We start from the raw sequence: 92141 nt of genomic DNA, 5'->3' as shown, positions 1-92141 counted from the left end.
GGCTCTTCGCGGCCGAGGTGGAGCGGATGTGGCACGAGTCGCACGCGGGCGGCGAGGAGGTGCCGGCCTGATGAGCGGCTACACCCACGTCACGATCGACATGCGGCCGGACAGGCAGGCGCATGTGCAGGTATCGGTCTACCCGCAGCAGGGCGCGGTGGTGCAGTACTACCCGGGTGAGCAGGCGTCGCCGTTCCTGGCGATCGACCACGGGGACGCGCACGTGTGGTTCGGCCTGCCCAAGGAGATCACGGGCGGCACGGTCGCGGCGGTGCGGGAGTTGGCGGCGGCGGCCGGGGCGCTGCTGGCCGACTGCGAGCGGCTGTACGCCGCGCAGAGCAAGGACAAGGCCGGCCAGGTCGAGGCGGCCTGAGATGTGAAGCGGGGCCGCTGGAACTGGTCCTTCCGGCGGCCCCTGGTCTCTCCCAGAACGCGAATCCTTAGAGAGGAACCCCCATCTTATGCTGCGCAAACTGCCCGGGGACGTGACCCGGGAACTGGCCTCCACCACCCCCAACCAGCTCATGTTCCGCCCGACGGTGGTGCAGACTCCGGCGTTCTTCGTCATCTGCGCCACGCTCGGCCGTCTCCTCCGGGGCCTGGTGCTCACGGTCGTACGGCACCCGCTCATCTGCGGGCTGCTGGCCCTGTTCGCGGCCGTCTGGGTGCGGGTGGGCTGGCAGGCGGCCGTACTGCCCGCGTCCCTGCTGGTCTGCACGCTGGTCGTGTGGATGTTCGCCGACCGGGACGGGTTCAACCGGTGGGTCGGCTGGCGGCTGCTGGCCTTCGGCCGCTGGTTCTGGCTGTACCGGCGGCACTGGCAGCCGGTCATGATCGTGACCGGGCTCGGCAAGCAGTACGGGGGGCGGGAGTTCCTGCCCCGGCTGGTGCGGGTCCGCTGCGGGCCGGTCTTCGACACCGTGACCGTGACGATGCTGCACGGCCAGTCCGCGCAGGACTGGGCGGCCAAGTCCGATCACCTGGCGCACGGCTTCACCGCCGTGTCCTGCCGGGTGCGTACGGCCAAGCCGGGCCGGGTCGAGCTGGTCATGCCCCGCCGCGACCTCCTGGGAAGTCCGATTCCGGCCCTGCCCATCCCCGAGACCAGCGATCTCCAGGCGGTGGAGGTGGGGGTGTGCGAGGACGGCACCCCGTGGCGGCTGCGGGTGCACGGCACGCACGTGCTGGTGGCGGGGGCGACCGGGGCCGGCAAGGGCTCGGTGCAGTGGTCCGTCATCCGGGGCCTGCTCCCCGCCGTCCGCGCGGGCCTGGTCGAGCTGTGGGCGCTCGACCCGAAGGTGATGGAGCTGGCGTACGGCAGGGCGCTGTTCCACCGCTACGCCGCGACCGGGAAGGAGTGCGCCGACCTGCTGGAAGAGGCCGTGGCCGCGATGCAGGCGCGGGCGGCCAAGTTCGCGGGTGTGACGCGCTCGCACACGCCGTCCAAGGCGTACCCGTTCACGCTGATCATCGTGGATGAGGTCGCGTTCCTGACCGCGTATCAGAGTGACCGGGACCTGAAGAAGCGGATCAACGACGCGCTTGCCACGCTCACCACGCAGGGGCGGGCGGTCGGCTTCGGGGTCCTGGCCGCGTTGCAGGACCCGCGCAAGGAGGTCATGAACGTCCGCAACCTGTTCCCCGACAAGATCGCCCTCCGCCTGGACGAGCCCGAGCAGGTGGACATGGTGCTTGGCGAGGGGGCGCGGGATCGGGGCGCGCTGGCCGACTGCATCTCCCACAACCCCGCCACCGGCGCCGGCGTCGGTTACGTCCGGGTCGAGACGAGCCCTGAGCCGGTGCGGGTGCGGGCCGCCTACGTCTCCGACGCCGACATTCGCGAGATGGCGGAGGGCTACGCCGTGCGCACGGGGAGGGCCGCGTGATGGAGCCGCTGCACTTCCTGACCGGCCTGCGCTGCCCCACCTGCGGCACGCTCAACGCCTCCTGGCTCGACCCGGCCGCCTGCCTGGTGGAGTGCGGCGAGTGCGGCCAGACCTCCCACGCACTGATCGAGATGAACGGGGGTGAGGCCCAGTGACGATCGAGGATCGGGGGACCTCCCGGGCGAGCAGGGTACGGCCCCCGCTCGCCCGGGAAGTCGTCGAGGCCGTAGCCGTCGAACACGGCGTGTGCATCCGCCCCGTGGTGCTCAAGCGGGTGGACTTGGAGTCGGGCAAGGTCGAGATCATCGATGCCCCGTGCGGGGCCACGCTGGAAAGCAGGTGCCCGAGCTGCGCCAAGCGGGCCAAGCAACTTCGCGTCGCTCAGTGCCGCGAGGGCTGGCATCTGGACCACGAGCCGGTCACCGAGCGGGCCGACCCGGACGAGTACCAACGCTGGCTGATGGAAAAGCGCGCGGACGCCCAAGCCTGGCGGGAGCAGGCGGCCAAGGCCGGCCAGGACACGGCCGACTTCGACGCGCTGATCGTCGAACTAGAGGAGGAGTTGGCCAAGACCGGAGTCCGCGGGGCCGTACTCCCCGGATCGGCCACGGTCGCGAAGCGCAAGCGCTCCACCCGGCGTCGCCAGGACGCCCCGGACCTGCCCCGCCGCAAGGTCGAGAACCGCACCGTAGGGCGCACGTTCACCGCCCCGGACGGCAAGGTCTACCGGCCTTCCCTGTTCCTCACGCTCACCTGCGACAGCTACGGCAAGGTCAAAGCGGATGGGACGCCGGTGGACCCGGCCGGCTACGACTACCGGCGGGCCGCCCGGGACGCGATCCACTTCCCCAAGCTGATCGACCGGTTCGTGCAGAACCTGCGCCGGGTCGCGGGCTACGACGTGCAGTACTTCGCCACCGTCGAACCCCAACGCCGCCTCGCCCCGCACGTCCACATGGCCGTACGCGGCACCCTCCCCAGAGCAGAGGTCAAGGCCGTGGCTGCTGCGACGTACCACCAGGTGTGGTGGCCACCTTGCGATCGGGTCGTCTTCGACGGGGAACACCTGCCGGTCTGGGGCGGCGATGAGGTCGGCTACCTCGACCCTGCGACGGGGGAGGTCCTGCCGACCTGGGATCAGGCGCTCGATGCCCTCGACCAGGACGAGCACGCGGAACCGCTGCACGTGGTCCGCTTCGGCCCCCAAGCCGACATCAAAGGCATCCTGTCCGGCACCCCGGACGCCGACCGCGCCCTGCGCTACCTGGCCAAGTACCTCACCAAGAGCCTCTCCGACTGCCACGAACCCGACAACGACGATCAGCGGGCACATCTCGCGCGGCTGGTCGAGGCGCTGCGGTACGAGCCGTGCTCACCGACGTGCGCGAACTGGCTCCGGTACGGCGTGCAGCCCAAGAACGCCCGCGCCGGCCTGCGCCCCGGCCACTGCAAGGGCAAGGCCCACAAGGCCGAACACCTCGGCTACGCCGGACGCCGCGTCCTCGTCTCCCGCAAATGGTCCGGCAAGACCCTGCGCGAACACGCCCACGACCGCCGCGCCTGGGTCCTGGAACAGCTCGGCCTTTCAGCAACCGGCGACGATCAGGCCACCCCGGAGCCGCGCCGGTTCTCCTGGCTCCCCGTCGCGCCCGGCGACCCGGCCGTACCCCCGATCACACACCGCCTGCTCCGCGCCGTGGCCGACCGCTCCCGCTGGCGCACCGCCGTACAACGCGCCCAAGCCAGAGCGGACGGACAACCCACCCAAGATCTTTCGGCAACTGCGGACCTGAGGGAGGTGGCCTGACATGAACAAGTTGCTCTACCGGCCCAAGGAAGCCGCCGCGATGTTAGGCATGAGCCGTACGGCCGTCTTCCGCCTGATCAAGTCGGGGCGGCTTCGCTCGATCAAGTACGAGGGCTACCGCCTGGTGCCGTATGACGCGCTGCGCGAGTTCGTGCGGGACCTGGAGGCCGCGTGCGAGTCCTGCCCGGAGAACGCGGCATGAGCGACTCGCGTAAGCCCAACGGGCGCTCCTCCATCTACCTCGGCAAGGACGGTTTCTGGCATGGCTGGGTCACGGTAGGCCAGAAACCGGACGGCTCGCCCGATCGCCGGCACCGTATGGGGCGAAGCGAGGCCGAAGTCACGCGGAAGGTCCAAGAGTTGGAGAAACAGCGTGACGCGGGGCAGGTTCGCAAGCCGGGGAAGTCGCCCACGGTGGCCGAGTGGATGACGGAGTACCTCGGGGTGGTCTGTGAGCGTCTCGTGGTCTCGGGCAAGATGGCTCCCCGCACCCTGGAGGACTACAAGTCCAAGAACCGGAACTGGATCGTGCCGAAGCTCGGCAGGCACCGGTTGCCCAAGCTGGAGCCCGAGCACCTCGACCACGCCTACAACGCGATGATCGCTGAGGGGCTCTCTCCCACCTCCGTTCTCAAGATCCACCGCATCCTCTCGCGGGCGCTCAAGGTAGCCGTGCGGCGGGGGAAGATCATGCGGAACGTCGCGACACTGATTGACGCCCCTGTGGCCGATGACCCGGAGGTGGAGGCGCTCACGCGGGAGGAAGCCCGGCGCATCCTCAACGTGGCGCGGCATCGCCGCAACGGGGCACGCTGGTCCGTCGCCTTGGCACTCGGCATCCGGCAGGGCGAGGCGCTCGGCCTGCGCTGGCCGTACGTGGATCTGGACACGGGAGAGATCAGGGCGTGGTACCAGGCGCAGCGCCAACCGTGGGAGCACGGGTGTTCCGATCCTGTGGCGTGCGGGAAGGAGTGGCATCGTCGGCCGTGCAAGAAGCCGTGCAAGGTTCACGGTCATGAGCGGAGCTGCGGGCCGTCCTGCAAGAAGCCGGGACATCGGTGCCCGCGACGCACATGCCCGAAGGATTGCACGGGGCACGCGGACCGGTGCCCGCAGCGGAAGGGGGGCGGCATCGTGTTCCGCCCTCGGAAAGGCCGGCGGAAGCTCACCGTCCAGTGCCCTCCCGAACTGCTGCCGCTCCTCCGGGAACACAAGGAGGCTCAGGACGCGGATCGGTCGCGGATGGGAGACCGATGGCACGACTATGGGCTGGTGTTCCCGACTCGGTACGGCACGCCGGTCGAGCGAACCGACGACTGGCGAGAGTGGAAGGCTCTGCTCAAGAAGGCCGGCGTACGGGATGCCCGGCTGCACGATGCGCGACACACGGCCGGCACGCTCCTGGTAGAGCAGGGTGTGCACATCCGGGTTGTCCAAGAGATCCTCGGCCACGCCCGGGTCACGACCACAGAGCGGTACACGCACGTAGCCTCGGCCCTCGTCCAGGACGCGAGCGAGCGCATGGGGGCCGCTCTCTGGGGCGAGGACTGAGGAACTGCAACTAGAACTGCAACTATGGCGGTCCGGGAACGCAGAAAGCCCCTCTCCGTGGTGCTGTGGAGAGGGGCTTTGAGCTGCGGAGGCTCGGGGATTTGAACCCCGGATGGGCGGTAAACCCAAACCGCATTAGCAGTGCGGCGCCATAGACCGGACTAGGCGAAGCCTCCAGACGAGCCTTGCGGCTCAGGACAGAGTACCGGGCGTATCGGCTGGCGGCAAAGTGGATAGAGGGGCCGGGGTGTTGGGCCTTCGGGGCGATCGCCTACCTCCGCTCGCCGGCCTCCGCTCGCCGGCCTCCGCTCGCCGGCCTCCGCTCGCCGGCCTCGGCTCGTCGGACTCCGCTCGCGGACCTCCGTCCGCCCGGCCCCGCCCGCGGGACCCCGGGCGGGGTCCCGCGCGGGGAGGGAGGGTCAGGCCTGGCGGATGGCCTCGCCCTCGATCTCGATCTTGATCTTCTTGCCGACGAGGACGCCGCCGGTCTCGAGGGCCTGGTTCCAGGTGAGGCCGAACTCCTCGCGGTCGATCTCGGCGTTGATGGTGAAGCCGGCGACCTCCTGGCCCCACGGGCTCTTGGAGACGCCCTCGAACTCGACGGTCATCTCGATCTCACGGGTGACGCCGCGGATGGTGAGCTCGCCGAGGACGGTGAAGCTGTTGCCCTCGTGGTCCGTGACCTTGTTGGTGCGGAAGGTCATGGTGGGGTACTGCTCGGTGTCGAGGAAGTCGCCGCTGCGCAGGTGACCGTCGCGGTCGGCCACGCCGGTGTCGATGGAGCCGGTCTGGATGGTGGCCTCGGCGGTGGAGTCGAGGGGGTTCTCGGCGACGGTGATGCTGCCGGAGAAGTCCAGGAAGGACCCGCGCACCTTGCTCACCATCATGTGACGCGCCACGAAGCCCACGCGCGTGTGCGCGGTGTCGAGGACGAAGGTGCCGGGGGTGGGGAGGGTGAGGCCCTGCCAGTCGCGGGTGCTGACCTGAGTCATGATGTCTCCTTGAGGGTTGCTTGCTGCGGGGATAGTTGCCCTAACAGATATCTACCCGCGAAATAATCCCCGTGTCAACTAATTGGGTATGCTGGCCGCATGGAGCACTTCGATGACCCTCGCCTGACCGCGATGGGGCTGCTCTCCGAGGCCTTTTCGGGGGTGGAGGCCAAGCTGGCGCCGGCTCTCTCCGAGGAGGGCCTGTCCGTCGTGGACTTCGACGCCCTCATCCGGCTCGCCCGTTCGCCGGGCCGGCGGCTGCGGATGAGCGATCTGGCCGCGCAGACCTCGCTTTCGACCAGCGGAATCACCCGGGTCGTCGATCGCCTGGAGCGGAGCGGCCTCGTCGAGCGGGTGGCCTGCGCCACCGACCGCCGCACCTCGTACGCCGCCATCACCGGCGAAGGCGTCGAACGCCTGGCCCGCGTGGTCCCCCGGCACCTCGACGACATCGACCGCTGGTTCACCGGGCTGCTCTCGCCCGAGCAGCTCGACGTCTTCCTGGCCGCCCTGCGCAAGATCCGCGACGCCGTGCGCCCCTGTGCCACCGCGGGCGCGGCGGGCGCCGGCCGTACCGAGCACGACGGCCCGGCGGAATCCTCCGGCGACGCCCACTGATCTGCGGCCACTCCTACCGGCCTCCGGCCACGCCTGCCGGCCTCCGGCCACGCCTGCCGGCCTCCGGCCACGCCTGCCGGCCTCCGGCCACGCCTGCCGGCCTCCGGCCACTCCTGCGGGCCTCCGGCCGCGCCTGCTTGACCGATGCCTGGTCAACCGACGTCTGCTGAGCTGCGGCCGCGCCCGCTGACCTCCGGGGCGCACCGCTGACCTCGCGGGTGACCGCCACCGACCTTCCGGTGACCGCCGCTGATCTCCGGGTGGCCTCCCTGATCCGCGGCTGTTCGCCGCGCCCCCGTCAGGTGGTCTTGGCCTGCGGGGCGAGGTCGTCCGTCTCCAGGTCACCGCGGAGTTTGGCGATGGCGCGGGAGACGGTGCTCTTGACCGTGCCGATCGTGATGCCGAGGACATGCGCGATCTCCGACTCCGGCAGGTCCTCGTAATAGCGCAGCACGACCGCGTCACGCTGCCGGGGCGGGAGCCGTTCCAGGGCCCGCCACATCATGTCGTGCAGATCGCTGCGGTGCGCTGGGTCGTCCGAGGCGAGCTCCGGCATCTCGTCCGAGGGGTACTCCTCCAGCTTGCGCCGCCGCCACCAGGAGATCTGCGTGTTGACCATGGCCCGCCGCACGTAACCGTCGAGCGAGTTCCGGTCCTGGATGCGGTCCCAGGCCAGGTACGTCTTCGTCAGCGCGGCCTGGAGCAGGTCCTCGGCGTCGGCGCGGTTGCCGGTCAGCCCGTAAGCGGTGCGCAGGAGAGCGGGACCGCGGGTCACCACGTACTCGCGGAACTCGTCGTCCTCTGGCCGCCCGCTCACGCTGGTGACGGTACGTAGTCGCTCTCATCCATATCGTCAGCAGAATCGCAGCTTGGCCGCATATTCAGGCTGAACGGGACACCTGATTTCGCCCCACCCCCGGCAAAGAACCCCCAACCCCCTGCTCGTCGGCGTCCCCTGCCGCGCTCCGCGCCCCGCCGCGTGGCTGCCGCCCACCGCCACCGGCCGCTGCCGCGCGCTCTCGCCGTACGGCTGGCGCCGGGTGCGGCGGATGAATCTCTGGCGTCCGCGTGGACCCCTGACGGGCAGTCCGCGCCCACGAGGAGCAGCCCCGGCGTGCCTGGCTCCCCGTCGCCCGCGCCAGGCGGGGGCGCCGGACGGCGGGGCCGGGCCGCCAATCAAGCAAGGGGTACTGGTCGGGTACTTGCCGCGGTCCAGGAGCCGCACTCCAGTAGAAGTGAGTTCTCTCCGGTAGGTGCCCCCTTGTCCGTGCGGATGGGTATTTTTTCCCAGGTGGTAGCCGCTATGTCCTTTCGCGGCGAATAGCGGGGCGAAGGCGGAAGGCGCGCGTGACCCTTGTACAAAGGAGGGGTCATGCAACCAGACGTAAGCCGTCGCCCGGCGCTCGCCGCCGCCGTTCTGGGGCGCGCCGCCACGCCGCCGGGCGCCGATTCCGCCGAGGGCGGCCCGCTGCGGGTGATCGCGGGCGAGATCCTCGACGTGAGCCCGCACCTGATCATCCTGGAGAGGCCGGACGGGGTGGAGGAGCGGCTCGTCGTCGCCCCCTGGGCCACCGCCTGGCGGGGGGCGCCGATCCCGGCGGGCGACCTGCGCGCGGGCTCGCAGGTGATCATCCGTACGCGGGAGCGGGGACGGGTGGTGGAGGCCGTCTGGGCGGACATCAGCCGGGTCAACGGGGTGATCCTGGACATCTCCGGAGGGCGCGGGGACCGCACGATCGAGGTGGACTGCGGGCCGCACCGGGGCCGGCGCACCGTGACGGTGCCCTACCGCTCCTCCGGGCGGATCCAGGTGCGGCACCCCAAGCTCGAACCGGGCTACCTCCTCGACGTGATCTGCGTGCGCGAGGACGGCGAGGTCTCCGCCCGGCTGCCCGCGACCTCCCAGCCGACCTACCGGGCCTCGGACGTGCCCCCCGCGACCCCGTCGTACGGCGGGGTGCCCAAACGGATCTCCGGCACGGTGACGTGGTTCGACGGGTTCGAGGAGGAGGGGGCGGCCTATCCGATGCTGGAGCGCGGCGACGCGGGCTGCGCCGGGGCCGGGGTCTCCTGCGCCGGCCTGCCGTACCTGGCGATCGGGAGCCGCCTCCACGTCGGGAACGTGTGCTCCGGGCTCGCCACGACGGTGCCGATCGTCGAGTGCGGATGCGTGACCGGGTTGTTCTGCGACCGGTGCGTGCAGTGCGGGACCTCCCCGCGCGGGCGCGTGGCCGACCTGACCGCGGTCTCCTTCGTCGCGCTGGGCGGGGACCTGGCGGCGGGCTGCTTCAACGCGCGGATCGGGATGGGGTGACGTCCGATGTGGGAGGCGATCCGGGCCGCGCAGGTGCCGCTGCTGGTCGTGCTGCTGGCGGTCGGGGGGCTGGCCAAACTGGCGTCGCTGCGCGGCGACGACGAACGCGTGCTCGGGCCGGCCGCGCTGGTGCCGGGGGCGTATCGGCCGCCGGTCGTGGCGCTGGCCGGGCTGGCCGAGCTCGCCCTGGCCGGGGCGCTGGCGGTGTCCGCCCACGACGTGTGGAAATGGGCGGCGGCGGGGCTGTTCGCGATCTCGGCGTACGTGCTCGTGGAGGTGCGGCGGAGACGGCCCGACGCGGGGTGCGGCTGCTTCGGGGAGGTCAGCGCGGCTCCGGTCGGGGCGCGCACGATCCTGCGGCCGGTGCTGCTGGCGGTCCTCGCGCTGATCTCGCTCGGGGTGCCCGGCGCGGGGTGGGAGGTCGTGGCGGGGATGTCGCCGGCGCACGCGGCGGCGCTGCTGGTCGCGCTCACCGTGCTGGCCTTCCTCTCGCCGGAGCTGGAGGAGAGCCTGGCGCGGATGCGGTATCGCGCCCCGTGCGAAGTGCGGCCGGTGCCGCCGGAACGGGCGCTGGCGCGGCTGCGGGCGAGTGCGGTGTGGCGGTCGCATGAGCGGATGCTCACCTCCGTGGAGCCGTACGACAGTTGGCGGGAGCTGTGCTGGCGCTTCTTCGTCTACCGGGGCGAGTCACAGGGGCGGCGGGTCGATGTGGTCTTCGCGGTGTATCTGACCGGGCGGCGGCCGGCGGTGCGGGTCACGCTCGTGGACCCCGAGCTCCTCGAACCCCGGCTCGGTCTCCCGGAGGCCCCGGGTCCCGAGGGGACGGGAGCGGCCCCGGACGGGGAGCCGCCGGCGGACCCGCCCGGGGAGCCGCCGGCGCGCTCGCCCGGGGACGACGCTCCGGGCGAGCGGGCGGGCCGCGGCGCGGCGAGGGCCAGGGATCTCCGGGAATCTAGACGGGTATCCGCGGGCCACTAGATTGCTCTAGATTTCGGCAGACAGTGTCGGCTTCCGTGTCCTGCGGTCACACTGGAACGGCCGTAGGAACCCCGATCGGACAGAGGACGTTGAACCGAGCATGAACGTGTTCACCTGCCCTAAGTGTCACGGCCAGATGCGCCAGTACGAGCGCAGCGGCGTGACCATCGAACAGTGCACCGAGTGCCGCGGGATCTTCCTGGACCGTGGTGAGCTGGAGCGCCTCACCCAGGCCGAGCAGTCCTGGCACAGTGGTGGCGCCCCGGCCCCCGGCTACCCGCCGCCCGCTCCGCAGCCCCACTACGACCAGCACCGCCACGGCGGCCACCACGGCGGTCACTACGGGGGTGACCACTACTACCGCCGCCACCGCCGCAAGAGCTTCCTCGAGGACCTCTTCGACTAAGGAGACCGGTCCGGGCGACCCGAGTAAGGCTTTCTACGACTCTCTAGTTCTGATGCTAGAGAGTCGTAGATTCTTCTAGCCCCTCCTTCCCCTCCCGAGTCAGAGGGGCTGGGCTCTCAGGAACTTGCCGAAGTGGGGCACGGTGAACGCGATCAGCCCGCGCTCGGCGCTGTAGATGAGGCCCTTCTTGATCAGGCTGTCCCGGGCCGGTGAGAGGCTGGACGGCTTGCGGCCGAGCAGCTCGGCGACCTCGCTGGTCGGCACCGGGTCGTCGCCGATCGAGGCCATGGCGTGCATGTAGTCGCGCTCGGCCGGGGTGGCGCGCTCGTAGCGGCTCCCGAAGAAGCCCACGGCCAGCTCCTCCTCGGCCTCCGGCGCCGACAGGCGCACGTCGTCGGCGGTGATGGGGCTCTTGGGCGCCAGGTCCCAGGCCACCTTGCCGTAGGCCTGGACGAAGTAGGGGTAGCCGTCGGCGGCCTTGTAGAGCGCGTCCAGCGCCTCGGGGGTGAACTCCACGTCCTCGCGCTCGGCCGGGGCGATCAGCGCGAGGTCGGCGGCGTCGCGGTCGAGGCGGTCGATCCGGGCGTAGCGGAACAGGCGCTCCGAATAGCTCTTGCTGGCCGACAGGACCGAGGGCAGGTGGGGCAGGCCGGCCCCGACCACGATCAGCGGGCCCCCGCTCTGGGACAGCTCGTGGCAGGCCGCGCACAGGGCGGAGATGTCCGCCGCCTGCACGTCCTGCATCTCGTCGATGAACAGCGCGATGCCCACGCCGAGGTCGGTCGCCACCGAGGCGGCGTCCACGAACAGCTCGGTCAGGTCGATCTCCAGGTCGCCGGAGTCGGCGCGGCCCCGGCTGGCGGGCACGTCGATGCCGGGGGACCAGTGCGAGGTGCCCTTGGCGGCGTTGGGGTCGCGCATCGCGAAGGCCTTGAGCACGCCGAGGAACTCCTCGATGCGCTCGGGGGCGCGGTGCCGGGGGGCCAGCTCGCGCACCGCCATGTGCAGCGCGGCGGCGACGGGGCGGCGGATCGACTGGTCGGGCCGGGCCTCGATCTTGCCCGTGCCCCACAGCCGCTGCATCGCCATGGACTTGAAGGTGTTGAGCAGGACGGTCTTGCCCACCCCGCGAAGGCCGGTCAGCACCATGCTGCGCTCGGGGCGGCCCCGGGCCACGCGTTCGAGCACGACCTCGAACTGCTGCAGCTCACGGTCGCGCCCGGCGAGCTCGGGCGGTCGCTGTCCGGCGCCGGGGGCGTAGGGGTTGCGTACCGGGTCCACGCTCTCGGACTTTATGACCGGATATAGCGGCCGTCCTAGATTTCCGTAGAAAGGGCTACGGCGTGTCGTGCACGCGCGGCCGATCCGCCGCTGCGGTGGTGCGGTGGTGAGCGTGGCCATCCCGGCCCCCTCTCGAACCTGCGTTCGACTGAGGGCTTCACTGTAGCGCCCTACTCGAACACCTGCACGAGTAACTTCCTCATGTCTTCGAAAAGAGTTTCGGTACCTCCCGTGGACGACGGAAACCGCCGCCCCTGCCGTACGGTGCGGAATCCACCGCCCCGCCGTACAAGAACGACGGTTTCCGGATCTCAGTCCTTGATCGTGATGCCCATCGACCTGGCCGTGCCCGCGATGATCTTCTCGGCCTGGTCCAGGTCGGTCGTGTTCAGGTCGGGGAGCTTGGTCCTGGCGACCTCGCGGAGCTGTTCCCGCGTGATCGCGGCGGCCTGCTGGGAGCCCACCCGCGCGCTGCCCTTCTCGATGCCCGCGGCCTGCTTGAGCAGGGAGGCCGTGGTCGGCATCTTCACGACGAAGGTGAACGACCTGTCCTCGAACACCGTGATCACCGCGGGGATCACGTGGCCTCGCCGGTCCTGGGTCTCAGCGTTGAACCCCTTGCAGAACTCCATGATGTTGATGCCGAGGGGGCCCAGGTCCTTGCCGACGTTCGCCGGGTTCGCCTCGCCGGCCCGCACCTGGATCTTCACGACACGCGTCACCTTTTTGTTCGTCATGGCCGCGACGGTAAAGTCTCCAGTGACTGGAGGGTCAAATGGATTACACGATCGGCGCGCTGGCGAAACTCACGGGCCTGCCCGTCAAGACGATCCGGTACTACTCGGACATCGGGGTGCTGCCGGAGCACGACCGCACGCCCGCCGGATACCGCCTCTACACCGACGAGGACCGCGCCCGGCTGGAGCTCATCCGCACCCTCCGCGAGCTCGGCCTCGACCTGGCCACCATCCAGGCCCTCGGGAGCAGCCAGATCTCCCTCACCGACGTGCTCGACCTGCACCTGCGCGCCGTGGAGACGCAGATCGGGGCGCTCCGCCGCACCCGCGCGGTGCTGCGCGCGACGCTGGAGCGCGGCGACCCGACCGACGAGGACCTGCGCCGCCTGCACGCGCTCGGCCGGGTGGGCGCGGCGGACATGAACCGGCTGGTCGGCGAGTTCATGGGGGACGTCGCGGGGGACAACGCGTCCCGGGCGCGCTGGCTCGCCTGCCTGCGCGACGCCATGGTCCCGACATTGCCCGAGGAGCCCACGGCCGAGCAGCTCGACGCCTGGCTGGAGCTGACCGAACTCCTCACCGACGAGGATTTCCGCGCGTCGCTGCGGGCGATGTCCAGCGAGTTCTGGGAGAACATGGACGATTCCCAGCAGGAGGCGTGGACGGCGACGAACCAGGCCGTCACGGAGACCGCCATGGCCGCGGCCGAGGGAGGGATCGACCCCGAGAGCGACGAGGCCCTGCCGATCATCGACCGGATCGTCGAGCTGATGGCCGGGAACCGGGGCGCCGAGCCGGACCCCGCCCTCCGCGCCTCCATCCTGAAGTCCTACGACGAGCACGACCCGCGCGCCGAGTACTACTGGGAGCTGATGGCCCGCATCCACGGTTCGCCCTGGCCGGCCCCGCAGACGATCGCGCACCAGTGGATGCACCGCGCGCTGCGCCACCGCGTCGCCCGGGACGCGAATGCCGGGGAAACCACCTGACCCCGGCCTAAGCTGGGGTTTCATGAACGGCCAGCACAAGAGCAAGGCCCTCGCGGGCGTCGTCGCCGTACTCACCCTCGCCGGCTGCGGAGGCGGCGGCGGTGAGCAGCGGCCCACGTCCTCGGCCACGCCCTCCGCCACGCCGAGCCCCACCGCGGCCTCGCCCGCGCCCACGAAGACGGCCGCCCCGGAGTTCACCGCGAAGATCTCGGCGGTCCCGCGCGAGCGCGTGAAGCACTCCTGGCGCCCGTCCTGCCCGGTCCCGCTCTCGCGCCTGCGCCTGATCACGATGACGTACTGGGGCTTCGACAACCGGCCGCACACCGGCGAGATGGTGGTCAACGCCTCGGCCGCCGAGGACATCGTGTCGGTCTTCAAGAAGCTGTACGGCTTCCGCTACCCGATCCGCCGCATGGAGCTCGTGGACGAGTACAAGGCCAGCGACCACGCCTCCATCGACGCCGACAACACCTCGGCCTTCAACTGCCGCCGCGCGACGGGCTCGTCGAACTGGTCGCAGCACGCGTACGGCCTGGCGGTGGACCTCAACCCCATGGAGAACCCCTACGTCTCGGCCGACGGGTCCTACGCCCACGAGAACGCCAAACGCTACGTGAAGCGCCCCAAGCAGCCCGGCGTGATCCACCCCGGCGACCGCGTGGTCAAGGCGTTCGCCTCGATCGGCTGGGGCTGGGGCGGAAGCTGGCCCGGCACCAAGGACTACCAGCACTTCTCCAGCACCGGCCGCTGACCCCTGGTCCAGGTCGGAGCCCGCCGCACCCCGCTGAGTTCCGGGTCGCTGCGCGCCCAGGCCGCCGTACCCGCCGAGTCCCGGGTCACGGCGCCCCCGCCGCGCCCGCCCGCCGTACCTCCTTGGTGGGCCCTGCCCGCCGTACCCCTTGGGTCGCCGGGAACGGCACCTGACGGCATCTGATCCGTGGTCACGCCGTCAGGGGCCGGGTGCCGGGGTCAGTGGGGCTGGGACTCCTGGTCGGGGGTCTTCTGGGCGCGGAGGGCGGAGTAGGTGTAGGAGACGGGCCAGATGGCGGCGATCAGGGGGACCTTGGCGAGGCCCTGGATGGAGTCGGTGAGGGCCTGGGTACGGGACGGGTCGTCGATCAGGCGGATCAGGGCGGCCAGGATGACGGTGGTGATGACGTACGCCAGGACCAGGCGGATCCAGAACACCCACTCGTAGCGGGCGCGGGGCCAGCCGCCGGACGGGGGCTTCCACGGGGGAGGGCCGCCGGCGAAGCGGTGGGCGAAGCGCTGGTCGGCCCAGCGGACCGTGCGGTGGCCGAACATGACGGTGAAGCCGAGGTACGCCGCCGCGAGGGCGTGCTGGTACGACGCGGTGGCCCCGCCGCGCACGTCCACCACCGTCGCGGCGAGGAGGATGAGGTCGATCACGGGGAGCGAGATGAGCAGGACGGTGCTGACCGTACGCCATCTCAGCAGGTAGCGAGCGGCTAGAGCGGCCCCGAGCACCACCCAGAACCCGATCTCGCAGGCGGCGATGAGGGCGAGCATCATTCTCGCGACTCCCCTTCGTTTCAGTGGTTTCCGGACACCCTCTAGCCTCTGGGACAGATCACCCCGCCACCTCCCCAAGGGCTACGAATCCGGCGTACATCGAAAGCTGTACGGACTCCGTCCGGGGGAGGGCGCGACGCGCTCCAGAAGGGTGGTGGGATGGAAGGGTGCGGTGGACGGGTACTCGCGAGACCACCAGGATCGACCTCGGCGTGGCGCTCCTGGCGTTCTCGGGCGGCGTCGTCCTGCTGCTGCTCGACGTCTACAGCGACCACGTCCGCCGGCAGCCCCCGACGATCTTCCTGCTCGGGCTCGGCCTGGTCTGCGCCGCGGTGGCCGTACGCCGGGGATCGCTGGCCCTGTCCCTCATCCTCGGCACCGCCGGGTTCGTCGTGGACCTGATCTCCGGGCCGACGCTCGCCACCCCGCTGATCTACACCGAGAACCTCTACTCCGCCACGATCAACGGCTCGCACCGCCTCTCGCGGATCCTGCTCTACGTCTCGGTCGCCGCCACGCTCGCGCTGACCGCCGCCGCGCTCGTCCTGGGCGGCAACCTGTCCTCGGGCGCGGCGGTGCTGCTCATCGGCGGGCTGATCCTGGTGTCGCCGGTGGTCACCGCGATCACCGTCCGCGAGCACCGCGATCGCGCCGAGGCCGCGCGCGAGCACGCCGAGCAGGTCGCGCTGCTGGCCGAGATGGACCGGCGCGCGGCGGTGAACGCCGAGCGCACCCGCATGGCTCGCGAGCTGCACGACATGATCGCCAACCACTTCAGCGCGATCGCCATCCAGTCCACCGCCGTGCTGTCCCGGGAGGACCTGGACCGCGAGACGACCCGGCGGATCCTCACGACGATCCGCGAGAACAGCGTGCTCGGGCTGGCCGAGATGCGGAAGATGATCGACCTGCTGCGCCAGGAGGGCGACCCCGAGGACGAGCCCACCCGGCACCGCATCGCCGACGTGTCGCAACTGGTCGAGCGGGCCAACGCGGCCGGGCTCTCCACGCGGCTGAAGGTGGACGGCGAGGCCCGGGAGATCTCCGCGGCGATCGACCTCGCGGGATACCGGATCGTCCAGGAGGCGTTGACGAACGCCCTCAAGCACGGCGGGCCCGGTGACGCCACGGTGGAGATCGCGTTCGGGGAGGAGCAGGTGGAGATCCTGGTCGACAACACGATCGTCCCAGGTCACCGCGCCGGGCTTCCAGGATCGGCGGCCGGTCTCGTGGGCATGAAGGAACGCGCGTCGCTGGTCGGCGGCGACTTCACGGCCGGTCCGCGCGAGGGCGGCTGGCAGGTCCGGGCCGTGCTGCCCATCCAGGAGAAGAGATGACGATCCGCGTACTCGTGGCCGACGACCACGCCGCCGTCCGGGCCGGCATCGTCCTCATCCTCGACGGCGCCCCCGACATCGAGGTCGTCGGCGAGGCCGAGGACGGCGAGAAGGCGGTCGAGATGGCCCGTGAGCTGGGGCCCGACGTGGTGGTCATGGACGTCCGCATGCCCCGCCTCGACGGCATCTCGGCGGCGCGGGAGCTCGCGGGGGTCGCGGACGTGCTCATCCTCACCACCTTCGACCTGGACGAATACGTCTTCGGGGCGCTGCGCGCGGGCGCCGCCGGGTTCCTCCTCAAGAGCACCGACGCCGAGGCCCTCGTGGACGCCGTGCGCCTGGTGGCCCGCGGCGACGGGCTGATCTCCCCCGCCGTCACGCGCCGCCTGATCTCCGCCTTCGCCGCCCGCCCCGCACCCGGCCCCCCGTCCGGGAACCTCGACGTCCTCACCCCGCGCGAGCGCGAGGTGCTGGCCTGCCTGGGCCGGGGCATGTCCAACACCGAGATCGCGGAGCACCTCGACATGGCCGAGGCCACCACGAAGACCCACGTGAGCCGCATCCTGTCCAAGCTCGGCCTCAAGAGCCGCGTCCAGGCCGCCATCCTCGCCCAGGAGCTCGACCTCACCTGACATCCCGCGGATCGGGCGGCCGAGCGGATCGGTCGGCCGAGCGGATCGGGCGGCGGGGCGGATCGGGTGGCGGGGTGGATCGGGTGGGGGCGGGGCGGGGCGGGGTGGGGTGCCGGTCTCAGGTGCGCGCCGGGGCCGGGGCCGGGGTCGGGGTACGGGCGATCGCGGCGGAGATCGGGAGGAACGCCGCGAGCAGGAGGATGGCGGACACGGGGATGAGGTCCTTGCTGATCGCGGGCGTGACCAGGTAGGCGACGTAGAGCGCGACCGTCCAGCCCTTGACGCGGCGCTGCGCGGCGAGCTGCCCGATCAGGACGATCTGGCCGAGGTAGAAGAGGTACGGACCGACGTCGTAGATCGCGAGCGGCACCACGGGCAGCCCCTTGACCTCGGCGAAGAAGCGGCTCAGCTCCGCGTGGTCGGCGGAGAGGAACCCGCCCACGATGTCCACGGTGAACTGGGCGACCAGCGCGGCCACGCCCACCAGGCTCACGACGGTGGCCGCGGTGGTGAGTCCGCCGGCCCCCGCCGTACGCCGCATGCGCAGCAGGATCGGGATGAACAACGCCAACGCCGCGAGGAACGACAGATGCCCCAGCGTCCACGCGGGACCGGGCCCGCGGCTCCCGTCCAGCCCGTCCAGGATGCGCAGCACCCCATAACCGAGGACCAGCAGCGGGGCGGCGACGAACGCGGCACGAAGATTCACCGGGGACTCCTTCGAGAGGGACTTGCCATACGACGAATCCTGGAATCCCCGCCCCCGGAATTGATCGCCCCCGCGACCCATCCCGTGCCTCACTCCCCCGAGCGAGAACCCCCTCGGAGTCCCCCTCCCCACCGATCCTCCGGCCGGCCGATCAGCCCGTCAGCGGGCGGGAGGGATCGGGAGGCGGGCACGCGAGCGCCCGGCCAGTCGGACTGGCCGGGCTCCGCGCAGTGCCCCTACTGTGTCGATCCGCGCCGGGCCGCGAAGGCGCCGTACGCCCACACGAGGGCGGCCGCGACGAGCACCGACACGATGAAGGCGACGAAGGATCCACCCCCCAGAATCGCCCTGGTGATGTAGCCGCCGATGAGCGACCCCGCGACGCCGAGGATGAGCATCACCCACCACGCCATCGCGTTCTTCCCTGGCACGATCAGACGGCCGATCGCACCGATGATGAAGCCGATGATCAGTGTCCAGATCAGATTCCACAAGTTGACCAGCCTCCCCCGTTACTCGGTCAACCGCTCTCTCCTATATGCCCCCATCGGACCCTCTAACACGACATACCTCTCAACACCCATCTCCACCATCTCTCCCACCCCCACCACCCCCCTCCCTCACATGGCGCAACCACCCCTGCCAGGTCTGGTATGGTTGTTCCCAGCGCAAAGGAGCCGCCGAAGAGCGGCAAGCGCCCAGCGGCCGTAGCTCAATGGATAGAGCATCTGACTACGGATCAGAAGGTTAGGGGTTCGAATCCTCTCGGCCGCGCTCCTTCCAGAAGCCCACTCCGGACACCGGACGTGGGCTTCTCCCGTTTCCGGGGCGCGCGGAGCTGCGGGCGTACGGCCTGGCCTCTGCGGCCCCGGAACCCGGCGGGCGGGAAGTCTCCGCCTCAAACCTCGGCTTGAGGGGGCGGGTGGGGGTCAGGAGAAGGCGTTCAGGGTGGTCAGGGTGGCGGAGAGGTGCCAGAGGCGGGCGGCCGACGCGGGGTCGGTGGCCCAGGGCTTCACGCCGCCGATGAGCATGTCGTCGGTGGTGGCGGGGTCGGCGATGTCGCAGTCCTGGCAGTAGGCGCCTCCGTGCCCGTCCAGAAGGGGCGAGGTCGCGGCCCAGACGGCGGTCGCGGCCCCCTGGGCGGGGGTCTTGAAGCCCGGGGCGGGCCGGCCGTCCTCGGTGATCCAGCCCTGGGCGACCTGCTGGGCTCTGGGGATGCGGCGTTGCAGCGGGGTGAGGATGCTCCCGGGGTGTACGGCGAAGGCGTGGATGCCGTGGTCGGCGCCCAGCGCGTCGAGGTGTACGGCGAACAGGGCGTTGGCCGTCTTGGACTGGCCGTACGCGCGCCAGTGGTCGTACTCCTCCGTGAAGTGCGGGTCGTGCCAGCGGATGTCGGAGAGGAAGTGGCCGGAGGAGGCGACCGACACCACGCGGGCCCCGTCGAGCGCCGGGCGGAGCCGGTTGACGAGGGCGAAGTGGCCCAGGTGGTTGATGGCCAGGTGCGCTTCCCAGCCGGGGCCCACGCTCCGATGGGGGTAGGCCATGACGCCGGCGCCCGCGATGAGGATGTCCAGGGACCGGCGGGTCTCCAGGAAACGGTCCGCGAAGACCCGGACGCTCTCCAGGTCGGAGAGATCGAGTTCCCACGTCTCGGTGCGGGGGATCGCGCGCAGGGCTTCCGCCGCGACGGCGGGGCGGCGGGCGGGGACGACGACGTGCGCGCCCGCCGCGGCGAAGGCGCGCGTCGCCTCCAGCCCGAGACCGGAGTAACCGCCGGTGATGAGGACGTTCGTGCCGGAGAGGTCGAGGCCGGCCAGGACCTCGGCGGCGGTGCTCTCCGCGCCGAAGCCCGAGCCCAGTTTGCGTTGCTTCGCTGTCATGTGCCACACGCTAAAAGCTAGAGTGCGATCTAGGTCAAACCAGGGAGGGGATGGACATGGGCGGGAACGGGGCGGGGCTCTCCATCGGCGAGGTCTCCGAGGCGACGGGGCTCGGTGTGCACGCGCTGCGGTTCTTCGAGCGCGAGGGACTCTTCCTGCGGCCCATCCCCCGGTCGGCGGGTGGCCAGCGGGTTTATGGGCAGGCCGACGTCGAATGGCTGCTGCTGTGCAACCGGCTGCGTGAGTCGGGCATGCCGATCGCCACCCTGCGGCGGTTCGCCGGCCTCGTCCGCTCCGGCCCCGGCAACGAGCCCGAGCGCCTCCGGCTCCTGGAGGAGCACGAGCGGGCCGTACGCGAGAAGATCAGGGCGCTGAACGCCTGCCTTGAGGTCATTCACGGCAAGGTGGTCACCTACCGGCGGCACGTCGAGGACGGGACCGCGGCCGGGCTCTGGGCGCCGGCTCCGTGACGGCGCGCCGACGCCGGCGCCGGTGACGCCCTCAGGAGGCCCGCCCACGCTCCTTCGGAAGCGGGCCTCCGCGGTCTCGTACGGCGGCGCGGCGTCGCGCGTGGGCGGGCCGTCGCGCGTCGGGCGGGCCGTCGCGCGTCGGGCGGGCCGTTGTCGCCGGGAGAGGGCGCGGGGTGATCCCCGGCGGGGCTCAGGGCCGGGGGACGGTCGCGAAGACGGTGCGGGCGCTGGTGCCGTCGGGCCAGGTCCAGCCCGCCATGACGGTGCCGGGGGGCTGCTCGGCGGGCGCGGAGGGGCGGAGGACCCGGGTGAGCCGGACGTCGAGGTCACCTTCGGCCGCGAGGGGGTGGACGGTGACGGTGGGGTCGGGGGTGTCGTTCTCGTTCTGGTGCTGCGCGATGACCTCGCCTCGCAGGAGGGCCTGGAGCTGGGCCCTCATCACCGGGTCGTGGGGGGCGTCGTAGATCCAGCGGGTGCCCAGCACCCCGTGTTCGGCGGTGCCGATCAGGGCGTCGGCCGGGGCGTCCTCCAGCGGGGCGCCACGGTAGGTCATGGGGGCGTGGTAGGCCACGGCGGGCTGGGAGGACACGTCCACGACGACCATGAACTCGATGCCGACCTCGCCCTCCGGGTCGTCCAGGCGGAAGCCGCCGCCCTTCACCAGGTCGGGGGTGCCGGCGCCCTCGTACCAGGGCTGCTTCGGGAGCCAGTCGGTGAGCAGTTCCAGCTTCCCGGGGGTCATGGTCGTTCGATGGATGTAGGCCATGCGGGGCTCCCTCACACGCGTCGGTACGGCCTGCTCGCTCGCAGGTGGAACCGAACTTATAGCGAACGCCGGTACTTTCCGGACACCGGCGGCCCTGGGGCGGTCCCGTGGGCCCGTGCCGGCCGAGGCGAGGGCGGGGTGGAACCGATCTCTTTTCGGCGGGAGGGATCGGGGCGAGAGTGAGGGGGTCGGGTTCGGACGGTGCGGGAGGTTTCTGGCATGCGGTTCGGTGGACGGAACGGGATCGCGATGGCGGCCGTCGCGTCGGCGCTGTTCGTGGGCGGGTCGGCGGTCACGGCGGACGCGGCCGAGGGCGGAGGGGGTCCGCGTACGGCGGCGCCGGCGGCGGACGGCCGGGGGTACTCCCTGGTGCGGGACGTGGTGCTCGCGGTGCACGGCGGGGCGGGGTCGCTGGTGCGGGGGTCGATCTCGGCGGAGCGGGAACGGGCCTACCGGGCGGGGCTGGAGAAGGCGCTGCGGGCCGGGCACGCGCTGCTCAAGGGCGGGAAGTCGAGCCTGGACGCGGTGGAGGCGTCCGTACGGGTGCTGGAGGACGATCCCAACTTCAACGCGGGGAAGGGGGCCGTGTTCAACACCGACGCCGAGCACGAGCTGGACGCCTCGATCATGAACGGGGAGGACCTGCGATCGGGGGCGGTGGCCGGGGTCCGCAACACGAAGAACCCCATCTCGCTCGCCCGGATGGTCATGGAGCGGTCGCGGCACGTGCTGCTCGCCGGGCCCGGCGCGGACACGTTCGCGCTCCGCAACGGCGTGCCGTACACGACGCAGGACTACTTCCACACCGACCGGCGCTGGAGGCAGCTCCTCGACGCGAAGGGGATCCCCGCCGACGGCCGTACGGCGGACGCGCCCCAGGCCCCGGCGGACGCCCCCAAGACCCCCGCGGGTGCCCCCAAGACCCCCGGGGACGCGCCCAAGACTCCGGAGGACGCCGGGACGGCCCGGCCGGGCGCGTCGCAGGAGCCCGCGGGCGCCGCGAAGGCCGGCGGGCCCGTCGGCGAGTTCGGGACCGTCGGAGCGGTCGCGGTGGACCGGGACGAGGAGCTCGCGGCGGCGACGTCCACCGGCGGGCTCACGAACAAGCTGGTCGGGCGCGTGGGCGACTCCCCGATCATCGGCGCCGGCACGTACGCGAACAGCCGGACCGTCGCGATCTCCTGCACGGGCACCGGCGAGGTGTTCATCCGGGGCGTGGCCGCGTACGACGTGTCCGCGCTGATGGAGTACACCCGGGCGCCCGTCCAGCAGGCCGCCGCCAAGGTGATCACCGAGAAGATCCCGGCGCTCGGGGCCACCGGGGGCGCGATCGCCCTCGACCCGCGCGGGGTGCTCGCCACGCCGCACAGCACGGCGGGACTGATCAACGGCTACATCACCAGGGACGGCAAGGTGGTCACGCGGATCTACGACGACGAGACCCCGCCCCGCTGACCGGACGCGCGCACGGGCGGGACAATGGCGGGAGCCACAACCAGGATCGAGTGGAGGCCCGGACCGTGCGTGTTGTGATCGCCGAGGACGCGGTGCTGTTGCGGGAGGGCCTGATCGGCCTGCTCGAACGGTTCGGCCACACGGTCGTCGCCGCCGTGAGCGAGGCGGACGCCCTGCTCACGGCGGTCGCCGAACACGAACCGGACATCGTGGTCACCGACGTGCGCATGCCCCCGGACTTCGCCGACGAGGGCCTGCGCGCCGCGATCGAGCTGCGGCGGAGGCACCCCGGGCTCGCCGTGCTCGTCCTGAGCCAGTACGTCGAGCAGACGTACGCCTCCGAGCTCCTGTCCTCGGCGGGCGGCGCCGGGATCGGCTACCTGCTCAAGGACCGCATCGGCGACGTGACCGAGTTCGCCGACGCCCTCACCCGCGTCGCCGGCGGCGGCACGGTGGTCGATCCGGAGGTGGTGCGCCAGCTCCTCGGCCGCCGCCGCGACCCGCTGGAACGCCTCACCCCGCGCGAGCGCGAGGTCCTGGCGCTCATCGCCGAGGGCCGCTCCAACACCGCGATCGCCCGCGAGCTCGTGGTCAGCGACGCCGCCGTGGCCAAGCACATCGCGAGCATCTTCACCAAGCTCGACCTCCCGCCCGCCCCCGACGCCAACCGCCGCGTCCTCGCCGTCCTCGCCTACCTCGGCGACTGACCCGCTGATCCTCACGCGCGCGGCGGGGTGGCCGGCCCCGTCCCCACACCGTCCCGCCGGGGCTCATGCCGTACGGCCGGCGCCGGGTCCGGCGGAGGAGTCTCTGGTGTCCGCGCCGGCCCCTCGCGGGCAGTCCGCCCGGGCATGAAGCGGCCCCGGCGTGCCCGGCTCCCCGTTCCCCGCACGAGGAGGCCCCCTCGCCGGTTCCCTTCGCGCCATGCCGAAGCGCACAGTGCCCGGCCGGGGGTTTTTGGCGGGTTCGGGCATTGGGGAGTGGAACCAGCGGGCATTAGGTTGCGGGAATGCGAGTCTTCGATGATCTGAGCGCCCTGCGCGCCGCCAAGGGTGAGCACCTCGGGTACAGCGCGTGGCGCGAGGTGACCCAGGAGCGGGTCGACCTGTTCGCGGACGCCACCGACGACCACCAGTGGATCCACGTCGATCCCGTGCGGGCGGCGGAGGGCCCGTTCGGAGGGACGATCGCGCACGGGTACCTGAGCCTGTCGCTGCTGCCCTCCTTCATGCAGGAGATCTTCCGGGTGGACGGGCTGAAGATGGGGATCAACTACGGGCTGAACAAGGTCCGGTTCCCGAGCCCGGTGAAGGTGGGCGCGCGCATCCGGGCCGGCGCCGAGCTCGTGGACGTCAAGGGCACGCCCGCCGGGACCCTGGCCACCGTGCGGCTCACGATCGAGGTCGAGGACGCCAAGCGCCCGGCCTGCGTCGCCGACACGCTCTCCCTGTACGTCGCGGAGTGACCCCGCCGGGCCGTACGGCGCGCGAACGCCGTACGGCCTGAGGCCCGCGCCCAGCCCGCCCCCGGTCTACCGAGCGGGTCAGCGGATCGGGTCGAGGGTGGTGTCGTCCGCGTAGCAGTACGCCCAGTCCTCGTCCGGCTCGGCGGAGGCGATGATCGGGTGGCCGGTGTCCTTCCAGTGCCTCGTGGCGTGGCGGCGGGGCGAGGAGTCGCAGCAGCCCACGTGCCCGCAGGTGAGGCAGGTGCGGAGGTGGACCCAGTCCGTGCGGCCCTCGCGCAGGCACTCGGCGCAGCCCGGCGTGGACGGCAGGACCACCTGGATGGACTGGGTGTGCGGGCAGGCGGTGTCGGGGTCCGGCTCGTAGGCGACCGGCAGGGAGGTGTCGGGGTAGGGGGCCGTGTCCGGCTCCCTGCCCAGGGCTCTGACCATGGCGTCCTTGACCGTGCGGCCGACCGAGCGGGTGCCGTCCACCACCCGTGACGCGCCCGCGCCGACCAGCGCCGCCGGGTCCACCTCGTCGGTGGGGCGGACGATGACGGCGGCGTCGGGGGCGTAGCGGCGGATCACGTTGAGCAGGCGGATCGTGTGCTCGGCCTCGTCCTCGGCGATCAGGATCACGCCCGCGTCGTGGAGGCCGGCCTCCTCCAGGACGTGCTGGCGGAGGGCGTCGCCGCGGACCACCCGGTGCCCGTCGGCAGCGGCCTGGGCGGCGAGGTCGGGGCTGAGGGTGGTGACGGTGACCTGGCAGCCCCGGTCGCGGGACAGCGCCGCCACCTCGGAGGCCACCGGGCCCCAGCCGATGACCAGGACGCCCCCCGGCGTCTGCGGGGCGGGCGCCTCGGGCGTACGGCGGCGCACGGGGCGCGCGCGGCGGCCCAGCCGCTCGCCGAGCCAGGAGAGCACCGGCGTGAGGGCCATGAGCAGCACGGTCACGGCGATGAGCGCCTGCGCGCCGTTCGCGCCCAGGCCGGCCGGGCTGAGGCCGGGGGCGCTCTGCTGCAGGACGAAGGAGAACTCGCCGATCTGGGCGAGCAGCAGCCCCGTGCCGAGCGCGGTGGGGACGGCGATGCGCAGCGCGGCCACGGCGACCGCGCCGGTCAGCGTCTTGATCAGCACCGTGCCGACCGCCAGGCCGAGGATCAGGAGCCAGTGGTCGAGCACGAAGCGGACGTCCAGCAGCATGCCGATCGAGACGAAGAACACGGCGCTGAAGACGATCTGAAGCGGCAGCACCTCGCTCAGCGCGTGGGAGCTGTGCGGCGACTCGCTCACGACGAGCCCGGCGAGGAACGCGCCCAGCGACAGGCTCACCCCGGCCAGCGAGGTCAGGTAGGCCGTGCCCAGCCCGATCGCGACCACCGTGAGCAGGAACAGCTCGGGTGAGCAGGTGCGCGCGACCTTCTCCAGCAGCGGCGGCATGACCTTGCGCGCGACCACCAGCACCAGGGCCAGGACGGCGACGGCCGTGCCGAGCACCCGCGCCAGCTCCCACGGGCCCGCGGCCGAGCCGGCGGAGGATCCGGGGGCGGCGCTCGCGGCCAGCAGCGGCACGAGCAGGACCATCAGCACCACGATCAGGTCCTGGAAGATCAGTACGGCGAGCGCGGCCTGTCCCGTCGTGTCGCGGGTGCGGCCCGCCCCGGCGAGCACCTTCATCACGATCGCCGTGGACGAGAGCGACACGAGGAAGCCGGTGAACAGCGCGTCCTGCCACCCGGTGCCGAACCCCATCACGAGCCCGGCGGTCACCGCCACGCTCAGCAGGACCTGGAGCCCGCCGCCGACCAGGACGTACCTGCGGATCGCGAGCAGCCGCTCCAGCGAGAACTCCATGCCGATCGTGAACAGCAGCAGGAGCACTCCGACCTCGGCCGCCGCCTGCACCACCTCGGCGTTCGCGACCAGGCCGAGCTGGTTGGGCCCGATCACCACCCCCGCCAGGAGGAACCCGACGATGGGGACGACCCGCGCGCGCACGAACACGTAACCGATCAGCGCGGCGGCGAACAGGAACACGACGACGGGGCCGAGGAACTCAGGGGTCCCGGCGCTCAGGGCAACGGCGGTCACATGCCTCCCAACAGGCTCGATCGGTGGATCCATGCCATCAAACACGATGCCATCGGCACCAAGGACCACACGACGCGCCGAAACGAACTGGGATTACGTCCTTCCCATCCGCCCCACCTCTACGATTGCCCCGCTATGTCTACCGATCGCTGGTTCGCGGGACCGGACGGGCTGGAGGTACGCCAGGTCCGCTCCTCGTTGTGCGTGCAGCAGCGGGGGCGAGTGATCGCCTACTGCTCCTCGGTCGAAGAGGTCGCCCAGTACGTCGACCTCGCCGACCTCTGCGAGGTCATCGAGCTGCCCTTCGGCTCCGGCTCGCGCGCGCGCAACGCCGGTCCCTGACCCCTCTTCCCCCGGGTACGGCGGGCCACCCCTCGCCGTGCCGTACGGCGAACCGCGAGCGTGCCGTACGGCGAACCGCAGGCGGGCGGGCCGCACGGGTGGGCCGCCGGCGCGCCCCGCGCGGACCGTACGGCGAGCCTCGGCCGCCGGACCGGTGTCACGGGCGCACGCGTTCCGCTAGGCGGGCATGAGCTTGCCCTTGTCCAGCAGGTAGACGTCGTCCGCGCGGCGGGCGAGGGCGTGGTCGTGGGTGACGAGGATGAGGGCGCGGCCGTCCTCGCGGGCCGTGGAGAACAACAGCTCCATGATCTGCCCGGCCGTCTGCGGGTCGAGCGCGCCCGTGGGCTCGTCGGCCAGGATGAGACGGGGCCGCCGGATCATGGCTCGGGCGATCGCCACGCGCTGCTGCTCGCCGCCGGACAGGCTGGCGGAGGTCGCGGTCAGGCGTTCGCCCAGGCCGACGCGGCGCAGCGCCTCGTCGGCCAGCTTGTGCCGCCGCCACAGCTCGCGCCCCTGGGCGTACAGGAGGGGCGCGGCCACGTTCTCCCGCGCGGTGCGCCCGGACAGCAGGTTGAGCTGCTGGAACACGAACCCGATCGACTCCCCGCGCAGCCGCGCCCGCGCGCTCTCCCGCAGCTTGGTGGTCTCGTCGCCGAACATGCGCACGGTGCCCTCGTCGGGCCGTTCGAGCAGCCCGAGGATGTTGAGCAGGGTGGACTTGCCCGCGCCGGACAGGCCCACGATCGCGGCCGTGCGGCCGTACCCCACCGTGAGGTTGACGTCGTCGAGCACGGTCAGCGGCTCCTTGCGGCCCCGCAGCCGGAACCGCTTGGTCACCGAGGTGACCTCCAGCGCGTTCTCCCCCGGCGGGATCTTCAGCGCGGCGGTGTCCCGCCCGCTCTCCGGCTCCGGGAGCGCGGCCTCCGCCCCGGGGCCGGCGGGCCGTTCGCGCTCGGCGGGGAGTTCGCGTTCGGCGGGCCGCTCGCGCTCTGCGGGCATCAGCCCTCCCCCGGGGTCTCGATGACCACCTTGCCCTCCATCGGGATGGGCTCGCCGGGGCCGCCCCGGCCCTTCGGCGGCTCGACGAAGTCCGCGTCCTCCGGCGCGCGGTCGAGGATCTGCTCGCCCACGCTCAGCCCGCTGCGGACCTCCACCATCTTGCCGTCGTTGATGCCCAGCTTGACCGCGCGGGTCTCGCGCCTCCCGTCGGCGTGGACGACCGTGACCTTGCCCTTCCCGGCCTGGCCGAGCACCGCCGAGGTGGGCACGAGGATCGCGCCCTCGGCCGAGTCCGTGATCACGGACATCTTCGCCTGCACGCCGGAGAAGACCTTGATCCCGTGCGGCACCCGGCAGGACACCTGCACCGAGGCGCCGCCGTCGCCGCCCCCGCCACCGGGCCCCTGCTCGGCGTCGGACTTGCCGCCCCCGGCCGCGCCGTACGAGATCAGGGGGCACTTGAACGGGGCGGGGCCGTGGTCGATGGCCAGCTTGATCGACTTGGGCCGGTCGTAGAGGCGGTAGACCTCCTTGGGCTGGACCGGGGCGACCGCGCGGTACCGGCCGCGGTCGATCTGCATCACCGAGTCGCCCGGCCCGACCTCGCGGTCCCGGTGCGTGAGGATCTTGGAGACCTTGCCCGCGGCGCTCGCGCGCACGATCACGGTGACCGGCTTGGGCGCGGGCGGCTCGGCGGGCTTGGCCGCGTCCTTGTCGCCGGGCTTGGGTTCGGCGGCGGGCGGGGTCGCGGGAGTGCGCTGCTCCGGGATGTACTGCACCGCGACCACCGGCTCGCCCTTGTTCACCCGCTGGCCGCGCTTGACGTAGATCCGGACGACCTTGCCGCCCTTGACCGCGCGCACCTCGGCGGGCGGTTCGGCCTCGATCGTGGCGTTGAGCAGCAGGCGGCTGACGATGTCGCCCTGCTTCACCGGGATCGGCCGGCCCACCAGGGCGGGCTTGGGCAGCGGGTCGCGCGGCGGCTCGGGGCTGACCGCGCCGTGCCCGGCCAGCCAGCCGGTGCCTCCGACGGCGGCGAGCGCGACGAGGATGATCACCGCCTTGCCCAGGCGGTTGCCCCACAGGGCGAGCGGACGGATCATGGTCGGACGGCTCCCTCGGATTCCACTTCGGCTGCGACGCCGGCTGATGTGACGCCGGCCGCTCTCACGTCGGCTGCCGCGCCGGCCTTGTCTGCGTACGGCGATCGGGCCACGGCGTCAGCTCCGGATCGCGCGGATGACGGACCGCTGCATGGCGCGCATGGCGGGCAGCAGGCCGCTGACCACGCCGACGCACAGCGCCACGCCGAGGCCGAGCAGCGCGGCGCGCAGCGGGAACGACAGGTTCGCCACTTCCCCGACCATGCGGCCGAGCAGGCCGATCACCGGCTCGTGCGCGATCCAGGCGACGCCGATGCCGACCAGGCCGCCCACGGCGGACACGATCAGGGACTCCAGCAGGACCGTCAGGAACAGGTCGGGCCCCGTCGCGCCGAAGCAGCGCTGCACGCCCAGCTCGGCCCGGCGGTGCTTGATCGCCGACAGGCCCAGCGCCAGCACCGGCAGCGAGCCGAGCACGATCACGGCCAGGGCCGCGCCGAGCAGCAGCATGTTCAGCGTGCTGCCGATCCGGCCGAAGTCGTTCTGCATCCGGTCCACGGTCGCGGCCTTGGGCATGCCCCAGGCGGACGTGCTGGCCGCCTTCACCCGCTCGATCAGCGCGTCGGCGTCACTCTCCGGCACGCGCACCTGGAACTGCGAGTAGTCCTCGGCCATGCCCAGGTCCACCATCACGTCGAAGGGCAGGTAGACCTCGGGCGGCCGGCCCCGCTCCGCGCCCTCCTCGCCGATGTCGAGCACGCCCACGATCCGCGCCCGGATCCAGCGGTCGGCCGCGATGTCCACGGTCTCGCCGATGGCGGACGCGCCGGGCAGCCCCAGCCGCGCCGCGAACCCGCGGCTCACCACCAGCGACGGCTCCAGCCGCCGCAGGTCGCCCTCGGTCAGCCAGCGGCCGTGCGCGACGCGGATGCGCCGGATCCGGTCGTAGTCGGGGTCCACGCCGCGCGTGATGACCTGCATGTCGCCCTGGATCGTGTGGTCGCCCCGCCGGTAGACGGCCGCGCCCCACTCCCGGACGGGCGTGTGCAGGACGCCGTACTCCCGCATGGTCGCCCGCATCCGGTTCACGGTCTCCCGGTCCAGGGAGGGCGGGCCGTTCTCGCTCTCGGGCGGCATGATCGTGATGGTGCCGGGGCGGCCGGCGAAGCGCTCGAACTCCTGCTGCGCCATCTGGGAGGAGCTGGAGGCCACCAGCGTGACCATCGTGACCGCCGCGACGCCGATCGCGACGCAGATCACCGACAACGCCGCCCGCACCTTGCTGTGGCGAATCTCCGCGAGCGCGGAGACCAGCATCCCCCAGAGCGGCATCGGTTACGTCACATGTCTCCCCGTTGACCCCGTCCCGATACGGGGAATGATCGGCACACTAGCGTACAGATGCCTCTATGAGGGTAAGAATCTGAGCTTGTCCTGACTGTTACCTGTGCGGCGTTGTTCACGTTCCGTGTGGGGCGGGCGGCAGGCCCCCACCCCCGCCGACCTGCCCCGCTGCCGCTCCGCCGACCTGCCCCGCTGCCGCTCCGCCGACCTGCCCCGCGGCCGATCCGGGGGCCGCCCCGGCCGGCGTCGCCGTACCGGCCGCCGGCCTCCGCTGGGGCGGCACGCCTGGAAAGCCTGGCGGCACACCGGGAGAGTCGGACGGCACGCCGGGAGAGTCGGACGGCACGCCGGGAGAGTCGGACGGCACGCCGGGAGAGCGGGGCGGCACACCGGGAGAGCGGGGCGGCACACCGGGGGGACCGCCCTCCCCGGTCCTCGGCGGTGCGTCGGCGGAGCGCATGAGGGCGAGTGACGTGCTCAGCCGGGCCCTGAGCAGCCGCTGCAGGGGCCGCTCGGCGAACCGGTGCACCAGGTAGGCGAGGCCGATCGCACCCGCCGTGCTGACCGCCATCGCTGCCCAGGCCGGGAGCGCGTCGCGGGTCAGCCGGATCAGGTAGACGCCGGTCTGCTGGTGGAACAGGTAGAGCGGATAGGTGAGCGCCCCCAGCGCGGTCAGCCCGGTCCAGCTCAGGCGGCGCAGCAGCCCGGTCGCGGCGAGCGCCGTCACCGCGAAGATCCCGATCACGATGTACGGCCCCGCGGGCTCCTTGGCCGTGTCCACGTTGAGCGCGGCCAGGGCGCAGGAGACGACCACGAGCGCCCACGGCAGCGGCCGGTGGCCCACGCGGTGGATCAGGTAGAGCGCCATGCCGCCGATGAAGTAGTGGTTCCAGCCGGTGAGCAGCAGCAGGCCCGCCGTACTCCAGTCGGTCAGCGTCATGAGCAGGGAGAGCAGCAGCCAGCCGACCAGGAACGCCAGCGTGGTCCGGTAACCCGGCCGGAGCAGCACGAGCAGGCAGGCGATCAGGTAGAAGCGGAGCTCGACCGAGAGCGTCCAGTAGACGACCTCGATCGCCCGGCCCCCGGCGGGCTCCTGGAGCATGGTGAGGTTGAGGATCACCTCGCCCAGGCGGCGCGGCGGGTCGCCCAGGACGAGCTGGGACCCGGCGACGAAGAGCACGCTCAGCCAGTACGCCGGCATCAGCCGGACGATGCGCGAGGCGGCGAAGTCCCCGGCGCTGTTCCGCCCCCAGACGCTCATCAGGATGACGAACCCGCTGATGACGAAGAACAGGTCCACGCCGTACTTGCCGTGGCGCGTGATCTCGTGGACCGCCTCCGGGAACGGGTTCGGCGTCCCCCAGGCCTGCTTGCCGGGGTAGTGGAAGGCCAGCACGGCCAGCGCCGCGACGAACCGCAGCAGGTCCAGCTCGCGCAGCCGCGGCCGCGCCCCGGGGGTGACGTCCACGCTCAGGCTCCCTTCACCGCCGCCGCCCGCGTCGCGACACGCCGTCGCGTCAGCCGTACGGCGGGCCGCTCGACGAGGTGGCGCACCAGGTACGCCAGGGCGACGGAGACCGCGAGCGCGACCGCGACCACCGCCCACGGGGTCAGGTGCCGCCGCAGCACCGGGATCAGCGCCATCGCGGTCACCTGGTGGAACAGGAACAGCGGGTAGGCCAGCTCCGCCAGCCCGGTCAGCCAGGGGCGCTCCCGGATCCGGAACACCCCGGCCGCGGCCAGCGCGGGCAGCGCGAAGACCGCCGTCACGGCCGCGACCACGAGAAGCGGCGTGGAGCCCCCGGGCCGCATCTCCGGCCGCACCGCGTAGTACACCGCGAGAGCCCACCCCACGCCCGCGAACCCCCACGGCACGATCGCCGGGCCGTGCCGCCGGATCAGCGCGAACGCCATCCCGGCGAGGAAGTACGGGGCCTCCTCCCGCAGGAACAGGGCCTGGAGCACCGCCTCGTCCTTGTGGGCGAACAGCGAGGCGGCGAGCCAGACGGACATGAAGACCACCGTCCGCCGGTAGGTGGCCCCGGCGGCGGCCAGGACCGCTGCGAGCAGGAAGAACCGCAGCTCGGCCCAGAGCGCCCAGTAGATCGGCTGCGCGTGCGGTACGCCCAGGACGGACTGGAACAACGTCAGGTTGGCCGCCCACTCGCCGATCCCGAGCGGGGGGCCGAGCCGGATCCACCCCGGCAGGAACGCCCCGAGCGCGACCGCGGCCACGCTGACCCAGTAGGCCGGATAGATCCGGGCGAGCCGCGCGAGGAGGAACTCGCGGGCGCCCCGCCCCCGCAGGCTCTCCAGCACGAGGAACCCGCTGATCACGAAGAACAGCCGCGCGACGTGCTCCCCGAGCAGCGCGCCGGGCCCGAACAGCTCGGTCGGCCGCATCGCCCACACGCGGGCGTCGACGCCGAGCCAGCCGTACGCCATCCCGGCGAGGACCGCGACGAGGCGCAGTAAGTCCAGCTCAGCGAGCCGTTTCGAGGGGGTGGAGAGCACGCGTCATGGTAACGACTCTGTTATCGGAAATTTCGGGAATTCACAGCTTTCACACAGAATCTCCTAACTTTCATCCTGCTCTCAGCTCCCGCTCGACCACCCGCGGCGCTCAGGCCCCGGCGCCCGCGGCGCTCAGGCCCCGGGCGGGTCCGCGTACGGCCCGCACGTGGGCGAGGGCGGGGGCGGGGGCGGGGGCGCAAATCGCTTATGTCCTGGATGCGGAGATTCGTACACTCGATCATGGAGGTCGGAGGGAGACGCCGGTGGACGTGAGAGCGCCGCTGACCATCGCGGTCGCGCAGCCGGGCTGCGAGCCGTACGACGTGGGGGCGAACGCGGCGGCCCACGCCGAGCTGGTCCGCGCGTCGGAGGCGCGGGTCGTGGTCTTCCCCGAGCTCTCCCTCACCGGCTACCACCTGGACGCCCAGGTCCTCGACCCGGGCGATCCCCGGCTGGCCGTCCTCGCCGGGGCGTGCGCGGAGACGGGGACGCTCGCCCTGGCCGGGGCGCCGGTCGCGGACGGCGAGGGCCTCGCGTACATCGGCGTGCTGGCGATCACCGGCGAGGGGGCCCGGGTGGCCTACCGGAAGATGTACCTGGGCGGGGACGAGACGTTCCGCTTCACCCCGGGTCCTGCCCCGGTCGTCCTGGATGTGGACGGGTGGCGGCTGGGCCTGGCGATCTGCAAGGACACCGGGGTCCCGGAGCACGCCGCCGCCACCGCCGCCCGGGGCATGGACGTCTATGTCGCGGGCGTCCTGGAGCATGCCCACGACGGAGGGGTGCCGCCCGAGCGCGCCCTCCGGGTGATCGGGGACCACGGCGTCTGGGCCGCGACCGCCTCCTTCGCCGCGCCCACCGGCGAGGGCTACACGCGCCCGGCCGCCCACTCCGCGATCTGGTCCCCGGACGGGGCGGTGGCGGCCGCGGCCGGCACGGAGATCGGCGGCCTGGCCCGCGCGACCCTGACCTGACCCACCCCGCGGTCCCCCGCCCCCCGCGCTACTTGACGGCGGCGAGGAGGGCGTCCAGTTCCTCCTGGAGGTGGGCGGCGATGTCGTCCACGTCGGGGACGAGCTCGCGGCAGGCCAGCAGCCCGAAGTGGAGCTGGCCCAGGTAGCTGAGGACGGTGATGTTCAGGCCCTGGCTGTCCGTCAGCGCGGACAGCGGGTAGTAGGCCAGGAGCTTGGCGCCGCCCAGGTAGAGCGGGAAGCCGGGGCCGGGGACGTTGGAGATGACGATGTTGGCCGGGGGGTCGATCCAGTCGGCCCAGCGGATCCGGGAGATGGCCCGCGCGGCCAGGGCGGCCACGGCGGGGGTGGCGAACTTGGCGAAGTCCTGGAGCATCGTCGCGGGCAGCGCGCCGTGCTGCTCCTTCGCGCCGGCCATCGCGGCCTGGACGGCCCGCAGGCGCTCCACCGGGTCGGCCAGGTGCGTGGGGAGGCCGGGGAACATCACCGAGACCTGGTTGCCCAGCGTGCCCCGGGTCTCCTCGGTGCGGACCGAGATGGGGACGGCGGCCACCAGGGGGTTGTCCGGGAGCGCGTCGTGGTCCTCGAGCCAGCGGCGGAGAGCCCCCGCGCACATGGCCATGACCACGTCGTTGACCGTGCACTTGTAGTGGTTCTTGACGTCCTTCACGTCGTCGAGGGACATCGAGCGGAAGGCCCAGCGGCGGTGCCGGGAGATCGTGGCGTTGAACGGCGTGCGCGGGGCCAGGACCGAGGGCATCGAGGGCCGGGTGAGGCCGTCCTCGCGAATGGGGCTGACGGCGCGGGCGGCCAGCCGTACCGGGGCGGTCAGGGACGGGATGAGGCGCAGGGCGCGCAGCGGGTTCGCCAGGAGGCCCACGGCGCCCCTGGCCAGGAGTTCGAGCTGGCCGGGGGCGGGCTCGGGACGCCAGGTGTCCGCCGGGGGCTGGGGCGGCGCCTGACCGGGCGCGACGTCGAGGAGGGTGGCCAGGACCTCGGCGCCGGACACGCCGTCGATCGCCGCGTGGTGCGCCTTCGTGTAGACCGCGACGCGGCCGCCTTCCAGGCCGTGGATCAGGTACGTCTCCCAGAGGGGCCGGGCGCGGTCGAGGGGGCGGGCCGACAGGCGGGCGCACTGCTCGGCGAGCTGCGCGTCGTTGCCCGGGGGCGCGAGCGCCAGCTCCCGGATGTGGTACTCCAGGTCGAAGTCCTCGTCGTCCACCCAGTACGGCTGGTCGATGCCGAGCGGGACCTCGGCCAGCTTGCAGCGGAGGATCGGGAGCCGGTCCAGCCGGGTGCTCACGTGACGGCACAGCCAGTCGAGGGTGAGCGGCTCCTCGGCGGTGGACGGGTCGAGGACGCACACCGAGGCGATGTGCAGCATGGTCCCCCGGGTCTCCAGATTCAGGAAGATCGCGTCAAGGCCCGAGAGCTGCTGCATGGGCGACTCCTCACGCCGGGAGAAAAGTCCGGGTGATTGTCATGCTCCAACGGGAGATGGCGGTGTCAATCCCCCTTCGCCGCTTTGGCGATCTCGAACGTCTTTGCTCCCGGTAGAAGCTGGCCTTGCGCCGTCTCGGGTAGTTGTCCGGTTAGTCCGAATACCTGCGCAGACGGGGGAGGCGGGGACGATGGACGCTCAGGCGGAACCCCGGAGCAAGACGCCCGCGAAGAAGGCCGCCCGGAGCGCCGCGGCGCGCGCGGGCACGGCGGGCGGGCCCGCGCCGGCCGCCGGCACGAGACGGGGACGCGCGAGGCCGAGGAGCGCGACGGCTGCGAGCACGACGGCGGGCACGACGGCGGGCAGGACCGCGCGGGGCAGCGCGACACAGGGGAAGACCGCGCCGGGGAAGACCGCGCCGGGGGAGACCGCGCCGGGCGGCGCGATGGCGGCGAAGGCCGTTCCGGGCGGCGCGATGGCGGCGAAGGCCGTACCGGGCGGCGCGACGGCGGGGAGCGCGACGCGGGTGAAGACCGAGGCGCTGGCCCGCCGGTTGTCCGCGCAGTTCCTGTGCGTTCCGGCGTTCCAGGTGGAGCGGTGCGTGCGCGACGTGTGCGCGTGCGCCGAGCACCTGGGGTTCCCGTCGGACCTGGGCATGATCGAACGGCTGGCGCGGCAGCGGCTCGTCGGGATGGCCAAGGCCGGCTCGCCCGCCGCCCGGCCGTACGGCGCCTGACATGGAGGTCTGGCCCGGCCATCCCTATCCGCTCGGGGCCAACTACGACGGTTCCGGGACCAACTTCGCACTCTTCTCGAAGGTCGCCGAACGCGTCGAGCTCTGCCTCTTCGCCGAGGACGGCGCGGAGACCCGGGTCGAGCTGCGCGAGGTGGACGCGTTCGTGTGGCACGCGCACCTGCCACGCGTGGGCCCCGGCCAGCGGTACGGCTACCGCGTCCACGGCCCGCACGACCCGGCGGCGGGGCACCGATGCGACCCGGGCCGGCTCCTGCTGGACCCGTACGCCAAGGCGATCGAGGGCTCGATCGACTGGGACGAGCCCGACCACGGGATGCGGTCGGTCGTGGTCAGCCCGTACTTCGACTGGGGGGCCGACCGGCCGCCGCGCATCGCGTACCAGGACTCGGTGATCTACGAGGCGCACGTGCGCGGGCTGACCCTGCGGCACCCCGGCGTCCCGGCGGAGATGCGCGGGACGTACTCGGCCATCGCGCACCCGGCGGTGATCGAGCACCTGACGCGCATCGGCGTGACCGCGATCGAGCTGATGCCCGTGCACCAGTTCGCGCACGACGAGCGGCTGGTACGGCGGGGCCTGCGCAACTACTGGGGCTACAACACGATCGGCTTCTTCGCCCCGCACAACGAGTACGCCTCGGCCGGGGACCGGGGTGAGCAGGTCACCGAGTTCAAGGGCATGGTCAAGGCGCTGCACGAGGCCGGGATCGAGGTCATCCTCGACGTCGTCTACAACCACACGGCCGAGGGCGGCGAGGGCGGCCCGACGCTGTGCTTCCGGGGCATCGACAACGCGTCGTACTACCGGCTCGACGGCAGGGGGAACTACATCGACACCACCGGCACGGGCAACAGCATGCTCGTGCGCGATCCGCACGTCCTCCAGCTCATCATGGACTCGCTGCGGTACTGGGTGTCGGAGATGCACGTGGACGGGTTCCGCTTCGACCTGGCGGCGGCCCTCGCGCGGGAGCTGCACGACGTGGACAAGCTGGCCGCGTTCTTCGACCTCGTGCAGCAGGACCCGGTCGTGTCGCAGGTCAAGCTCATCGCCGAGCCCTGGGACGTGGGCGACGGGGGTTACCAGGTGGGCAACTTCCCGCCGCTGTGGACCGAGTGGAACGGCCGCTACCGCGACGCCGTGCGCGACTTCTGGCGCGGGCGGCAGGAGACGCTGCCGGAGTTCGCCTCCCGGCTGACCGGCTCCAGCGACCTCTACCAGGACGACGGCCGCCGCCCGGTCGCCTCGATCAACTTCGTGACCTGCCACGACGGGTTCACCCTCGCCGACCTCGTGTCGTACGACCGCAAGCACAACGAGGCCAACGGGGAGGACAACCGGGACGGGTCGGACGACAACCGGTCCTGGAACTGCGGCGTGGAGGGCCCGGCGGACGACCCGTCGGTGAGCGCGCTGCGAAACCGCCAGCGGCGCAACCTCCTCACCACGCTCTTCCTGTCCCAGGGCGTGCCCATGCTGAGCCACGGCGACGAGCTGGGCCGCACGCAGCGCGGCAACAACAACGCCTACTGCCAGGACACGGAGCTGGCCTGGGTGGACTGGGACACGGCAGGGGAGAACGAGGCCCTGCTGGAATACGTCGAACGGCTCGCCCGGCTGCGCCGCGGGCACCCGGTCTTCCGGCGCCGCAGGTTCTTCCGCGGCCGTCCCGTCGGCGGCTCGGACCTGCCGGACATCGCTTGGTTCACGCGCTCTGGCGAGGAGATGGGCCCCCGTGACTGGGCCGTCGACTCCGCGCGCTCCCTGGCGGTCTTCCTCAACGGCGACGCGATCACCGAGCCGGACCCGCGCGGCGGGCGCATCCGCGACGACTCGTTCCTGATGCTGCTCAACGCCCACGACGAGGACGTGCGCTTCACGCTCCCGCCCGAGGCGTACGGCGAGAGCTGGGTCAAGGAGCTGGACACGGCGGTGCCGCGCCCGCCGTCGGAGGAGCGCCCGGTCAAGTCCGGCGACCGCGTGCGCGTCCCGGCCCGGTCCATCCAGCTCCTCCGCCGCTGCCCCGCCCCCTGAGCGGGGAGGGCGCCGGTCGCCCGGGGAGGGCGTCGGCCCGGACCAGGAGGCGCCGGCCGGGCCGGGGGGAGTGTCGGCCGGGGGTGTCAGTCCGGCCGGGGGAGGCGGAACGGGTCGGTGAGGTAGATGTGGACCTGGTCGCCGACGTCCTGGGTGCGTACCGACACGCCGAGGAGGCGGCCGGCCAGGCGGCCGGCGCTGCGCAGCAGGTCCCGGCTCTCGGCGTCGCTGTAGCTCTGGCGCAGGGCACCGTGCTTGCGGAGACGCTCGGCGATCGCCGCCGCCAAGGCGGCCTTGGCGTGATCGTGCACGAGGTCGTCTCCTTGCCGGTGGTACCGCCTGTGTCTTTGTCACTACTCTAAGTGTCAAGTCGCAGGTCAGGGGACGTATTAGGGAGAACCTGCGGCAGCGGAGGCCCTTGCGAAGGTATACGAAGAGCACATTTTATCTCACTCACGGTGACATAACCGTATCTCGGGTACGAATGCCGTGCCGATGGTCATTCCTGTCGGCGGCAGGAGCGGCCCGCCAATAGCAGACAGGAGGAGCCCGGGCGATGGAGTCGGACACGACCCTGGACATGGCCGTCGGGCGCGACGGGGGTCACATCGTCGTCGCGATCAGCGGGGAGCTCCACATGGGGAACGCCGGGCTGCTGGGCCGCCTTCTCACCGAACTCGTCGAGCAGGGCTGCCGCGAGCTGGTCGTGGACGCCCGCGGTCTGGCCGGGTGCGACGGCGCCGGCTGGCAGGTCCTCCTGGCGATCCGGTGGCGGCTGGCCGGGGACGCGGGGATGTTGAGAGTCACGGGACTGTCGCCGCGCCTGCTGCGGGTTTGCCGGATGATGGAGCTCACCGAGGTCTTCGGACTCGAACCGGCCCTGGAGCGCGCCCTCGCGGCGCGCTCTTCGCATCTGCCGCCGATGCCGGTCCGCCATCTGCCGGGAGAGCTCCGGCCCGACGACACGCCCGCCGTGCCGCGCCGGCGCCGCCCGCCCGAGAGCGCTCCCGCGCCCCGGTTCGACTGAGACGGCACGCCCGCCGTGCCGGGCCGGCGCCGCCCGCTGGACAGCGCTTCCGCGCCCCGGTTCGACTGAGGCGACACGCCCGCCGTGCCGGGCCGGCGCCGCCCGCTGGACAGCGCTTCCGCGCCCCGGTTCGACTAACCGGACATCGGTCGTGATTTCCCGGTTTTCGGTACTTCTCTTTGCGAAATCTTGTGATTAACAAAAAGACTGTTGGGCTTCGCCGATCATGACCCCGGGAATTAGATCGATTGCTCGCGGCGCCACCCCGGCCGATCCGCCGGACGTGAACCCCGGGCATGCTACTTCAGTGGACGCCGCTTAGACAGGCTTTACCGCGCGTCGCTTGCGGACCTTCAATTGCAGCGATCTACTGACACGTGACGACGGCCCGTGCCGCGGCCGGGCTGGAAGTCAGATCCGAGAGATTCGATCGGGGGTTGTAATGCTCAAGAAAATCGCCATCGCGGCGGCTGCCGCCGCCGTAGTGGGAGGCGTCGGCCTTTCGACGGCCGCCCAGGCCCACCCGTGGCCGCGTCCTGTCGGTAACACCTACACGACCTGGGACAACGACGTCCGCCACAACAGCTACTCCAGCGACTCGCGCGACGAACAGGATAACTTCCAGATTGTTCCGATCCAGCTCTGCAACATCGACATCGATGTCATCGCCGAGCTGATTCCGATCGCGAACGCGTACGACAACGGAAGCGACTGCGTCAACGGCTCCGTCCAGTCGATCACGAAGGACGACTGATCGCGCGGGAGGGCCGGTGGCCTGGCCGCCGGCCCTCCTTCCGTTCCCCTGGGCGCGACGCGTCGTGGCTGATTCGCTCGTGCCCGTCCGGAGAGGTCCTATTCACCTCCTTCTGGCATGGGAACGGCTAGACGCCCTAAAAGAGGTTTTGCCGTGGGTTACTTGCGAACCTCGATTTGCGGCGATCTACTTAATTCGCACGACACGGCCCGTGCCGCGGCCGGGCTGGAATGTCATATCCGAGACTCGATCGGGGGGTTTCCAAATGCTCAAGAAGATCGCTATCGCGACTGCTTCCGCCGTCGCCCTCGGCGGCGTCGGCCTGGCCGTCCCCGCCATGGCATCGCCGTGGCCCGTCGGCCCCAACACCAACACGTACAGCTCGGGCCACGGCCCCGGCTTCCTTCCGAGCGGCCCGGTGACGGTGGCCAAGGGCACCAACACCACCACCGTGAAGAAGTACCAGAGCGACGACAGGGACGAGCAGGACAACTTCCAGCTCATCCCGGTCCAGCTCTGCAACCTCGACGTCGACGTCATCGCCGAGCTCGTGCCGATCGCGAACGCCTACGACAACGGCAGCGACTGCGTCAACGGCTCGGTCCAGACGCTCAACGAGGACGACTGATACCGGGCTCTCTCGGCATCGTCTCGGGGGGCCGGCGCGAAGGCGCCGGCCCCCTTTCCGTGCCCCCTTATATGGGCGCCGCGCACGCGAGTATGCGATCGGTAATGCGCCTTGACCGATTCCTGAATTACCACCGCCCCGTTTCCGCTTGTGCTCGCCGTACGCGCTGCTAGCGTTACTTTCCGTATTCAGCGGCCAGGACGGGCGGCAGCCGCGTCCGCGGAACGACAGGGAGGCGAACAATGGGTGGACACCGCCCCGCCGTCGCCCTGTCGCCGCGCGCGCTGGGCCGCCTGATCGCCGTGGCCGGCTTCGCCGCGGTCGCCTGGCTCCTGGCCGGCGCCTCGCACGCCGAGGCCGACGGCACCGGCGAATCCGCCGTGCCGCTGAACGTGGACGACGCGGCGGTCCGCTGCCTGCTGGACTGCCTCGGCGGCGTCACGAACCAGGACCTCGGCCCGGGGTTCTCCCACAACGGGAGCGTCCAGATCCAGCGCGACCGGCTCCAGCGCGACGTCCAGCACGACGTCCAGCGCGTCGGGCGGGGCGTCGCCCGGGTGGACGACAGCGTGCGGGACCAGATGGGCGGCCTGCGCGGCCTGCTCGCCCCGGCCGCCCGGACCGCGTCCGCCACCGGCGGCGAGTCCGCGCGGCGGGACGACGGCGACGCGCTGTGGCCGGGCACGATCAGGCGGCTGCTCACCACCCCGGTCTCGCTCCGGGACCTGGACGTCCAGGAGAGCCAGGCCCGCCGGGCCAGGGACGCCGAGGTCGACAAGCTGCTGCGCTCCCTGGGCGTCTCCACGCCCGCCATCCAGGGCTTCGACCCCACGATCATGGACGTGGGCTCCGTGAGCCCGGAGGCATTCGCGAAGCACCCGGTCGCCGCCGCCGGCGCCGGCAGGAAGGCCCCGGCCCGCGCCGGGGACGACGGCGCCCGCCGCCCGCTGCGTGAGGCTCCGCTTCCCGGCGCCCCGCTGCCCGCGGCCCCGGCTCCGGCCGCCCCGGCCTCCGCCCCCGCGCCGTCCGCCGCCGGCGGTCCCGCGGGAGCGCCGCTGGGCGGTGTCATCTCCACCGAGGCGACCAGGTTCGCCATGGGCGCGGACGGCCTGGCCGCCGTCGCCCGCCGGAGCGCCGACGCTCCGATCTTCCAGGCCGCCACCGGCGACCCCACCCTGCGCCCCGACTAGGCGCTTCCCCGCGAGGCGGCACCGGCCGCGCGAGCGGATGACCCGTCCAGGTCTCCGCCCCTCCGCGCCCCGGACTCCCCCGCCTCCGCGTCCCGCCGCCACCCGGCCCGTGCCGTACGGCACGCGCCCGCGAGCGGCCCCGGATCCACCGGCCGAAAGTCACACCCGCCGCCTTCCTCCACGCCGAACCGGCACGGCCTCCCGATGAGGTCCGTACGGATCGGCGCGGTGAGGGGCGCCGGGCGGACAGACCGGTAACCCGCGCCGGGCTCCCACGGCACCGCGCGGACCGGCCACGCCGTACCGGAACCCCAGCGAGGACCCGCCGAAGGGACGAGCGGCCTCGCACTCGCCCCGCCGCCGCGGCTCAGGCGGGGCGAGACACAAACTCCAGACCAGTCCGGCCACCCAGAACCAGCCAGAACCAGCCAGAACCAGCCAGATCAGCAGATCAGCAGATCAGCAGATCAGCCAGATCAGCCAGATCAGCCAGAACCAGCGAGAGACCAGCGGTTCAGCGGACCCGAGCGAACCAGACCTCACATCCGACCACCACTCGCGCAACCAACGGAGAGACCCAGTGCGAAACCAAGCGATGACCTCAACCGCGGCCGTGTTCATAGCCGGCGGCCTGGTCGCGGCCTTCCCCGGGCCGGCCGGTGCCGACACCACCACCGGTGAGTGGAGCTACGCCGGCGGCAACCAGGTGAACGCGCCCGTCTCGGCCCCGGTCGAGGTCAGCGGCAACTCACTCGGCGTGCTCGGCATGTCCGAGGCCTCCTCCACCGGTGGCGCGACCGTCATGAACAACGGCGCCGGCGGCGGCATGATGACCTCGGGCAAGCACTCCAGGGGCGGCGGGAACCAGATCTTCGCGCCCATCAGCAAGCCCCTCAACGTCTGCGGCAACGCCACCGCCGTCGTCGGCAAGTCCGAGGCGTTCTGCCCCGGCGGCTCCACCGTCCACAACGGCGGCAGCGTCGGGATGTACACCAGCGGCGAGCACAGCGAGAAGGGCGGCAACCAGAAGTTCGCCCCCGTCAGCAACCCCAAGAACATCTGCGGGAACGCCACGGCGGTCGTGGGCGACGCCGAGGCCTCCTGCAAGGGCGGCGCGACGGTTCTCAACGGGGTGGGCCGTGCCTTCGGAGGCGGCATGACCACCTCGGGCGAGAACTCCCTCGGCGGCGGCAACCAGTACAAGGAGGCCGTCAGCAACCCGCTCAACGTCTGCGGCAACGCGACCGCGCTGGTGGGCATGTCCCGGGCGTACTGCGTGGGCGGCGCGAAGGTGCTCAACCCCGGCGGCGGCGTGACGGCGACCCCGTACCGCCGTCCCACGCCCGGCCCGAAGATGGGGCCGAACGGCATGCCGGACCTGAAGCGCACGGACGCCTTCCCGTTCGGGCCGTGGCGACTGCCCGTCGTCGGCGACGTGGCCAAGGTCGTCGACCCGACCCGGGTGGCGTACCAGCTCGCCACGCTCTCCAAGCTCCGGCCGGGGCCGGCGCAGATGCGGTCCATGGCCGCGGGCGCCCCGTCGTTCCTGCCCGTCCCGCTGCCGGTCGCCGGAGGCCCGGGGGGCCTGGGCGGCCTGCTCAACCCGGCGGCGCTGTTCACCCGGCTGGCCTCGCTGCCCAAGGGGCTCCCGAAGCCCTCGGCCGTGCCGCCGGGGATGCGCATGGCCAGGGCGGCGGCTCCCGCGCGGCCGGCCGCGCTCCCGCCGCTGACCGAGGACCTGACCCGCGTCGTCGAGCCGGGGAAGGCGCTGTCCAAGGTCACCGACATGGTCCACCTCCAGGGCCAGGCCGAGCTGCTCCCGGCCGGCGCGGGTGACATCGCCCGCCGCATGGCCGGCGGTGGCGGTGGCGGTGGCGGTATCCCGCTCCTGCCCGAGGTGCTCGGCGCGACCGGCGGCCTGAGCGGTGGGCTGCCGGGCGCGGGCCAGGTGAAGAGCGGCTTCAAGCCCGCGGGCCCGGCCCGGCTGCACTACCGGAAGGCCGTCCTCCCGGCGCTGCCCGTCCCGGGCGACGCGGGTGTCGGCAAGGTGACCCAGCTCGTCGGCGGCGTCACCCGGCAGCTCCCGGTGGCCGACGCCGCGCGGAGCGCCGGACTTGAGGGCGTCCTGCCGCGGCTGCCGTTCCTGCCGGGCGCGCCCGGCGCCCCGGTCGACGCGCAGAACGTCGCCTCCGGCCTCACCACCCAGGTCGCCGACGCCGAGCACGCCGCGTCGAGCCTGACGGGCAACGCGCTCCAGGGCGCGACCCCGCAGAACGACGAGGCCGCGGCGCCGGAGACCGCCTCCGCCGCGACCGCCGCGACCAGTGGCGTCACCGGCCTGCTCGGCGGCGGGCGCCCCGGCGCGCACCGCCTGGCCGCCAACCCCTTCCCCGGAGTGGGTGACACCGGGCTGCTTCCCGGCGCGGGCGGCGCCGAGGACCAGATCGGCGACCTGACCGGCTCGCTCGTGCCGCAGCTCCCGCTGCGACAGATCACCCCGCAGGCGCCGGCCCTGCGCCAGGCCTCGCCGGTCCCGACCGGCGGCCTGCCCGTCGTGGGCCAGCTCGGCCAGGCCCTGAACGGCGCGGCCGGCCACAAGGCGATGCCGAAGGTCTCCAAGGGCACCCCGGTCCTGGACGAGGTGATCCCCGCGGGCCTGCCGCTGCTGAGCGAGGGCCCCGGTGAGATGGACTACCTTCCGGCCGACAACCAGTTCGTGCCCGCCATGCCCAAGACCGGCCCCTCCGCGACCGGCGCCTACGCCCCGCAGTCGGTGGGCAAGGGCCTCCCGGCCGCCGCGCACGCCCGCCCGGGCAAGTCCGGCAACGGCCAGCACAACGTGCAGGGCCCGCTGGCGCCTCCCGCGCGCTAGCCGCCGCCCCGCCGGTCGCTGACCGGCGATCTGACTCCACATAATCCGGCATCCGCCCTGATTCCAAGAATTGGGGCGGATGTCCTTTTGTTGGGCCCGGACGATTTCCCGCCGGGGCGCGGCCATTAAAACGAGGGAAATCCCGGGGTAAGCGCGCGGGACGCACTCCGGGCGGGAGCGCGAAGTATCGGCGGGTAACGCGCAAGCCTGCCAAAAAACAGCCCGCACAGGCAGGCGGGGAGTTGGCTTTTCGGTCCGCCTGTATAGCATCGAACACGTCTGCGCGACCGATTATGGCCGCCGACGGCAGGGTCTGCGACCTGCGGAGTCACCGCTTCCGGCCGCGCCCGCCACATGTTTTCGGCACCTTACCCGAAGGCTCCGGGCCGGATGGGAACGGGCCGGAATCGGTTTTTGGCAGATCCCCCCGACGGCTGGAGTCTCGGACGTGCAAAGGGCGGGATGTTTCACTCACGCGGGCAACGCTCGATCAGCGCGGCGGTCGCCGGCGCGACGGTGAATCCCGCCGTCCGCGCCGGCCCGGCCGGCGTGCCGCGGGACGAACCCCGCCCCGCCGTACTGCTGCGCGCCGTGCCGCACCTGCTCGCCGGGTCGGACGCCGTGGCCGTGGCCGTCGCCGCCGGCGCGCTCGGCGGGTACGGCGTGGCCGCCGCGGCCGTGCCCGTCCTGCTGCTCCTGTGCGCCGCGCGAGGCCAGTACCGGCCCGGGTTCAGCCCGTCCGCGCTCGACGACCTGCCCGGGCTCGCCGGATGCGGGCTCGCCGCGCTCTTCCTGGGCGTGCTCGCGGGCGCGCCGTCCACGCCCGCGCCGGCGCTGCCGGCCGCCGGGCTCGCGTTCCTCGTGCTCGCCTGCGGGGGCCGTACGGCGGGCTACGCGGTGCTGCGGGCCGGGCGGCGGCGCGAGGAGTCCGGGCGCGCCCTCGTCGTCGGGACCTCTCCCGCCGGGCGGCGGATCGCCCGGGGACTGGCCGCGCACCCGGAGTACGGCCTGCGGCCCGTCGGGTTCGTGGCCGACCGGGAGGCGCCTCGGGCCGGGCCGGAGGACGAGCGCGTGCTCGGCGGGCTCGACGCGGCGGCCGAGGTGGTGTCCGCCCACGAGGTGCGGACGATGATCGTGCCGGTCGCGGGGGCGGCGGGCGCGCCCGGGGCCCGGGCGATGGCGGCGGCCAGGGCCGGGCAGCGGCTGGGCTGCGACGTGCTGTTCGTGCCCGAGCCGGGCGGCCCGGCGGCCGCGCTGCTCCGGGTGGAGGACCACATCCTGGGCTTCCCGGTCGCGCGCATGCGCCGCGACCCGCGCGAGCGCCCGTCCTGGCCGGTCAAGCGGGTCGCGGACGTGGCCGTGGCGGCGCTCGGGCTGGTGGTCGCGTTGCCGGTGCTCGCGGCGTGCGCGCTCGCCGTACGCCGGGACGGGGGCCGGGGCGTGCTGTTCCGGCAGGTCCGGGTGGGGGCCCGGGGGACGTGCTTCGAGCTGCTGAAGTTCCGCACGTTCACCCCGGCGGACGAGCACGAGTCGGCGACCCGGTGGAGCGTCGCGGGCGACGAGCGCGTGGGACGGGTCGCGCGGTTCCTGCGGCGGACCTCGCTGGACGACCTCCCGCAGCTCTGGAACGTGCTGCGCGGCGACATGAGCGTGGTGGGGCCGCGGCCGGAGCGGCCGTACTTCGTGGACCGGTTCGCCCGCGCCTTCCCGCACTACCGATCCCGGCACCGCGTGCCCGTGGGGATCACCGGGTGGGCCCAGGTGCACGGGCTGCGCGGCGACTCCTCGATCGGGGACCGGGCGCGCTTCGACAACCACTACGCCGACACCTGGTCGCTGTGGGGCGACGTGAAGATCCTGCTCCGCACGGCCGGGGCGGTGCTGCGGGGCCCGCGGCCGGGAGGCGGGTGACGCCCCGTGAAGGTGCTGCACGTGATCACGAGCCTCGCGGCGGGCGGCGCCGAACGCCAGCTCGCCGCGCTCCTCCGGCACACCGACATGCCCTGCGAGGTCGCGACGCTGACCGACACCGGCCGCGAGGCGGGGGTCGCCGCCCTGGGCGTTCCGGTGCACTCGCTCCGCATGCGCGGGAACCGGGACGTCAGCGCGGTCGGGCGGCTCGTGACGCTGATGCGCGAGGGCCGGTACGACGTCGTGCACACGCACCTGTACCGCGCCTGCGTCTACGGGCGCTTCGCCGCGCGCCTCGCCGGGGTGCCCGCGATCGTCGCCACCGAGCACTCCCTCTGCACCTCCCACATCGAGGGCCGGCCCAAGAACGCCTCGATCCGCGCCCTCTACCGCGCGTCCGAACGCGTCGGCCACCTCACCGTCGCGGTGTCCCGGGCCGTCGCGGACCGCCTGGCCGAGTGGGGCGTGCGGCGGGTCCACGTCGTCCCCAACGGCATCGACGCCGCCGCCTTCGCCTTCGACCCCGAGGCGCGCCGGGCCCGCAGGGCGGCCTACGGCATCCCGGCCGACGCGTTCGTGATCGGCGGGCTGGGGCGGCTGGTGCGGAGCAAGCGGTTCGACGTGCTGCTCTCGGCCCTCGGCGGGCTGCCCTCCGCGTGGCTGCTCCTGGTCGGGGAGGGCCCCGCGCGGCCCATCCTGGAGGCGCTGGCCAGGTACAACGGCGTCGCCGACCGCGTCGTGATCACCGGCGAGGTCCCCGACGTGCCCGCCCACCTGGCGGCGATGGACGTGCTCGCGGCCCCCGCGGAGGAGGAGACGTTCGGCCTCGCCGTGCTGGAGGGCCTGGCCGCCGGGCTGCCCGTGCTGCACGCCGCGTGCCCGTCGCTCGACGAACTGCCCCCCGGGGCCGCGCCCGGAGCCCGCCGCGTCGCCCCCGGGCACACGTCCTTCCGCGCCGAGCTGTGCGCCCTGGCCCAGTCCGATCCGGTACGGCTGCCGCCGCCGCCCGCCGTCGCACACTACGACATCCGGCGGCACGTGGGCGCGCTGACCTCGCTGTACGCCCACGTGCTCACGCGCGGGCCGCTCCCGTCGTACCAGCCGGACTTATCCGGGCCGCTCGGGCCGCTCGGGCCGCTCGGATCGCCGGAGCCGCCGTAGGCCGAACACCCGCCGGGATCCACGGGGACGCGGCGAGATCCGCCGGGATCCACGGGGACGCGGCGAGATCCGCCGGGATCCACGGGGACGCGGCGAGATCCGCCGGGATCCACGGGGACACGGCGAGATCCACCGAGATCCGCGATGACCTGCCCGAAGGCCGGCTCGTGGTCCCGTCCCACGCCGATCGCTCCGCCCGAAGCCCAGCCGACGTCCGTCCGCGGCACTGCTCGCGGTCCGGCCCGAACCAACGCCCGATCCGGAGGAAGCCGACATGAACGAGGTCCTGACATGAACACGCTCACCGCCCTGGCCCGCCGGTGGTGGCTCCCGCTCGCGGCCATGCTCGTGGGAGCGGTCATCGGCGGGGGATACGCGCTGGTCAAGCCGCCTTCGTACACCGCGACCGCGTACGTGGTCGTGGTCCCGGGCAGCGGGGAGGCGCCGGCCCAGGCGCTGAGCTTCGCGCAGGCCTACAGCCGCATCGTGGCCGAGCCCGAGGTCCTCCAGCGCGTGAGCGAGACCGCCCGGGTGGGCGCGGCGGAACTCGCCGGGCGCGTCCAGTCCACGGTGTCCCCGGACGCGCCGCTGCTGCGCATCACCCTCAGCGCCGAACGCCCCGCCCAGGCCGCGCACCTGGCGAACTCGGTCGCCGGCGCCCTCATCGGATACGCCAACTACCGCACGCCGGACACGCGGGTGCGCCTCGCCTCCTTCGGGGCCGCGTCCCCGCCCGCCGCCCCGGCCACGCCGATCCCGCCGCTCGACATCGCCGCGGGGGCCGCCGCCGGTCTCCTCGCGGGCGTCCTCGCCATGCTCGCCGGCCTGGGCCGCACCCCGGCGCGGTCCCCTCGCCGCCGCCCCGCCGAGGAACCCGCGCCCCTGCCCACCACACCGACGCCGCAGGGAGCCGCGCCATGACCCGCCCATCCCCACCCCACGAGGCGCCGCCACCGGCGAGCGCCCTGAGCCGTCTCCTGCGCACCCTCGGCTCCCGCCAGCCCAGGATCACTCCCGCCGCTCCGCCGCCCGGCCACGAGGGTCCGGAGGAGCCCGCCGTCCCCTCCGGCCAGGTGGTGATCCAGGCCGCCGAAGCCCTCCCGGCGGCCGAGAACCCCGCCCCGGCCCCCATCGCGTACGCCCAGGCGGAGGCCCCGCCGTACGAGGGGGAGCCGCACGCGGCCGCCGGCCAGGTGGTGATCCCGGCCCCCGAAGCCCTCGCGCCGGCCGAGGGAGCGGCGCCGGACCTCCTCGTGTACGCCCCGCCGGAAGCGGCGGCCCCGCCGTACGAGGGGGAGACGAGCGTGGCCGCCGGTCAGGTGGCCCCGGGCGACGGGGGCCCGCCGGAGGGCGCGCCGGGTCTCCTCGTCGCGGCGCCGGGCGACGGGCGGGGAGGTCCGCCGGGGTTCGCCGGAGACCACGACGGCGGCGGGGGCGTGGCGGAGGCCGGGCACCCGCCGGTGAACGGCCCTTCCGGTGGTGACGGAGTCTCCGCCGGGCTGCTGTGGGACGCGAAGCAGACGCAGTGCTTCGGGCAGGGCGAGCGGGCGCGCGGGCCGGAGCCCGTCGTGCCCGCCGCCAGGGAAGGGGACACCGCCGACCGGCCGGACGCGCCGCCCGTACGGCGGGGCCCGGCGACGGCCCGCCGCACGGGAGCCGGGTACGGCGGCCGGGGCGCCGCCGGGAGCTGGACGATCGAGATCTGGCGCGAGGACCGGGCGCTCGACCTGATCGCGGACGACTGGTACGGGCTGTACGACCGGTGCTCGACCGCCACGCCGTTCCAGTCGCACGCCTGGCTGCGCACCTGGTGGCGGGAGTACGGCAGGCCGGGGCGGATGCGGCTCGTCCTCGTCTGGCGCCGGGACCGGCTGGTCGGGGCCGCGCCGCTGATGGTGCGGCGGCGCGGAGTGCTCGGACCGATCGGCGGCGGGCTGTCGGACCTGAACGACATGCTGGTGGACGACGCGTACGCCGGGGAGGCCACGGCGGCGCTCGTGCGCGGGCTCGCCGGGGAGCGCGGCTGGAGCGTGCTGGACCTGTGCGGCGTGCGCGCGGAGTCGGTCGCTCGCAACGTGTTCGCCGGGTGGGAGGGGCCGCGCTGGCGCCTGACCTCCGGCATGTACGCCCGGCTGGAGAACCTCGCGCCCGTCGCGCCGGCCAGTCCCCGGGTGACCGCCGAGGCCGTCTCGCCCGGCCGGGCCGAGGCCGCGATGGGCGAGCTGGTGCGGCTCCACGCCCTGTGGAAGGGGGGCGCGCGCAACCCGAAGCACACCTCGGGGGACTTCCTGCGCCACATGACCACGGCCGCCCGCGTCATGGTCAGTGACGGCGACGCCGCGCTCACCGAGTTCCGCCTCGGCGGGCGCGTGGTCGCCCTCGACTTCACGCTCCTCGGCCGCGACTTCGTGGGCAGCTACCTCTACGGCGCGGACCCGGAGTTCCGCCACCACCTGGAGATCCCGCCGCTGCTGCTCCGGCACAACCTGGCCCTGGCGCGCGAGCGCGGCACCCCGCTGCTCGGCCTGCCCGCGGGCGCGCCGCCGTACGGCTTCGGCCTGCCCGCCCGGCCCGTCGCGGGGCAGCGCGTGATCCTCGGCCGCGGCCCGCGCTCCCATGTCTACGCCGCCCTGGCCCGGGCGACCTCGGGCACCCTCCCGCCGCCTCCCGAATGAGCGGCGGGCCGGGGAAGGGCGACGCGTTTCACTGAGGGTGGTTGTGGGTAACTCCCAGTCACCGTGAACGCGGCCGACGCGGTGGCTCCGCCCGTCGCGCCGCACGCAGCCGGGTGACGCCATCGCTCGGCGCCGGTCCGGGGACCACGCCCGGGCCGCGGGTCCGTCCGGCCGCCGCGAAGGCCGTACGAGGACCTCCGTCTCTCTCGGGGCTCCGCGGCCTCCCGGTCGCGGAGCCCGCCCTTCCGCACGCGCTCGGCCGACCCCTCCACCCGGACAGGCCGCCTCCGTCCACACCCATCCCACCGCGGGGGCGGCCCCCCGGGCCCTCACGTTCCTCGCGCCTCCCGCGCCCCTCACGTTCCTCACGTCTCTCGCATCCCTCACGCTCCTCGCGGCCCTCGTCATCCCTCGCGGCCCTCGTCATCTCTCGCGGCCTCGTCGTCCACCGCGCTCCGCGCGCCGCCGTTCCGCGTAGGGTCGCGCTCATGGGAGAGGTGACCGACCGGCCGTCCGCGCGGATCCTGCTGGTGGACGGCCGTGACCGGGTGCTGCTGTACCAGGGCCGCGGCCTGGCCCCCGACGGCCGGGGCCACGCCTGGTTCACCCCCGGCGGCGGCGTACGGCCCGGCGAGGACCTCCGCGAGGCCGCCGCGCGCGAACTCCGCGAGGAGACCGGGCACGTCGTGGACCCCGCCGCCCTGGGCGAGGTGGTCGCCGTCTCCTCCGGCCTGTGGACGAGCGGGGACGGCCGCGTCTACCGCGCCACCGACTCCTTCTTCCTCCTCCGCGTGCCGGAACTGGAGGTGGACGTCTCCGCCATGGAGGACCTGGAGGCCGGCCTGATCGAGTCGTTCCGCTGGTGGTCCATCCCCGACCTGAGCGCCACCGGCGAGCTCGTCTACCCCCTGGGCCTGCACTCCCTGCTGGAACGCCTCCTGTACGGCGGCGCCCCCGCGACCCCGGTCACCATCCCCTGGCACCTCCCCTGACCGCCCGCGCGACCGGCCCCACGAGAGCGGCGCGCGGAAGGTCCCCGGCCGCGGGTCAGGGGCCGGGGGTGAAGGCGGGCGGGGGTTCGAGATAGGGGCGGGACCTCAGCCCGGCCAGGCGGATGATCAGGACCACCCCGGCGACGACGTACGCCGGCAGGCAGACCACGGCGATCGGCACGAGGACGGGGGAGTTCGCCGACCTGGCCGCCAGGTCGCCGAGGACATAGGAGCCCGGGCCGCCCGCCACGATGACCCACTCGATGACGCCGAACTCGCGCGCGACGGCGGATCTCCGGGCCTGTCGTATCGGGGTGGTCACGGAAAAGCGCCGGGTATTCGGATGGAATACCCGGCGCTGATCCGCCGTGTTCTCTGCCGGGCGTACGCGCCTGCGGCCGCCTTCCCGTCAGTAGGCGTTGCCCAGGCCCCGGTACGGCCCCGCGAGCTGCTCCGTGGACGTCTTGGGATAGGAGATCCGCTTGGGGTCCCCGTCGGACGTGTAGAGGTTCTCCGGGGTCTTCGAGAGGCGGGTCAGCCAGACGAAGCTCCCGAAGTTCGCCTCCGGGCCCTTCTTGCCCTGCGAACGGATGCGGGGGATGTTCGCGGGGTCGTAGGACGAGGAGTGCGGGGAGACCGCGGGGTTGGAGCCGACCAGGAAGACGCCCTTGTGGGAGTAGGAGCCGGCGGCGCTGGTCCCCTGCTGGGCGAGGCGCTCGGGCCGCGGCTTGATGCCGAACGGCAGGGCGAGCGTCGTCACCTGGGTCCCGGGCAGCGCGTCCTGGATCTGCTTCTGGTTGGCGGCGATCTCCTTCTGCACCCCGGCGGCGCTCGCGGTGGCGAGGTTCGCGTGGGTGAGGGTGTGGTTGCCGACCTCGAAGCCGTTCTTGTGCAGCCACTGGAGGCCGCGCGCGCCCAGGTTGAACGGGTTGCCGTTGACGAACATGGTGGCCTTCGGGCGGAACCCGGGATTGCGCCGGGCCACGTCCATGAGGATGCCCACGGCGGTCTTCGGCTCCACCTGCCCGTCGGCGCGCAGCGCGAACTGGCTGGTCGTCGAGTCGTCGAAGGTCAGGACCACCGGGTGCTTGCCGGCCGGGATGTCGATGCGGCCGGTGGCGTACTCCCCGGCGGTGACCGGGACGTAGCCCTCGCGGGCCAGCCGCTCCAGCTCGGCCCGGAAGTCCGCCGGCGTGCGGTCGTAGACGGTCGTGGGCTTGTCGATGATCTGGTGGTACATCAGGACGGGCACGAGGCCCAGCTCGTTGGCCTTGACCTTGGCCGGGTCGGCCTTGGGCGGCGGCGCCGGGGCGGGGGCCCGCGCGGCGGCGCGCTCGGCCTCCTTGGGGGCCCCGGACCCGCAGGCCCCGGTGAGGGCGACGGCCGCGGCCAGGCCCGCCGCTGCGGCGATACGGCTCTTCATCGAGAGGTCCTTCCGGTTCACTGGCGGTCGAGGGCGGCGGCGTGGTACGTGACGCTGGGGCTCCACAGCAGGAACGAGGGGGACCCGGCCTGCTTCGCGCCGTCGATCTGGGCGCGGACCTCGCGGACGCCGTACGTCTTGCCCAGGGAGAAGTCCTGGAGCCACGGGATGACCTGGGCGTTCGTGCCCCGCAGGCTCTTGTGGAAGTCGCGGATCGACATGTTCACGACCTTGAACGGCGCGTTGTTCGGGTTGGACAGCCCGAACTCCCCCGCGCCCCAGTGGGACGGGTAGACCATCGGGGCGACGTAGTCCACGTACGGCCCGATCTTCTTCATGTCCTGCGCGATCTCCAGCGGCCGCGTGGCGGCGATGCCGTACACCGACGCGCCCAGGAACGCCCCGTGCGGGCGGACGACGCGGCGGGTGTCGGCGAGGAACGTCGCGATGCCGTCCTCGGGCGTGCCCTTCAGCCCGGGGAAGCGCATCGAGGAGAGCTTGCCGTCGGGGCGGCGGACGTAGTCGTACAGGATGTCGTCGAAGCCGAGCCTGGCCGCCTCTTCCGCGAGGTCGATGTTGTACTGCCGCACCTCGCGGTCGCCCAGGTTGGTGAACGACAGGTTGCCGTAGTGGCCGCCGTCGTACGCGCCGCCCTTGGCGTCGCGCACCAGCCTGTCCCGCTTGCCGGCCTTCCAGGACGCCTTGCCCAGGATCGGGTCGCGGAACGCCACGATGCGCCCGACCACCTGCAGGTTCATCCCGTGCAGCAGGTCGATCGTCTTACGGGCGTCGTAGTAGGTCCGCGTGGCCTTGATCTGCCGCGCGAGCGGGACCCTGGAGTCGTAGGAGACCTCGCCGCTCTCGTCCTTGATGTCGAGCTGGATCGCGTTGATGCGGCCCTCGCGCGCCATCTTCAGCACGGCGTCGCGCAGCGGGGGCGACGCCCACGCCATGCCGGTGACGTGGACCGCGCGCATCGGCGGGTGCTTGACCACGACGCCGACGCTCTGCTCGGTGCGGTTGCCCGCCTCGTCCGTCGCGACCAGCCGCACGGCGTCCGGCGGGCGCTGGTACGAGATGGAGAACGCGCCGCCCTTGCGCAGGGGGACGCGCCGGCCGTCCACCGTGAGCCGGGCGGCGTCCGGGGCGCGGCCGGTGAAGGTGAAGGGGCCGTTCAGCTTCCTGGCCTCGGCCGTCCTGGGCACCTGGAGCCTGGGCGGCGTCGCGTCCACCCGGAACCGCTGCGACAGGGTGCCGCCGGTCAGCGGCAGCCGCCCGGGCGCGGTCACGACCAGCTCGTGCGCGCCCTCGGCCAGCTCCCCGAGCTTGAGGGTGAAGCCGCTGCCGGAACGCGTCAGATCGATCTGGCGGCCGTTCAGCATGGCCTTGAGCTGCTTGGCCTCCGAGCCGGAGCCCACGGACACCGTCAGGTTCTTCAGGGCGGCGGCGTTGAGCACCGCCCCGTCCTTCACACCGGTCAGCGACAGCTGGGGGCCCGCCATCTCCCGTATGAGGAACACACCGCCGGCCAGGGCCAGCAGTCCCGCCGCGCCGATGCCGATCTTGATCGGCAATCCCCGGCCTGGTCGCTCCGATGAATCCACGCCGCACCTCCGTGCAGAATCGCGATCCGGGCCGCCGCCGGCGGGCGCAGCGTGTCCGGAAATGCAGTTACGGCATAGTGAGTGATCCGCGAAGTTGTCCGTGAAACCGGTCGTCAATCCGCTTTTCTGCGCAGGAGACCGACTTTTGACCGAGCCGCCGATCCGCTTTGCCCGGCCGGGAGGTAGCGCGGAGGTAGATTCACGGACCCGCTATCACCGCATCGGGGTTTATTGAGCTTCAAGTACGCCGGGGGAGCGCCGGACCGGGAATAGCGTCTTCGGCGTGGTGTCCCCGTGCCACTTGTGTACAGGGGTGACCGGTCGCCGCTTGTGATCCCGGCCGGTCACCCCGCCACGGCCCGGCCGTCACGCCGCCTCCGCCGCCGGCCCGGCCGATCCGCCCTTCCCAGATCTCCGGTAATTTCTCCGCCCGGTCCCCGTCATGAACGCAACCTTCGGACATTTAGGGCGCGTCCTCCTGGAGAGGGCCGCATGGGGCGGCACCGACAAAAAATGGGGGATACGATGATCGATCGCAGCGGTCCCGACAAGAACGGGATGGTTCGGCTCACCTTCATCCTGCCGGCGCATCAGAGCGGGAGTCCGGTGTCCGTCGTGGGCGACTTCAACGACTGGGATCCGTACGCCCACCCCATGAAGCTCGGCGCCGACGGCACCCGGCGGGTGACCCTGAAGGTGCCCGCCCGGGACCGCGTCCGCTTCCGCTACCTCGGCCACGGCGGCCGCTGGTTCGACGACCCCGACGCCGACGAGCACGACGGCCGCGACGGCCTGCTCCGCATGCTCCCGCCCGAGGACGAGGCCGCCCGCGACCTCCCGGAGGGTACGCCGGAGGAGCGCGTGGCGGGCCGCCGTACCGCCACCCGGAGGCAGCGGGTCCGGGGCGGGCGGGTGGCCGCCGCGATCCACCACGCGACCGCCCCGCCGCTGGAGGCGGAGCCGGACGAGCTGGACCCGCTCGCGGAGCCGCTCACCGAGCCGCTGGTCAGGCCGGAACCGGCCCGCGAGCCCTCGCGCACCGAGCCCGACCCGCGCGTGAACACCGCGCAGGCCGGGCCCAAGGCCAAGGCGCCGGCGAGGAAGGCGCGGTCCCGCCGTCCGGCCAAGGTCTGAGCGGGGTCACGGGGGCTTCCGCCACCGCCCCGGGCGGGAGCCCTCCCGGCGGGCGGGCGTCTGCGTTAGCGTCCAGGAGTGCGCGCACGAGACCTGATGGCCGGTGAGGCCGGATTCCCCGCCGTCCGGCTGGACGACGACGCCCTGGACGTCACAAGGCGGCTGGCCGAGCTCCACCTGCCCGGCCTGATCGTGGTTGACGACGAGAACCGGCCGCTCACGATCCTGCCGGGGTCCCAGGTGCTCCGCTTCCTCATCCCCAGGTACGTCCAGGACGACCCGGCGCTCGCCCGCGTGATCGACGAGTCGCACGCCGACCGGCTGCGCGCCAACCTGGAGGGCAGGCGGGTCGCCGACCTGCTGCCGGCCGAGAAGCTCCCGCTGCCGCTCGCCGACGCCGACGACACCGCCCTGGAGATCGCCGCGCTGATGGCGCGGACCCGAAGCCCCCTCGTCGCGGTCGTCGAGGACGGCCGCCTGCTGGGCGTCGTGACGTCCACGGGCCTGCTGGAGCGCCTGCTCGCGGGTTAGGCGGCACCGCCTCGGACCGGCGTCCGGCCGCCGGTTAGGCTGCGGCGATGATCGCTGTCCTCGCCGTGGCCGTGTTCGTGGTCGTCTACGCGCTGATCGCGACCGAGAAGGTCCACCGCACCGCCGCCGCGCTCGGCGGCGCCGGGCTGCTCCTGCTCGTCCACGCCACCGACGCCGAGGCCGCGTTCTTCGACGAGGACTCGGCGATCGACTGGAACGTCATCTTCCTGCTGCTCGGCATGATGGTGATCGTCGGCGTGCTCCGCATGACCGGGGTCTTCGAGTACGTCGCGATCTGGGCGGCCAAGCGCGCCCGCGGCCGGCCGTACCGGCTCATGGTCATGCTGCTGGTGATCACAGCGGGCGCGTCGGCGCTGCTGGACAACGTGACGACCGTGCTGCTGATCGCGCCGGTGACGTTCCTGGTGTGCGAACGGCTGGCGCTGCCGGTCGCGCCGTACCTGATCGCCGAGGCCATCGCGTCGAACATCGGCGGCACGGCCACGCTCGTGGGCGACCCGCCGAACATCATCATCGCCAGCCGGGCCGGGCTGACGTTCAACGACTTCCTCGTCCACCTCGCGCCGCTCGTGGTGGTCCTGATGGCGGTCTTCCTGGCGATGTGCCGGTGGCTGTTCCGCCGGTCGTTCGCGTACGACCCGGAGCGGGCCGCGGCGATCATGGAGCTGAACGAGAAGGAGGCGATCACCGACCGGCGGCTGCTGTGGCAGTGCCTGGCGGTGCTCGGGGTGGTGCTGGCGGCGTTCGTGCTGCACCCGGTGCTGCACTACGAGCCGTCGGTGGTGGCGTTGCTGGGCGCGGGCCTGCTCGTCGCGGTCACGAAGGTGACCACGCAGGAGGCCATCCGGGACGTGGAGTGGCCCACGCTCGCGTTCTTCATGGGCCTGTTCGTCATGGTCGGCGCGCTCGTGCACACCGGCGTGATCGAGAAGGTCGCGCGGGCCGCCGCCGAGGCCACCGAGGGCAGGCTCGAACTCGCGACGATGCTGATGCTGTGGGCGTCGGCGGGCCTGTCGGCGATCATCGACAACATCCCGTACGTCGCGACGATGAGCCCGATCGTGTCCGAGCTCGTGCAGGCCAACGGGGGCGGCGAGTGGGGCGTGCTGTGGTGGGCCCTCGCGCTCGGCGCGGACCTGGGCGGCAACGCGACCGCGATCGGGGCCTCGGCGAACGTGGTAATCCTGGGCATCGCCGAGCGCAACGGGCGGCGCATCAGCTTCTGGGAGTTCACCAAGTACGGCCTGGTCATCACGTTCGTGACGATCCTCGTCTGCACGCCCTACCTCTGGCTGCGCTACCTCTGACCCGGGTACGGCGCGGCGCGGGTGTGGCGCGGCTGTGGCGCGGGCGTAAGCGGGCGCCTGCCGTACGGCGGGCAGGCCGCACGGCGGGGCATGGCCGCATGGCGGGGCATGGCCGTGCTGCGGGGCATGGCCGTACGGCGGGGGCCGGGGCGCGGCGGCTACTCGAAGAGCGAGTGGCCGCCGCGGCGCTTGGACTTGCGCCAGAGGATGACCACGAGGTCGATCAGCGCGATCACCGCGAACACGATGAAGATCCACATGAGCACGCGCAAGCCGGCCCACGCCGACAGCCACGCGAAGAACGCCGTGGCCACCATGCCGAAGATCGCCAGTCCCAGGCGCAGATTGAGCGCCGTGTAGGGCCTGTCGTGCGTCCCCCGCCGTCCCCTCGGCTGTCCGGGTTCCATCCCGGTCCCCCCTCGTTCAGGCGCGATCAGGGGAAGTCGCGCTCGTTCGGCCCGGCGGACTCGGGGAGCACCCGCCCCTTCTTCCCCGGGTCGGTGCGGCCCTTCTCGTCGGGCTCGTTCCCGCCCCGGTATCCCGCGCCCTCGTCCCGCCGGCCCTCCTCGGCGCTGTCGGCGTCGCGGTTCACCACGCTCTCGGGAAGCGGGCGATCGTAGTCCTTCGGTCGTCGCTGACCCATCACTCCCCCAACGTCTCGACTGCCCCCTCCGCCCTACCCCCCAGGCGGAAACTATGCGCCGCCGGTCAGGCGAGGGGGCGGCCGAGGGCGCGAGCCGCGCGGCCTGGCGGGGGCCGAGCCGTACGGCCGCGCCGGGGGAGCGCCGAGCCGTACGGCCGGGGGAGCGCCGAGCCGTACGGCTAGGCGGGGGCGGGGGCGGGGTCGCGGGCGATGAGGCGGTTCTGCCACAGGACCAGGGCGGCCGGGACGACCAGCTCGATGCCGATGAACGCGAGGTACAGCGGCTCGGAGGCCCCGGCCGCGGCGAGGGAGAGGAGGCGGGCGAGGCCGCCTGCGAAGGTGGCCGCGCAGACGACGCGCACCGCGCCGGTGGCGTGCGGCGCGCGCCGTACGGCGGACAGCAGCACCAGGCCGAGGGCGAGCCAGACCCCCGCGAAGAACCGGTAGTTGTTGTCCAGGCTCGCGTTGATCCGGTGGTCGCCGGGCACGGCGAACGGGCCGAGGGCGAGGTCGATGCCGGCCGTCCCCACGATGACCAGCCCGAGCAGGACCAACGCCCCCTGGAACGCACGCCGCGCCGTCATGAGGACCGCCTTTCCGATGATCATCAGGCCGTCGCGAACGTACCATGCGGCATGGTATGTCCAGCATTCGGGTCCGGCGGCCCGGCCCCGCCCGGCGCGGAGGAAACGAGAGGCGGGGCCCGCCGCTTCCGGCGTACCGTCGGGGCATGGAGAGCGCGCTGCTCGTGATCGACATGCAGAACGTGTTCCTGGAGACGGCCCACGACAGGGAAGGGCTGCTCGGGCGGATCGCCGGCCTGGCGGCGAGGGCCCGCGCGGCCGGGGCGCCCGTCGTCTACCTCCGCCAGGACGGGGCGGGCAGCGGGGCCGTGCCGGGCACGCCCGGCTGGCGGATCCACGACGCGGTGGCGCCCGAGCCGGGGGACGTCGTGATCGGCAAGATCGGCGCGGACGGCTTCCGCGGCGGCGACCTGGACGCCCGGCTGCGCGGGCTGGGCGTCCGCACGCTCGTGGTCACCGGGTACGCCACCGAGTTCTGCGTGGACTCCACGGCGCGCGCCGCCCTGACCCACGGGTACGACGTGGTCCTGGTCTCCGACGGCCACGGCACGTTCGAGCGGCCCCCCGGAGTCGCCGCGATCACCCCCGAGCAGTCCATCGCCCACCACAACCAGGTGCTCTCCGTCCTCATCCAGCCCCCGGGCCGCCTCACGCTGACGCCCGCGGCCGAGGTCCGCTTCGCCTGAGGAGCGGCCGGCCCGAACCGGTCGATGCGCGCGCATGGGCGGTTCACCTCGCGGAGGTAAGGTCGAGGCCCGCGAGGTGAGGACGCCCCCGATGGCCCTTACGCGCATGCTCTCGCTGGTCTCCGGCGCCCTGTCGGCCCTTCCCGGCCCCCTCCGCGCGGGGCCGCGCCGCGTCTGGAGCGGGGCGTAGGTGCGCGTGGGTCAAGGCGTTCCGCGACGCCGGCCACGTCGTCGCGGTGACCGGGGACGGGGCGAACGACGCGCCCGCGATCCGGCTGGCCGACGTGGGGATCGCGCTCGGCCGGCACGCCACCGCCGCCGCCCGGGCGGCCGCCGACGTCGTGGTCACCGACGACCGGATCGAGACGATCACGGTGGCGATCGTGGAGGGCCGCGCGATGTGGGCCTCGGTGCGCGATGCTTTGGGCATCCTGCCCGGGGGCAACGTGGGCGAGGTCGCGTTCGCGGTGGGCGGGTCCCTGCTGGGCCGGGCCAACCCGCTGAACGCCCGTCAGCTCCTCCTGGTCAACCTGCTCACCGACATGCTCCCGGCCATGGCGGTCGCCGTGCGCCCGCCCACCGGGGCCGACCCCGAACGCCTGCTCGCCGAGGGCCCTGAGGCGTCGCTCGGGTCGGCGCTGGACCGGGTGATCGGGCTGCGCGCGTTCATCACCGCGCTCGCGCCGTTCCTCGCCGGGCTGCTCGACCGCGTCGCCGGGGGCCGGGTCGCACCCGGAGACGGTCGCCCTGATCGCGCTGGTGCCGGCGCAGCTCATGCAGACGGCCGCGGTGAGCGGGGCGACCTCGTGGTGCTCGCGTCCGCGGGCGTCTCCCTGGCCGCGCTCGCCCTCATCGTGTCCGTGCCCGGCGTCAGCCACGTCTTCGGCCGCCGTCCCGTCGGCCCCCGGTCCTGGGCGATCGCCCTGGGCAGCGCCGGCGCGACCACGGCGGGCGGCCCGTCCTCTCCCGCGCCGCGAGCTGACCCCCGTACGGCGGCGCGGACCGCTCATGCCGTACGCCCGGGGATGGGCTTCCGCCGCCTCATGGGGCGAAGGGGGCGCCGGGGTATGAGTGGCGATCTGGGGGGAATGGGGGATTGGTGCTCGACTCGCTGGTCGAACTCGCCCGCCAGGCGATCACCTCGCCCTGGATCTACCTCGCGGTGTTCGCGTTCGCGGCCGTGGACGCGTTCCTGCCGCTGCTGCCCAGCGAGAGCCTGGTCATCGCGGCGGGGGTGTTCGCGGCGAGCGGCCGGCCGAACCTCGTCCTGCTGCTGCTCGCCGCGGCGGCCGGGGCGTTCGCGGGGGACCACGTGTCGTACTGCATCGGCCGCCTGGGCCGCCGCCCCGTGAACCGCGTCAAGCCCGGCACCCGCCGCCACCACCTCACGCGGTGGATCCGCCGCACGCTGGAACGGCGCGGCGGCCTGATCATCATCGTGGCGCGCTACATCCCCGGCGGCCGGACCGTGACCACGGTGACGGCCGGGGCCCTCGGCTACCCGCTGCGCCGGTTCAGCCTCTTCGACGCGCTCGCCGGCCTCTCCTGGGGGGCGTACTGCTCCCTGCTCGGATACCTCGGCGGGAAGACCTTCGAGAAGAACCCCCTGCTGGCCGCCCTCTTCGGCTTCGGCGTCGCCCTGCTGATCACCCTCGCCGCCGAGCTGGTCCGCCACCTCCGCTCCCGCCCCCGAACCCCCGCCTGACGCCGGCCGCGAACCCTGGTGGCGGGGGAGGACCACGCCGTCGCCGTACGCCGGCGGATGTGCCCGGCCGGGCCGCGTGCTCGCCGGGCGGGCGCGACCGGCGGGGCCGCGCGACCGCCGTACGCCTGTGGACGCGGCCGGGGCGCCGCCGTCAGCGGGTGGGAAGACCGGCCGCGAGGGCGTCGAGCCGCTCGGTGAGGACGGGCGTGGTCCAGGGGGTGCGGCGGGGGATCCGGGAGCTGAGGGCGGCCCCGAAGCCGGCCATGGCCACGGTCTCCTCGATGAACGCGTCGAGGTCGTCGGGCCAGGGGAAGCCGGGCTGGGCGATGAGCAGGGAGACGCAGCCGTGGACCGCCGCCCACAGGCTGAGGGCCAGCTTCTCCGGGTCGCCGCGGAGGGCTCCGGCCTCGACGCAGGCGGTGACCGACTCGACCATACGGCGGTGGCAGGCGAGGGCGGCGGTGGTGGCCGGGGAGCGCATCATCAGGACGCGGTACTGGACCGGGTGCGACAGCGCGAACCTCGCGTAGGCGATGCCGGCCATGCCCAGCGCCCGGAACGGGTCCCGGGCGCGCGCGGCCGCCGCGTTCATGTCGCTGTCGAGCTGGTCCCAGACGCGTAGGCAGACGGCCTCCAGCAGCGCCTCCTTGTCGGCGAAGTGCAGGTAGACCGAGGGGGTGGTCACCCCGGCCCTGCGGGCCACGGCGCGCAGGGTCAGCGCGTCCTCCGTGCCCGACTCGATGAGCAGCGCCTCGGCCGCCGCCAGGATCTCCTCGCGCAGCAGCGGGCCCTCGCCGGGCCGCGCGCGAACCCGTCTGGTCGTCATGGACGTCACATTGACGCCGTCAGGATGACAGTGTCAACCTGATGTTGGACGAAAGGAGCGCAGATGGCGCATTTCGCTGCGGCCACGGCGGTACGGCACCGCGACGGGGGCCCGGAGTTCGACGTCGAACTGGATCCGCAGTGGGCGATCGGCGAGAAGCTGCACGGGGGCTACCTGCTGGCCGTCCTCGGCCGCGCCGCCGGAGCCGTGACGCCGGACCACCCGCACGTCACCGCCGTCAGCGCGACGTACGTCACGCCGCCCGAGCCCGGTCCCGCCGTCGCCCGGGTCGAGGTGCTGCGCTCAGGCAAGACCCTGACGCAGGTGCGCGCCGGTCTCCTGCAGGAGGGCCGGTCGCGCGTGGAGGCCCTGTTCACGATGGGCCGGCTCACCGACGAGGACCCGCACTGGACGGACCTGCCGCCGGTGAAGGCCACCCCGGAGGAGAACTGCTTCCTCTCCCCCGAGGACCCGCCCGGCGCCGGTCTGCGCGTCCCGCTGATGAGCGTCGTCGAGCTCCGCCTCGACCCCGAGCACCTCGGCTTCGCGCTCGGCAAGCCGTCCAACCGGGGCCTGCTCACCGCCTGGATGCGCCTGGCCGACGGCTCGGGCTGGGACCCGCTCAGCCTGCTCGTCGCCCTCGACGCGCTCCCGCCGGTCACCTACGACCTGGGCATCCCCGGCTGGGCCCCGACCATCCAGCTCACGGCGTATGTCCGCCGCCTGCCCGCCGCCGGGCCGATCCTGGTCAGCCAGAAGGCCGGCGAGGTCGGCGGCGACCGCATGGACGAGGTCTGCCACGCCTGGGACTCCAAGGGCCGCCTGGTCGGCCAGGCCACGCAGTACGCCGCCGTCCGCGTCCCGGCCTGAGCCGCCCGCGCCCTGGGCCGCCCGCGCCCTGGGCCGGCCGGATTCCCCGAGCCGCCCGCGCCCATCGGGCCGGGCCGCCCGCACCCGGTCCGCACCCGGTCCGCACCCGGTCCGCACCCGGTCCGCACCCGGGCCCCGGCCGTGCCCCCGTGCCGGCCGGGGCGGGCCGGCGCCGGGGTCACTTGCGCTCGAAGGTTCTCCGGCCGTCCGTCTCGGACCAGTGGTCGATCAGCATGGACTCGGGCGGGTCGCTGAGCCGGATCCAGGTCAGCTCCCGGATGTCGGCCCGGAACAGGTGCGCCTCCCCCGACGGCACCGGTGCGATCTTGGCGATGAGCTCCGGGTCGGTCACCTCGACCGCCACACCGCTGATCTTCGCGTCGCCCTCCCAGCCCGCCGGGTCGGCCTCGATGTCCGGCGCCGGCGCGCTGTGCAGCGCGAACCGCGGGTCGCGCCGCAGGTCCAGCGCCTTGCGCGAGCCGTACATCATGCCCATCCACAGCTCGCCGTCCACGATGTCGAACTCGACGCCGCTGATCCGGGGCGAGCCGTCTCCGCGCAGCGTCGCGAGCATCTTGGTCTTGTTCTTCGAGAAGATGCCGAGCGCCGTGGCCGCCAGCTCGGGCTCGGCCCGCTCCACCGCTTCCCAGGTCGCCATCAGGGCCTCCTTCCCCGTCTCCCCAGGTTCTCCCGGCCTCCCACCCTGCCATCCGCCACCGACAAAACCGCGCCCCGCCCGGACCCGCGCCCCCGGCCCGGGGAGGGGTTTCCCGGCCCCGCGCCCGCCCGCCCGCCGGGCCGCGCCGCCACCCCGCCGCGTGGCCGTACCGGAAATGTCGGCAGGCCCCCCTACTGTGCCGCTCATCTTGATCAACTTTGGTCGTCAAGGCGTCGAAGGGACACGCTGTGGCACGGTTTGCGCGGGTGGGTGGTTGACGTGGCGTCGCTCGATGAGGACCTGCCCCCGGAGGCGAGGGGCTGGCTGGACGAGGTGCCGGCCGAGGACCGGCGGCTGTTCGGCCTGCTCGACTCGGTCCAGGACCGGCTGCACGACCTGACCGACCCGTCCGTCTTCCCGGAGATCGCCTACGGCAGGCCGGCCGCGGCGTTCACCGGGCGGGAGTGGCGCGCGCTCGGCCTGTGGGTGCAGTTCCGCATGCTGACCTGGCGCGTCAGCCCGTGGCGGGGGAGCCCGCTGTCCGCGCACCTCAAGCAGCTCGCCGCGACGGTCGGCCGCCGCCGGCTCGCCTGGCCCGCCCGGGAGCTGGCGCTGCTCTGGCGCGTCGCGGCCACGCCGCTCGTGGACGGCACGACCCACGAGAAGATGTTCGCGATCCCGCTCACCGCGACCCGCCGCCTGCCCACGGGCGAGCAGGCTCCGTACGTCGCGGAGATGCGCCGCGCGGCCGAGCTGCTGGCCGCCTCGCCCGGCTGGGCCGCCGACTCCCTCACCCGGCGCCGCCTGGACGACCTGCTCGCGGTGCACATCCCCGAGCCTCCCGCCGTGGCCGCCGCCCGATTGCTCAGGGCGGCGGACGCGTTCGCGGTGACGATGGCCGAGGAGTACGGCGAGCGCCTGGGCGCGCCGGCGATCATGCCGCTGCTCCGCCACTGCGCGACCGCGACCACCGCGAGGCCCGGGGACCGGTGGCTCGCGACCGCCGCGGACCTGCTCACGCGGGACGCGCCCGCCCTGGTCCGCGACGTCCTGACCGCCCTCGCGCGGCACCGCGAGAGCGCCGTGGACCGTTCCACCCCCGTCTACCTGCACCACGACACCGCGGTCCTGCTGCGCGGCCTCATCTGGACCTGCGAGCTGATCGAGGCCGGCTGGGTCGTGCCCGTGCTCGGCGACGTCGCCGTGGCCACCGGCACCGGGATCGGCGGCTCCGGCCCGAACTCCCGCAGCGAACTCCTGGCCAACGCCGCCGTCGCCGTGCTCGCGGGCCACGGCGGCATGGCGGCCGTCGCCCAGCTCGCCCGCGTCCGTGCGCGCGTGCGCAGGCGGTCCCTCCTGGCGACCGTCGCCAGGGCACTCGCCGCGGTCGGCGCGCGCGAGGGCCTCAGCCCCGACCAGCTCCTGGAGCGCACCGTCCCCTCCTTCGGCCTCGGCCCCGGGGGCGTACGGCGTGAGCCCGCCGGCGATCACATGATCGAACTCGCCCTGGACGAGCCCGGCCCGGCCCTGCGCTTCCTCGACGCGGACGGCAAGGTGCTCAGGAACGCCCCGAAGGCCCTCAGGGAGAACCACGGGGACCTGCTCGCCGACCTGAAGACCGCGCTCAAGGAACTGCGCGGGACCCTGGCCACCGAACGGGCCAGGATCGAGGACGCGCTCGTGCTCGGCCGCGAGTGGACCTGGGCCGAGGCGCGGGAGCACTACCTCGACCATCCGGTGACGAGCCACCTGGCCCGCCGCCTGATCTGGCAGGTGGACGGGCGGGGCGCGGGCCTGCCCGAGCCCCGCGACGGCGGCTGGGAACTGGTCGCCGCCGACGGCGCGCGGCTGCGCCCCGCCGACGGGGCGACCGCGCGGCTGTGGCACCCGCTCACCGCGACCGATGAGGAGGTGCGCGCCTGGCGCGACCACCTGATGGAGACGGCCTGGCGCCAGCCGTTCAAGCAGGCCTTCCGCGAGGTCTACCCGCTCACCCCCGCCGAGCGCGAGTCGGGGACCTTCTCGCGCCGGTTCGCCGGCCACGTCCTCCGGTACGGCCAGGCCAAGGCGCTCCTGGACGGGCGCGGCTGGACGGGCGTCTCGCTGGGCCACTGGGACGCGGCGGGCGGCTCCGGCCGGTGCGAGGCGGTGCTGCGGCGGGGGAGCCTCCTGGCGGAGCTGCCCATGTGGATCCCCGAGGAGGCGTGGGACGACGCCGACCACGACCGCCCGGCCCAGGTCTGCGTGATCGGCGAGGTGCGCTTCTACCGGCGGCGCGGGGAGGGCTGGCTGGAGCGGCCCCTGGAGCGGGTGCCGGAGCTGATGTTCTCCGAGACCATGCGGGACATCGACCTGGCCGTGGGGGTCTCCTCGATCGGCACGGACCCGGCGTGGACCGGCCCCCACCGGGAGTACTGGCGGGAGTCGGGCTTCGGCGAGCTCACCGAGTCCGCGACGACCCGGCGCGACGCCCTGGCCCGCCTCCTCCCCCGCCTCAAGATCGCCGATCGGGTGGAGCTGGACGGCCGCTTCCTGCGGGTCCGCGGCGAACTCCGCACCTACAAGATCCACATTGGCTCGGCCGGCGTCCTCATGGAGCCCGACGACGCCCACCTCCGCGTCGTCGAGGTCCCGGCCCCCGCCGCCAGCGTCTTCCTCCCCTTTGAGGAGGACGGCCTCCTCGCCGCCATCCTGTCCAAGGCGTACCTCCTGGCGGACGACATCGCCATCACCGACGAATCCCTGACCCACCAGATCTGGTCCTGACCTCCACCCCCTGCGCTGATCTCGCGATTCGCGCCCTCCCCGGCGCCACCCGATGCTTCAGGTGGTACCGGCGGACGACGCGAGATCGCGAGGTCAGCGCGTTCTCTCAAGAGGTCTTGGCCCTGGCCTGGGTGAGGGCCTTGCGCCAGGCGTCGCGGGCCTTCTGGGCGGCCGTCGCGGGGCCGCTGCGGAGGGCGAGGAGGAACTCGTCGCCGCCGCGCGTCAGCCGTACGATCGCGATCCGGCCGGGCAGCCACACGCCCGCGGCGGCGATCAGCGCGCTCGCCACGAGCTGGTGGAGCCAGGAGGACGGGTCGCCGCCGACGAGGAGGAGCAGCAGGCTCGGGGCGGCGCACGCGGCGCCGACGGCGATCCACAGCAGCATCTGCTGGCCGGACGGGTCGCCCGCGCGCTGGCCCAGCTCGGTGCGGTGGCGCGCGTCCATGCCGACCGCGGGCATGGTCACGCCGAGCAGCACGATCATGCCCGCGCCCACGCCCAGCCCAGCGACCGCCGCGCCGACCGCGACCGGCCCCGCCCACCAGGCGCCGGTGAGCGGCAGCGACACCACGGTCCACACCAGCGCCGGGACCGCGAACAGCAGGCCCCAGGCGAGCTGCCGCCCGCGCACGTCGGCCCGGATCGCGCGCGGCGTGAGCAGCGTCTGCCAGAGCGCCGTGCCGTCCAGGGCGTACAGGTTCACCGAGGCCATCGCGGCGAACATCGCGATCAGCGCCCCGACGGACGGCAGCGCCCAGGTCCACCCGGACAGGCCCGCGATCACGCCCATGAGCGCGGGGGTGAGCAGCCCGTGCCGCAGCTCCAGCGCCCGCGCCGGGTCCCGCCGCCACGTGATCAGCTCCCGCGCCGCGACCGCGCCCACCGGGCTCCGGCCCAGGATCGAGGCGAGGTACGGCTCGCGCCCGCCGCCGGTGGCCGCGACCGGCCGCGAGGGCGGCAGGGAGAGGCGGCGCACCATCAGGACCCGCCAGAGCGCGGCGAGCGCCACCGCCAGGACCACGAGCAGGGCCAGGAACACCGCGGCCCCGCCCAGGTCCCCGGCCACGGCGGCCCGCGCGGCGCCCATGCCCCAGCCCACCGGGGACCAGGTCAGCACGTCCACGACCCCGGCGGGCAGCCCCGACTTCGCCAGCGCGAGCAGGTCGAACGGGGCTCCCCGCTGCCCTGGCCCGGGCACGACGGGCGCCGCGAACGGGATCCAGCCGGCGAACGCGATCGCCAGCATCAGCGACATCTGGAACGCGGCCACCTCGACCCCGAACCGGGTGCGCATGACCCCGCCGATCAGCAGCACCATCGTCTTCGAGAGCAGCACGAGCACCGCGAGCTGCCCGGCCACGGCCACGACGGCCACGGCCACCGCGAGCCCGCCCGCCGGGGCGGCGTACACCACGATCGCGGCCAGGGCGATCAGCGTGACCAGCGGCCCGACCCCGGCGAACTCGCTCGGCAGCCACGCCCGCGCCACCTCGCGCGGCCGGGCGGGCAGCAGCCGGAACCACTCGGTCCGCAGCACGCCGCCGTGCGCGCCCGCCTGCGTCAGCGGGCCGATGATCCACATCAGCCCCCACCCGGCGAGCGCCGCGAGCACCCAGTCCGGATGAACCAGGGGCGACCGCGCCAGCCAGATGACTCCGCCCGCGAGCACCAGCCCGACGCACAGCGCGAACCCGCGCTCCTCGTTCGGCCCGTGCGTGAGGATGCGGCCCTTCAGCCCGAGGATCGTCGTCTTCATCGCTCACCCAGCCACGACAGAGTCCGTACGGCGACGCGCTCGGCGCCCACCAGGTCGATGAAGCGGTCCTCCAGGGACCCGTCGGCGCGCACCTCGTCGAGCGTGCCGTCGGCCACGACGCGGCCCGCGTGGACGATCGCCACCCGGTCGCACAGGTTCTCCACCAGCGCCATGACGTGCGACGACAGCACGACCGACCCGCCGCCCGCGACGAAGTCGTTCAGGATGCCGCGGATCGTCGCCCCCGAGACCGGGTCCACGGCCTCGAACGGCTCGTCCAGCACGAGCACGCGCGGCCCGTGCAGCAGCGCCGTGGCCAGCAGGATCTTCTTGCGCATGCCGGTGGAGTAGTCCACGACCAGGGTGCGCTCGTCCCCGGCCAGGCCGAGCACGTCGAGCAGTTCCTCGGACCGCTCGGCCACCACGCGCCGGTCGAGCCCGCGCAGGCGGCCGATGTACCGCAGCAGCTCGCGGCCGGTGAGCCGCTCGGGCACCGACATCGAGTCGGGGAGCACGCCGAGCAGCTCCATCGCCTCCTCGCGCCGCTCCCACACGTCCACGCCGAACACCCGGGAGCCGCCCGAGGTGGGGCGCAGGAGGCCGACGCCCATGGTCAGCGTGGTCGTCTTGCCCGCGCCGTTGGGGCCGACGACGCCGTAGAAGCTGCCGGCCGGGACCCGCAGGTCGACGCCGTCCACGGCGAGCTTGTCCCCGAAGCGTTTGGTGAGCCCCGTGAATTCGAGTGCGTTCATGCCCGGCATCCCTGGTCGTAGAGGTCGGCGATCTCGCTCGCGTAGTGAGCGATGTCGAAGGTGGGGTCGGCGGCGAGCCGGTGCGCGGCGGCGTCGATGGCGCGGCGCAGGGAGAAGGCCACCGCGTGAGCGTCGAAGTCGCGGAACTCGCCCGTGCGCTGCCCGTGCTCCAGCATGGCGGCGGTCGCCGCGATGATCGGCTCCTCGGCGGTGACGTCGTACCGGAGCCGTCCCTCCTCGTCGCGGAGGTTCGGCAGGATCTCGGAGAGGGCGCGCATCTCGCGCCAGTGCTCGGCGACGAACTCCAGGTTCGACTCGATGTAGGCGCGCAGCATGCCGCGCGCGGTGGTCTCGGCGGCGATGCGCGGCTGCATCCTCTCCGAGCCCCGGAGGAAGACCTCGCTGACGATCGTCTCGACGACCTGGGTCAGCACCTCGTCCTTGCCGGAGAAGTGGTACGAGATCAGGCCCTTGCTGATCTTGGCTCGCCTGGCGATGGCGGCCATGGTGGTCCGCTCCCAGCCGACCTCCGCGAGCAGGTCGATGGCCGCCTCCAGCACCCGCCGCCGCCGCGCCTCCTGCACCAGGCTCACGTCGCGCCCGCCTCCGATTCCGGCTCCGCTCCCGGTTCCGGCCGTCCGGGTCCGGCCGTCGGGGCCCGGCTTATCGTCCTGGCCGGTCGGCCAAGCTTTTGGCCGTGCGGCCAGTTTCTTGGCCGTGCGGCCAAATTAACGGGTGCGCGATTCACCGTCAATAGGGATGGATCGCCTCAATCCAGGGCGTTCAGGAGCCCGCCGAGCGTGCGGGCGAGCCCGGGCAGCGCCTCCGGGGACAGCGCCAGGCCGTACCCGGGCAGCCGTTTGGCCAGGCCGGCGAGGGTCGCGGGGTCCGGGCCGGGGCCGGGCAGGAACTCGTCGAGCTCCGGGTGGTCGGGGTCCGCCCGCTGCGCGTGCCGGCCCAGCTCCGTCGCCGTCTCGTACGGCGTGAGCCGCGCGGGCCCGTCGCCGGAGCCGCCGAGGCGCAGGAAGACCAGCGCGCCCAGGTCGGCGTACGGCGCGACGCCCCGCCCGAGCAGCCCGGCGATCTCGGCGGGACGGTAGACGGCGTACGGCGCGTCCGGCGGCGGGTCGGGCACGGCGGCGCCGGCGCGGCGCAGGAGCGGCGCCGACGCGGCGCGGATCCAGACGGACCGGGGCCAGCCGAGGCCGAGGACCCTCCCGCCGTCCTCGCCCAGCCGCACGGACAGGTCGTCGTTGGACAGCAGGCGCGCGGCCGGGCCCGCGGAGGCCAGCAGGGAGAGCGCGGTCGTGGTCTTGCCGCCGCCCGCGTCGGCGAGGAGGGCGACCGCGCGGCCGTTCCCCAGGTCCACGGCGGAGGCGTGCAGGTACAGGTCGCCGCGCCGGGCCAGGCGGCGGCGCAGGACCGCGCGGGCCAGCCGGAGCGCGTCGGAGGGGTCCGCGGGATCGGCCACGAGGACCCGGTTGGGCTCGTCCACCAGCGCGCCCGTGCCCGGCAGCACCCGGATCAGGTCGCTCAGCGGCGTGTGGCCGGCCCCCATGGAGACGGTCCACTCCCCGTCACGCGGCTCGTCGGCCCGGCTCGGGGTGAGCCACGGGTGCGCCCGGCCGGCCACCTCCACCACCGGCGCGCGCGGCCCGGCCACCCGCACCGAGACCCCGTCCCGCTCCAGCCGCAGCCCGACCACCGCACCCGCCCGTCTCGCACTCCCAGGCCCTGACCAGCCCGTTCGACCATCCGAGCGTACGCCCCCCACCCAGCCCCCGCCCCCGAACCCACCCGGGACCGGGGGCGGGGGAGCGGCGAGCGTGGCGCGGCTCAGCCGTACGGCGGGGCGGTCCGCGGCGGGGTGGTGCGCGGCGGGGCGGTGCGCGGCGGGGCGGTGCGCGGCGGGGCGGCGCGCGGCGGGGCGGTGCGCGGCGGGGCGGTGCGCGGGCGGGCCGTACGGGCGGCGGGGCGAGGCGAAGGGGCGAGGCGGCGCGGGCGCGGGACGGCGTTCCCCGCGCCGCCTCACCGGGTCACGATCGGGTGGCGCGCTCGTTCGGGACGACGTGCGTCATCTTCAGGCCGGAGACGTCGCGCGGCCCGTTGCGCCCCAGTTTGGCCAGGCGGTTCCGGTCCTCCTCCGTCAGGTCCTGGCCCGGCAGCGGCTCCAGGTGCGCGACGTCCTGCGGCTCGATGCCCAGGCCCTCGCCCACGCGCAGGCCGAGGTCGTCCTCCACCATCAGGAAGTGCCAGACCATGCGCTCCTGGATGCGCCGGTCGCACTGGGTGAGCGCGGACACGAAGTTCCGCACCAGGTCGTCCTGCTCCCACGGCTCCATCAGCAGGTACCGCTGGCCCGCCTGCACGTAGTCGTTCGTGCGCGGGATCCGCTTGCGGGTCAGCCGCCCGCTGATCACCGGCCCCTGCTCGTCCGGCGTGGCGTAGTCCGACTCCCGCAGCCCGTCCAGCAGCGACGGCTCGTAGTTGATGTGCGGGCTCTCGCCGCCGGTGTCCACGAAGTACGTCATCTGGCCGTCGCGCTGGTTCGTCCGGATGTCGGCGTTCTTCGCCTGGTTCACCGGCAGTTGCAGGTAGTTCGGGCCCACGCGGTACCGCTGGGTGTCGCTGTAGGAGAACGTCCGCCCGACCAGCATCTTGTCGTCGGAGAAGTCCAGCCCGTCCACCAGCACGCCGGTGCCGAAGGCGATCTGCTCGTTCTCCGCGAAGAAGTTGGAGACGTTGCGGTTCAGCACCATCCGCCCGACGGGCAGCGCGGGGAACTCGTTCTCCGGCCAGACCTTCGTGTCGTCCAGCGGGTCGAAGTCCAGCTCCGGGTGCTCGTCGTCGCTCATGATCTGCACGAGCAGCTCCCACTCGGGGAAGTCGCCGCGCTCGATCGCCTCGTACAGGTCCTTCGTCGCGTGCCCGAGGTCGTGGGCCTGCACGGCGGCCGCGTCCTCCTCGGTCATGCTCCGCACGCCCTGCTTGGGCATCCAGTGGTACTTCACCAGCACGGTGTCGCCCTGCTGGTTCACCCACTTGTAGGTGTTGACCCCGAACCCCTGCATGTGCCGGTAGTCCGCCGGGATCCCGCGCGGGCTGAACAGGTTGACCAGCATGTGCATGGACTCCGGCGTCATCGACATGAAGTCGAAGATCCGGTTCGGGTCCTGCCGGAACGTCACGGGGTCCGGCTTCAGCGCGTGGATGACGTCGGGGAACTTGATCGCGTCCCGGACGAAGAAGACCGCCAGGTTGTTCCCCACGAGGTCCCAGTTGCCGTCCTCGGTGTAGAACTTGATCGCGAAGCCGCGCGGGTCGCGCGCGGTCTCGGCCGAGTCCCGCCCGCCGATCACCGTCGAGAACCGCACCGCGACGTCGGTGCGCTTCCCCTCCTGCTGGAACAGCTTCGCGCGGGTGTACCGCTCGATCGGCTCGTCCCCGACCTTGCCGTACGCCTCGAAGTAGCCGTACGCGAGGGCCCCCCGCGCGTGCACCACCCGCTCCGGGATGCGCTCCCGGTCGAAGTGGCTGATCTTCTCCAGAAACTGGTAGTTCTCCAGCGTCGCGGGCCCGCGGGCCCCCACCGTCCGCTGGTTCTGATTGTCGTAGACCGGATGGCCCTGCCGGTTGGTGAGCCCGTACCGCCCACCCCCGGTCCCGCCGCCGGTCCCGCCGGTGTCCGTCACAACGACCGCCTCCCCTCGAAAAGACCAGTCCCCTCCTATCCCCTAACCCCGGCCCTAAAAGCCCGCGGGCCCCGCCCCTCGCCCGCCCGGCCCCCCGGCCGTACGGCTCACGCCAGGTGAGCCGCGTGGCGGCGGGGGCTCAGGCCGTACCGAAAAGGCCACGGGGAGCGGGCGTCTCAGGGATGTGAAAGGCCGCCCCGTCGGGTGGACGGGGCGGCCTTCCGGGGGTCGCCGCGGGGGTGGGTGGGCCGCGGCGGCCGGTTTCCAGGGTGGTCTAGTGGGCGGCCGTCTCCTGGGCGAGACGCTCGCCGACCGTCTGGGTGTGCAGCGGCTTCTCCTTGATGAAGAGGACCGCGAGCAGGGCCAGGATGGTCAGCGGGACGCCGATCTTGAACAGGTCCGCCGTGGCCGTGGCGTACACGTCCTGGATGACCTTGACGATCTGGGGCGGGAGCTTGTGGACGTTGGGGACGGCGTTCTCGCCGCCGCCACCGCCGCCCGCCGCCGCCATCGGGCCGAGCTTCTCGGTCATCAGGCTGGTCACCCGGTTGGCCAGGACCGCGCCGAGGGCGCTGACGCCGACCGCGCCGCCCATGCTCCGGAAGAAGGTCAGGGTGGACGTGGTGACGCCGAGGTCCTGCGGGGGCACGTCGTTCTGGGCGGCCAGGACGAGGTTCTGCATCAGCATTCCGACGCCGACGCCCAGCACGGCCATGTACGCCATGAGGACGGGGGTGGCCGTGCCGCCGCCGATGGTGCCGAGCAGGCCCATGCCGGCGAGCATGATCACCGCGCCGGCGACCAGGAAGCCCTTCCACTTGCCCCACTTGGTGATGAGCTGACCGGCGATCGTGGAGGACACCAGCAGGCCGAACACCATCGGCAGGCCCATCAGGCCGGCGACCGTCGGGGACTTGCCCAGGGCGATCTGGAAGTACTGCGACAGGAACACGGTGCCGCCGAACATCGCCACGCCGACCAGGACGCTGGCGATGGTGGCCAGGGTGACCGTGCGGTTGCGGAAGATGCGCAGGGGCACGATCGGCTCGGCGGCCCTGGACTCGACGAGGACCGCGAGCGCGAGGACGACCAGGCCGCCGGCCACCAGGCCGAACGTCCAGCCGGACACCCACTCGAACTTCTGCCCGGCCAGCGAGGACCAGATGAGCAGGGTCGAGACGCCGAGCGTGATCAGGAACGCGCCGAGGTAGTCCACCTTGACCTGCTTGCGCACGACCGGGAGGTTCAGCGTGCGCTGCAGCAGGATGATCGCGACGACCGTGAACGGCACGCCGATGAGGAAGCACCAGCGCCAGCCCAGCCAGGAGGTGTCCACGAGCACGCCGCCGATCAGCGGGCCCGCGACGGTCGCGACGCCGAAGACCGCGCCGAAGAAGCCGGAGTAACGGCCCAGCTCACGCGGCGGGATCAGGGCGGCCGAGACGATCATGGCCAGCGCGGACATGCCGCCCGCGCCGAGGCCCTGGATGACCCGGCTGACGATGAGGACCTCGACGTTCGGCGTGAGGCCGGCGACGAGCGAGCCGATGACGAACAGGCCCAGCGAGAGCTGGATCAGCAGCTTCTTGCTGTAGAGGTCGGCCATCTTGCCCCAGAGGGGGACCGTGGCCGTCATGGCCAGCAGCTCCGACGTGACGATCCACGTGTAGACCGTCTGGGAGCCGTGCAGGTCGGCGATGATCGTGGGCAGGGCGTTCGACACGATCGTCGACGCCAGGATGGACACGAACATGCCCACCAGGAGCCCGGACAGGGCCTGGAGCACTTGCCTGCGCGAGGTGCGCGGTGCTCCGTCGGCCACGGCCTCGGGCGGCGCGGAGGTGGCGGTCATACTTCCCTCGGGTTTCTCACATGCGGACACGGGCGGCCGGAGCCGGTTGTACGGCTTCGCGAGCGTGGTGGACGGCGGACCGGGACGGCGCGATCAGCGAAGAAGTTCCGGCAGCATGGCGGGGCGGGTTACGTCCTGCCCGTAATCGGCATAGCTGTCCACGAGGGGGTCAACGTGGCAACGCGCTGGGAAATTTCAGAGACTGCAAACTTTAAGCGTGACATAGGTCATACGGGGCGCTTGTTGACTTATGGGACCTGAGTGCCTCTGAGTCCCTGTCGGCGGCGTTTCGTCCGCTTTCTGGGGTACTGGAACCGCACGTTCCATCCCAGGGGGTAACCATGCCACTGCGAGCCGTACCGGCGGCGGATGTCCCGGGGCGGGCCCGCCCATGGTGCTGAAGCTCGTCGCCGCGCTGAGCCTGCTGCTCGGCGCGGCCCTCATGCTGTACGGCACGTCGCTGCTGGCCGGGAACGGCTCCGCCGTGCGCCCGCTGAACGCCGGGATCGTCCCGCCTGTTCCCGCCGACGCCGCCGTGCCGCCCGCGCGCCCGGTCGAGCAGCGCGCCGAGTCCGTCCCGGTGGAGCTGGTGATCCCGGCCCTCGGCGTGCGTGCCCCGATCCGGCCGGCCGGCCCCGGGGCCCGGGGACTGCCCGACGCGCCGTCGCGGCGGAAGCTGGGCTGGTGGCGGGACGGGCCCCGGCCGGGGTCGGCGGCGGGCACGATCGTGGTCACGGGGCACGCCGAGGGGGCGGAGGGAGGCCCCGCGGCCTTCTACGACCTCGCCCGCGCGCCCCTCGGCAGCACGGTCAGGGTCGTGACCGCCGGGGGCGAGCACGTGGTGTACCGCATCGTGGCCCGGCGCACGTTCCGCCGCGGCCACCCGCCGCGCGACGTCCTCACGCGCTCGGGCCCGCCGCGCCTGGCCCTCGTGACCTGCGAGTGCGTCTCCCGCAGGCGCGGGCGGCACCACCGCGGCGGCCTCGTGGTCTACGCGGTGCCGAAACGCGCCCCCGTCTCCCCGGTCGCGGGCCGGTAGCGGACCCGCCCGGGGGCCCTTGCCGGGCGCGGGCGGGCGCGGGCAGAGTACGGCCGTGCCCCAAGATCGGCCCGCCCGGCCCCCGGTCACCCGGCGCGTCCTGGCGATCCTCGCGGCGTTCACCCCCGAGACGCCCGCGATGCCGCTCGCGGAGATCGCCCGCCGCGCCGGCCTGCCGCCCGCGACCGCGCACCGCCTGGTCGCCGAGCTGACCCGGTGGGGCGCGCTGGAACGGGACGAGCGCGGGGTCTACCGGATCGGGCTGCGCCTGTGGGAGGTGGGCGCGCTCGCGCCGCGCGGGCTGGGGCTGCGCGAGGCCGCGATGCCGTTCCTGGAGGACCTGTACGAGGCGACGCACGAGAACGTGCAGCTCGCCGTGCTGGACGGGCTGGAGGTCGTCTACCTGGAGCGGATCTCCGGCCGCGACGCGGTGCACGTGTTCACCCGGGTCGGCGGCCGGTTCGACGCCTGCGCCACCGGGGTCGGCCTGGCCCTGCTCGCCCACGCCGACCGGGAGCTGCAGGAACGCGCGATCGCCGCGCCCAAGCTCCGCCGTACCCCCAAGACGATCTGCGACCCCGGCGAGCTGCGCCGCGTCCTCGCCGACGTGCGCAGGACCGGCGTGGCCATCAGCGACGGCCAGGTCGAGCTGGTCGCCCTCTCGGTGGCCGCCCCCGTCTTCGGCCCCGGGGACCGCGCGGTCGCCGCCGTCTCCGTGGTCGTCCCGTCCCGCGAACGCGCCGCCCTCCCGCTCGTCCCGGCCGTCCTCGCCGCCGCCCGCGGCATCTCCCGCGCGCTGGGCGCACCCCGCGCCCTCCGCGCCCCCGACTCGGTACGGCAGAGCCGCCCCACTCCCTAGGGAGACCTCCTGGGAGGGCTCTCCGGGGAGACTCCCAGGGAAGGCGTCCTGGTGAGAGTCCTTGGGGACGCTCGCTGGGAAAGCGGATTCCGTTGGACGGAATCGGGGGTGGAGGCGGGGGCGGCGAGTGGGGACAGTCGTCGTGTTTCCCTGAACCCGCCCGTATCGGGCCGTCCGGTGAGGAGCACGCGGCCATGCCGTTCCCGCGCAACCAGTGGTACGTCGCCGCCTACGGGAAGGAGATCGGGAGCGAGGGCATGCTCGCGCGGACGATCTGCGGCGAGCCGATCGTGTTCTACCGGACGTCGGCGGGGGAGGTGGCGGCGCTCAACGACCGGTGCGTGCACCGGAGGTACCCGCTGTCCGAGGGCAACCGCGACGGGGACACGATCGTGTGCGGGTACCACGGGTTCACGTACGCCCCGGACGGCCGCTGCGTCGCCGTACCCGGGCAGACCCGGATCCCGCGGACCGCGCGCGTGCCCGTCTACCGGGTGGTGGAGCGGGACTCGCTGGTGTGGGTGTGGATCGGGGACGCCGAGGCGGCCGACCCGCAGGCGATCCCGCGCGCGCCGTGGCTCGACTCGCCGGACTGGGTGACCGTGCGCGGGATGGAGCCGCTGGCCGCGCGCTACGAGCTGCTGGTGGACAACCTGCTGGACCTGTCGCACGAGACCTACCTGCACGGGGGCTACATCGGCACGCCCGAGGTGGCGCAGACGCCGATCACGACCGAGGTGGACGAGAAGGCCGGGGTCGTCTACGTCAGCCGCCGGATGACCGACGTGGAGTGCCCGCCGTTCTACGCGAGGTCCACGGGGATCGACGGGCGCATCGACCGGTGGCAGGACATCGAGTACCACCCGCCGTGCCTGTACCTGCTGCACAGCCGCATCGCGCCGACCGGGGTGGCGCCGCTGGCCGACGGGGACGACCCGCGCGCCTGCCACGCCGAGATCGTCTACGCGATCACGCCGGAGACCGAGACGAGCACCCACGACTTCTGGATGGTCTCCCGCGACTTCGCCCGTGAGGACGAGGAGGTCAGCGCGTTCCTCGCGGAGAGCAACCGCACGGTGGTGCTCCAGGACGTGCGCGCGCTCGACCTGCTGGAGAAGGTCATCGCCGCCGAGCCCGAGGGCTACCAGGAGCTCAGCATCAACATCGACACCGGCGGCCTGGCCGCGCGCCGCCTGCTCAAGCGGATGGTCGAGGGCGCGTGAGCGGGCGGCTACGGGTCGAGTGGGTCCCCGGCACCGACGAGCTGACCGGCGTCTGCCACTGCGGGGCCGTACGGCGGGCCGGGAATCCGGCCGAGATCTGGGACTTCCTGCTCGACCACCCCGCGCACGGGACGGCCCGGTGAGGCTCGTCGTCGCGGGCAAGCGCGAGATCGCCGAGGGGGTCGCGCACCTGACGCTGCGCGACCCCGGCGGCGCCCCGCTCCCGCCGTGGACCCCCGGCGCCCACGTGGACCTCGTGCTCACGCCCGCCCTGACCCGGCCGTACTCCCTCTGCGGCGACCCGGCCGACCGCACGTCCTACGAGCTGGCCGTACGGCATGAGCCCGCCGGCCGGGGCGGGTCCCGGCACGTCCACGAGGAGCTGGCGGCCGGGGACGAACTGGAGGTGCGGGGGCCGCGCAACGAGTTCGAGCTGGTCCCGGCCGGGCGGTACCTGTTCGTCGCCGGCGGCATCGGGATCACGCCGATCCTCCCGATGATCGCCGAGGCGGAGTCTCGGGGCGTCCCCTGGCGGCTCGTGTACGGCGGGCGCACGCGGGCGTCGATGCCGTTCCTCGACCGGCTCACCGGGGACCGCGTGGAGCTGTATCCGCAGGACGAGACCGGGTTCCCCGACCTGGACGCGCTGTCGCCCGGGGACGCCCTGGTCTACTGCTGCGGCCCGTCCGGCCTGGTCGACGAGGTCGTGCGGCGGTGCCCGCCGGGCTCGGTGCGGGTCGAGCGGTTCACGCCGCGTGAGGACGCCGGGGCCGGGCCCCGGGCGGCGTTCGAGGTCGAGCTGGCGCGGTCCGGGCGGGCCCTCACCGTGCCCGCGGACCGGTCGATCCTTTCCGTGCTGGAGGAGGCCGGGGTGCCGGTGCTCTCGTCCTGTCAGGAGGGCACGTGCGGCACCTGCGAGACCGACGTCCTCGGCGGCGTGCCGGACCACCGGGACTCCCTGCTCACCCCGGAGGAACGGGCGGCCGGCGACACGATGATGATCTGCGTGTCCCGCTCGCTGACCCCGCGCCTGGTGCTCGACCTCTGACCTCCCGGGACCCGATGGCGACGCCGTACGACGAGGTGGGCGGGCCGCCCGGCTCCGGCGGGGCGGGGACGCCGTATCGTGAGGTCCGGCGCGTCTCGGGCGGGGCGCGGGACCTGGGAGGCGGGGCGCGTGGGGAGCAGGCCGGTCGGCGCGGACGGCGGTCACGTGCTGCTCGGGTCGTCCTCGCCGTCGCTGCTCTACATGGTCAAGCAGGTCGAGCTGGCCATCCGGGCGCGCATCGACGAGATCGTGCGGGCCAGCGACATCACGGTGCTGCAGTACACCGCCCTGACGGTCCTCCTCCGGCACGAGGAGCCGGTCTCCTCGGCCCAGCTCGCCCGCAACTCCTTCGTCACCGCGCAGTCGATGGCCGACATGGTCGCCGCCCTGGAACGCCGCGGCCTCATCGAGCGCCACACGGATCCCAGGCACCGCCGCCGTCTCCTGATCCGTCTCACCCCGTCCGGCCGCGACCTGATCGAACGCCACGAGGCCGAGATCTCCGCGCTCGAAGCCCGCATGGTCGCGGGCCTCACCCCCGCCCAGGTCGAGTCCTTCCGCCAGGCCCTCAACGCCTGCCGCCGCGCCCTCACGGAGTAACCCCGCCTCCACTGGAGCCCCGCGCGCGGGCAAACCTCCGCGCGGGGGCAAACCTCCGCGCGCGGGAAGACCTCCGCGTGCCGGCGGCCGTGCGCGCGGGGGGAACGCGCGCGGGGGAAACGCCGTGCGCGGGGATGGGGACTGCCCGCGGAGGGGCGGGCATCGAGGGGGAGATTTCGGGGTTCGGGCTCTGTTTGAATGTCAGGAAACCTGATACTAATTGCGGCACGCGCCCCGACGGATGAGGAGCCGTGCCTTGACGAATCCCCTCGGTTCTCCCGACGGCGGCGGTGTCCCGCTGCCTTCCTCTCTCTCGCTGGAACGGAGGGGGGAGATCGCCGTGCTGCGGCTCAGCCGGGCGGCGAAGCGCAACGCGCTCGACGACGCGACTGTGCTCGGGCTCGGGGCGTTCTTCACGTCGCCGCCGGAGTGGGCCAGGGTGGTCGTCCTGGACGCCGAGGGCGACCACTTCTGCGCCGGGCTGGACCTGGCGGAGCTGGCCGAGCGGGACGCGTTCGGGGGGCTGCGGCACTCGCGGATGTGGCACGCGGCGTTCGAGCGGATCGAGTCCGGCTCCGTGCCGGTGATCGCGGTGCTGAAGGGCGCCGTGATCGGCGGCGGGCTGGAGCTGGCCTGCGCCGCCCACCTGCGCGTCGCCGAGGCGACCACCTTCTACGCCCTGCCCGAGGGACAGCGGGGGCTGTTCCCCGGGGGCGGCGCGTCGGTGCGGGTGCCCCGGCTGATCGGGGCGCACCGGATGGCCGACATGATGCTCACCGGCCGGGTCCACGACGCCGAGGCCGGGCAGGCGCTCGGGCTGTCGCACTACCTGACCGCGCCCGGCGAAGGGCTCGCCGAGGCGCTGCGCCTGGCGGAGAAGGTCGCCTCGAACTCCCCGGTCAGCAACTACGCCGTGATCCAGGCGCTGCCGCGGATCGCCGCGAGCAACCCCGCCGACGGCTACTTCATGGAATCCCTCATGGCCGCCGTCGCCCAGTCCGGCGACGAGGCCAAACGACGGATGCGCGCCTTCCTCGACGGGCGCGCCGCCAAGGTCACCAAGGATGCCAAGGTCAGCACGGACGCCAAGGAGTCCCCCGATGCCTGAGCTCCCCGAACCCCCCGCACTCCCCGAGAACCCCGGCCCACCCCGCACCCCCGCGTTCTCCGCCGACCCCGAACCGCTGTACTCCCCCGGCCCGGACGCCCGCGAGGGCACCCAGCTCGGCCGGTTCCTCGACTGGCTGGCCGCCGAGCGTGGCCTGCGCTTCGACGACTGGGCCGCCCTGCACGCCTGGTCCGTGTCCGACCTGGCCGGCTTCTGGTCCGCGCTCTGGGAGTTCTTCCAGATCAAGGCCGCCAAGCCGTACGACGAGGTGGTGTCGGGGCGGGAGATGCCCGGCGCGGTCTGGTTCCGGGGCGCGCTGCTGAACTACGCCGAGCACATGTTCGGCGAGCCGGAGGACGCCGGCCGGGTGGCCGTGCTGGGCCGTTCGCAGACCCGGCCGGACGTCACGCTGACCTTCGGCGAGCTGCGCGAACAGGTGGCCCGGGCCCGCGCGGGGCTGCGCCGCCTCGGCGTCGGGCGCGGCGACCGCGTCGTCGCCTACCTCCCGAACATCCCCGAGACGCTGGTGGCGTTCCTGGCCACCGCGAGCCTCGGCGCGGTCTGGGCGAGCTGCGCCCCCGAGTTCGGCGCGCCCGGCGTGATCGACAGGTTCGGCCAGGTCGAGCCCACCGTGCTGCTCGTCGTGGACGGCTACAGGTACGGCGAACGCCACGTGGACCGCCGCGGCGAGGTGGCCGCGCTCCGCGAGGGCCTGCCGACGGTCCGCCACGTCGTGCACGTGCCGTACGGCGGGAACGCGGTCCCGGACGCGGTGACCTGGGACGACCTGCTGGACGGGGACCCCGGGCCGCTGGAGTTCGAGCACGTCCCGTTCGACCACCCGCTGTTCGTGCTGTTCACCTCGGGGACGACCGGCAAGCCCAAGGCGATCGTGCACGGGCACGGCGGCATCCTGATCGAGCACTTCAAGAACGGCGGCCTGTCCTGGGATCTCAAGCCCGGCGACCGCATGCTCTGGTTCTCCACCACCGCCTGGATGCTGTGGAACGCCCTGGTCTCCGCGCTGCTCCTGCGGGCGTCGATCGTCATGCTGGACGGCGACCCGGCGTACCCCGACATCGCGGGGCAGTGGCGCACGGCCGGGGAGACCGGGGCGACGCTCGTCGGCGTCAGCCCCGCCTACCTCATGACCTGCCGGAAGCAGGGCGTCAGGCCCGCCGAGGTCGCCGACCTGTCGCGGCTGAACCAGCTCGGCGTGGCCGGCAGCCCGCTGCCGGTCGAGGGGTACCACTGGGTGCACGAGCAGTTCGGCGGACGGGTGCTGCTCAACGTGGGCTGCGGCGGCACCGACCTGTGCTCGGCGATCATCCAGGGCAGCCCCCTCCAGCCGGTCTGGGCCGGCGAGATCTCCGGGCCCTGCCTGGGCGTGGACGCCAAGGCGTACGACCCCGACGGGAACGTCGTGGTCGGCGAGCTGGGCGAACTCGTGATCACCGCCCCGATGCCGTCCATGCCGGTCGGGTTCTGGGGCGACGAGGACGGCAGCCGGTACCGCGCGGCGTACTTCGAGGACTACCCCGGCGTGTGGCGGCACGGCGACTGGGTCCGGTTCCTGCCCACCGGCAGCGCGATCATCACCGGCCGCTCGGACGCGACCCTCAACCGGGGCGGCGTGCGGCTGGGCACGGCGGAGTTCTACCGCGTCGTCGAGGAGCTGCCGGAGATCGACGACAGCCTCATCGTGCACCTGGAGGACCGCGACGGCGGCCTGGGCGAACTCCTGCTGTTCGTACGTCCGGCGGACGGCGTGGACCTGGACGACGCGCTGCGGGACCGGCTGCGGCTGGCCCTGCGGACGGCGCTCTCGCCCCGCCACGTGCCGGACCGGATCATCGCGGTGGCCTCGGTCCCGCGCAACCGCACGGGCAAGAAGGTCGAGGTCCCGGTGAAGCGCATCCTGCTCGGCGAGGACCCGGACAAGGTCGCCAGCCGGGAGTCGCTCACCGACCCGTCCTCGCTGGACGCCTTCGTGGCGCTGGCCGGGGACCGCGCGTGATCCGCCGGGTCGCCGTCGTCGGCACGGGCGTCATCGGCACGAGCTGGGCGGCGTACTTCCTGGCCAAGGGCCTGGACGTCGTCGCGGCCGACCCGGCCCCCGGCGCGGAGGACCGCCTGCGCGCCGGCGTCGACGCCGCCTGGCCCGCCCTCACCCGCCTCGGCCTCGCGCCGGACGCCTCCCTCGACCGCCTGACCTTCGTCTCCGAAGTGCGGCAGGCCGTGGCCGGCGCGGACTTCGTGCAGGAGAACGGGCCGGAGCGCGAGGACCTCAAGGCCGCGCTGATCGCGGAGCTGGACGAGGCCGCGCCGCCCCGGACGGTGATCGCGAGCAGTTCGTCGGGGTTCACACCGACCCGGTTGCAGGCGATGTGCGCCCGGCGTCCGGAGCGCGTCGTCGTCGGGCACCCCTTCAACCCCGCGCACCTCATCCCCCTGGTGGAGGTCGTCCCCGCGAGCCGTACCGGATTCGGGGGCGGCGGCGGGAGCCGTACCGGATCCGGGGGCGGCGGCGGGGAGGGCGTGCCCTGGGCGGCGGAGGCGGCGTACCGGTTCTACGAGGGGGTCGGGAAACGGCCGATCCTGCTGCGGCGGGAGCTGCCGGGGCACCTGGCGAACCGGTTGCAGGCGGCGCTGTGGCGCGAGGCGTACTCGCTGGTCGAGCGGGGCGCGGCGAGCGTGGCCGACATCGACGCGGCGATCGCGTACGGCCCGGGGCTGCGCTGGGCGCTGCTCGGGCCGCTGGCGAACCAGCACCTCTCGGGCGGCGCGGGAGGGCTGGCGCACGTGCTGGCGCACCTCGGGCCGCCGACGGAGAAGCTCATGGACGACCTGGGCGGCACCCCGCGCCTGACGCCGGAACTGGTGTCCGCCCTGGTCGGCGGCGTCAACGAGGAGCTGGGCCACCTCGACCCCGTCGCGCTCGTGGCCCAGCGGGACGAGCTGCTGCTGGACCTGCTCGCCCGCAAGGCCGCCGCCGACTCCCTGCCCTGAACCCCACAGACCCCACCGGGTTCCTGGAGAACGGGAATCCAGGAACCCCCGGAAACAGGAGGACCCGTGCGCTACGAGCCCCGGATCGACGTGGACTCCCTGGCCGCGATCGACGTCCACACGCACGTCGAGCGGGACGCCCACGGCTGTTTCTCGCTCGACGAGGAGCTGATGGCGGCCTCGGCGAAGTACTTCAGGGCCGGGGCGCACCGCACGCCGTCCCTGGCCGAGATCGCCGGCGTCTACCGCGAGCGGCGGATGGCCGCCGTCGTGTTCACCGTGGACGCGACCGCCGCCACCGGCCACCCCGCCCTGTCCAGCGAGGAGATCGCCGAGGGCGCGGCCGAGCACGCCGACGTGCTGATCCCCTTCGGCTCGGTGGACCCCTGGCAGGGCCGCGCGGCCGTACGGCGGGTGCGGCGGCTCGCCGGGGAGTACGGCGTGCGGGGCTTCAAGTTCCACCCCAGCCTCCAGGCGTTCGAGCCCAACGACCGCGCCTTCTACCCGCTCTACGAGGCGATCCAGGAGGCGGGCGCGATCGCCCTCTTCCACACCGGCCAGACCGGCATCGGCGCGGGACTGCCCGGCGGGCGCGGGATCAAGCTGCGCTACTCCGACCCGATGCTCCTGGACGACGTCGCCGCCGACTTCCCGGACCTGAAGATCATCATGGCCCACCCGTCGGTGCCCTGGGTGGACTCGGCGATCTCCATCGCCACCCACAAGGCCAACGTCTACATGGACCTGTCCGGCTGGCTCCCCAAGTACTTCCCGCCGCAGCTCGTCCGCCAGGCCGGGAACCTCCTCAAGCACAAGCTGCTCTTCGGCTCCGACTTCCCGGTCATCACCCCCGACCGCTGGCTCGACTCGTTCGCCGGGCTCGACCTGAAGGACGAGGTCCGCCCCCTCATCCTCAAGGACAACGCCGTCACCCTCCTCGGCCTCAAGTAGCCCCCCGGGAGGAGGGCGCCGAGTCGTAGACGAACGCGCCGCCCCGGTGACCGGCGGGTTTGGTGTGAGCGGGTCGGTAGTCCGCTCCCCGGCCGGGCGGGGCGGCGCGCCTCGAAAAGGAACCACGCCTGCGCGTGCCTCTGGATCACGACTCTACAGCGAATGATCATGAGTTGTCCTTTTCCATGCACTTCGCCGGCTCACGCCGTACGGGATGGAGCGGCGCGGCGGGCGCGCGTCGCCGTACCCGGGGGACGGGGAGGGCACTGCCTGGGGAAATCCGGATGCGGGCGCCGGGGCGGGGGTGGGAACATCCCGGGCGTGGGGCGTACGTATGAGGAACTGGTGGCGGAGGCGGCCTCGGCGCCGGTCGAGGGCTGGGACTTCTCCTGGCTGGACGGGCGTGCGACCGAGGCGCGGCCGTCGTGGGGTTACCAGCGGCTGATGGGGGAGCGGATGGCGCGCGCCGAGGTGGCGCTCGACATCCAGACCGGCGGCGGCGAGGTGCTCGCGGGCGTGCCCCGGCTGGCGCCCTTCACCGTGGCCACCGAGTCGTGGGCGCCCAACGCCGCGCGCGCCAGGGACCTGCTGAACCCGCGCGGCGCCGCCGTCGTCGAGGACGCGGACGAGCCGCCGCTGCCGTTCCGGGACGAGACGTTCGACCTGGTGGTGAGCCGGCATCCGGTGACCGTGTGGTGGGCGGAGATCGCCCGGGTGCTGCGCCCCGGCGGGACGTACTTCTCCCAGCAGGTGGGCCCGGAGAGCGTGTTCGAGCTGGCCGAGTTCTTCCTCGGCGACCTGCCCGAGGAGGCGTACCGGGCGCGGCGGCCCGAGGACGCGCGCGCCGGGGCGGAGGCGGCCGGTCTCCGGGTGGTGGACCTGCGGTCCGAACGCCTCCCGATGACCTTCCTCGACGTCGGCGCGGTGATCTACTTCCTCCGCAAGGTCATCTGGATCGTCCCCGGTTTCACCGTCGAGCGTCACGCCGACCGCCTGCGCGCCATGCACGACCACATCCAGCGGGAGGGCCGCTTCGTCGCCCACTCCGCCCGCTTCCTCATAGAGGCCGCCAAACCCGCCTGACCGCCCCGCCCCGCCCCGCCTGCCCGCGCGTGCGCGTGAGCCGTACGGCGCGCGCCCGCCGCCCGAGAGCGGACGGCCCGCGCTCAGACGCGGACGTCCGGCGCTCAGACGCGGACGGGCCCGGGCGCGGCGGCGATCACGCGGAGCGCCGCCTCCGAGGGCGAAGCGGGTTTCGCGGTGTAGGCGATGAGGGTTGCGCTCCCGGGGCGGCAGCGCGTCCAGGTCCACGATGAGCCGGGCGAACAGCGGGGTCCAGGCGAGGACGTCCGTGCGGTGCCCCACGACGAACGCGGGGGTGTCCCCCGTCGAGGCGAGCAGCCGCAGCAGCCCCGGCCGCACCTCCTGCCGCGGCGTCTCCCGCCCCGGGTCCCGCACGCGGAGCGCCCGGACGAGGTCGTGCAGGTGGGCCCGCGCCGCCTCCACCCCGCCGCCTGATCCCCCGGGCCCCGCCCGCCGTACGGCACCCGCCTGACGGTGATCCAACGCCCGGGCCGAGCGCCTGGAGGTGGCCCCCGCCACCGTCAGCCTCATGGTCGGCGACCTCACCCGCCGCGGTGGGCTCCCCCGAACGCCGTGCCGCCCACCTTCCGGGGAAGGCGGGCGGCGGGCTCACGCGACCTGGATGACGGTCTTTCCGGGGGTGCGGGGGCGGGAGCGGAAGGCTTCGGCGGCCTCGGCCAGCGGGCGCACGGCTCCCACCACCGGCTCCAGGCGGCCTTCGGTCACCCGGCGGGCGATCTCGGCGAGCTGGGCGCGGTCGGGTTCGACGACGAAGAAGACCGCGCGGCCGTTCTCGGGCCGGATCCTCGGCGGGGCGGCGATCGTGACGAGGGCGCCGCCCGGGCGGACCAGGGCGGCCGAGCGGTCCAGGACCTCGCCGCCGATGACGTCGAAGACCACGTCGGCCCGCTCGGTCAGCGGGTCGTTCGCCAGGTCGAGGAAGGCGTGGGCGCCGAGCCGTACCGCCGTCTCGCGGTCCGCCGCGCGGCCGGTGGCGATGACACGGGCGCCGGCGTCGCGGGCGAGCTGGACGGCGAGCGAGCCGACCCCGCCGGCCGCGCCGTGGATCACGACGGTCTGCCCGGGTTCCAGGCGGCCGTGGACGAACAGCGCCTGCCAGGCGGTGAGCCCGGCCATCGGCAGGGCCGCGCCGCGCACGTGGCCGATCGAGGCGGGCAGCGGCGCCAGGTTCCGCGCCTCGACCGCGACGTACTCGGCCAGCGTCCCGTCCCGCGTCCAGTCGGTGAGCCCGAACACCCGCTGCCCCACGGTGAGCCCCGTCGTCCCGAGCCCCAGTTCGGCGACCTCCCCCGACACCTCGTGCCCGGGGATCACCGGCGCCCGGTCGCGCCCCGCCCGGTCGTGCCAGGTGCCTGGCCAGGCCAGTTCCCCGGGCGTGAACGAGGCCGCCCGCACCCGGACGATCACGTCGTTCTCCGAGGCGTGCGGGTGCGGGGCGTCCTCGAACACGAGCCCGTCGATCCCGGCGGCGGGACCGTGCGCGCGAATCGCCTTCATCCTTGGGTCCTCCCTGTCCTGTCGTGCGTGGTCATCGATGGAGCGGCCGGCGGCCTCAGGCGCGCTCGCGCAGGAGCGGCGGCAGCAGGGCGAGTGCCGTCAGGGCCAGCGCGAGGTTGCCGACCAGCGCGATCGTGAAGGCGCCGGTGTACGCCCCGGGGGCGGCGTCGTGGGACCCGAGGGCGGTGAAGAACACCAGCCCGAGGACGGAGACCCCCAGCGACATGCCCAGCTCGTTCGCGGTCCCCAGCACCCCGCCCGCCGCGCCCGCGTCCTCGGCGGGCACCTGGCTCAGGGCCGTACGGGTCAGCGGGCTCACGCCCAGGCCCTCGCCGAATCCGATCACCGTCAGCGCCGGGACCATGAGCCACCCGGTGAGCGCGGGCCCGGCCGCCCAGGCGGTGACCAGCAGCGCGAGCGTGCCGGCGGCGTTGACGGCGTATCCGAGGGTGAGGACGTGGCGTCCGAGCCGCCCCTGCAGGCGCGGGGCCAGCAGCGAGGCCGCCGCGAACGCCACCGCGAGCGGGACGAAGGTGAGCCCGGCGGTCAGCGGCCCGTACCCCAGCCCGGTCTGGAGCTCCAGCGTGAGCACGAAGAACAGCCCCGCGTTCCCGGCGAAGAACGCCAGCCCGATCGCGCTCCCCGCCGAGAAGGTCCGCAGCCGGAACAACCGGGGGTTCACCAGCGGGCTCCCGCCCCGCGCGGCGAGACGCCGCTCCCACGCCACGAACGCGACGCCCACGGGCGCGGCCGCGGCCAGCGAGACGAACGTCCAGGCCGGCCACCCCGACTGGTGCCCCTCGACGAGGGGGAGCGACAGCAGCAGCAGCGCCCCGCTGAGCAGCCCGACCCCCACCAGGTCCAGCCGGGCGCCCCGCGCCCCGCCGCCCGGCAGCGTACGGCTCGCGCCGACGAGCGTGAGCAGCCCGAGGGGGACGTTGACCAGGAACACGTTGCGCCAGCCGAGCCCGAACAGGTCGAGGTGGATCAGCAGCCCGCCGATGACCTGCCCGGCGATGGACGCCAGCCCGATCGTCGCGCCGAAGACCGCGAACGCCCTGACCTTGGCCCGCCCGGTGAACGCGGTCTGGAGCACGGCGAGCACCTGCGGATACAGGAGCGCCGCTCCCACGGCCTGCGCGACCCGGAACGCGATCAGCGTGACCGGGCCGGGCGCGAGCCCGGCCGCCAGCGACGCCAGCGTGAACACCGCGGTCCCGATCATGAAGAGCCGCCGCGCGCCGAACAGGTCGCCCAGCCGCCCGCCGGTCACCAGCAGCAGCCCGTACACCAGCACGTATCCGCTGACCGCCAGCTCCACCTGCGCGAACGTGGCGTTCAGGTCCGCCCGGATGGACGGCACCGCCACGTTCACGATGAACGAGTCCAGGATCGCCAGGAACGTCCCGGCCATCGCCACCAGCAGCATCCACAGGCCGCGCCCGGCGATCCGCCCGTCGTCCTCGCCGCCCGGCCCGACCGGGGCCGCGGCGGGGGCCTCCAGCACCGCGCTCATCTCGCTCAACCTCCAGCTCAGTCGTCTCCCGACGCCTCAACCCTCGTGCCGGGGCGCGTGCGGAACAATGACGAAGCGGGCAACGAGGGATAAGCGAGAGTTATCAATGCTGGAGCGGCACGAGATCGACGCGTTCCTGACCCTGGCCGAGGAGCTGCACTTCGGCCGTACGGCGGAACGCCTGCGCCTCTCGCAGGCGCGCGTCAGTCAGACGATCAAGAAGCTGGAGCGAAGGATCGGCGCGCCCCTGTTCGACCGCACGAGCCGCCGGGTCGCGCTCACCCCCCTAGGCGCGGGACTGCACGCCGAGCTGGAGCCGCTGGTGCGGCGGCTCGACGCGCTGGTGGAGCGGACCGTCGCGGCCGCCCGCGGCGTGGACGGGGTGCTGCGGGTGGGCTTCCTCGGCGCGGGCGCGGGCGAGCTGACCCCGTCGATCATGGAGATCTTCCGGTCCCGGCATCCCGGCTGCGAGATCCAGATGCGCGAGGTCCACTTCGCCGACCCGCTCGGCCCCCTCCGCGACGGCGAGGTGGACGTCCTGCTCACCCGTCTCCCCGTCGAGGAGCCCGACCTCACCGTGGGCCCGGTCGTGCTCGCGGAGCCCCGCGTCCTGGCCGTCCCCGCCGGTCACCCGTTCGCCCGCCGTGCGAAGGTCTCGCTGGAGGATCTGGCCCGCGTCACCGTCTTCGGGGTCTCCGGGCCCGCCCCGGCGTACTGGTGGGACTTCCACGTCCCGCGCGAGACCCCGAGCGGGCGCCCCGTCCCCCGGGGGCAGGACGTCACCACCTTCCAGGAGCTCCTGGCCCTCATCGCGGCGGGCCAGGGCGTCTCGCCGGTCGCGGCCTCGGTCAGCCGGTACTACGCCCGCCCCGACGTCGCCTTCGTCCCGCTCGACGACGCCCCCGACACCGAGGTCGCCGTCGTCTGGCGTACGGCGGGGGCCACGGCCCGCACCCACGCCTTCGCCCGGGCCGCCGCCGACGCGGTCGAGTCCAACGGCCGCCCCGCCCGCTACTGACCGCGCCTTCGAGGCGGGACCTCAGGCGTCCTCGCACGGGCCCCTCACGCGTCTTCGCGGGACTTCGCGCGGGCAGGCGTCTTCGCGGGCCTCAAGGCGCCTACGCGCGGGCAGGCGTCTTCGCGCGGGCCTCAGGTGCCCTCGAGCCCGCGGCCGGGCGCGGGCTCGACGCGGGACAGGCGGTGGCGCAGGTGGTCGCGCTCGGGGGCGGTCCGGGCCAGGGCCAGGGCCGCCCGGTACGCTTCGGCGGCCTCGGCGTGGCGTCCGAGGCGTTCCAGCAGGTCGGCGCGGGCCATGGGGTACGGGTGGTAGTCCCGCAGCCGGGGCTCGCCGGCCAGCTCGTCGAGGGCCGCCAGGCCCGCCGCGGGGCCGTCGCGCATGGCGAGGGCGGCCGCCCGGCCGAGCGCCGCGACCGGCGACGGGGACAGCGCCAGCAGCACGTCGTACAGCGCCACGATCTGCGGCCAGTCCGTCGCCGCCGCGTCCGCCGCCTCCGCGTGCAGGGCCGCGATCGCCGCCTGCACGCCGTACGGCCCGGGCGGCCCGCCGGTCAGGGCCTCCCGGACCAGCGGGAGGCCCTCCTCGATCATCGCGCGGTCCCAGCGGCCCCGCTCCTGGTCGGCGAGGAGGACCAGCTCGCCGCCGGGCCCGACGCGGGCGTCGCGGCGCGCGTGGACCAGCAGCATCAGCGCGAGCAGCCCCGCGACCTCGCGCTCCCCGGGCAGCAGCCGGCGCAGGATCCGCGCCAGCCGGATGGCCTCCTCGGCCACGTCGTACCGCTGGAGCGCGGGCCCGGCCGTCGCGGCGTACCCCTCGGTGAAGATCGAGTACAGCGCCTGGAGCACACCCGGCAGCCGTTCCGGCAGCTCGCCGGCGTCCGGGACGCGGAACGGGATCCTCGCCTCCCGGATCTTCCGCTTGGCCCGCACGATCCGCTTGGACATGGTCGCGTCCGGCACCAGGTAGGCCCGGGCGACCTCCGGCGTGCTCAGCCCGGCCAGGCACCGCAGGATCAGCGCCCCGCGGTCCTCGGCCGCCAGCGCCGGGTGGGCGCAGGTGAAGAAGAGCTGCAGCCGCTCGTCGGGGAACTCCCCGGAGTCCTCGCCGGGCGCCGCCGGGGGAGCGGCCCGCTCCGCCTCCGCGTGGAGGAGAGCGAGCCGCGCCGCGTACGCCGTGTCCCGCCGAAGCCGGTCCACCGCCCGCCGCCGGGCCGTGGTCATCAGCCACGCGCCCGGCTTCGGCGGCACCCCCTCGACCGGCCAGTGCACCAGCGCCGCCTCGATCGCCTCGGACGTGACCTCCTCGGCCAGGTCGAGGTCCCCGAACCGCCGCGCCAGCGCCGCCAGCAGCCGTCCCCGTTCCTCACGGAAGACGGCCTCCACGGCCTCCACGGGTCAGAACTCCGCGACCGGCCGCACCACGACCGAGCCGCCCCCGCGCGACCCCGGGCACCGCGCCGCCCAGTCCAGGGCCGCGTCGAGGTCCGGCACGTCGATCACGTAGTACCCGCCGAGCACCTCCCGCGCCTCGGCGTACGGCCCGTCCACGATGGTCCGCTCGCCCTTGGCGTTGACCTGGACGCGGGTGGCCGTGGTGAGGTCGGCGAGGGAGTGGCCGGTCACGAAGATCCCCGCGTCCCGCACCGTCTTGTCGTACGCCATCCAGTCCTCCACCTCGCACCCCGGCCCGGCCTCGGGGTCGGTGGCGGCCTGGATCAGCAGCATGTACTTCATGGTCACTCCCTGGTCTTCCGGCCGCCGCGTCCGCGCGCGGCCCCTGCGTATGCCATCACTACGAACGCCGGAGACCCGTTTGGACACCTCGCGCGAACTTTTTCCCGCCGGTCTCCGCGCAGGGTACCCACCCCCGTCCACCTCGCCCTCCGCGCGGGGCCCAGGCGGTGCGCCGTACGCCCGACGCGGCCGGGCACGCCCGCGGGCTCAGGCCGTACGGCGGACGCCGAGCGCGACGAGCAGCGAGGCAGCGGTCAGGGCCACGCCGGACCAGACGGCGGCCGTGACGCCGAGATGGTCGGCGAACAGGCCCCCGGCGAGCGCGCCGAGCGCGATCGAGGTGTTGTACCCGAGCGTGTTGATGGACATGGCGGCCTCGAAGGTGCCGGGCGCGGCCGCGAGCGTCATGGTGATCTGGCACAGGTTCATCGCGCCGAAGGAGACGCCCCACAGCGCCAGCGAGACGATCGCGCCGACCGGCGAGTGGCCGATCGTGAGCAGCAGGAGCAGCGAGATCACGAGCCCCGCGCAGGCGACGACGAAGCTCCCCCGCGGGCTCCTGGTCACGGTGTACCCGGCGAGGAAGTTCCCGGCCGCGCCGCCCACGCCGTACACGATCAGCAGGCCGGCGACGAAGGCGGGCGTGGCCGAGGACGTCTGCTCCAGGAAGGGCCGGACGAAGGTGTACGCCGCGAAGTGGCCGAGCACGTACAGGACGACGGTGACCATCACCAGGCGCAGCCGCGCGTTCACGGCCGGGAGCGCGAAGACCTCCCGGACCGGGACCGCGTTCTCCGACGGCAGCGACGGGATGACGGCCGCGACCGCCACGAGCACCAGCGCGCTGAGCCCGCTCCAGATCAGGAACGTCGTACGCCAGTCCGACAGGCTCTCCAGGAACGTCCCCAGCGGTATCCCGGCCACGGTTGCGATCGAGATGCCGGACAACGCGATGGCCGAGGCCCGGCTCGCGTGGCGCTCCGGGACGAGCCGCATGGCCATGCTCACGCCGATGGCCCAGAACACCCCGTTCGCAAAGCCCATGGCGAGCCGCGCGGCCAGGACCAGCGGATAGTTCGGCGACACGGCGGTGATCAGATTCCCCAGGGCGAGTACGGCCAGCAGCGCGGACAGCAGCGCCCGCCGGTTGACGCGCCTGGTCCAGGCCACGATGAACGGCACGCCCAGCCCGGCGGAGACGCCGTACAACGTGACCATGAGACCGGCGGCGCCCACGGATATGCCCAGGCTCGCGCTCACGGGGGTGAGCAGGCCGACCGGCATCAACTCGGTGGTGACGAAGGTGAACAGACTGGCCGTGATGACGGCGACGCCCAGCCAGGAGCGCAGGGCGGAGCGCGGTGGATCGATGAGGGTGGTCATGTCTTCTTTCCGGTGAAGTGATGCGATCGCCGCCCGCGCGAAAGCCCCGGCACGAGAAGAGGCCGAGAGTGTCAGGCGCCGGCCGGGAAACCCTGGTCCGGCGGAGGAGGGCAGGCGAGAGCGCGTAGATATTTTCCTCGGAAGATAAATTAGTTTCCGTGGAAGGTATAGTCAAGTCATGCCTCAGGACAGCGCTGCCCCGCCCTCGCACGCGGACGCCGTCGATCGCATCGTCGGCCAGTGGCGCCGGGAGCGGCCCGACCTCGATCCCAGCCCCATGCACGTGGTCGGCCGCATCAGCCGGTTGCACTGGGAACTGGACGAGCGGCTGTCCCGGGTCTTCGAGCGGTACGGCCTGGGCCGGGGCGAGTTCGACGTGCTCGCCACGCTCCGGCGCTCCGGCCCGCCCTTCGAGCTGAGCGCGGGCGACCTGCGCGGATCGACGATGGTCACCTCGGGCGCGGTGACCAAGCGCGTGGACCGGCTGGAACGCGCGGGCCTGGTCGATCGCCGCGCGGCCGAGGACGACGCGCGGGGGCGGGTGATCCGGCTGACCGAGCGGGGCCGCGAGCTCATCGACGAGGTGGTGGGCCACCACGTCCGCAACGAGGAACGCCTCCTGGCCGGCCTGACCGAGGACGAACGCGCCAC

88 protein-coding genes, 2 tRNA genes and 2 pseudogenes (1 of these 92 running past the window's edge) are annotated in these 92141 nt (G+C 73.3%); 54 read left to right on the top strand and 38 right to left on the bottom strand.

Annotated features, from left to right (window positions below; genetic code table 11):
- Positions 1-70 precede the first annotated feature (70 nt).
- The 6 genes from D5H75_RS36675 (at position 71) to D5H75_RS36655 (ending at position 5244) form a co-directional block, all read left to right on the top strand.
- Positions 71-373: a hypothetical protein gene (locus tag D5H75_RS36675; protein WP_119931197.1), complete on the top strand. Its 303-nt coding sequence runs from the start codon at positions 71-73 to the stop codon at positions 371-373.
- 88 nt (positions 374-461) lie between these two features.
- The gene (locus D5H75_RS36670) at positions 462-1886 is read left to right on the top strand and encodes an FtsK/SpoIIIE domain-containing protein (RefSeq protein ID WP_119931196.1); all 1425 of its coding nucleotides are present in this window, start codon (positions 462-464) and stop codon (positions 1884-1886) included.
- Complete coding sequence (locus tag D5H75_RS42340; RefSeq protein WP_202638862.1) at positions 1883-2041, top strand: hypothetical protein; 159 nt, start codon at positions 1883-1885, stop codon at positions 2039-2041. The genes D5H75_RS36670 and D5H75_RS42340 overlap by 4 nt, the downstream gene beginning before the upstream one ends.
- Positions 2038-3693 (top strand): replication initiator, encoded by a 1656-nt coding sequence (locus D5H75_RS36665; RefSeq protein ID WP_119931195.1) that lies wholly within the window; start codon positions 2038-2040, stop codon positions 3691-3693. The genes D5H75_RS42340 and D5H75_RS36665 overlap by 4 nt, the downstream gene beginning before the upstream one ends.
- 1 nt (position 3694) lies before the next feature.
- Positions 3695-3895 carry a helix-turn-helix domain-containing protein gene (locus tag D5H75_RS36660; RefSeq protein ID WP_119931194.1) on the top strand — a complete coding sequence of 67 codons (201 nt, stop codon included), beginning with the start codon at positions 3695-3697 and terminating at the stop codon, positions 3893-3895.
- Positions 3892-5244 carry a tyrosine-type recombinase/integrase gene (locus tag D5H75_RS36655; RefSeq protein WP_202638861.1) on the top strand — a complete coding sequence of 451 codons (1353 nt, stop codon included), beginning with the start codon at positions 3892-3894 and terminating at the stop codon, positions 5242-5244. Before D5H75_RS36660 ends, D5H75_RS36655 begins: the two co-directional genes overlap by 4 nt.
- Before the next feature lie 86 nt (positions 5245-5330).
- Here D5H75_RS36655 and D5H75_RS36650 read toward each other — a convergent pair.
- Together D5H75_RS36650 and D5H75_RS36645 are read right to left on the bottom strand one after the other, a co-directional pair.
- Positions 5331-5420, bottom strand: a tRNA-Ser gene (locus tag D5H75_RS36650).
- A gap of 243 nt (positions 5421-5663) precedes the next feature.
- A complete protein-coding gene (locus D5H75_RS36645) occupies positions 5664-6236 on the bottom strand; it encodes a YceI family protein (protein ID WP_119931193.1) in 573 nt (190 codons plus the stop codon).
- 99 nt (positions 6237-6335) lie between these two features.
- Between D5H75_RS36645 and D5H75_RS36640 the strand changes: the two genes are divergently transcribed.
- Positions 6336-6854 carry a MarR family winged helix-turn-helix transcriptional regulator gene (locus D5H75_RS36640; RefSeq protein ID WP_119931192.1) on the top strand — a complete coding sequence of 173 codons (519 nt, stop codon included), beginning with the start codon at positions 6336-6338 and terminating at the stop codon, positions 6852-6854.
- Positions 6855-7152: 298 nt separating this feature from the next.
- Here the strand turns inward: D5H75_RS36640 and D5H75_RS36635 are convergent, their stop codons facing one another.
- On the bottom strand, positions 7153-7671 hold the full coding sequence (locus D5H75_RS36635; protein ID WP_119931191.1) for a SigE family RNA polymerase sigma factor: 519 nt from the start codon (positions 7669-7671) through the stop codon (positions 7153-7155).
- 555 nt (positions 7672-8226) lie between these two features.
- On the opposite strand from D5H75_RS36635, the gene D5H75_RS36630 reads away from it, so the two are divergent.
- The 3 genes from D5H75_RS36630 to D5H75_RS36620 all read left to right on the top strand — a co-directional run bounded on the left by D5H75_RS36630 (position 8227) and on the right by D5H75_RS36620 (position 10552).
- On the top strand, positions 8227-9168 hold the full coding sequence (locus D5H75_RS36630) for a hypothetical protein (RefSeq protein WP_119931190.1): 942 nt from the start codon (positions 8227-8229) through the stop codon (positions 9166-9168).
- Between the two features lie 6 nt (positions 9169-9174).
- Positions 9175-10146 (top strand): MauE/DoxX family redox-associated membrane protein, encoded by a 972-nt coding sequence (locus tag D5H75_RS36625; protein WP_202638860.1) that lies wholly within the window; start codon positions 9175-9177, stop codon positions 10144-10146.
- A gap of 100 nt (positions 10147-10246) precedes the next feature.
- Positions 10247-10552 carry a TFIIB-type zinc ribbon-containing protein gene (locus tag D5H75_RS36620; protein WP_119931189.1) on the top strand — a complete coding sequence of 102 codons (306 nt, stop codon included), beginning with the start codon at positions 10247-10249 and terminating at the stop codon, positions 10550-10552.
- Positions 10553-10651: 99 nt separating this feature from the next.
- On the opposite strand, the gene D5H75_RS36615 is transcribed toward D5H75_RS36620, so the two are convergent.
- Together D5H75_RS36615 and rplK are read right to left on the bottom strand one after the other, a co-directional pair.
- The gene (locus tag D5H75_RS36615) at positions 10652-11833 is read right to left on the bottom strand and encodes an ATP-binding protein (protein WP_119931188.1); all 1182 of its coding nucleotides are present in this window, start codon (positions 11831-11833) and stop codon (positions 10652-10654) included.
- A gap of 311 nt (positions 11834-12144) precedes the next feature.
- Complete coding sequence (rplK, locus tag D5H75_RS36610; protein WP_119931187.1) at positions 12145-12570, bottom strand: 50S ribosomal protein L11; 426 nt, start codon at positions 12568-12570, stop codon at positions 12145-12147.
- A 38-nt stretch (positions 12571-12608) separates the two neighbouring features.
- Between rplK and D5H75_RS36605 the strand changes: the two genes are divergently transcribed.
- Together D5H75_RS36605 and D5H75_RS36600 are read left to right on the top strand one after the other, a co-directional pair.
- Entirely contained in the window at positions 12609-13559 is a 951-nt protein-coding gene (locus D5H75_RS36605) for a MerR family transcriptional regulator (protein WP_119931186.1), read from the top strand.
- A gap of 22 nt (positions 13560-13581) precedes the next feature.
- Complete coding sequence (locus D5H75_RS36600) at positions 13582-14310, top strand: M15 family metallopeptidase (RefSeq protein WP_119931185.1); 729 nt, start codon at positions 13582-13584, stop codon at positions 14308-14310.
- Positions 14311-14528: 218 nt separating this feature from the next.
- Here the strand turns inward: D5H75_RS36600 and D5H75_RS36595 are convergent, their stop codons facing one another.
- Complete coding sequence (locus D5H75_RS36595; RefSeq protein WP_119931184.1) at positions 14529-15092, bottom strand: hypothetical protein; 564 nt, start codon at positions 15090-15092, stop codon at positions 14529-14531.
- A gap of 167 nt (positions 15093-15259) precedes the next feature.
- On the opposite strand from D5H75_RS36595, the gene D5H75_RS36590 reads away from it, so the two are divergent.
- Together D5H75_RS36590 and D5H75_RS36585 are read left to right on the top strand one after the other, a co-directional pair.
- A complete protein-coding gene (locus D5H75_RS36590; protein WP_119931183.1) occupies positions 15260-16429 on the top strand; it encodes a sensor histidine kinase in 1170 nt (389 codons plus the stop codon).
- Positions 16426-17061 (top strand): response regulator, encoded by a 636-nt coding sequence (locus tag D5H75_RS36585; RefSeq protein WP_119931182.1) that lies wholly within the window; start codon positions 16426-16428, stop codon positions 17059-17061. Before D5H75_RS36590 ends, D5H75_RS36585 begins: the two co-directional genes overlap by 4 nt.
- A 118-nt stretch (positions 17062-17179) precedes the next feature.
- Here D5H75_RS36585 and D5H75_RS36580 read toward each other — a convergent pair whose 3' ends face one another.
- A complete protein-coding gene (locus tag D5H75_RS36580; protein ID WP_119931181.1) occupies positions 17180-17770 on the bottom strand; it encodes a hypothetical protein in 591 nt (196 codons plus the stop codon).
- 236 nt (positions 17771-18006) lie between these two features.
- The gene (locus tag D5H75_RS36575) at positions 18007-18264 is read right to left on the bottom strand and encodes a GlsB/YeaQ/YmgE family stress response membrane protein (RefSeq protein WP_119931180.1); all 258 of its coding nucleotides are present in this window, start codon (positions 18262-18264) and stop codon (positions 18007-18009) included.
- Between the two features lie 207 nt (positions 18265-18471).
- Here D5H75_RS36575 and D5H75_RS36570 point away from each other — a divergent pair.
- Positions 18472-18544, top strand: a tRNA-Arg gene (locus D5H75_RS36570).
- Positions 18545-18699: 155 nt separating this feature from the next.
- Here the strand turns inward: D5H75_RS36570 and D5H75_RS36565 are convergent.
- Positions 18700-19650 (bottom strand): oxidoreductase, encoded by a 951-nt coding sequence (locus D5H75_RS36565; RefSeq protein WP_119931179.1) that lies wholly within the window; start codon positions 19648-19650, stop codon positions 18700-18702.
- Positions 19651-19706: 56 nt separating this feature from the next.
- On the opposite strand from D5H75_RS36565, the gene D5H75_RS36560 reads away from it, so the two are divergent.
- Positions 19707-20120, top strand: coding sequence for a MerR family transcriptional regulator (locus tag D5H75_RS36560; RefSeq protein ID WP_119931213.1), 414 nt, complete (start codon positions 19707-19709; stop codon positions 20118-20120).
- A 190-nt stretch (positions 20121-20310) separates the two neighbouring features.
- Here the strand turns inward: D5H75_RS36560 and D5H75_RS44425 are convergent, their stop codons facing one another.
- Positions 20311-20886, bottom strand: a complete 576-nt coding sequence (locus D5H75_RS44425; RefSeq protein WP_119931178.1) for a maltokinase N-terminal cap-like domain-containing protein — start codon at positions 20884-20886, stop codon at positions 20311-20313.
- Between the two features lie 219 nt (positions 20887-21105).
- Between D5H75_RS44425 and D5H75_RS36550 the strand changes: the two genes are divergently transcribed.
- The 3 genes from D5H75_RS36550 to D5H75_RS36540 all read left to right on the top strand — a co-directional run bounded on the left by D5H75_RS36550 (position 21106) and on the right by D5H75_RS36540 (position 23806).
- Positions 21106-22341: an isoaspartyl peptidase/L-asparaginase family protein gene (locus D5H75_RS36550; RefSeq protein ID WP_119931177.1), complete on the top strand. Its 1236-nt coding sequence runs from the start codon at positions 21106-21108 to the stop codon at positions 22339-22341.
- A gap of 65 nt (positions 22342-22406) precedes the next feature.
- Positions 22407-23048 carry a response regulator gene (locus D5H75_RS36545; RefSeq protein WP_202638859.1) on the top strand — a complete coding sequence of 214 codons (642 nt, stop codon included), beginning with the start codon at positions 22407-22409 and terminating at the stop codon, positions 23046-23048.
- Between the two features lie 302 nt (positions 23049-23350).
- On the top strand, positions 23351-23806 hold the full coding sequence (locus tag D5H75_RS36540) for a MaoC family dehydratase (RefSeq protein WP_119931175.1): 456 nt from the start codon (positions 23351-23353) through the stop codon (positions 23804-23806).
- A 78-nt stretch (positions 23807-23884) separates the two neighbouring features.
- Here the strand turns inward: D5H75_RS36540 and D5H75_RS36535 are convergent, their stop codons facing one another.
- On the bottom strand, positions 23885-25876 hold the full coding sequence (locus tag D5H75_RS36535; protein WP_242454727.1) for a cation:proton antiporter: 1992 nt from the start codon (positions 25874-25876) through the stop codon (positions 23885-23887).
- A gap of 135 nt (positions 25877-26011) precedes the next feature.
- Here D5H75_RS36535 and D5H75_RS36530 point away from each other — a divergent pair, with 135 nt between their 5' ends.
- Entirely contained in the window at positions 26012-26218 is a 207-nt protein-coding gene (locus D5H75_RS36530; RefSeq protein WP_119931173.1) for a transposase, read from the top strand.
- Positions 26219-26395: 177 nt separating this feature from the next.
- On the opposite strand, the gene D5H75_RS36525 is transcribed toward D5H75_RS36530, so the two are convergent.
- The 5 genes from D5H75_RS36525 to D5H75_RS36505 all read right to left on the bottom strand — a co-directional run bounded on the left by D5H75_RS36525 (position 26396) and on the right by D5H75_RS36505 (position 32178).
- Complete coding sequence (locus tag D5H75_RS36525) at positions 26396-27217, bottom strand: ABC transporter ATP-binding protein (protein WP_202638858.1); 822 nt, start codon at positions 27215-27217, stop codon at positions 26396-26398.
- Positions 27217-28320, bottom strand: coding sequence for a permuted SH3 domain-containing protein (locus D5H75_RS36520; protein ID WP_119931172.1), 1104 nt, complete (start codon positions 28318-28320; stop codon positions 27217-27219). The genes D5H75_RS36525 and D5H75_RS36520 overlap by 1 nt, the downstream gene beginning before the upstream one ends.
- Positions 28321-28437: 117 nt before the next feature.
- A complete protein-coding gene (locus tag D5H75_RS36515; protein ID WP_119931171.1) occupies positions 28438-29652 on the bottom strand; it encodes an ABC transporter permease in 1215 nt (404 codons plus the stop codon).
- Between the two features lie 127 nt (positions 29653-29779).
- Positions 29780-31132 (bottom strand): acyltransferase family protein, encoded by a 1353-nt coding sequence (locus D5H75_RS44420; protein ID WP_202638857.1) that lies wholly within the window; start codon positions 31130-31132, stop codon positions 29780-29782.
- Positions 31133-31134: 2 nt separating this feature from the next.
- Positions 31135-32178: an acyltransferase family protein gene (locus D5H75_RS36505; protein WP_119931169.1), complete on the bottom strand. Its 1044-nt coding sequence runs from the start codon at positions 32176-32178 to the stop codon at positions 31135-31137.
- A gap of 263 nt (positions 32179-32441) precedes the next feature.
- Between D5H75_RS36505 and D5H75_RS36500 the strand changes: the two genes are divergently transcribed.
- Entirely contained in the window at positions 32442-33152 is a 711-nt protein-coding gene (locus D5H75_RS36500) for a carbon-nitrogen hydrolase family protein (RefSeq protein WP_242454726.1), read from the top strand.
- Positions 33153-33180: 28 nt separating this feature from the next.
- On the opposite strand, the gene D5H75_RS36495 is transcribed toward D5H75_RS36500, so the two are convergent.
- The gene (locus D5H75_RS36495; protein ID WP_119931168.1) at positions 33181-34590 is read right to left on the bottom strand and encodes a WS/DGAT/MGAT family O-acyltransferase; all 1410 of its coding nucleotides are present in this window, start codon (positions 34588-34590) and stop codon (positions 33181-33183) included.
- Positions 34591-34780: 190 nt separating this feature from the next.
- Between D5H75_RS36495 and D5H75_RS41040 the strand changes: the two genes are divergently transcribed.
- Both D5H75_RS41040 and glgX read left to right on the top strand, forming a co-directional pair.
- Complete coding sequence (locus D5H75_RS41040; protein ID WP_147425403.1) at positions 34781-35326, top strand: hypothetical protein; 546 nt, start codon at positions 34781-34783, stop codon at positions 35324-35326.
- Position 35327: 1 nt separating this feature from the next.
- Complete coding sequence (gene glgX, locus D5H75_RS36485; RefSeq protein ID WP_119931166.1) at positions 35328-37382, top strand: glycogen debranching protein GlgX; 2055 nt, start codon at positions 35328-35330, stop codon at positions 37380-37382.
- Positions 37383-37468: 86 nt separating this feature from the next.
- Here the strand turns inward: glgX and D5H75_RS36480 are convergent, their stop codons facing one another.
- Complete coding sequence (locus D5H75_RS36480) at positions 37469-37693, bottom strand: hypothetical protein (RefSeq protein ID WP_119931165.1); 225 nt, start codon at positions 37691-37693, stop codon at positions 37469-37471.
- Positions 37694-37938: 245 nt separating this feature from the next.
- Between D5H75_RS36480 and D5H75_RS36475 the strand changes: the two genes are divergently transcribed.
- The 10 genes from D5H75_RS36475 (at position 37939) to D5H75_RS36430 (ending at position 50592) form a co-directional block, all read left to right on the top strand.
- Positions 37939-38409 (top strand): STAS domain-containing protein, encoded by a 471-nt coding sequence (locus tag D5H75_RS36475; RefSeq protein WP_119931164.1) that lies wholly within the window; start codon positions 37939-37941, stop codon positions 38407-38409.
- A 442-nt stretch (positions 38410-38851) separates the two neighbouring features.
- Positions 38852-39163 (top strand): hypothetical protein, encoded by a 312-nt coding sequence (locus D5H75_RS36470; RefSeq protein ID WP_119931163.1) that lies wholly within the window; start codon positions 38852-38854, stop codon positions 39161-39163.
- A gap of 265 nt (positions 39164-39428) precedes the next feature.
- A complete protein-coding gene (locus D5H75_RS36465; RefSeq protein WP_119931162.1) occupies positions 39429-39791 on the top strand; it encodes a hypothetical protein in 363 nt (120 codons plus the stop codon).
- Between the two features lie 242 nt (positions 39792-40033).
- Complete coding sequence (locus tag D5H75_RS36460; protein ID WP_119931161.1) at positions 40034-40981, top strand: hypothetical protein; 948 nt, start codon at positions 40034-40036, stop codon at positions 40979-40981.
- Between the two features lie 595 nt (positions 40982-41576).
- Positions 41577-43853, top strand: a complete 2277-nt coding sequence (locus tag D5H75_RS36455) for a chaplin family protein (RefSeq protein WP_119931160.1) — start codon at positions 41577-41579, stop codon at positions 43851-43853.
- 462 nt (positions 43854-44315) lie between these two features.
- The gene (locus D5H75_RS36450) at positions 44316-45764 is read left to right on the top strand and encodes a sugar transferase (protein ID WP_202638856.1); all 1449 of its coding nucleotides are present in this window, start codon (positions 44316-44318) and stop codon (positions 45762-45764) included.
- A 6-nt stretch (positions 45765-45770) separates the two neighbouring features.
- A complete protein-coding gene (locus D5H75_RS36445) occupies positions 45771-46925 on the top strand; it encodes a glycosyltransferase (RefSeq protein WP_119931158.1) in 1155 nt (384 codons plus the stop codon).
- Between the two features lie 291 nt (positions 46926-47216).
- A complete protein-coding gene (locus D5H75_RS36440) occupies positions 47217-47846 on the top strand; it encodes a Wzz/FepE/Etk N-terminal domain-containing protein (protein ID WP_202638855.1) in 630 nt (209 codons plus the stop codon).
- On the top strand, positions 47843-49600 hold the full coding sequence (locus D5H75_RS36435; RefSeq protein ID WP_119931156.1) for a GNAT family N-acetyltransferase: 1758 nt from the start codon (positions 47843-47845) through the stop codon (positions 49598-49600). Before D5H75_RS36440 ends, D5H75_RS36435 begins: the two co-directional genes overlap by 4 nt.
- Before the next feature lie 488 nt (positions 49601-50088).
- On the top strand, positions 50089-50592 hold the full coding sequence (locus D5H75_RS36430) for an NUDIX hydrolase (protein ID WP_119931155.1): 504 nt from the start codon (positions 50089-50091) through the stop codon (positions 50590-50592).
- 55 nt (positions 50593-50647) lie between these two features.
- On the opposite strand, the gene D5H75_RS36425 is transcribed toward D5H75_RS36430, so the two are convergent.
- From D5H75_RS36425 to D5H75_RS36415, 3 genes are all read right to left on the bottom strand, one after another.
- Positions 50648-50914 (bottom strand): hypothetical protein, encoded by a 267-nt coding sequence (locus D5H75_RS36425; protein ID WP_119931154.1) that lies wholly within the window; start codon positions 50912-50914, stop codon positions 50648-50650.
- Positions 50915-51001: 87 nt separating this feature from the next.
- Entirely contained in the window at positions 51002-52015 is a 1014-nt protein-coding gene (locus tag D5H75_RS36420) for a polysaccharide deacetylase family protein (RefSeq protein WP_119931210.1), read from the bottom strand.
- Between the two features lie 17 nt (positions 52016-52032).
- A complete protein-coding gene (locus D5H75_RS36415; protein ID WP_242454725.1) occupies positions 52033-53619 on the bottom strand; it encodes a putative glycoside hydrolase in 1587 nt (528 codons plus the stop codon).
- A gap of 525 nt (positions 53620-54144) precedes the next feature.
- On the opposite strand from D5H75_RS36415, the gene D5H75_RS42335 reads away from it, so the two are divergent.
- The 3 genes from D5H75_RS42335 to D5H75_RS36400 all read left to right on the top strand — a co-directional run bounded on the left by D5H75_RS42335 (position 54145) and on the right by D5H75_RS36400 (position 56612).
- Entirely contained in the window at positions 54145-54753 is a 609-nt protein-coding gene (locus D5H75_RS42335; protein WP_202638854.1) for an isoamylase early set domain-containing protein, read from the top strand.
- Positions 54754-54831: 78 nt separating this feature from the next.
- Positions 54832-55284, top strand: a complete 453-nt coding sequence (locus D5H75_RS36405; RefSeq protein WP_202638853.1) for a CBS domain-containing protein — start codon at positions 54832-54834, stop codon at positions 55282-55284.
- A 47-nt stretch (positions 55285-55331) separates the two neighbouring features.
- Complete coding sequence (locus D5H75_RS36400; RefSeq protein ID WP_119931152.1) at positions 55332-56612, top strand: ArsB/NhaD family transporter; 1281 nt, start codon at positions 55332-55334, stop codon at positions 56610-56612.
- A gap of 158 nt (positions 56613-56770) precedes the next feature.
- Here D5H75_RS36400 and D5H75_RS36395 read toward each other — a convergent pair whose 3' ends face one another.
- The 3 genes from D5H75_RS36395 to D5H75_RS36390 form a co-directional block, all read right to left on the bottom strand.
- Positions 56771-57019, bottom strand: a complete 249-nt coding sequence (locus tag D5H75_RS36395; RefSeq protein ID WP_119931151.1) for a hypothetical protein — start codon at positions 57017-57019, stop codon at positions 56771-56773.
- A 26-nt stretch (positions 57020-57045) separates the two neighbouring features.
- A complete protein-coding gene (locus tag D5H75_RS41035) occupies positions 57046-57255 on the bottom strand; it encodes a hypothetical protein (protein ID WP_147425402.1) in 210 nt (69 codons plus the stop codon).
- Positions 57256-57434: 179 nt separating this feature from the next.
- Positions 57435-57839: a DUF4345 domain-containing protein gene (locus D5H75_RS36390; RefSeq protein WP_202638852.1), complete on the bottom strand. Its 405-nt coding sequence runs from the start codon at positions 57837-57839 to the stop codon at positions 57435-57437.
- A 146-nt stretch (positions 57840-57985) separates the two neighbouring features.
- Between D5H75_RS36390 and D5H75_RS36385 the strand changes: the two genes are divergently transcribed.
- The 3 genes and pseudogenes from D5H75_RS36385 to D5H75_RS42615 all read left to right on the top strand — a co-directional run bounded on the left by D5H75_RS36385 (position 57986) and on the right by D5H75_RS42615 (position 60230).
- Positions 57986-58525, top strand: a complete 540-nt coding sequence (locus tag D5H75_RS36385) for an isochorismatase family protein (RefSeq protein WP_119931149.1) — start codon at positions 57986-57988, stop codon at positions 58523-58525.
- Positions 58526-58734: 209 nt separating this feature from the next.
- Positions 58735-58998: pseudogene (locus D5H75_RS44540) on the top strand (hypothetical protein); the annotation flags it as partial.
- A 626-nt stretch (positions 58999-59624) separates the two neighbouring features.
- Positions 59625-60230, top strand: coding sequence for a DedA family protein (locus D5H75_RS42615; RefSeq protein WP_119931148.1), 606 nt, complete (start codon positions 59625-59627; stop codon positions 60228-60230).
- Between the two features lie 151 nt (positions 60231-60381).
- Here D5H75_RS42615 and D5H75_RS36370 read toward each other — a convergent pair whose 3' ends face one another.
- Positions 60382-61056, bottom strand: a complete 675-nt coding sequence (locus tag D5H75_RS36370; RefSeq protein ID WP_119931147.1) for a TetR/AcrR family transcriptional regulator — start codon at positions 61054-61056, stop codon at positions 60382-60384.
- Positions 61057-61119: 63 nt separating this feature from the next.
- Between D5H75_RS36370 and D5H75_RS36365 the strand changes: the two genes are divergently transcribed.
- Positions 61120-61926 (top strand): thioesterase family protein, encoded by an 807-nt coding sequence (locus tag D5H75_RS36365; protein WP_119931146.1) that lies wholly within the window; start codon positions 61120-61122, stop codon positions 61924-61926.
- Between the two features lie 178 nt (positions 61927-62104).
- On the opposite strand, the gene D5H75_RS36360 is transcribed toward D5H75_RS36365, so the two are convergent.
- Positions 62105-62584 carry a pyridoxamine 5'-phosphate oxidase family protein gene (locus tag D5H75_RS36360; protein ID WP_119931145.1) on the bottom strand — a complete coding sequence of 160 codons (480 nt, stop codon included), beginning with the start codon at positions 62582-62584 and terminating at the stop codon, positions 62105-62107.
- A 279-nt stretch (positions 62585-62863) separates the two neighbouring features.
- Between D5H75_RS36360 and D5H75_RS36355 the strand changes: the two genes are divergently transcribed.
- On the top strand, positions 62864-65350 hold the full coding sequence (locus D5H75_RS36355; protein ID WP_147425401.1) for a DUF4132 domain-containing protein: 2487 nt from the start codon (positions 62864-62866) through the stop codon (positions 65348-65350).
- 106 nt (positions 65351-65456) lie between these two features.
- On the opposite strand, the gene D5H75_RS36350 is transcribed toward D5H75_RS36355, so the two are convergent.
- From D5H75_RS36350 to D5H75_RS36320, 6 genes are all read right to left on the bottom strand, one after another.
- The gene (locus D5H75_RS36350) at positions 65457-67106 is read right to left on the bottom strand and encodes a hypothetical protein (protein ID WP_119931143.1); all 1650 of its coding nucleotides are present in this window, start codon (positions 67104-67106) and stop codon (positions 65457-65459) included.
- A complete protein-coding gene (locus tag D5H75_RS36345) occupies positions 67103-67858 on the bottom strand; it encodes an ABC transporter ATP-binding protein (protein ID WP_202638850.1) in 756 nt (251 codons plus the stop codon). Before D5H75_RS36345 ends, D5H75_RS36350 begins: the two co-directional genes overlap by 4 nt.
- A complete protein-coding gene (locus D5H75_RS36340; RefSeq protein ID WP_202638849.1) occupies positions 67855-68451 on the bottom strand; it encodes a TetR/AcrR family transcriptional regulator in 597 nt (198 codons plus the stop codon). Before D5H75_RS36340 ends, D5H75_RS36345 begins: the two co-directional genes overlap by 4 nt.
- 176 nt (positions 68452-68627) lie before the next feature.
- The gene (locus D5H75_RS36335) at positions 68628-69563 is read right to left on the bottom strand and encodes a hypothetical protein (protein ID WP_119931140.1); all 936 of its coding nucleotides are present in this window, start codon (positions 69561-69563) and stop codon (positions 68628-68630) included.
- A 331-nt stretch (positions 69564-69894) separates the two neighbouring features.
- Positions 69895-71550 (bottom strand): catalase, encoded by a 1656-nt coding sequence (locus tag D5H75_RS36325; protein WP_119931139.1) that lies wholly within the window; start codon positions 71548-71550, stop codon positions 69895-69897.
- Between the two features lie 274 nt (positions 71551-71824).
- Positions 71825-73402, bottom strand: coding sequence for an MDR family MFS transporter (locus tag D5H75_RS36320; RefSeq protein ID WP_119931138.1), 1578 nt, complete (start codon positions 73400-73402; stop codon positions 71825-71827).
- A gap of 391 nt (positions 73403-73793) precedes the next feature.
- On the opposite strand from D5H75_RS36320, the gene D5H75_RS36315 reads away from it, so the two are divergent.
- From D5H75_RS36315 to D5H75_RS36270, 11 genes are all read left to right on the top strand, one after another.
- Complete coding sequence (locus D5H75_RS36315) at positions 73794-74441, top strand: class F sortase (protein ID WP_119931137.1); 648 nt, start codon at positions 73794-73796, stop codon at positions 74439-74441.
- A 55-nt stretch (positions 74442-74496) separates the two neighbouring features.
- Positions 74497-75300 (top strand): IclR family transcriptional regulator, encoded by an 804-nt coding sequence (locus D5H75_RS36310; protein ID WP_202638848.1) that lies wholly within the window; start codon positions 74497-74499, stop codon positions 75298-75300.
- A 194-nt stretch (positions 75301-75494) separates the two neighbouring features.
- Complete coding sequence (locus tag D5H75_RS36305) at positions 75495-76523, top strand: aromatic ring-hydroxylating dioxygenase subunit alpha (RefSeq protein WP_119931135.1); 1029 nt, start codon at positions 75495-75497, stop codon at positions 76521-76523.
- A complete protein-coding gene (locus D5H75_RS42325; protein ID WP_202638847.1) occupies positions 76520-76666 on the top strand; it encodes a hypothetical protein in 147 nt (48 codons plus the stop codon). Before D5H75_RS36305 ends, D5H75_RS42325 begins: the two co-directional genes overlap by 4 nt.
- The gene (locus D5H75_RS36300; protein WP_119931134.1) at positions 76663-77571 is read left to right on the top strand and encodes a PDR/VanB family oxidoreductase; all 909 of its coding nucleotides are present in this window, start codon (positions 76663-76665) and stop codon (positions 77569-77571) included. The genes D5H75_RS42325 and D5H75_RS36300 overlap by 4 nt, the downstream gene beginning before the upstream one ends.
- A 129-nt stretch (positions 77572-77700) precedes the next feature.
- Entirely contained in the window at positions 77701-78171 is a 471-nt protein-coding gene (locus tag D5H75_RS36295; RefSeq protein WP_242454724.1) for a MarR family winged helix-turn-helix transcriptional regulator, read from the top strand.
- A 241-nt stretch (positions 78172-78412) separates the two neighbouring features.
- Positions 78413-79279, top strand: a complete 867-nt coding sequence (locus D5H75_RS36290; RefSeq protein ID WP_119931133.1) for a crotonase/enoyl-CoA hydratase family protein — start codon at positions 78413-78415, stop codon at positions 79277-79279.
- Positions 79272-81296 (top strand): acetoacetate--CoA ligase, encoded by a 2025-nt coding sequence (locus tag D5H75_RS36285; protein ID WP_119931132.1) that lies wholly within the window; start codon positions 79272-79274, stop codon positions 81294-81296. The genes D5H75_RS36290 and D5H75_RS36285 overlap by 8 nt, the downstream gene beginning before the upstream one ends.
- A complete protein-coding gene (locus tag D5H75_RS44415; protein WP_202638845.1) occupies positions 81293-82288 on the top strand; it encodes a 3-hydroxyacyl-CoA dehydrogenase NAD-binding domain-containing protein in 996 nt (331 codons plus the stop codon). Before D5H75_RS36285 ends, D5H75_RS44415 begins: the two co-directional genes overlap by 4 nt.
- An 84-nt stretch (positions 82289-82372) precedes the next feature.
- Complete coding sequence (locus D5H75_RS36275; protein WP_119931206.1) at positions 82373-83239, top strand: amidohydrolase family protein; 867 nt, start codon at positions 82373-82375, stop codon at positions 83237-83239.
- A gap of 321 nt (positions 83240-83560) precedes the next feature.
- Complete coding sequence (locus tag D5H75_RS36270; protein WP_119931131.1) at positions 83561-84322, top strand: class I SAM-dependent methyltransferase; 762 nt, start codon at positions 83561-83563, stop codon at positions 84320-84322.
- A 240-nt stretch (positions 84323-84562) separates the two neighbouring features.
- Here D5H75_RS36270 and D5H75_RS44715 read toward each other — a convergent pair.
- From D5H75_RS44715 to D5H75_RS36255, 3 genes and pseudogenes are all read right to left on the bottom strand, one after another.
- Positions 84563-84853, bottom strand: a pseudogene (locus tag D5H75_RS44715) (MmyB family transcriptional regulator); the annotation flags it as partial.
- A gap of 78 nt (positions 84854-84931) precedes the next feature.
- A complete protein-coding gene (locus tag D5H75_RS36260) occupies positions 84932-85840 on the bottom strand; it encodes an NADP-dependent oxidoreductase (RefSeq protein ID WP_119931129.1) in 909 nt (302 codons plus the stop codon).
- A 55-nt stretch (positions 85841-85895) separates the two neighbouring features.
- Entirely contained in the window at positions 85896-87356 is a 1461-nt protein-coding gene (locus D5H75_RS36255; RefSeq protein ID WP_202638844.1) for an MFS transporter, read from the bottom strand.
- 106 nt (positions 87357-87462) lie between these two features.
- On the opposite strand from D5H75_RS36255, the gene D5H75_RS36250 reads away from it, so the two are divergent.
- On the top strand, positions 87463-88374 hold the full coding sequence (locus tag D5H75_RS36250) for a LysR family transcriptional regulator (protein WP_202638843.1): 912 nt from the start codon (positions 87463-87465) through the stop codon (positions 88372-88374).
- Positions 88375-88505: 131 nt separating this feature from the next.
- On the opposite strand, the gene D5H75_RS36245 is transcribed toward D5H75_RS36250, so the two are convergent.
- The 3 genes from D5H75_RS36245 to D5H75_RS36235 all read right to left on the bottom strand — a co-directional run bounded on the left by D5H75_RS36245 (position 88506) and on the right by D5H75_RS36235 (position 91490).
- On the bottom strand, positions 88506-89765 hold the full coding sequence (locus D5H75_RS36245; RefSeq protein WP_119931128.1) for an RNA polymerase sigma factor: 1260 nt from the start codon (positions 89763-89765) through the stop codon (positions 88506-88508).
- Positions 89766-89768: 3 nt separating this feature from the next.
- Entirely contained in the window at positions 89769-90107 is a 339-nt protein-coding gene (locus tag D5H75_RS36240; RefSeq protein ID WP_119931203.1) for a YciI family protein, read from the bottom strand.
- Positions 90108-90314: 207 nt separating this feature from the next.
- Positions 90315-91490 carry an MFS transporter gene (locus D5H75_RS36235; RefSeq protein WP_119931127.1) on the bottom strand — a complete coding sequence of 392 codons (1176 nt, stop codon included), beginning with the start codon at positions 91488-91490 and terminating at the stop codon, positions 90315-90317.
- A 178-nt stretch (positions 91491-91668) separates the two neighbouring features.
- Between D5H75_RS36235 and D5H75_RS36230 the strand changes: the two genes are divergently transcribed.
- Positions 91669-92141: the 5' portion of a MarR family winged helix-turn-helix transcriptional regulator gene (locus tag D5H75_RS36230; RefSeq protein ID WP_119931126.1), read on the top strand. Its footprint extends 49 nt past the window's final position; the window shows 473 of its 522 coding nt (coding positions 1-473); its start codon is at positions 91669-91671; the stop codon falls past the right edge of the window.

It is taken from the genome of Bailinhaonella thermotolerans (assembly GCF_003594875.1).
Taxonomy (GTDB): Bacteria; Actinomycetota; Actinomycetes; order Streptosporangiales; family Streptosporangiaceae; genus Bailinhaonella; species Bailinhaonella thermotolerans.
This window is presented reverse-complemented; position numbering and strand designations above follow the sequence as displayed.

What these genes read in the sequence shown, in the direction of transcription:
- D5H75_RS36675 (WP_119931197.1), top strand. Translation starts at nt 71, where the DNA reads ATGAGCGGCTACACCCACGTCACGATCGACATGCGGCCGGACAGGCAG.
- D5H75_RS36670 (WP_119931196.1), top strand. Translation starts at nt 462, where the DNA reads ATGCTGCGCAAACTGCCCGGGGACGTGACCCGGGAACTGGCCTCCACC.
- D5H75_RS36660 (WP_119931194.1), top strand. Translation starts at nt 3,695, where the DNA reads ATGAACAAGTTGCTCTACCGGCCCAAGGAAGCCGCCGCGATGTTAGGC.
- D5H75_RS36655 (WP_202638861.1), top strand. Translation starts at nt 3,892, where the DNA reads ATGAGCGACTCGCGTAAGCCCAACGGGCGCTCCTCCATCTACCTCGGC.
- D5H75_RS36645 (WP_119931193.1), bottom strand. Translation starts at nt 6,236, where the DNA reads ATGACTCAGGTCAGCACCCGCGACTGGCAGGGCCTCACCCTCCCCACC.
- D5H75_RS36640 (WP_119931192.1), top strand. Translation starts at nt 6,336, where the DNA reads ATGGAGCACTTCGATGACCCTCGCCTGACCGCGATGGGGCTGCTCTCC.
- D5H75_RS36630 (WP_119931190.1), top strand. Translation starts at nt 8,227, where the DNA reads ATGCAACCAGACGTAAGCCGTCGCCCGGCGCTCGCCGCCGCCGTTCTG.
- D5H75_RS36625 (WP_202638860.1), top strand. Translation starts at nt 9,175, where the DNA reads ATGTGGGAGGCGATCCGGGCCGCGCAGGTGCCGCTGCTGGTCGTGCTG.
- D5H75_RS36620 (WP_119931189.1), top strand. Translation starts at nt 10,247, where the DNA reads ATGAACGTGTTCACCTGCCCTAAGTGTCACGGCCAGATGCGCCAGTAC.
- rplK (WP_119931187.1), bottom strand. Translation starts at nt 12,570, where the DNA reads ATGACGAACAAAAAGGTGACGCGTGTCGTGAAGATCCAGGTGCGGGCC.
- D5H75_RS36605 (WP_119931186.1), top strand. Translation starts at nt 12,609, where the DNA reads ATGGATTACACGATCGGCGCGCTGGCGAAACTCACGGGCCTGCCCGTC.
- D5H75_RS36600 (WP_119931185.1), top strand. Translation starts at nt 13,582, where the DNA reads ATGAACGGCCAGCACAAGAGCAAGGCCCTCGCGGGCGTCGTCGCCGTA.
- D5H75_RS36595 (WP_119931184.1), bottom strand. Translation starts at nt 15,092, where the DNA reads ATGATGCTCGCCCTCATCGCCGCCTGCGAGATCGGGTTCTGGGTGGTG.
- D5H75_RS36585 (WP_119931182.1), top strand. Translation starts at nt 16,426, where the DNA reads ATGACGATCCGCGTACTCGTGGCCGACGACCACGCCGCCGTCCGGGCC.
- D5H75_RS36565 (WP_119931179.1), bottom strand. Translation starts at nt 19,650, where the DNA reads ATGACAGCGAAGCAACGCAAACTGGGCTCGGGCTTCGGCGCGGAGAGC.
- D5H75_RS36560 (WP_119931213.1), top strand. Translation starts at nt 19,707, where the DNA reads ATGGGCGGGAACGGGGCGGGGCTCTCCATCGGCGAGGTCTCCGAGGCG.
- D5H75_RS44425 (WP_119931178.1), bottom strand. Translation starts at nt 20,886, where the DNA reads ATGGCCTACATCCATCGAACGACCATGACCCCCGGGAAGCTGGAACTG.
- D5H75_RS36550 (WP_119931177.1), top strand. Translation starts at nt 21,106, where the DNA reads ATGCGGTTCGGTGGACGGAACGGGATCGCGATGGCGGCCGTCGCGTCG.
- D5H75_RS36540 (WP_119931175.1), top strand. Translation starts at nt 23,351, where the DNA reads ATGCGAGTCTTCGATGATCTGAGCGCCCTGCGCGCCGCCAAGGGTGAG.
- D5H75_RS36530 (WP_119931173.1), top strand. Translation starts at nt 26,012, where the DNA reads ATGTCTACCGATCGCTGGTTCGCGGGACCGGACGGGCTGGAGGTACGC.
- D5H75_RS36525 (WP_202638858.1), bottom strand. Translation starts at nt 27,217, where the DNA reads ATGCCCGCAGAGCGCGAGCGGCCCGCCGAACGCGAACTCCCCGCCGAG.
- D5H75_RS36520 (WP_119931172.1), bottom strand. Translation starts at nt 28,320, where the DNA reads ATGATCCGTCCGCTCGCCCTGTGGGGCAACCGCCTGGGCAAGGCGGTG.
- D5H75_RS36515 (WP_119931171.1), bottom strand. Translation starts at nt 29,652, where the DNA reads ATGCCGCTCTGGGGGATGCTGGTCTCCGCGCTCGCGGAGATTCGCCAC.
- D5H75_RS36495 (WP_119931168.1), bottom strand. Translation starts at nt 34,590, where the DNA reads ATGCAGCAGCTCTCGGGCCTTGACGCGATCTTCCTGAATCTGGAGACC.
- D5H75_RS41040 (WP_147425403.1), top strand. Translation starts at nt 34,781, where the DNA reads ATGGACGCTCAGGCGGAACCCCGGAGCAAGACGCCCGCGAAGAAGGCC.
- glgX (WP_119931166.1), top strand. Translation starts at nt 35,328, where the DNA reads ATGGAGGTCTGGCCCGGCCATCCCTATCCGCTCGGGGCCAACTACGAC.
- D5H75_RS36475 (WP_119931164.1), top strand. Translation starts at nt 37,939, where the DNA reads ATGGAGTCGGACACGACCCTGGACATGGCCGTCGGGCGCGACGGGGGT.
- D5H75_RS36470 (WP_119931163.1), top strand. Translation starts at nt 38,852, where the DNA reads ATGCTCAAGAAAATCGCCATCGCGGCGGCTGCCGCCGCCGTAGTGGGA.
- D5H75_RS36465 (WP_119931162.1), top strand. Translation starts at nt 39,429, where the DNA reads ATGCTCAAGAAGATCGCTATCGCGACTGCTTCCGCCGTCGCCCTCGGC.
- D5H75_RS36460 (WP_119931161.1), top strand. Translation starts at nt 40,034, where the DNA reads ATGGGTGGACACCGCCCCGCCGTCGCCCTGTCGCCGCGCGCGCTGGGC.
- D5H75_RS36455 (WP_119931160.1), top strand. Translation starts at nt 41,577, where the DNA reads ATGACCTCAACCGCGGCCGTGTTCATAGCCGGCGGCCTGGTCGCGGCC.
- D5H75_RS36450 (WP_202638856.1), top strand. Translation starts at nt 44,316, where the DNA reads ATGTTTCACTCACGCGGGCAACGCTCGATCAGCGCGGCGGTCGCCGGC.
- D5H75_RS36440 (WP_202638855.1), top strand. Translation starts at nt 47,217, where the DNA reads ATGAACACGCTCACCGCCCTGGCCCGCCGGTGGTGGCTCCCGCTCGCG.
- D5H75_RS36435 (WP_119931156.1), top strand. Translation starts at nt 47,843, where the DNA reads ATGACCCGCCCATCCCCACCCCACGAGGCGCCGCCACCGGCGAGCGCC.
- D5H75_RS36430 (WP_119931155.1), top strand. Translation starts at nt 50,089, where the DNA reads ATGGGAGAGGTGACCGACCGGCCGTCCGCGCGGATCCTGCTGGTGGAC.
- D5H75_RS36420 (WP_119931210.1), bottom strand. Translation starts at nt 52,015, where the DNA reads ATGAAGAGCCGTATCGCCGCAGCGGCGGGCCTGGCCGCGGCCGTCGCC.
- D5H75_RS42335 (WP_202638854.1), top strand. Translation starts at nt 54,145, where the DNA reads ATGATCGATCGCAGCGGTCCCGACAAGAACGGGATGGTTCGGCTCACC.
- D5H75_RS36400 (WP_119931152.1), top strand. Translation starts at nt 55,332, where the DNA reads ATGATCGCTGTCCTCGCCGTGGCCGTGTTCGTGGTCGTCTACGCGCTG.
- D5H75_RS36395 (WP_119931151.1), bottom strand. Translation starts at nt 57,019, where the DNA reads ATGGAACCCGGACAGCCGAGGGGACGGCGGGGGACGCACGACAGGCCC.
- D5H75_RS41035 (WP_147425402.1), bottom strand. Translation starts at nt 57,255, where the DNA reads ATGGGTCAGCGACGACCGAAGGACTACGATCGCCCGCTTCCCGAGAGC.
- D5H75_RS36390 (WP_202638852.1), bottom strand. Translation starts at nt 57,839, where the DNA reads ATGACGGCGCGGCGTGCGTTCCAGGGGGCGTTGGTCCTGCTCGGGCTG.
- D5H75_RS36385 (WP_119931149.1), top strand. Translation starts at nt 57,986, where the DNA reads ATGGAGAGCGCGCTGCTCGTGATCGACATGCAGAACGTGTTCCTGGAG.
- D5H75_RS36370 (WP_119931147.1), bottom strand. Translation starts at nt 61,056, where the DNA reads ATGACGACCAGACGGGTTCGCGCGCGGCCCGGCGAGGGCCCGCTGCTG.
- D5H75_RS36365 (WP_119931146.1), top strand. Translation starts at nt 61,120, where the DNA reads ATGGCGCATTTCGCTGCGGCCACGGCGGTACGGCACCGCGACGGGGGC.
- D5H75_RS36360 (WP_119931145.1), bottom strand. Translation starts at nt 62,584, where the DNA reads ATGGCGACCTGGGAAGCGGTGGAGCGGGCCGAGCCCGAGCTGGCGGCC.
- D5H75_RS36350 (WP_119931143.1), bottom strand. Translation starts at nt 67,106, where the DNA reads ATGAAGACGACGATCCTCGGGCTGAAGGGCCGCATCCTCACGCACGGG.
- D5H75_RS36345 (WP_202638850.1), bottom strand. Translation starts at nt 67,858, where the DNA reads ATGAACGCACTCGAATTCACGGGGCTCACCAAACGCTTCGGGGACAAG.
- D5H75_RS36320 (WP_119931138.1), bottom strand. Translation starts at nt 73,402, where the DNA reads ATGACCGCCACCTCCGCGCCGCCCGAGGCCGTGGCCGACGGAGCACCG.
- D5H75_RS36315 (WP_119931137.1), top strand. Translation starts at nt 73,794, where the DNA reads ATGGTGCTGAAGCTCGTCGCCGCGCTGAGCCTGCTGCTCGGCGCGGCC.
- D5H75_RS36305 (WP_119931135.1), top strand. Translation starts at nt 75,495, where the DNA reads ATGCCGTTCCCGCGCAACCAGTGGTACGTCGCCGCCTACGGGAAGGAG.
- D5H75_RS36290 (WP_119931133.1), top strand. Translation starts at nt 78,413, where the DNA reads ATGAGGAGCCGTGCCTTGACGAATCCCCTCGGTTCTCCCGACGGCGGC.
- D5H75_RS36285 (WP_119931132.1), top strand. Translation starts at nt 79,272, where the DNA reads ATGCCTGAGCTCCCCGAACCCCCCGCACTCCCCGAGAACCCCGGCCCA.
- D5H75_RS36260 (WP_119931129.1), bottom strand. Translation starts at nt 85,840, where the DNA reads ATGAAGGCGATTCGCGCGCACGGTCCCGCCGCCGGGATCGACGGGCTC.
- D5H75_RS36255 (WP_202638844.1), bottom strand. Translation starts at nt 87,356, where the DNA reads ATGAGCGCGGTGCTGGAGGCCCCCGCCGCGGCCCCGGTCGGGCCGGGC.
- D5H75_RS36250 (WP_202638843.1), top strand. Translation starts at nt 87,463, where the DNA reads ATGCTGGAGCGGCACGAGATCGACGCGTTCCTGACCCTGGCCGAGGAG.
- D5H75_RS36240 (WP_119931203.1), bottom strand. Translation starts at nt 90,107, where the DNA reads ATGAAGTACATGCTGCTGATCCAGGCCGCCACCGACCCCGAGGCCGGG.
- D5H75_RS36235 (WP_119931127.1), bottom strand. Translation starts at nt 91,490, where the DNA reads ATGACCACCCTCATCGATCCACCGCGCTCCGCCCTGCGCTCCTGGCTG.